The sequence below is a fragment of the Sulfurivermis sp. genome, assembly GCF_059410345.1.
The window spans coordinates 115344-228514 of sequence record NZ_JBLJDO010000002.1 but is presented as its reverse complement, the minus strand read 5'-3'; the positions used below and the strand labels follow the sequence as shown (position 1 = coordinate 228514).

The 113171-nt window shown below is 64.0% G+C and carries 107 protein-coding genes, 2 tRNA genes and 1 pseudogene (2 of these 110 cut by a window edge); 41 read left to right on the top strand and 69 right to left on the bottom strand.

The genetic code is table 11. The features are described from left to right. Positions 1–232: the 5' portion of a leucine--tRNA ligase gene (gene leuS, locus ACMV8A_RS02780; protein WP_495324313.1), read on the bottom strand. Its footprint begins 2396 nt before the window's first position; the window shows 232 of its 2628 coding nt (coding positions 1–232); the start codon lies at positions 230–232; the stop codon falls past the left edge of the window. Between the two features lie 160 nt (positions 233–392). Between leuS and ACMV8A_RS02775 the strand changes: the two genes are divergently transcribed. After that, positions 393–914, top strand: coding sequence for a zinc ribbon-containing protein (locus ACMV8A_RS02775; RefSeq protein WP_495324204.1), 522 nt, complete (start codon positions 393–395; stop codon positions 912–914). A 31-nt stretch (positions 915–945) separates the two neighbouring features. On the opposite strand, the gene ACMV8A_RS02770 is transcribed toward ACMV8A_RS02775, so the two are convergent. The 15 genes from ACMV8A_RS02770 to ACMV8A_RS02700 all read right to left on the bottom strand — a co-directional run bounded on the left by ACMV8A_RS02770 (position 946) and on the right by ACMV8A_RS02700 (position 16113). Beyond that, positions 946–1803, bottom strand: coding sequence for an HDOD domain-containing protein (locus ACMV8A_RS02770; protein WP_495324203.1), 858 nt, complete (start codon positions 1801–1803; stop codon positions 946–948). A gap of 143 nt (positions 1804–1946) precedes the next feature. After that, entirely contained in the window at positions 1947–2798 is an 852-nt protein-coding gene (locus tag ACMV8A_RS02765) for an HDOD domain-containing protein (protein WP_495324202.1), read from the bottom strand. A gap of 41 nt (positions 2799–2839) precedes the next feature. Then, positions 2840–4360 carry an apolipoprotein N-acyltransferase gene (lnt, locus tag ACMV8A_RS02760; protein WP_495324201.1) on the bottom strand — a complete coding sequence of 507 codons (1521 nt, stop codon included), beginning with the start codon at positions 4358–4360 and terminating at the stop codon, positions 2840–2842. Between the two features lie 15 nt (positions 4361–4375). Next, on the bottom strand, positions 4376–5275 hold the full coding sequence (locus ACMV8A_RS02755) for a CorC family transporter (protein WP_495324200.1): 900 nt from the start codon (positions 5273–5275) through the stop codon (positions 4376–4378). A 62-nt stretch (positions 5276–5337) separates the two neighbouring features. Further along, positions 5338–5790, bottom strand: coding sequence for an rRNA maturation RNase YbeY (ybeY, locus tag ACMV8A_RS02750; RefSeq protein WP_495324199.1), 453 nt, complete (start codon positions 5788–5790; stop codon positions 5338–5340). Between the two features lie 4 nt (positions 5791–5794). Beyond that, positions 5795–6778 carry a PhoH family protein gene (locus ACMV8A_RS02745; protein ID WP_495324198.1) on the bottom strand — a complete coding sequence of 328 codons (984 nt, stop codon included), beginning with the start codon at positions 6776–6778 and terminating at the stop codon, positions 5795–5797. 115 nt (positions 6779–6893) lie between these two features. Next, a complete protein-coding gene (gene miaB / locus ACMV8A_RS02740) occupies positions 6894–8231 on the bottom strand; it encodes a tRNA (N6-isopentenyl adenosine(37)-C2)-methylthiotransferase MiaB (protein ID WP_495324197.1) in 1338 nt (445 codons plus the stop codon). 67 nt (positions 8232–8298) lie between these two features. Beyond that, positions 8299–9234, bottom strand: a complete 936-nt coding sequence (locus ACMV8A_RS02735) for a tetratricopeptide repeat protein (RefSeq protein WP_495324196.1) — start codon at positions 9232–9234, stop codon at positions 8299–8301. Further along, complete coding sequence (locus tag ACMV8A_RS02730; protein ID WP_495324195.1) at positions 9227–10246, bottom strand: MlaD family protein; 1020 nt, start codon at positions 10244–10246, stop codon at positions 9227–9229. The genes ACMV8A_RS02735 and ACMV8A_RS02730 overlap by 8 nt, the downstream gene beginning before the upstream one ends. Positions 10247–10302: 56 nt before the next feature. Continuing rightward, positions 10303–11073 carry an ATP-binding cassette domain-containing protein gene (locus tag ACMV8A_RS02725; protein WP_495324194.1) on the bottom strand — a complete coding sequence of 257 codons (771 nt, stop codon included), beginning with the start codon at positions 11071–11073 and terminating at the stop codon, positions 10303–10305. Then, a complete protein-coding gene (locus tag ACMV8A_RS02720) occupies positions 11070–11876 on the bottom strand; it encodes an MlaE family ABC transporter permease (protein WP_495324193.1) in 807 nt (268 codons plus the stop codon). Before ACMV8A_RS02720 ends, ACMV8A_RS02725 begins: the two co-directional genes overlap by 4 nt. Positions 11877–11987: 111 nt before the next feature. Beyond that, positions 11988–12770 carry a formylglycine-generating enzyme family protein gene (locus ACMV8A_RS02715; protein ID WP_495324192.1) on the bottom strand — a complete coding sequence of 261 codons (783 nt, stop codon included), beginning with the start codon at positions 12768–12770 and terminating at the stop codon, positions 11988–11990. A gap of 126 nt (positions 12771–12896) precedes the next feature. After that, positions 12897–14093, bottom strand: coding sequence for an ammonium transporter (locus tag ACMV8A_RS02710; protein ID WP_495324191.1), 1197 nt, complete (start codon positions 14091–14093; stop codon positions 12897–12899). A 173-nt stretch (positions 14094–14266) separates the two neighbouring features. Beyond that, the gene (mazG, locus tag ACMV8A_RS02705) at positions 14267–15046 is read right to left on the bottom strand and encodes a nucleoside triphosphate pyrophosphohydrolase (RefSeq protein ID WP_495324190.1); all 780 of its coding nucleotides are present in this window, start codon (positions 15044–15046) and stop codon (positions 14267–14269) included. A 23-nt stretch (positions 15047–15069) separates the two neighbouring features. Further along, complete coding sequence (locus ACMV8A_RS02700) at positions 15070–16113, bottom strand: thioredoxin family protein (RefSeq protein ID WP_495324189.1); 1044 nt, start codon at positions 16111–16113, stop codon at positions 15070–15072. A 279-nt stretch (positions 16114–16392) separates the two neighbouring features. On the opposite strand from ACMV8A_RS02700, the gene rssA reads away from it, so the two are divergent. Beyond that, positions 16393–17334: a patatin-like phospholipase RssA gene (gene rssA / locus ACMV8A_RS02695; RefSeq protein ID WP_495324188.1), complete on the top strand. Its 942-nt coding sequence runs from the start codon at positions 16393–16395 to the stop codon at positions 17332–17334. Positions 17335–17337: 3 nt separating this feature from the next. Here the strand turns inward: rssA and ACMV8A_RS02690 are convergent, their stop codons facing one another. Then, a complete protein-coding gene (locus ACMV8A_RS02690; protein ID WP_495324187.1) occupies positions 17338–17556 on the bottom strand; it encodes a DUF2835 domain-containing protein in 219 nt (72 codons plus the stop codon). Positions 17557–17624: 68 nt separating this feature from the next. Between ACMV8A_RS02690 and ACMV8A_RS02685 the strand changes: the two genes are divergently transcribed. Next, positions 17625–18083: a DUF4124 domain-containing protein gene (locus tag ACMV8A_RS02685; protein ID WP_495324186.1), complete on the top strand. Its 459-nt coding sequence runs from the start codon at positions 17625–17627 to the stop codon at positions 18081–18083. Between the two features lie 2 nt (positions 18084–18085). Here the strand turns inward: ACMV8A_RS02685 and ACMV8A_RS02680 are convergent, their stop codons facing one another. Beyond that, positions 18086–18379 (bottom strand): segregation and condensation protein A, encoded by a 294-nt coding sequence (locus ACMV8A_RS02680; RefSeq protein WP_495324185.1) that lies wholly within the window; start codon positions 18377–18379, stop codon positions 18086–18088. Positions 18380–18524: 145 nt separating this feature from the next. Here ACMV8A_RS02680 and ACMV8A_RS02675 point away from each other — a divergent pair, with 145 nt between their 5' ends. Beyond that, entirely contained in the window at positions 18525–19172 is a 648-nt protein-coding gene (locus tag ACMV8A_RS02675) for a HEAT repeat domain-containing protein (protein ID WP_495324184.1), read from the top strand. A gap of 52 nt (positions 19173–19224) precedes the next feature. On the opposite strand, the gene ACMV8A_RS02670 is transcribed toward ACMV8A_RS02675, so the two are convergent. Together ACMV8A_RS02670 and ACMV8A_RS02665 are read right to left on the bottom strand one after the other, a co-directional pair. Further along, a complete protein-coding gene (locus ACMV8A_RS02670) occupies positions 19225–19665 on the bottom strand; it encodes a hypothetical protein (RefSeq protein WP_495324183.1) in 441 nt (146 codons plus the stop codon). Positions 19666–20024: 359 nt separating this feature from the next. Next, positions 20025–20549 (bottom strand): TIGR00645 family protein, encoded by a 525-nt coding sequence (locus ACMV8A_RS02665; RefSeq protein WP_495324312.1) that lies wholly within the window; start codon positions 20547–20549, stop codon positions 20025–20027. Between the two features lie 170 nt (positions 20550–20719). Here ACMV8A_RS02665 and ACMV8A_RS02660 point away from each other — a divergent pair, with 170 nt between their 5' ends. The 5 genes from ACMV8A_RS02660 (at position 20720) to pap (ending at position 25347) form a co-directional block, all read left to right on the top strand. Continuing rightward, complete coding sequence (locus ACMV8A_RS02660) at positions 20720–22063, top strand: NfeD family protein (RefSeq protein WP_495324182.1); 1344 nt, start codon at positions 20720–20722, stop codon at positions 22061–22063. A 3-nt stretch (positions 22064–22066) separates the two neighbouring features. Beyond that, positions 22067–22819 carry a slipin family protein gene (locus ACMV8A_RS02655; RefSeq protein WP_495324181.1) on the top strand — a complete coding sequence of 251 codons (753 nt, stop codon included), beginning with the start codon at positions 22067–22069 and terminating at the stop codon, positions 22817–22819. Positions 22820–22878: 59 nt separating this feature from the next. Continuing rightward, positions 22879–23337: a hypothetical protein gene (locus tag ACMV8A_RS02650; RefSeq protein WP_495324180.1), complete on the top strand. Its 459-nt coding sequence runs from the start codon at positions 22879–22881 to the stop codon at positions 23335–23337. 81 nt (positions 23338–23418) lie between these two features. After that, positions 23419–23748 (top strand): EF-hand domain-containing protein, encoded by a 330-nt coding sequence (locus ACMV8A_RS02645; protein ID WP_495324179.1) that lies wholly within the window; start codon positions 23419–23421, stop codon positions 23746–23748. Between the two features lie 102 nt (positions 23749–23850). Continuing rightward, a complete protein-coding gene (pap, locus tag ACMV8A_RS02640; protein ID WP_495324178.1) occupies positions 23851–25347 on the top strand; it encodes a polyphosphate:AMP phosphotransferase in 1497 nt (498 codons plus the stop codon). Positions 25348–25372: 25 nt separating this feature from the next. On the opposite strand, the gene ACMV8A_RS02635 is transcribed toward pap, so the two are convergent. Genes ACMV8A_RS02635 through ACMV8A_RS02625 form a run of 3 tightly spaced genes read right to left on the bottom strand, consistent with a single transcriptional unit; the run spans position 25373 to position 27735 of the window. Continuing rightward, the gene (locus ACMV8A_RS02635; protein ID WP_495324177.1) at positions 25373–27082 is read right to left on the bottom strand and encodes a Na/Pi cotransporter family protein; all 1710 of its coding nucleotides are present in this window, start codon (positions 27080–27082) and stop codon (positions 25373–25375) included. Between the two features lie 9 nt (positions 27083–27091). Beyond that, a complete protein-coding gene (locus ACMV8A_RS02630; RefSeq protein WP_495324176.1) occupies positions 27092–27373 on the bottom strand; it encodes a hypothetical protein in 282 nt (93 codons plus the stop codon). After that, the gene (locus ACMV8A_RS02625; protein ID WP_495324175.1) at positions 27373–27735 is read right to left on the bottom strand and encodes a SirB2 family protein; all 363 of its coding nucleotides are present in this window, start codon (positions 27733–27735) and stop codon (positions 27373–27375) included. The genes ACMV8A_RS02630 and ACMV8A_RS02625 overlap by 1 nt, the downstream gene beginning before the upstream one ends. Before the next feature lie 76 nt (positions 27736–27811). On the opposite strand from ACMV8A_RS02625, the gene ACMV8A_RS02620 reads away from it, so the two are divergent. Further along, the gene (locus tag ACMV8A_RS02620) at positions 27812–28186 is read left to right on the top strand and encodes a hypothetical protein (RefSeq protein ID WP_495324174.1); all 375 of its coding nucleotides are present in this window, start codon (positions 27812–27814) and stop codon (positions 28184–28186) included. Between the two features lie 55 nt (positions 28187–28241). After that, entirely contained in the window at positions 28242–29030 is a 789-nt protein-coding gene (gene tcdA / locus ACMV8A_RS02615) for a tRNA cyclic N6-threonylcarbamoyladenosine(37) synthase TcdA (protein WP_495324311.1), read from the top strand. A gap of 21 nt (positions 29031–29051) precedes the next feature. Here the strand turns inward: tcdA and ACMV8A_RS02610 are convergent, their stop codons facing one another. Continuing rightward, positions 29052–30365, bottom strand: coding sequence for a YhjD/YihY/BrkB family envelope integrity protein (locus ACMV8A_RS02610; protein ID WP_495324173.1), 1314 nt, complete (start codon positions 30363–30365; stop codon positions 29052–29054). Between the two features lie 149 nt (positions 30366–30514). Here ACMV8A_RS02610 and ACMV8A_RS02605 point away from each other — a divergent pair, with 149 nt between their 5' ends. The 4 genes from ACMV8A_RS02605 (at position 30515) to ACMV8A_RS02590 (ending at position 34131) form a co-directional block, all read left to right on the top strand. Continuing rightward, entirely contained in the window at positions 30515–32350 is a 1836-nt protein-coding gene (locus ACMV8A_RS02605; RefSeq protein WP_495324172.1) for a GGDEF domain-containing protein, read from the top strand. A gap of 153 nt (positions 32351–32503) precedes the next feature. Beyond that, complete coding sequence (locus ACMV8A_RS02600; protein ID WP_495324171.1) at positions 32504–32956, top strand: c-type cytochrome; 453 nt, start codon at positions 32504–32506, stop codon at positions 32954–32956. 61 nt (positions 32957–33017) lie between these two features. Then, positions 33018–33686, top strand: a complete 669-nt coding sequence (locus ACMV8A_RS02595) for a cytochrome b/b6 domain-containing protein (RefSeq protein WP_495324170.1) — start codon at positions 33018–33020, stop codon at positions 33684–33686. 7 nt (positions 33687–33693) lie between these two features. Continuing rightward, the gene (locus tag ACMV8A_RS02590; protein ID WP_495324169.1) at positions 33694–34131 is read left to right on the top strand and encodes a DUF1810 domain-containing protein; all 438 of its coding nucleotides are present in this window, start codon (positions 33694–33696) and stop codon (positions 34129–34131) included. A gap of 7 nt (positions 34132–34138) precedes the next feature. Here the strand turns inward: ACMV8A_RS02590 and hrpA are convergent, their stop codons facing one another. Then, positions 34139–38041 carry an ATP-dependent RNA helicase HrpA gene (gene hrpA / locus ACMV8A_RS02585; RefSeq protein ID WP_495324168.1) on the bottom strand — a complete coding sequence of 1301 codons (3903 nt, stop codon included), beginning with the start codon at positions 38039–38041 and terminating at the stop codon, positions 34139–34141. A gap of 105 nt (positions 38042–38146) precedes the next feature. Here hrpA and ACMV8A_RS02580 point away from each other — a divergent pair, with 105 nt between their 5' ends. From ACMV8A_RS02580 to ppk1, 4 genes are all read left to right on the top strand, one after another. After that, entirely contained in the window at positions 38147–38818 is a 672-nt protein-coding gene (locus tag ACMV8A_RS02580; protein ID WP_495324167.1) for a CsgG/HfaB family protein, read from the top strand. A gap of 88 nt (positions 38819–38906) precedes the next feature. Continuing rightward, on the top strand, positions 38907–39707 hold the full coding sequence (locus ACMV8A_RS02575; RefSeq protein ID WP_495324166.1) for a CsgG/HfaB family protein: 801 nt from the start codon (positions 38907–38909) through the stop codon (positions 39705–39707). A gap of 93 nt (positions 39708–39800) precedes the next feature. Then, positions 39801–41684 carry a putative bifunctional diguanylate cyclase/phosphodiesterase gene (locus ACMV8A_RS02570; protein ID WP_495324165.1) on the top strand — a complete coding sequence of 628 codons (1884 nt, stop codon included), beginning with the start codon at positions 39801–39803 and terminating at the stop codon, positions 41682–41684. A gap of 145 nt (positions 41685–41829) precedes the next feature. Continuing rightward, positions 41830–43899, top strand: coding sequence for a polyphosphate kinase 1 (gene ppk1, locus ACMV8A_RS02565; protein WP_495324164.1), 2070 nt, complete (start codon positions 41830–41832; stop codon positions 43897–43899). 25 nt (positions 43900–43924) lie between these two features. Here the strand turns inward: ppk1 and ppx are convergent, their stop codons facing one another. From ppx to ACMV8A_RS02510, 11 genes are all read right to left on the bottom strand, one after another. Next, positions 43925–45439 carry an exopolyphosphatase gene (gene ppx, locus ACMV8A_RS02560; protein WP_495324163.1) on the bottom strand — a complete coding sequence of 505 codons (1515 nt, stop codon included), beginning with the start codon at positions 45437–45439 and terminating at the stop codon, positions 43925–43927. A gap of 143 nt (positions 45440–45582) precedes the next feature. Continuing rightward, positions 45583–46530 (bottom strand): CHAD domain-containing protein, encoded by a 948-nt coding sequence (locus ACMV8A_RS02555; protein ID WP_495324162.1) that lies wholly within the window; start codon positions 46528–46530, stop codon positions 45583–45585. A 2-nt stretch (positions 46531–46532) separates the two neighbouring features. After that, positions 46533–47036 (bottom strand): SixA phosphatase family protein, encoded by a 504-nt coding sequence (locus ACMV8A_RS02550; RefSeq protein ID WP_495324161.1) that lies wholly within the window; start codon positions 47034–47036, stop codon positions 46533–46535. A gap of 110 nt (positions 47037–47146) precedes the next feature. Then, positions 47147–47512, bottom strand: coding sequence for a TusE/DsrC/DsvC family sulfur relay protein (locus ACMV8A_RS02545; protein ID WP_495324160.1), 366 nt, complete (start codon positions 47510–47512; stop codon positions 47147–47149). Between the two features lie 155 nt (positions 47513–47667). Further along, positions 47668–48120: a c-type cytochrome gene (locus tag ACMV8A_RS02540; RefSeq protein WP_495324159.1), complete on the bottom strand. Its 453-nt coding sequence runs from the start codon at positions 48118–48120 to the stop codon at positions 47668–47670. 13 nt (positions 48121–48133) lie between these two features. After that, positions 48134–48835 (bottom strand): respiratory nitrate reductase subunit gamma, encoded by a 702-nt coding sequence (gene narI / locus ACMV8A_RS02535; RefSeq protein ID WP_495324158.1) that lies wholly within the window; start codon positions 48833–48835, stop codon positions 48134–48136. 48 nt (positions 48836–48883) lie between these two features. Then, on the bottom strand, positions 48884–49399 hold the full coding sequence (gene narJ / locus ACMV8A_RS02530; protein ID WP_495324157.1) for a nitrate reductase molybdenum cofactor assembly chaperone: 516 nt from the start codon (positions 49397–49399) through the stop codon (positions 48884–48886). A gap of 10 nt (positions 49400–49409) precedes the next feature. Further along, positions 49410–50963, bottom strand: a complete 1554-nt coding sequence (gene narH / locus ACMV8A_RS02525; RefSeq protein WP_495324156.1) for a nitrate reductase subunit beta — start codon at positions 50961–50963, stop codon at positions 49410–49412. 36 nt (positions 50964–50999) lie between these two features. Beyond that, positions 51000–54755: a nitrate reductase subunit alpha gene (locus tag ACMV8A_RS02520; RefSeq protein ID WP_495324155.1), complete on the bottom strand. Its 3756-nt coding sequence runs from the start codon at positions 54753–54755 to the stop codon at positions 51000–51002. An 86-nt stretch (positions 54756–54841) separates the two neighbouring features. Continuing rightward, positions 54842–56443, bottom strand: a complete 1602-nt coding sequence (locus ACMV8A_RS02515) for an MFS transporter (protein WP_495324154.1) — start codon at positions 56441–56443, stop codon at positions 54842–54844. A gap of 34 nt (positions 56444–56477) precedes the next feature. Then, positions 56478–57749 (bottom strand): MFS transporter, encoded by a 1272-nt coding sequence (locus tag ACMV8A_RS02510; RefSeq protein ID WP_495324153.1) that lies wholly within the window; start codon positions 57747–57749, stop codon positions 56478–56480. Positions 57750–58045: 296 nt separating this feature from the next. Between ACMV8A_RS02510 and ACMV8A_RS02505 the strand changes: the two genes are divergently transcribed. The 3 genes from ACMV8A_RS02505 (at position 58046) to ACMV8A_RS02495 (ending at position 62285) form a co-directional block, all read left to right on the top strand. Beyond that, positions 58046–60007 (top strand): ATP-binding protein, encoded by a 1962-nt coding sequence (locus tag ACMV8A_RS02505; RefSeq protein WP_495324152.1) that lies wholly within the window; start codon positions 58046–58048, stop codon positions 60005–60007. A 2-nt stretch (positions 60008–60009) separates the two neighbouring features. Further along, positions 60010–60657, top strand: a complete 648-nt coding sequence (gene narL, locus ACMV8A_RS02500) for a two-component system response regulator NarL (protein WP_495324151.1) — start codon at positions 60010–60012, stop codon at positions 60655–60657. A gap of 314 nt (positions 60658–60971) precedes the next feature. Beyond that, positions 60972–62285, top strand: a complete 1314-nt coding sequence (locus tag ACMV8A_RS02495) for a DEAD/DEAH box helicase (protein ID WP_495324150.1) — start codon at positions 60972–60974, stop codon at positions 62283–62285. Positions 62286–62392: 107 nt separating this feature from the next. Here the strand turns inward: ACMV8A_RS02495 and ACMV8A_RS02490 are convergent, their stop codons facing one another. The 6 genes from ACMV8A_RS02490 to ectA all read right to left on the bottom strand — a co-directional run bounded on the left by ACMV8A_RS02490 (position 62393) and on the right by ectA (position 69274). Further along, positions 62393–64477 (bottom strand): putative bifunctional diguanylate cyclase/phosphodiesterase, encoded by a 2085-nt coding sequence (locus ACMV8A_RS02490; protein WP_495324149.1) that lies wholly within the window; start codon positions 64475–64477, stop codon positions 62393–62395. A 127-nt stretch (positions 64478–64604) separates the two neighbouring features. Next, positions 64605–65603 (bottom strand): ABC transporter substrate-binding protein, encoded by a 999-nt coding sequence (locus ACMV8A_RS02485; protein WP_495324148.1) that lies wholly within the window; start codon positions 65601–65603, stop codon positions 64605–64607. Between the two features lie 128 nt (positions 65604–65731). Beyond that, positions 65732–66970, bottom strand: coding sequence for an MFS transporter (locus ACMV8A_RS02480; protein ID WP_495324147.1), 1239 nt, complete (start codon positions 66968–66970; stop codon positions 65732–65734). A gap of 63 nt (positions 66971–67033) precedes the next feature. Further along, positions 67034–67423 (bottom strand): ectoine synthase, encoded by a 390-nt coding sequence (locus ACMV8A_RS02475; RefSeq protein ID WP_495324146.1) that lies wholly within the window; start codon positions 67421–67423, stop codon positions 67034–67036. Beyond that, on the bottom strand, positions 67423–68700 hold the full coding sequence (gene ectB, locus ACMV8A_RS02470) for a diaminobutyrate--2-oxoglutarate transaminase (protein WP_495324145.1): 1278 nt from the start codon (positions 68698–68700) through the stop codon (positions 67423–67425). The genes ACMV8A_RS02475 and ectB overlap by 1 nt, the downstream gene beginning before the upstream one ends. A gap of 49 nt (positions 68701–68749) precedes the next feature. Beyond that, on the bottom strand, positions 68750–69274 hold the full coding sequence (ectA, locus tag ACMV8A_RS02465) for a diaminobutyrate acetyltransferase (protein ID WP_495324144.1): 525 nt from the start codon (positions 69272–69274) through the stop codon (positions 68750–68752). A 424-nt stretch (positions 69275–69698) separates the two neighbouring features. Here ectA and ACMV8A_RS02460 point away from each other — a divergent pair, with 424 nt between their 5' ends. Next, positions 69699–69869, top strand: a complete 171-nt coding sequence (locus tag ACMV8A_RS02460; RefSeq protein WP_495324143.1) for a YdcH family protein — start codon at positions 69699–69701, stop codon at positions 69867–69869. Positions 69870–69905: 36 nt separating this feature from the next. Here the strand turns inward: ACMV8A_RS02460 and ACMV8A_RS02455 are convergent, their stop codons facing one another. The 4 genes from ACMV8A_RS02455 to ACMV8A_RS02440 form a co-directional block, all read right to left on the bottom strand. After that, entirely contained in the window at positions 69906–71852 is a 1947-nt protein-coding gene (locus tag ACMV8A_RS02455) for a pyruvate kinase (RefSeq protein ID WP_495324142.1), read from the bottom strand. 107 nt (positions 71853–71959) lie between these two features. Then, a complete protein-coding gene (locus ACMV8A_RS02450; protein ID WP_495324141.1) occupies positions 71960–72499 on the bottom strand; it encodes a phosphatase PAP2 family protein in 540 nt (179 codons plus the stop codon). Continuing rightward, the gene (locus ACMV8A_RS02445) at positions 72499–73683 is read right to left on the bottom strand and encodes a glycosyltransferase family 4 protein (protein WP_495324140.1); all 1185 of its coding nucleotides are present in this window, start codon (positions 73681–73683) and stop codon (positions 72499–72501) included. The genes ACMV8A_RS02450 and ACMV8A_RS02445 overlap by 1 nt, the downstream gene beginning before the upstream one ends. 88 nt (positions 73684–73771) lie before the next feature. Further along, entirely contained in the window at positions 73772–74977 is a 1206-nt protein-coding gene (locus ACMV8A_RS02440; protein ID WP_495324139.1) for a glycosyltransferase, read from the bottom strand. A 121-nt stretch (positions 74978–75098) separates the two neighbouring features. Between ACMV8A_RS02440 and ACMV8A_RS02435 the strand changes: the two genes are divergently transcribed. Next, positions 75099–75800, top strand: coding sequence for a DUF502 domain-containing protein (locus ACMV8A_RS02435; RefSeq protein WP_495324138.1), 702 nt, complete (start codon positions 75099–75101; stop codon positions 75798–75800). Positions 75801–75875: 75 nt separating this feature from the next. On the opposite strand, the gene ACMV8A_RS02430 is transcribed toward ACMV8A_RS02435, so the two are convergent. After that, positions 75876–76481 (bottom strand): peroxiredoxin, encoded by a 606-nt coding sequence (locus ACMV8A_RS02430; protein WP_495324137.1) that lies wholly within the window; start codon positions 76479–76481, stop codon positions 75876–75878. A 204-nt stretch (positions 76482–76685) separates the two neighbouring features. On the opposite strand from ACMV8A_RS02430, the gene purT reads away from it, so the two are divergent. Both purT and ACMV8A_RS02420 read left to right on the top strand, forming a co-directional pair. Beyond that, positions 76686–77891 carry a formate-dependent phosphoribosylglycinamide formyltransferase gene (gene purT, locus ACMV8A_RS02425; RefSeq protein ID WP_495324136.1) on the top strand — a complete coding sequence of 402 codons (1206 nt, stop codon included), beginning with the start codon at positions 76686–76688 and terminating at the stop codon, positions 77889–77891. Positions 77892–78038: 147 nt separating this feature from the next. Beyond that, the gene (locus ACMV8A_RS02420; RefSeq protein ID WP_495324135.1) at positions 78039–78881 is read left to right on the top strand and encodes a 23S rRNA (adenine(2030)-N(6))-methyltransferase RlmJ; all 843 of its coding nucleotides are present in this window, start codon (positions 78039–78041) and stop codon (positions 78879–78881) included. A 108-nt stretch (positions 78882–78989) separates the two neighbouring features. Here the strand turns inward: ACMV8A_RS02420 and ACMV8A_RS02415 are convergent, their stop codons facing one another. The 6 genes from ACMV8A_RS02415 to ACMV8A_RS02390 all read right to left on the bottom strand — a co-directional run bounded on the left by ACMV8A_RS02415 (position 78990) and on the right by ACMV8A_RS02390 (position 84736). After that, a complete protein-coding gene (locus ACMV8A_RS02415) occupies positions 78990–79886 on the bottom strand; it encodes a hypothetical protein (RefSeq protein ID WP_495324134.1) in 897 nt (298 codons plus the stop codon). A 147-nt stretch (positions 79887–80033) separates the two neighbouring features. Next, the gene (locus ACMV8A_RS02410) at positions 80034–80669 is read right to left on the bottom strand and encodes a response regulator (protein WP_495324133.1); all 636 of its coding nucleotides are present in this window, start codon (positions 80667–80669) and stop codon (positions 80034–80036) included. Between the two features lie 177 nt (positions 80670–80846). Next, positions 80847–81974, bottom strand: a complete 1128-nt coding sequence (locus ACMV8A_RS02405; protein ID WP_495324132.1) for an NAD(P)/FAD-dependent oxidoreductase — start codon at positions 81972–81974, stop codon at positions 80847–80849. Between the two features lie 4 nt (positions 81975–81978). Next, positions 81979–83256, bottom strand: coding sequence for a class I SAM-dependent methyltransferase (locus ACMV8A_RS02400; protein ID WP_495324131.1), 1278 nt, complete (start codon positions 83254–83256; stop codon positions 81979–81981). A 137-nt stretch (positions 83257–83393) separates the two neighbouring features. Continuing rightward, on the bottom strand, positions 83394–84278 hold the full coding sequence (locus ACMV8A_RS02395; RefSeq protein ID WP_495324130.1) for a PA2778 family cysteine peptidase: 885 nt from the start codon (positions 84276–84278) through the stop codon (positions 83394–83396). 41 nt (positions 84279–84319) lie between these two features. Beyond that, positions 84320–84736: a PA2779 family protein gene (locus ACMV8A_RS02390; protein WP_495324129.1), complete on the bottom strand. Its 417-nt coding sequence runs from the start codon at positions 84734–84736 to the stop codon at positions 84320–84322. Between the two features lie 107 nt (positions 84737–84843). Between ACMV8A_RS02390 and ACMV8A_RS02385 the strand changes: the two genes are divergently transcribed. The 4 genes from ACMV8A_RS02385 to rlmKL all read left to right on the top strand — a co-directional run bounded on the left by ACMV8A_RS02385 (position 84844) and on the right by rlmKL (position 90467). Further along, positions 84844–86736, top strand: a complete 1893-nt coding sequence (locus ACMV8A_RS02385) for an ATP-binding cassette domain-containing protein (protein WP_495324128.1) — start codon at positions 84844–84846, stop codon at positions 86734–86736. Positions 86737–86798: 62 nt separating this feature from the next. Beyond that, positions 86799–87917, top strand: coding sequence for a GGDEF domain-containing protein (locus tag ACMV8A_RS02380; protein WP_495324127.1), 1119 nt, complete (start codon positions 86799–86801; stop codon positions 87915–87917). A 51-nt stretch (positions 87918–87968) separates the two neighbouring features. After that, on the top strand, positions 87969–88172 hold the full coding sequence (locus ACMV8A_RS02375; protein ID WP_495324126.1) for a SlyX family protein: 204 nt from the start codon (positions 87969–87971) through the stop codon (positions 88170–88172). A 156-nt stretch (positions 88173–88328) separates the two neighbouring features. Beyond that, the gene (gene rlmKL, locus ACMV8A_RS02370; RefSeq protein WP_495324125.1) at positions 88329–90467 is read left to right on the top strand and encodes a bifunctional 23S rRNA (guanine(2069)-N(7))-methyltransferase RlmK/23S rRNA (guanine(2445)-N(2))-methyltransferase RlmL; all 2139 of its coding nucleotides are present in this window, start codon (positions 88329–88331) and stop codon (positions 90465–90467) included. Between the two features lie 7 nt (positions 90468–90474). Here rlmKL and ACMV8A_RS02365 read toward each other — a convergent pair whose 3' ends face one another. Then, on the bottom strand, positions 90475–91062 hold the full coding sequence (locus ACMV8A_RS02365; RefSeq protein WP_495324124.1) for a hypothetical protein: 588 nt from the start codon (positions 91060–91062) through the stop codon (positions 90475–90477). Between the two features lie 134 nt (positions 91063–91196). Here ACMV8A_RS02365 and ACMV8A_RS02360 point away from each other — a divergent pair, with 134 nt between their 5' ends. Beyond that, entirely contained in the window at positions 91197–91433 is a 237-nt protein-coding gene (locus ACMV8A_RS02360) for a hemerythrin family protein (protein ID WP_495324123.1), read from the top strand. A gap of 113 nt (positions 91434–91546) precedes the next feature. Next, a complete protein-coding gene (locus tag ACMV8A_RS02355) occupies positions 91547–93286 on the top strand; it encodes a monovalent cation:proton antiporter-2 (CPA2) family protein (RefSeq protein WP_495324122.1) in 1740 nt (579 codons plus the stop codon). A gap of 24 nt (positions 93287–93310) precedes the next feature. Here ACMV8A_RS02355 and ACMV8A_RS02350 read toward each other — a convergent pair whose 3' ends face one another. The 4 genes from ACMV8A_RS02350 to ACMV8A_RS02335 are packed head-to-tail and all read right to left on the bottom strand — an operon-like array spanning position 93311 to position 97449. Continuing rightward, positions 93311–93709: a YchJ family protein gene (locus ACMV8A_RS02350; RefSeq protein ID WP_495324121.1), complete on the bottom strand. Its 399-nt coding sequence runs from the start codon at positions 93707–93709 to the stop codon at positions 93311–93313. A gap of 3 nt (positions 93710–93712) precedes the next feature. After that, positions 93713–94705 carry an ABC transporter permease gene (locus ACMV8A_RS02345; RefSeq protein WP_495324120.1) on the bottom strand — a complete coding sequence of 331 codons (993 nt, stop codon included), beginning with the start codon at positions 94703–94705 and terminating at the stop codon, positions 93713–93715. After that, positions 94705–95586, bottom strand: a complete 882-nt coding sequence (locus ACMV8A_RS02340) for an ABC transporter ATP-binding protein (protein WP_495324119.1) — start codon at positions 95584–95586, stop codon at positions 94705–94707. Before ACMV8A_RS02340 ends, ACMV8A_RS02345 begins: the two co-directional genes overlap by 1 nt. A 54-nt stretch (positions 95587–95640) precedes the next feature. Then, positions 95641–97449: a diguanylate cyclase domain-containing protein gene (locus ACMV8A_RS02335; RefSeq protein ID WP_495324118.1), complete on the bottom strand. Its 1809-nt coding sequence runs from the start codon at positions 97447–97449 to the stop codon at positions 95641–95643. 165 nt (positions 97450–97614) lie between these two features. Here ACMV8A_RS02335 and ACMV8A_RS02330 point away from each other — a divergent pair, with 165 nt between their 5' ends. The 4 genes from ACMV8A_RS02330 (at position 97615) to ACMV8A_RS02315 (ending at position 100643) form a co-directional block, all read left to right on the top strand. Beyond that, the gene (locus ACMV8A_RS02330) at positions 97615–99099 is read left to right on the top strand and encodes a protein adenylyltransferase SelO (protein WP_495324310.1); all 1485 of its coding nucleotides are present in this window, start codon (positions 97615–97617) and stop codon (positions 99097–99099) included. Between the two features lie 62 nt (positions 99100–99161). Next, a complete protein-coding gene (locus ACMV8A_RS02325) occupies positions 99162–99635 on the top strand; it encodes a cyclic nucleotide-binding domain-containing protein (protein ID WP_495324117.1) in 474 nt (157 codons plus the stop codon). 92 nt (positions 99636–99727) lie between these two features. Beyond that, positions 99728–100075 carry a hypothetical protein gene (locus ACMV8A_RS02320; protein ID WP_495324116.1) on the top strand — a complete coding sequence of 116 codons (348 nt, stop codon included), beginning with the start codon at positions 99728–99730 and terminating at the stop codon, positions 100073–100075. A 13-nt stretch (positions 100076–100088) separates the two neighbouring features. After that, positions 100089–100643 carry an SCO family protein gene (locus tag ACMV8A_RS02315; protein ID WP_495324115.1) on the top strand — a complete coding sequence of 185 codons (555 nt, stop codon included), beginning with the start codon at positions 100089–100091 and terminating at the stop codon, positions 100641–100643. 8 nt (positions 100644–100651) lie between these two features. Here ACMV8A_RS02315 and ACMV8A_RS02310 read toward each other — a convergent pair whose 3' ends face one another. From ACMV8A_RS02310 to ACMV8A_RS02260, 11 genes and pseudogenes are all read right to left on the bottom strand, one after another. Then, complete coding sequence (locus ACMV8A_RS02310) at positions 100652–101107, bottom strand: DsrE family protein (RefSeq protein WP_495324309.1); 456 nt, start codon at positions 101105–101107, stop codon at positions 100652–100654. 237 nt (positions 101108–101344) lie between these two features. Further along, positions 101345–101421 (bottom strand) — tRNA-Met (locus tag ACMV8A_RS02305). 84 nt (positions 101422–101505) lie between these two features. After that, a complete protein-coding gene (gene ychF / locus ACMV8A_RS02300; RefSeq protein WP_495324114.1) occupies positions 101506–102597 on the bottom strand; it encodes a redox-regulated ATPase YchF in 1092 nt (363 codons plus the stop codon). Between the two features lie 64 nt (positions 102598–102661). After that, positions 102662–102928: pseudogene (locus ACMV8A_RS02295) on the bottom strand (GxxExxY protein); the annotation flags it as partial. 115 nt (positions 102929–103043) lie between these two features. Next, the gene (gene pth, locus ACMV8A_RS02290) at positions 103044–103628 is read right to left on the bottom strand and encodes an aminoacyl-tRNA hydrolase (RefSeq protein ID WP_495324113.1); all 585 of its coding nucleotides are present in this window, start codon (positions 103626–103628) and stop codon (positions 103044–103046) included. A 36-nt stretch (positions 103629–103664) separates the two neighbouring features. Then, positions 103665–104291 carry a 50S ribosomal protein L25/general stress protein Ctc gene (locus ACMV8A_RS02285; protein WP_495324112.1) on the bottom strand — a complete coding sequence of 209 codons (627 nt, stop codon included), beginning with the start codon at positions 104289–104291 and terminating at the stop codon, positions 103665–103667. A gap of 108 nt (positions 104292–104399) precedes the next feature. Next, positions 104400–105359, bottom strand: coding sequence for a ribose-phosphate diphosphokinase (locus ACMV8A_RS02280; RefSeq protein ID WP_495324111.1), 960 nt, complete (start codon positions 105357–105359; stop codon positions 104400–104402). Between the two features lie 117 nt (positions 105360–105476). Then, a tRNA-Gln gene (locus ACMV8A_RS02275) sits at positions 105477–105551 on the bottom strand. A 69-nt stretch (positions 105552–105620) separates the two neighbouring features. After that, on the bottom strand, positions 105621–106511 hold the full coding sequence (gene ispE / locus ACMV8A_RS02270; protein WP_495324110.1) for a 4-(cytidine 5'-diphospho)-2-C-methyl-D-erythritol kinase: 891 nt from the start codon (positions 106509–106511) through the stop codon (positions 105621–105623). 11 nt (positions 106512–106522) lie between these two features. Further along, the gene (gene lolB / locus ACMV8A_RS02265) at positions 106523–107119 is read right to left on the bottom strand and encodes a lipoprotein insertase outer membrane protein LolB (RefSeq protein ID WP_495324109.1); all 597 of its coding nucleotides are present in this window, start codon (positions 107117–107119) and stop codon (positions 106523–106525) included. Further along, positions 107116–108852 (bottom strand): tetratricopeptide repeat protein, encoded by a 1737-nt coding sequence (locus ACMV8A_RS02260; protein ID WP_495324108.1) that lies wholly within the window; start codon positions 108850–108852, stop codon positions 107116–107118. The genes lolB and ACMV8A_RS02260 overlap by 4 nt, the downstream gene beginning before the upstream one ends. 138 nt (positions 108853–108990) lie before the next feature. On the opposite strand from ACMV8A_RS02260, the gene hemA reads away from it, so the two are divergent. The 5 genes from hemA to ACMV8A_RS02235 all read left to right on the top strand — a co-directional run. Continuing rightward, positions 108991–110253: a glutamyl-tRNA reductase gene (hemA, locus tag ACMV8A_RS02255; protein WP_495324107.1), complete on the top strand. Its 1263-nt coding sequence runs from the start codon at positions 108991–108993 to the stop codon at positions 110251–110253. 4 nt (positions 110254–110257) lie between these two features. Beyond that, complete coding sequence (gene prfA, locus ACMV8A_RS02250; protein WP_495324106.1) at positions 110258–111343, top strand: peptide chain release factor 1; 1086 nt, start codon at positions 110258–110260, stop codon at positions 111341–111343. A gap of 137 nt (positions 111344–111480) precedes the next feature. Beyond that, positions 111481–112308, top strand: a complete 828-nt coding sequence (gene prmC / locus ACMV8A_RS02245; protein ID WP_495324105.1) for a peptide chain release factor N(5)-glutamine methyltransferase — start codon at positions 111481–111483, stop codon at positions 112306–112308. Positions 112309–112393: 85 nt separating this feature from the next. Beyond that, positions 112394–112804 (top strand): hypothetical protein, encoded by a 411-nt coding sequence (locus tag ACMV8A_RS02240; protein ID WP_495324104.1) that lies wholly within the window; start codon positions 112394–112396, stop codon positions 112802–112804. Between the two features lie 74 nt (positions 112805–112878). Then, positions 112879–113171, top strand: the 5' portion of a protein-coding gene (locus tag ACMV8A_RS02235; RefSeq protein WP_495324103.1) for a HesA/MoeB/ThiF family protein. 460 nt of this gene lie beyond the right edge of the window; only the first 293 of its 753 coding nucleotides appear in the window; it begins with the start codon at positions 112879–112881; its stop codon lies beyond the right edge, outside the window.

Genomic DNA, 113171 nt, shown 5'->3' with positions numbered 1-113171 from the left:
CCATGGGTTGCAGCACGTTCTTGCCCAGCATGCGCTGGTAGCGGGCGACGACGTCGCCGATGGTGTAGTTGCGCACGTGCCCCATGTGCAGCCGGCCGGACGGATAGGGGAACATGGACAGGCAGTAGAACTTCTCTCGCCCGGCCTCCTCGCTGGCGCGGAACGACTGCGCCCGATCCCATTCCGCCTGCACCGCCTGCTCCACCCGACGGGGCTCGTAATTCTCATGCAACGCCATGTTTTTTCCTGAAAAATATGCCGGTTTGAAAGACCCGCAAGGATACCACGGACGCCCTCGCGGCGGGGAGATGCGGCAAGGCGCCGCCGGCCTTTCCTCCCGTGTCGTTCTGGGCCACACTACAGGCAAATCAGTCCGTGGAAGGAGAAAAATCATGAGCGAAGCCGGCATGAAACAGCACCTGGTCGATGCCTATTACCGCATGCTGGGCCGCCTGAAGACGGCGGTGGAAGACGCCGAACACAAGGCAGCGCCGGTGCTGGACCGCGCCATCGAGCGCGCCCAGGAGACGGCCACCGAACTGGGCGAACTGACCCGCGAGGAGGCCGAACGCGTCGGCGGCTACCTCAAGCGCGATCTGGACGATGCCGCGCGCTTCCTGGCCGAAACCGGCAGCGAACTGGGGGAATGGCTCAAGTTCGACCTCAATCTGGTGGAAAAGGGTCTGGCCGACCTGTTCCGCGACAGCGTGGATTATTCCCGTCTGGAGTTTGACCGTCTGGCCAAGCAGGCCGACGCCCTGGGCGAGTGGCACAGCGGCGAGATCACCGGCATCGGCACCCTGGAGTGCAAGGCCTGCGGCGAGAAGCTGCACTTCCACCACATCGGCCACATTCCCCCCTGCCCCAAGTGCCACGGCACGGTGTACCGCCGGGTGTCGCGCAGCGACGAATAAACCCGAGTTTCCCGCTAGCGTTCTGTCGAAGTCATCTTGAGCTCAGCAGATCGATGATGTAGTCGCTCAGGTCCGTGTAGCGCTCATGGCTCAGGTCGAAGTACTCGAGCACATGGGCGCCGATGCGGCTCCACTCGTAGTCATCGGCCACGTTGCGGAAGGCCATGCCGTGATAGGCGTTGCTCACCTGCTCGGCCATCTTCAACAGGGCCACCAGGGTAATCACCTCGTGATCCACCTTGTTCTGCGCTTTGACGACGCGGTCATAGCTGTGATGTACGCCGATCGCCTGACTGATGGTCGGCGCAAGATGCCAGGCCTGGCTGACATGGGCGCCGATCCAGGCATGGTGCAGGCCGTAGCGCTCGTGCTCGATCTCGATGACGGTCCGCCCGGGGTCGCGGCTCGCCGCCTTGAGCGCCTCGTCGTAATTGTCATAGCGCAGCATCAGCAGCGGAATGCCGCAGTCGTGGAACAGGCCGAGGGTATAGGCGGTGTCTTCCGGTATGCCGCTCAGCTCCCGCGCCAGTATCGCCATGGCCGTGGCCACATCCCCCGCCATTTCCCAGAAACGCGCCAGCCAGCCTTCCTGGGCGCCGAAACTGGCGTGCAGCGAGGCGGCCACCGTCAGGTTCAGCACCCGCTGCATGCCCAGCATCATCACGGCGTTGGGGATGGAATTGAGTGGGCGGTCGCGGCGGAAGGCCGGCGAGTTGACCGTCTTCAGCACCTCGGCCGCCAGGCTGACGTCGGCGGCGATGATGTCCACCACCCGGCGCATATCTGGATCCTTGCGCGCCGTCTCCTCACGGATGCGCAGCAGGGATTCGGGCATGGGGGGCAGGACGAAGTCTTGCAGGGGATCGGATGAAGCAGCGTGAGCAGGCATGGCGGTACGCTCCTTGTACGACGGGGCCACGTCATGGTGACCATGCCTGAAATACAAGCACAATAACCATTCGATCTCAATGGTTATGTCGATAAAAATCGCGCCCGCGCACAAAAATACGCCGCTTTCTTACGACAACGCCCTCAGCGACGCCCCAGCTCGCCCAGAATGTCGTCCTTGATGTCGCTGAATTCGGTGGGATCGAGGTCGAAGTGGCTGAGAGCAGTGAGGCCCACCTCGTCCCACTCCTGATCATCGGCGCCGCTGCGAAAGGCGGCGCCGCGGAACTCGCTGCTGATATGTTCGGCCATCTTGAGCAGGGCGATGAGCGAGATCACCAACTCATCTGCGGCCTCGTCGCTGGCCACCAGGCGCGGCAGTTCGTGATGGTGTTCGATGGCGGTACTGATCGCCTCCGGCAACAGCCAACTGCGGCTGACATGGGCCCCCACCACCGTGTGATCCAGGCCATGACGTTCCCGCTCCAGAGTGGTGATCGGTTTGGCACCGGGCCGGCTGGCCGCCTTGAGCGTATCCAGATAATCGGCATGACGGCACATCAGGAGGGGGATGCCGCAATCATGGAACAAACCCATGGTATAGGCGGTATCCGCCGGTACACCGGACAGGCGGCTGGCCAGGGCTGCGGCAGCGAAGGCGACGTCGCCGGCGGTGTCCCAGAAACGATTGAGGGACAGTTTGTTGGAGCCACACTCCATGGTGCGGCGCAGGGCGGCACCAGCAACGAGGTTGAGTACGTTATTCAGCCCCAGCAGCAGCACCGCATTGGGCACCGAGCTGAGCGGCTGGCGGCGGCGGAACATGGGCGAATTGATGGTCTTGAGCACCTCGGCGGCCAGACCGACATCGCCGGCGATGATGGTGACGATACGTCCCGCATCCGGCTCTGCCTTGGCCTGTTCGGCCCGAATCTGCTGCAACGATTCAGGCATCGGCGGCAAAGTGAGATCGCTTAATGAAACAACGGACGACATGCGTTTTCCTTCGCAGAGCAGTGTAGCGACGAGGATACCACTCAACGACGTGCGGCGGTGATACCGACACCCAGCAGCAGCATCAGCAACAACAGCACGGGGTAATTCCCCCAATACGCATAGGGCGTCATACCCTGCATCGGCTGCACACTACCGCGCAGCACGGCCTGCTCAAACTGCGGCGCGGTGGCAAGAACCTGGCCGCGGTAATCAGCCAACGCCGAGATACCGGTGGTGGTGGCACGCACCAGCGGGCGTCCTGTTTCGATGGCGCGCATGCGCGAAATCTCCAGGTGCTGGTGCGGCGCCAACGAATCGCCGTACCAGGCGTTGTTGCTGCCGTTGATGAGCAGCGTCGCCTGCGGGAAGTTGTGCAGCAGTTCCTCGCCGAAGGCGTCCTCATAGCAGATGGACATGGCCGCATGCTGGCCGGCCACCGGCAGCGGCGCCTGCGCCGCCGGTCCCGGCGAGAAGCCGGACATGGGCAGATCGAAGAAACGGATCAGGCCACGCAGCAATCCCTCCAGTGGCACGAACTCGCCGAACGGCACCAAATGGTGTTTGTGATACGCCGCCTCCTGCGTGCCCAGCACCATCAGGCTGGTGTAATAGCCTGCTGCATCGCGGCGCTTCACCGGCACACCGACGACGATGTCGGTGCCCTGCTCCCGCGCCCGCGCCGCCAGCCAGTCGAAATACTCTTCCTTCAGTTCGTGATAGAACACGGTGACCGCGTTCTCCGGCCAGATCACCGCATCCACCGCGGCGAGATTTTCCAGCGTCAGACGGGCATACAGATCGAGGCGCGTGTTGAACTGCTCCGGGTCCCACTTGGTCGCCTGGGGCAGATTGTCCTGTATCAGCGCCACCCGCAACGGCTCGCCCGCCGGCGAGGTCCACTCCACCTGCTGCGCACCCCAGGCGGCCAGCCACACGCCGCACAACAGAGCGATGCCCGGCCAGGCGCGGCGACCGGCATGCAGCAGCCAGGCCAGGGCGCCGGCGCTCACTGCCAGCGCCAGACCGATGCCATAGACACCGAGCAGCGGCGCCAGCCCGGCCAGCGGCGACTGCGTCTGGCTATAGCCCAGCTGCAGCCAGGTAAAGCCGGTGAACAGCCATCCACGCAGCCACTCGAACGCCATCCATAGCGCCGGCAGCAGCGCGAGATACCACGGTGCCAAAGGCAGAGCGCCGCGTCGCCAGCAGCGGGCGGCGGCATAGGCAAACAGGGCAGGATAGACCGCCAGCGCGGCAACGAACAGGGTGGTGAGTATGACGGCGGTAACCGCACCGCTGTCGGAGAAATCGGCGATGGCCACATACACCCAGGACACGCCAACGCCGAACAGGCCGAGACCGAACAGGAAGCCGCGCCGCATTGCGGCGTGCGGCATCAGTCCAAACAGGGAGAAGAACAGCAGCGCGGGCGCCAGCACCGCCAGGGGAAACAGGCCGAAGGGGGCAAAGGCCAGCGGCAGTGACGCACCGGCCAGCGCCGCCAGCAGATCACCGCGTCCGCCGGATTGCCGGACTGCCTGTACGATTGAGCTGGACAGCACGGACTCCTTTTACGCTCAGGCGATGCCCTCACCGGTGTAATCAGTGCCGCTCTCGGGCAACGGCGCCTTGGTGACCTCCACCAGATGCAGGCGGCGGCTGTCGGCGCGCAGCACCTTGAAGCGCAGGCCGCCCATGTCGATGATCTCGCCGCGCTTGGGCATGTGACCGAATTGCGACAGCAGCAGGCCGCCGATGGTATCGAACTCCTCGTCGGAGAACGCAGAGCCGAAGTGTTCGTTGAAGTCCTCGATGGAGGTCAGCGCACGCACGGTGTGACGGCCCTTGGATATCTGCTGGATTTCGATATCGTCTTCGTCGATGTCGTGCTCGTCCTCGATCTCACCGACGATCTGTTCCATCACGTCCTCGATGGTGACCATGCCGGCCACGCCACCGTATTCATCGACCACGATGGCCAGGTGGTTGCGGCTGGTGCGGAATTCGCGCAGCAGCACGTTGAGACGTTTGCTCTCCGGTACGAATACCGCCGGGCGCAACACCTCGCGGATATCGAAGCCTTCACCGCCGCGCGCCACGAAGGGCAGCAGGTCCTTGGCCAGCAGGATGCCGAGCACATCGTCGCGCGACTCGCCGATCACCGGAAAACGCGAATGCGCCTCGTCGATGATCATCGGCAGAAACTCGTTCAGACTCTGCTCACGCTCCACCACCACCATCTGCGAACGCGGCACCATGATGTCGCGTACCTGCATATCGGAGACCGACAGCACGCCCTCCAGCATGTCCAGCGCATCGCCATCGATGAGGTGGCGTTGGTGGGCATCGCGCAGGAATTCGACGACGTCTTCCTTGTCCTTGGGCTCGTTGCCCTGCAGGGCCTGGCCCAGGCGTTCCAGCCAGCTGCTGCGCCGAGGTTCGCCAGTGTCGCCGCTACTAGGTCGGCCGTCGTTCATAGGGGGTATGTCCAGAGAGGGGAGAGAAATTAAATCAATAGTAAAACGATTGGATGACTGTTTTATTGCCCTGCGTAGGGGTCTGCATAGCCTAGGACAGAGAGCACTTCCTTTTCAAGGGTTTCCATGATTTCCGCCTCTTCCGGCTCCATATGGTCGTAGCCGAGCAGATGCAGGCATCCATGCACCGTCATGTGCGCCCAGTGCGCCGGCGCGGTCTTGCCCTGCTCGGCGGCCTCGCGCGCCACCACCGGCGCGCAGATGACGATGTCGCCCAGCAGCGGCAGCTCCACCCCGGGCGGCGCCTCGAAGGGAAAGGACAGCACATTGGTCGGCCCCTGCTTGTGGCGGTAGGTGCCGTTCAGTTCGGCGATTTCTTCCTCATCGACGACACGGATGGTCAGTTCCGCCTCGTCGCGGCGGCCGGCCAGCACCGCCTCCACCCAAGCACGGAAATCCGCCGCCGCGGGGATGCCCGTGGCGTCTGAAGCAAGCTGCAGGTCGAGATCGATCATCGGCTCACTCCTGCTTCGGCACCTGGCTATCGAAGCGCTCGTAGGCGCTGACCACGCGCTGCACCAGGGGGTGGCGCACCACGTCCTTGGCGAGGAAGAAGGTGAAGCTGATGCCCTCCACGTCCTTCAGCACCTCCACCACCTGGCGCAGACCCGACTGGGTGCCACGCGGCAGGTCGATCTGGGTGACGTCGCCGGTGATGACGGCGGTGGAACCGAAGCCGATACGGGTGAGGAACATCTTCATCTGTTCGGTGGTGGTGTTCTGCGCCTCATCCAGGATGATGAAGGCATCGTTGAGGGTACGGCCGCGCATATAGGCCAACGGCGCCACTTCGATCACCTGCTTTTCCATCAGGCGCGCCACTTGCTCGAAGCCGAGCATTTCATACAGCGCGTCATACAGCGGGCGCAGATAAGGGTCGACCTTCTGCGCCAGGTCGCCGGGCAGAAAACCAAGGCGTTCACCCGCCTCCACCGCCGGCCGTGTCAGCACCAGCTTGCGCACCTGCTCGCGCTCCAGCGCCTCCACCGCGCAGGCCACGGCGAGATAGGTCTTGCCGGTGCCGGCGGGTCCGATGCCGAAATTGATGTCGTGGCTGATGATGTTGCGCAGATAGCGCTTCTGGTTGGGGCCGCGTCCCTGAATGGCGCCGCGGCGCGTACGGATGGTGACGTCCACCTCCTCCGCCTCGCTCTGTTCCAGCAGGGCCTCGACGCCGGACTCCTGCAAAAACAGATGCACCTTTGCCGCTGTCAGCCTCTCCGTCGCAGTGGCGGCATACAGCCCCTTCAGCACCTCCGCCGCGGCACGCACCGATTCGCGCTCGCCGATGACGCGGAAGGCGTTGCCGCGGTTGTTCACCTCCACACCGAGGCGGCGCTCGATCTGACGCAGGTGCTCGTCGAACGGCCCGCCCAGATTGGACAGCCGTGTGTTGTCGGCAGGCTCCAGGATCAGGTCGACGGATTCAGGCGTGGCATTCACAGGCTGTACTCCAAAAGAAAACCATTTGTCGCGGCGACGCAGAGCCGCAGAGGAAGCTCTGACTGCGCAAGAATAATCTCTGCGCCTCCGCGTCTCTGCGGCAGGTGTCTAGCCGTCACGCCGCCGCCGCGCGGACCAGTTCGCCGCGCAGGGAGTTGGGCAGGGCCTCGGTGATGCGCACGTAGGCAAACTGGCCGGCGAGGCCGGCATCGCCGGGGAAGTTCACCACCCGGTTGTTCTCGGTGCGGCCGGTCAGTTCCTGCGCATGCTTGCGCGACGGCCCCTCCACCAGCACGCGCTGCACCGTGCCGACCATCTGCCGGCTGATGCGCTGGGCGTTGGTGTTGATGAGCTGTTGCAGGCGCGCCAGGCGTTCCTTCTTTACTTCCAGCGGCACGTCGTCGGGCAGGTCCGCCGCCGGCGTGCCGGGACGCGGACTGTAGATGAAGCTGAAGCTGTGGTCGAAGCCGATCTCCTCCACCATACGCAGGGTGGCCTGGAAATCCTCTTCCGTCTCGCCGGGGAAGCCGACGATGAAATCGGAGGAGATGCAGATGTCGGGGCGCACCGCGCGCAGACGGCGGATGATGCTCTTGTATTCCAGCGTGGTGTGGCCGCGCTTCATCAGCGCCAGGACGCGATCGGAGCCGCTCTGCAGCGGCAGGTGCAGAAAGCTCACCAGCTTGGGCTCCTCGGCATAGGCCTGGATCAGCGAATCGCTCATCTCCACCGGATGGGACGTCGTGTAGCGGATGCGCTCGATGCCGTCGATGGCGGCGACGTAGTGGATCAGCAGGGCCAGATCGGCGAGGGTGCCATCGTGCATCGCACCGCGGTAGGCATTGACGTTCTGCCCCAGCAGGTTCACCTCGCGCACGCCCTGGGCGGCGAGACTAGCCACCTCGGCGATGACGTCGTCAAAGGGCCGGCTCACCTCGGCGCCGCGGGTATAGGGCACGATGCAGAAGGTGCAGAACTTGGAGCAGCCTTCCATCGCCGACACATAGGCCATCGGCCCCTCGGCACGCGGCTCGGGCAGACGGTCGAACTTCTCGATCTCGGGGAAGGACACGTCCACCAACGGGCGATGCTCCGCCCATACCTCTTTCAACATCGCCGGCAGGCGGTGCAGGGTCTGCGGGCCGAACACCAGGTCCACATAGGGCGCGCGCTGACGGATGGCATCACCCTCCTGGCTGGCGACGCAGCCGCCGACGCCGATCACCAGCTTGGGATTCTTCTCCTTCAGCGGCTTCCACACACCGAGCTGGGAGAACACCTTCTCCTGCGCCTTCTCGCGCACCGAGCAGGTATTGAGCAGCAACACATCGGCCTGTTCCGGCTCGTCCACCGGCACCAGGTCACACTCGGCGCGCAGGGCATCCACCAGACGCGCCGAGTCGTACTCGTTCATCTGGCAGCCAAAGGTCTTGATGTATACGGAACGTGTCATGGGCCGGGCCGGGAAAAAAGGGCGCTCATTTTATAACCAACCCGGCCCGGTGTCATTTATTGGGGTTTTACCGGGGCAGCACTTCGCGCTGTAACGCGCCCCAGTCGAGGCGGCCGTCGCCGGCGACGATCTCGGCCCAGCGGCGCTGGGCGGCGGCGCGCTGCGGGCGGTCCGTGGCGTCACTGATGGCGGCAAGGCGCTGCAGACCCACCGCCGTGTCGCGGCGGTCCAATAGCCACAGGCGAATGTGCAGGGCGCGTTGCAGGCGGTCTTCGGCCTCTGCCCAGCGCTGCTGCTCCATCAGCAGGGTGCCCCACGCCTCCAGCGTCGCAGCGGTGCCGGGACGGGAAGGTATGGCCTTGTAGAGTTCCAGCGCCTGCTGCAACAGGCCCTCGGCGCCGGAGTAGTCGCCGCCGCGGCGCGCCAGCTCGCCCTGGAAACGGTACAGACGGGCGGTGAAGGCCGGAACATCGTCACCGCGCAGCGCGGCGGCGTAGCGCTCCACCCAGGCAGCCACCCCGGCCTCGTCGCGGGCCAGTGCGGCATCGACCCGATTGGCCAGGGCGCTGCGGTAGATGGCGTCGCGCCGCGGCACCCCATCCAGCAATGGCGTCAACATGTCCACCGCTGCGTCATGCTGTCCCTGGCGCAGCGCGGCGGAGGAGTGCAGCAATTGCAACCGCGGGTTGCCCTCGCCACCGGCAAGCAGACGGGCCGCCTGCAGGTGGCGTTCGGCGGCCGCCGCATTGCCCACCGCCAGCGCGGTTTCGGCCAGGTTGATACGGCTGTGCAGCATGCCCTCCTGATGATCCAGCCCCTGGTAGTGAGCCAGCGCCTGGGTGAAATGATTGGCGGCCCCGGCGTAATCGTCGGCGCGGAAGGACTGCACGCCCATCGCCAGATAGCGCTCGCCCTGCACCAGCGCGGCGGGGCGTTGTTGCGGCGGGCTGACGCAGGCCGCGAGCAGCAAGGCCAAGGCGAGGAGCAGCAGGTGCCTAGTCATTGCCCGGCTGTGCCTCGATCACGGTATCGTCGCGGGCCGTCGGCACGGCGGAGGACAGCGGCCAGATGCGCTGCATGCCCTGCAGGGTGCGGTCGGTGGAGTCCATCAGCAGCTTCATGCGGCTGACCAGTTCCGGCAACTGCTGCAATTCGACGTTGACGGTACCCATGGCGGTGTTCATCTGATTGACCAGCTGTTTGGCCTCCACCACCAGCGCCGACAACTCACGCGTGGTGGTGCGGCCCTCATCGGTGATGGCGCCGGCATTGGCCAGCAGCGGCGCCATCTCGGCCAGGCGCTGATCGGCACTGCGCAGCACCGCCTCCAGATTGGCCAGCGAACCGGTGACGTGCTGCTCCACCTGCGGGCTGAATACCGCCTGACCGAAGGCGCCCTTGCCGGCGGCGATCTGCTCGCTGATCATGCGCATGCTCTCCAGAGTGCGCGCCATTTCGCGCGAGGTGGTGGTCACGTCGCCCGGCTCCACCGCCTGCACCAGGGTGGCGACGCCATCGACGATCTGCGCCACCTTCTCCATCACCGGTGCCAGATCGGCGATCAATTCGTCCAGCGACTTGGGCTCCTCGATATTCAGCGTGGCCCCTTCCGGCAGCAACGGCGCCGCCACCGAACCGGCGGAGATGTCGATCACCGCCTTGCCCAATACCGACAGCTTGGACAGCGAGGCACGCGAGTCGGAGCGCAACAGGTTCTGAAAGCGCTTGTAGACGAACAGTTCCAGATGCACGCGGTTGTCCGGCGCGATATCGATGGACGACACACGCCCCACCTCGATGCCGGAAATCTTCACAATGGACTCCGTGGTCACGCCCTGGGCATTCTTCAGGTAGGCGTGATAGGGAATGCGCTCCTCGAACAGGTGCGAGGTACGGCTGTTGATGAAGATCAGGCCGAAGATCACCGCCAGCGCCACCAGCACGAACACGCCCACCAGCCGCTCGCGCAGGCTGTAGCTCAGGTGATGGATATAGTGAACGCGTTGTTCGGCCATGATTACCTATATCAAAAATATCTGCTGCACCAGCGACACTGCCCGATACCGCTGCACTACATCGTGCCTGCGGTGGCGCCTTCCCATACCGCACAGGCGCGGCGCTCCATTGCTAGATAACGCTGCACTTCTTCCGCCGGGCTGGCCAGCAGCGCCGTCCAACTGTCGAACAGACCTATGCTGTGCCGGCCGACGAACAGCACGGCGTCGGCCTGGCACGCCAGCAGGGCATCGTTGGCTGCCACCAGCATCAACTCCAGCCGCGGCCGCACCTTGTCGATGAGGTAGTCGCGCAGCAGATCCGCCGCTGGCAGGTCCAGCCCCGCCAGCGGCTGTTCCAGCAGCAGCACACGCGGCTCCAGCATCAGGGAGCGGGCGATGAGCAGATGACGGCGCTGCAATTCGCTCATATAGGCCGGCAGCAGGGCGTGATCCGCATCATAGGCGATCTCGCCCAGCAGCGTCTGCGCCCGCCGCTCCACTTCACGCTCCGGGGCCAGGCGATGGTATAGCGCCGGCAGCATGACGTTGCGCAATCCGCTCATGATGGACAGCAGCGGCACGTCAGGAGTGACGAAGGCCACGCGGCGGCGCAACTGCTGCCAACGGTGCGCCCCCGTGCCCGCCAGCGGCCGCCCCAACAGTTGCAGCGTGCCGGCCGCCGGCGGCGCCAGCCCGGCCAGGGTGTGCAGCCAGGTACCCAGCCGCGTCCGACCCGGTCCGACCAGCACCACCAGCCCGCGCTCCAGGGCCAGGTCCAGCGCCGGCGCCTCCTCCAGCCCGGCGGGCACCAATCCCTCGGCACGCAACAGCACCTCGCCCGTCATAACAGCGCCACCGCCATCAAGCCGTCGAGCAGGAAGATCAGCACCAGGCTGTTGACGATGGCGCGCTGGGTTTCCTGCGGCACCTCGGTGGGCGAGATGTCGACGCGCAGGCCGTGATAGCAGGCGCTGCCGCCGATGATCAGGCCGAACATGAGATTCTTGATGATGAAGCCGACTAGGGCGACCGGGTCGAAGGCCAGCGGGATCGCCACCAGATATTTGAGGTGGCTGAACGAGACCAGCAGAGCGCTGAAGAACACGCCGCTCACCACGGCGATGACGGCGAAATACACCGCCAGGATCAGCTGCGACAGGCCCACGCCCACCAGGCGCGGGCTGATGAAGAAATCCTGCACATCGATGCCGAGCAGGGCCAGCCCCTCCACCTCGCGGTGCAGCTTCATATTGCCAAGGTCGACAGCAACGGCCGAACCGGTGCGGCCGATGACGATGATGGCGGTGAGCAGCGGCGCCAGTTCCAGCGCCACCACCTTGGTCAGCACGTTGATGACGTCGGCCTCGCTGCCCACCACCTGGATCAGCATGATGAGCTGGGCGGTGATGCCGGCGCCCACCGCCAGCCCGAGCAGGGTCACCGCCGGCAGGGCGTCGATACCCGTGAAGATCATCTGCGCGATGACGGCCTGGTAGCTGGCGCGGTTGAACAGGCCGCGGCGCCCGGTCCAGCCGCGCATGGCCTGCAGGATGAATACCGTCAGGTCCACCACATACAGCAGGGACTGGGTGGTGCGGCGGCCGATGGCGCCGGCCAGGGCGGTGGGCGTCAGACGACGTTTGAGCATCGGATTGAGAGCAAAGTGCGACCCGGGGTCGGTTCCGTACTATACCCATGCCCGGCGCAGAAACGGAACGGGCCGCGAGGCGGCCCGTTCCCCGCCCAGCGCGGTACGAACTCACGGCAGCGTCAGTGCCACGCGAAAGCCCAGGTTGTTGTTGAAGTTCACCGGCGTCAGCGAGGTCCGGTAGAAGGCGGTGAGATACTTGGGGAAGTTGAGCACCGAGCCGCCGCGAATGACGCGATAGCAGAAGCCCTCGCGCTCCTTGGCGAAATCCGCCGGCAGGGTATCCGTGTAATTGCTGCCATAGCAGTCGGCGGTCCACTCCCACACGTTGCCGTGCACGTCATGCAGGCCGAAGGCGTTGGGCGCCAGCTGCCCCACCGGCTTGGTCTCGCCGCCGGAATTGCCCTCATACCAGGCGTAACGCTTGAGTTGCGCCTTGTCCTCGCCGAAGGTATAGCTGGCACCGCTGCCGGCGCGGGCGGCGTATTCCCACTCGGCCTCGGAGGGCAGCCGGTACTGCTTGCCGGTGTGCGCACTGAGGCGCTTCAGATACTCCTGCACATCGCGCCAGGTGACCATCTCCACCGGGCGGTCCGGCCCCTTGAAGTGGGAGGGGTTGCTGCCCATCATCGCCTGCCACTGCGCCTGGGTCACCTCGTACTTGCCGATGGCATAGGGCCGCGCAATGGTGATGCCGGGACGTGGGCCATCCTCCGCGTCCTCGTAGTCCAGCGGGTCACCCACCGCCACACTGCCGGCCGGCACCACCACCATCTCCGGGCACTGGTCGCAGTCACGGAACCCCTGCCCCGGCGCCAGTTCACGTGCCTGGAGCGGCAGGGCCATCAGCAGCACCAGACCCGCCATCGCGGTAACACCGTGTATTTGCACCATCTTGCACCACTCCAGGGCAACGTATTGATGCCCAACTGTAATGCTCGGATGTTGATGCGTCAACGCGCCGCCCAAACAAAACGGGCCGCAGAGCGGCCCATTTTGTCATTGCGCAAAAATAGGAGATCAGCGGTCGTATTCCGGCTCCGCCATGATCCTGTGGATGGACAGGTCGGCGCCGCGGAACTCCTCTTCCTCCGACAGGCGGATGCCCATGCTGCGCTTCAGGGTGCCATACACCAGCAGGCCGCCGCCGAAGGCGACGACGATGCCGAGCGCGGTGCCGATGAGCTGGGAGATCAGGCTCACCCCCCCCATGCCGCCCAGGGCCTCCAGGCCGAAGATGCCGGCGGCGATACCGCCCCAGGCGCCACACAGACCGTGCAGCGGCCACACACCGAGCACGTCATCGATCTTCCAGCGGTTCTGCGCCAGGGTGAAGGTCCAAACGAACAGGGCGCCGGCGATGCCGCCGGTGATGAGTGCCCCCAGCGGGTGCATCAAGTCGGAACCGGCGCACACCGCCACCAGGCCGGCCAGCGGACCGTTGTGCACGAAGCCGGGGTCGTTCCTGCCGGCGAACAGGGCCGCCAGGGTGCCACCCACCATGGCCATCAGCGAGTTCACCGCCACCAGGCCGGAGATGCCCTCGATGGCCTGGGCCGACATCACGTTGAAGCCGAACCAGCCCACGGTGAGCACCCAGGCACCCAGGGCCAGGAACGGTATGCTGGAGGGCGGATGGGCATACACCTCGCCGTTCTTGCCGTAACGGCCCTTGCGGTGACCGAGCTGCAGCACCGCGGCGAGGCCGATCCAGCCGCCGACGGCGTGGACCACCACCGAACCGGCAAAATCGTGGAAACCGGCGCCGAAGCTGGCCTCCAGCCAGTCCTGCACGCCGTAGCGGGCGTTCCACACCAGCCCCTCGAAGAACGGGTACACCAGGGCCACCAGCACGAAGGTGGCAGCGAGTTGCGGCTGGAACTTGGCGCGCTCGGCGATGCCACCGGAGACGATGGCGGGGATGGCGGCGGCGAAGGTGAGCAGGAAGAAGAACTTCACCAGCTCATAACCGCTCTTGTCGGCCAGGGTCGGCGCGGCACTGTAGAAGCTGACGCCGTAGGCCACGGCATAGCCGATGAAAAAGTAGGCGATGGTGGAGACGGCGAAGTCGGAGATGATCTTCACCAGGGCATTGACCTGGTTCTTCTTGCGCACCGTGCCCACCTCCAGAAAGGCGAAGCCGGCGTGCATGGCGAGCACCATAATGGCGCCCAGGAGGACGAACAGGACATCGTTTGGTGCAGTGTTGGCTTCCATCTTGGCTCCTCGTAGCGGCAATCTGCCGCAAGGGAGAGCAAGAACCGCACCATTGTTGTGCCTTAGTGGAAAATCAACGGGTTAACACCGAGTACTCGCGGGCGGCGGGGGTATTGCGCACCAACATGGTGCCGACGCGTGGTGCAGCGAACCATATCGGGGCATGACCTGAATCAGCCCTCGCCCCGCTTCACCGCCTCCCACTGGGCATCCATCTCTTCCAGGGTTGCCTCGTGGAGCGGCTTGCCCAGGCCGGCCTCCACAGCGCGGAAACGGCGCTCGAACTTGAGGGTGGCCTCGCGCAGCGCCGCCTCGGCATCGACCTTGGCGTGGCGTGCCAGATTGACCACCGCGAACAACAGGTCGCCGATCTCCGCGGCCACCTTGTCCTGCGCGGCCCCAGCCTGCAACTCCGCCGCCACCTCGTCGATTTCCTCGCGCACCTTGGCCAGCGGCCCCTGGATATCAGGCCAGTCGAAACCGGCGCGGGCGGCGCGTTTCTGCATCTTTTCGGCACGCACCAGGGCCGGCAGCGCCACCGCCACGCCGTCGAGCACACTGTGAGATTCCTGCTGCGCCCTGGCGGCGCGCTCGGCGGCCTTCTGTGCCTCCCAGCGCGCGGTCTGCTCGGCGGCATCGGCCACCTGCACATCGGCGAACACATGGGGATGACGGCGCACCATCTTGTCGACGATGGCGCGCACCACGTCGTTGAAATCGAACTGCCCGGCCTCGCGCGCCATCTGCGCATGGAACACCACCTGGAACAACAGGTCGCCCAGCTCGTCGCGCAGTTCCGCCATGTCGTCCCGGGCGATGGCGTCGGCCACCTCGTAGGCCTCCTCCAGCGTATAGGGCGCGATGGTGGCGAAGGTCTGCTCGCGATCCCACGGGCAACCCTGCTGCGGGTCGCGCAGCCGCGCCATCACCTGAATCAACTCTTCGATGTTCATAACCGTGGCTGAGAAAACCCGTCTTATTGATCGGTGCGCGGCATCGGATTCTGCCGCCAGCGCTGGAACGACAGGCCGCGCTGGTGGGCGCCGCTCAACACGTAGTCGAGCACGCTGCGCAGACGGTAGAAGTTGACCACCGAGTCGACGCGGATGATCTCCCTGCCGCGCTCATCGAAGAAGATCAGCGTTGGCGTGTAGAACAGGCCCAGTTCATCGGCCCAGCGCCGCGCCGTGGTGCGGCGGCCGGCCGGCGTCACCACCAGGGTGTCCGACCACATATCCAGCTGCACCACATCGAGCATGGAAAACTGACCGACGATCACCTCGTTTTGCAGCGGCCCGCTGTGCAATACATCGCAGGCATGGCAATCGCCCTGCTCGAAGAACACCGCCAGCGGCCGCTGCCCGGCGATGCGGCTGCGATCCAGCACATAGGGCGGCGGCGTAAAGAACGGCTGGGCAGTCAGATCGTCCGGCTCGAAGCGCGGCGGCGGATCGGCCCGCTCCAGAAAATCGCGGAAGGTTTCCTTTTTGTAATGGCCGTCGGCGACGAACTCCAGCGCCGCGCGGAAGCGATAGGGCGGATAGTAGCCGCGCAGACGCAGAACCTCGTGGCCGCCGGCATCGAAGAACAGCAGGGTCGGCGTGAAGGTGGCCTGCTGCTGTTCGGAAAACTCCCGTTCGCTCAGTTGCCTGCCGGAAAAATCGGTGACGGTGCGATCGCCCCAGATGTCGGTGGCGACGAAGTCGAAGTGGGTGCGGGTGTAGGTGGCGATGTCGCTCTTGGCGAAATTCACCGTCATCAGCATCTTGCAGTAGGGACAATGCTTCTGGCCGAAATAGACGATGAGGCCACGTTTGCCGCCCTGGATGGCCTCCTGCAAATCCTCACGCATATTGAGGAAACTGAGTTTGAACCAGTCCGGATGCTCGAACGGCTCGTCCAGCGGCGCGTCGTCGAAAGACAAGGTATCGAAATCGTCTTCCGCCGCCGCGTACAGCGGCGCCGCGCCCGCCACGCAACATAGCAACATGAGAGTAAGAACGGCGGCGTATCGTTTCACGACCAACTCCGAAGGAAAGCCCGACTGCGATGTTACCCGAAAGCCCCACACCGGTGCACATTAAGGAAGGTCTGAATAAGTCCCTCCTGGACTTCTCAGCCCACGCGAATCGAAAAGTGTCATTTTCGATTCGCTTCATTTTCCAACGACTTATCGTCGTCGGAAAATGGCGGCACATCCCTGTGCCGCGGAAGCTCTGAACTTATTCAGAGCTTCCTTAACACCGACACGCCGTAGGGTTACACTGCGCAACAGAAAATCTCCACCGCAAGGAACACCATGACAGCCACCAGGATTGGTCTCGTACTCGGCAGCGGTTCGGCCCGCGGCTGGGCCCACATTGGCGTCATCCGCGCCCTGGCCGACGCCGGCATCAGACCGGACATCGTCTGCGGCAGCTCCATCGGCGCCCTGGTGGGCGCCGCCCACGCCAGCGGCAATCTGCAAGCGCTCGAGGAATGGGTGCGCGCACTCACCTTCTGGGACGTGGTGCGCCTGCTCGACATCAAGATGCAGGGCGGACTCATCGAGGGCGTCACCCTGATGGACTCGTTCCGCGACAAGATCCGTGACGTCAACATCGAACAGCTGAGCCTACCCTTCGCCGCCGTCGCCACCGACCTCGCCAACGGCCACGAGGTATGGTTGCAGCAGGGACCGCTGCTGCCGGCGGTGCGCGCCTCCATCGCCCTGCCCGGCCTGTTCTCCCCCACCCGCATCGACGAACGCTGGCTGGTGGACGGCGGACTGGTCAATCCGGTGCCCATCTCGCTGTGCCGCGCCATGGGTGCCGACGTCATCATCGCAGTCAATCTCAACAGCGACATCGTCGGCCGCCATCTGGCACCGAAGACGAAACGGAAAAAGGCCGCGCCGGCAGAAGAGAGCGGACGCCGCGACCTGTTCGACCAATTGCTGCAACAGCTCAACGGCGGTCTGCGCGAGCGTGCCCTCAATGCCTGGCGCCGCGAACGCGACGCTGACGGCGGGGCGCCACCCGGCCTGTTCGAGGTGCTAGCCAGCTCCATCAACATCATGCAGGACCGCATCACCAAGAGCCGCATGGCCGGCGATCCACCCGACGTGCTGCTGTCGCCACAACTGGGTCAGCTCGGCCTGCTGGAATTCGACCGCGCCAGCGAGGCCATCGGCGAGGGCATCGACTGCGTCAAACGCCAGTTGCCACAACTGCAACAGGCGCTGGAACGTTACCGCAAGTAGAGGTCAAACCCGCCGCAAGGCGACGAACTTGTGGTTGGCATCGAACTCCAGCTCGAACTCGCCGCGCACGCCGTCGTGGCTGACGAAGGGACGCAGACGCTCCGCCGGAAACTGCACCCGGCGGCCATCACGGCCGGTGGCGATGACGCTGCGCACGGCACCCTGGTAATAGCTCAGGTAGAGTTCGGGAGAAATGTCGAGACGGAAACGGATGGACGGCATAGCCTGATCCTGCACAGACATACTATGTTTTCAGTACATTGTATTGCGGAGATGAACCCATGCGTCTGGTGCGCAAACTGATCGCACTCCTGCTTCTGCTGGCCGTCGCCATAGTGGGGCTGTTTGCACTGCCCTTGCGCAACGGCCAACCGCTACTGACGCCAGACGACCTGCCACCCGCCCTGCGCACTGCGCTCCCCGCACGGCTGCAGCCAGCGGCAACACCGGCCGTCGTCACCATCTACCGCTGGCGCGATGCGCAGGGCGTCTGGCAATACGGCTCTTCCCCGCCGCCCGACGGCCGTCCCTATGAGTCACACAACGTCGATACCGCTGCCAACGCCGACCTGTTTCCGGCGGCGCCGTCAACGGGCAAACCCTCTGGCAACAGGACTATCACTGTGGAGCCGGCCCCATCTGCTCCAACCACGCCCTACTCCGCCGAGCGCGTGCAGAAGCTGTTCGACGATGCCCGCAGCCTGCGCGACCAGAGCCAGGAGCGACAGGCCGTGCAGGACCAACGGTAACCCTACTGCTCCTTCTTGCCGCGTCCGATCTGATGCAGCGGCACCACCACCTCGGCCTTGGGCTTGGCGTCGCCCGGCATCTGCGGCCGCATGTCCATGCGGCGACCGGCCTCGGCGGCCAGCTCCTGCTCGCGCGCGCTGATCAGCGACAGACACTGGCGCAGGTCTTCGATGGTGCGGTCGGACAACGGATGCTTCATGCCCGGCTGGGTGGCCGTATCCTTGATCACGCCGGTCAGCGTCATCTTCACCGCACGCAAAATCTGCTCTTCTTTGGATCGGGTTTCGTTGCTCATATATCTCTCCGGCGGGAAAATGGTCCGCGTCATTGCCCCGCAGTGTACTCCACAAGCGGCCCCTGTCCCAAAGTCTTATACTGCCGTCACACCGCGACTAACCCGCAATAATCACGCGCCTATCCGTCAAATCAGGAACACCGCCATGCCACCCACACCACCCGACGCCCTGCTGTTCATCGCCCCCGGCTGCCCCCATTGCCCGGTGGTTTTGCAGGGGCTGGGTGAACTGGTGAAGCAAGGCAGCATCGGCCGCCTGGAGGTCATCAACGTCGCCGTCCACCCGGAGATCGCCGCCCAACACGGCGTGCGTTCCGCCCCCTGGACCCGCCTCGGCCCCTTCGAGCTGGAGGGCGCACAAACGCCGCAGGAACTGCGCCGTTGGGCTGAACTCGCCGCCAGCGCCGATGGCATCACTACCTATCTGGAACAACTGCTGCGCGATGGTCAACTAAACCGCGCCGAGCAGCAACTCGCCCGCCATCCCGACTGGCTGGCGCGGCTGCTGCCGCTGCTCACCAAGGCGGACACGCCCATGCAGGTACGCATCGGCCTCGGCGCGTTGTTCGAGGGGCAAGCCGGCAGCGCTGAATTGCAGGCGCTGGTGCCGACGCTGGGGGAACTCAGCCGCAGCGGCGACCACAGCGTGCGGGCCGATGCGTGTCATTACCTGGGACTCAGCGGCAGTGCGCAGGCGGTGCCGTTCTTACAGGCGCGGCTGGAGGATGAGAGTGCCGAGGTAAGGGAGATCGCGGTGGAGTCGCTGGAGATGTTGGGGATGCAGGGTAGATAGGCAGAGCGCATCCACCCAGGACATGGTGAATGAATGCGCTCCGCACAGTCTCTTATGACGCCGTTGTGTTCTTGTTGGCCAAACGCTCGACGTTCAACGCAATCGACAGCATCAGGATCAAGCCCTCTTTAAGGAGAGACATGGGAATGACGGCGAAATATGTATAAATCAGCACCATGACACCGGTAGCAAGCCCCGCAAAGAAACCCGCTGAAAACATCACGCCAAACATCGAGAAGAATGCCACCACCACGCCGATAAACCACGACAAGAAGATGGCGCCATCCCAGGCATTCCGAAACCATTCGAAGACTGGGAACTCAGACGTGCTGGAGCCATTATCCTCTGTCTTGGCGGCCTGGCGCTTCTCCGCCAACCGTTGCGCCGTGCCTGTCCAGATGCTCCAAGGAATCGTAAAAAAGCGGAGAATCCAGACGATGAAGGCCTGAATCAAGGCAGGTACAATCTGTGCTTTTAATGTTGCTTGCGACATTGTGAACTCCTGTAGTGATTGTTGTTGTCTCCTGCACCCATGTCGTGCGCCTAGGACTATAGCAAACCTCCCCGCAGGCATACTACGGCGACATGTGGGGATACGGCGTATGGCAATCCAATCTACCGGTCCGGGGTATTTCCGCGCGGGGCGGTTCCCCGTAGAAAAATCAACGCGCGTCAGCGCACAACCCCGCAGGTGTTACCGATGGCCGTGGCCTAAATGGCGGTACGGTCGTGGAGCAAAGATACCCCCAACCTATCCCTCCCCATAAACGGGGAGGGAGTCGTTCGGGGCCGGGATACGATGGCGGGGTACGGAAAGGGAGAAAAGAATATCGTCCGACAGGACAACCGCGATCAGTGGCCCGCATCTCCCCCATGCGCGCCGCCCAGCCGATCCATCACCGCGAACAGCACGCCCGAGATCACCAGCACCACGTGGATCACCACCTTCCACGCAATGGCCTTGTCGTCCTCGGTCCAGGTCCAGGCGGCGGCGCTGCCGTCGCTGCTGACGCTGATGTGCACGAAGGCCTTGAGCAGTTCGATGGCGGAGATGGCGACGATGGAGGCGATCACCTTGGCCTTGAGGCCGGAGAAGTCCACCTTGCCCATCCACTCCGGGCGGTCTTCATGGCCGGCGGTATTGATTTTGGAGACGAAATTCTCGTAGCCGCTGAAGATGATGATCAGCAGCAGGTTGGCCACCAGCGACATATCCACCAGGGTGAGCAGGGCGAGGATGAAGTCGGCCTCGCTGTACTCGAAGACATGGGGCAGCAGGTGGAAGAACTCCTGGCCGAATTTCACCAGCAGCATGCCGATACCGATCACCAGGCCGAGGTAAAACGGCGCCAGCAGCCAGCGGCTGTTGAAGATCATCACTTCCACCGCATGTTCGACTTTCTTGTTCACAGCTCTATCTCCCTGTTGCGAGGCGGGCATTTTAGCCGCGCTGCCCCGGCGGCGAAACTCCCTTCTCTCGGCGCACTCGGTGGCGGGGCTCCGGTGCGACGTTTATGCTTGGGTAACCACTTCGCCGGATTTGCGCCATGTCCCGACTCCTGATCTGCCTGCTGTGTCCCCTGCTGCTGCTGGCCGCGCTGCCGGTCCCGGCCGCCGCGCCCCACGGCCTGCGCCTCGACGTGGAAGGCGCCATCGGCCCGGCCACGCTGGACTACGTGCAGCGCGCCCTGCACCGTGCCGCCGACGGGGGGGCGGAACTGGTGCTGCTGCGACTGGACACGCCCGGCGGACTGGACTCCTCCATGCGCGACATCATCAAGGCCATCCTCGCCTCGCCGGTGCCGGTGGTGTCCTATGTACACCCCAACGGCGCCCGCGCCGCCAGCGCCGGCACCTATATGCTCTACGCCAGCCATGTGGCGGCGATGACGCCGGCCACCAACCTGGGCGCGGCGACACCGGTGTCCATCGTCCCTGCCGGCGTCACCCCGCCCGCTCCCGGCGAGGACAAGGACAAAACGGACAAGGCGCCGGCCGGCGGCGCCATGGAGCGCAAGGTGGTGAACGACGCGGTGGCCTATATCCGCAGCCTGGCCAAGCTGCGCGGGCGCAACGCCGACTGGGCCGAAGAGGCGGTGCGCCAGGCCTCCAGCCTGGAGGCGGAAGAGGCGCTCAGGCTCCAGGTCATCGACATCGTCGCCAAAGACGTAGACGACCTGCTGACGCAACTGCACGGCCGCACGGTGCAACTGCCCGACGGTGCGCGCATGCTGAATACCCAGAACATCGTGCTGGAGACGGTGGCGCCGGACTGGCGCAATCAGTTGCTCGCCGCCATCACCAATCCCAACATCGCCTACATCCTGATGCTCATCGGCATCTACGGCCTGATCTTCGAGTTCGCCAATCCCGGTTCGATCCTGCCCGGCGTGGTGGGCGCCATCTGCCTGCTGGTGGCGCTGTTCGCCTTCCAGGTGTTGCCGGTCAACTACGCCGGCCTGGCCTTGATCCTGCTCGGCGTCGCCCTCATGGTGGCAGAAGCCTTCGTGCCCAGTTTCGGCGTGCTGGGGCTGGGCGGCGTGGTGGCCTTCGTCATCGGCTCGATCATGCTGTTCGACACCGAGATCCCCGGCCTCGCCATCGCCCGTCCGCTCATCGGCGCCTTCGCCCTGCTCTCCGCCGCCCTGTTCGTGCTGGTGCTGGGCATGGTGCTGAAGGCGCGCCGGCGGCCGGTGGTGAGCGGCGCCGAAGAGATGCTCGGCGCCCACGGCGAGGTAATCGACGAGGACGGCCGGGTGCGCGTGCACAGCGAATTGTGGCAGGCGCGCAGCGACACGCCGCTGCATGCGGGACAGAAGGTGCGCGTCACCGGACGCGAGGGGCTCACCCTGCGGGTGGAGCCGGAACGGGACACAGGCAAGGAGGGTTAGACCATGATTGGTTACTTCGGCTATCTGCTGCTCGGCTTCATCGTCATCCTGCTGATGTCGGCCATCCGCGTGCTGCGCGAATACGAGCGCGGCGTGGTGTTCATGCTGGGCCGTTTCTGGAAGGTGAAGGGTCCGGGCCTGATCATCATCATCCCGGTGGTGCAGACCATGGAGCGCGTCGACCTGCGCACCATCGTCATGGACGTACCGAGCCAGGACGTGATCTCGCGCGACAACGTCTCGGTCAAAGTCAACGCCGTAATCTACTTCCGCGTCATCGACCCGGAGAAGGCCATCATCCAGGTGGAGAACTTCTACGAGGCCACCTCGCAACTGGCGCAGACCACGCTGCGTTCGGTACTGGGCCAGCACGAGCTGGACGACATGCTGGCCGAGCGCGACAAGCTCAACAACGATATCCAGCGTATCCTCGACCAGCAAACCGACGCCTGGGGCATCAAGGTGGCCAACGTGGAGATCAAGCATGTCGATATCGACGAGAGCATGATCCGCGCCATCGCCAAACAGGCCGAGGCCGAACGTCTGCGCCGCGCCAAGGTGATCCTGGCCGAGGGCGAGGAACAGGCGGCGGAAAAACTGCGCCAGGCCGGCGCCATCCTCGCCACCCAACCGGAATCGCTGCAACTGCGTTACCTGCAGACCCTCAACGAGATCGGCGCCGACAAGAACAGCACCATCGTGTTCCCGCTGCCCATGGACCTCATCGAGCCGCTGCTGAAGAAACTGAAGGAATGATCCTGCTGCCTAATGGCTTTAACTTGTAACTTTTCCCTTGCCACTTGTATCTGCCGTCAATGGACGAAACCGAGTTCAAAGCCACCTACCGCGACTACAACGACCGTCCCTGCGTCTTCGCCAAGGCACTACTGGCGCGCTGCGCCGGCTGCTCGCGGGCGCAGAAGCTGAACATCGCGGAGCGCGAGGAGATGGCCTGTCGCTCCGAGGCGGCCTGGAACCAGTGTCACGCGCTGTTGCCCCTGCTGCGCGCCAAGGCATTGTTCGCCCTCAAGCTCACCCACATCGAAGGCGCCCTGCCCCACGGCAAGGAGATCAAGGTGCAGTGCGGCGGGCTGCATGGCCTGCGTGCGGCCCAGGAACCGAGCGCGGAAGGGCCGGTGACCGACGTATACAGTCTGGTCAGCGCGGCGGCCGCCGATTTCGGCGGCCTGGAGGCGTTACCCTACGGCGAGATCATCAAGGCCGTGGTGGCTTATGAGCCGCGCAAGCGCGGGCGTCAGCCCGGCAGCGCGTGACCCGATGTTGATCCCAGACAAGGCGCCGCGCCGCTCCCGCTGTCATACTTATATGTAATACCTGAACCGGAGCCCGCCCTCATGAAACCGACTATTGCCACTGCCCTAGTCCTGCTGCTCGCCGCCGCTCCCCTCGCCGCCCAGCAGACCACCCCGCCGCCCTTCCCCGCCATGGCCACTTTTGAGGATTTCGATACCAATGGTGACGGCTACATCACCGAACAGGAGTTCGTCGAGGCCCGCAACAAGCGTATCGCCGAACGTGCCGCCGAAGGCCGTCCCATGCGTGGGCTGAGCCAGGCCGAGGAGTTCAAGGACATCGATGCCGACGGCGATGGCCGCATCAGCCGCGAAGAGTTTGCGGCGCACCAGAGCCGTCACGCGCAACCGCGTCCGCGCTATCCGCGCTGAAGCTCACCCGTAACCATCATTGCCGGACCACGGACGGCTGGCGTCTCCCCTGGCAGCGGCGTAAAGTAAAACTCCATTACGTCGCTGCCAGGGGAAAACACGATGTTCGAAGTCGCCGAACTCGGCCACAAGATCAAGAAGAGCGATTACGAGGCCAGGGAACCGGAGCTGCGCACCAACCTCCTGCTGATTCAGGAGGCGCTGAAGGAGGCCAAGTTCCCCGTGCTGGTACTGGTCTCCGGCGTGGACGGCGCTGGTAAGGGCGATGTCATCAACCAGCTCAATGCCTGGTTCGACCCGCGCTGGCTGCGCGCCTATGCCTTCGGCCCCATGAGCGATGAAGAACGGGAACGGCCGGAGTACTGGCGCTTCTGGCGTGCCCTGCCCCCCAAGGGCCAGATCGGACTGTATGTCGGCTCCTGGTACAGCCGGCCCATTGCCGACCGTGTCAACAAGGTAATCACCGATGCGGAGCTGGAACGCGACCTCACGCGTATCAACGCCTTCGAGGAAACCCTGGTCGATGACGGCGCCCTGATCATAAAGTTCTGGCTGCACCTGTCCAAGGAGGCGCAGCAGCAACGCATGAAGGAGCTGGAAGAAAATCCCGCCACGCGCTGGCGCGTCACCGCCATGGACAAGAAACATCTGCAGCAGTACGACAAGTTCCGCCGCGTGGCGGAGCGCACGCTGCGCAACACCAGCACTGGCGACGCGCCGTGGATCATTGTCGAGGCTACCGACACACGCTATCGCAACCTCACCGTCGGCCAACACATCCTCGACCGCATCACTGCCCGCCTGCAGAACACCACCGAGTCGCCGGCGGCGCAACCACACCTCAAGCCCATCGCAGCCCCGGAGGTCGGCGAACCGGTGAGTGTGCTCAGCAACCTGGATATGAGCAAGGAACTGCCCAAGGAAAAATACAAGCTACAGTTGCCCAAGTATCAGGGCGAGCTGGGTGAGCTGGCGCGCCAGGCGCGCGAACGCAAGATATCCAGCATCGTGATGCTGGAAGGCTGGGATGCCGCCGGCAAGGGCGGCCTGATCCGCCGCATCATCCCGGCCATGGATGCGCGCAGCTATCAAATCATCTCCATCGCCGCACCCACCGATGAAGAGCGCGCCCACCACTATCTGTGGCGCTTTTGGCGCCACATCCCGCGCGGTGGCAACGTCACCATCTACGACCGCAGCTGGTATGGCCGTCTGTTGGTGGAGCGGGTGGAGGGTTTCGCGCGCCAGGACGAATGGATGCGCGCCTACGCCGAGATCAACCACTTCGAGGAACTGCTCACCGAACACGGCATCGTGTTGCTCAAGTTCTGGCTGCACATCACCAAGGACGAGCAGCTCAAGCGTTTCCAGGAGCGGGAGAAAACCCCGTTCAAGCAGTACAAGATCACCGAGGAGGACTACCGCAACCGCGAGAAGTGGGACGCCTACGAGATCGCGGTCAATGACATGGTGGAGCGCACCAGCACCGAATATGCCCCTTGGCATCTCATTGAGGCCAACGACAAGAATTATGCCCGGGTGAAGGCGCTGCGCATCTTCAGCGAGCGGCTGGGCCAGGCGCTGAACACGGGAAAGTAATCGCACAAACCGGTGTCTACCGGGTCTAGGCCGCCTTGTCTTCCGGGGGTGGATCGGCAGCCGGCGGCGTTGCTTCTGCCGCGACTTCGGACTCCGGTTCTGCCTTCTTCTGCTGCGCCGTTGCCAAACCCAGCAGGCGGTGCAGATAGCGCCCGCCCTTCACGGCCTGCTGCAACAGCCGGCGGATGCGGCTGTAGAACTCCAGCAACTCCACCATCTGCTCGGTGCGCAGGCGCCCTTCGCTGCCGGCGCGCAGCAAATGCCCCTTGAGCGACTGATAGGCATCCTCCATCGACCCCAGCAGGCGATCGGCCGCCGCGCTGTCATAGTCTGCGCCCTGGGGATCCACCGCCTGCAACAGCTTCAGGGCATCGGCACGGAAAAAAGTGATTTCGCTGGTCAACGGCTCATCGTGCAGCACGCTCATGCGTTCCTGCATCTGCGCCGCATTGTCGGCCAGGTCCGCCACTGAGGCGTAATAACGTGCCACACGCAAGGCATCGGGCAAAGACTGATCGAACTCGGCCGGCAACGTGCTGCGCTGCATCTGTACCGCAAACTGCCCCACTGCCTCCACCAAGCTGGCGATGGCCAGCTTGTCCGAGGCCATCAGCTTGGCCGGCGCCGTGCGCTCGGCGGTCAGCGTCATCTGCGCCATATCGCGCGCCATGCCGCCGATACGGGCCAACTCCAGCGCCACCGCATCCACCGCCAGGGTCGGTGTCGCCAGCACGTTCTTGTCCAGATAACGCGGCTTGCCCAGTTCCTCTTCGGCAGTGAGGAAGCGGCGGCTGAGAAATGCCACCAGCCGCGGCGTCAGCGGCCACATCAGGGCCACGCCCAGCAGCTTCGAGGCGGTATGGAACAGCGCCAGGGTGATGGCCGGGCTGTCCTCCAGCGCGAGGATATGGGCAGTGGCGTCTACCGCCTTGAGCATCACGGGCAGAATCAGCAACGCCGCCGCCGCCACCAGCACATTGAACAGCACATGCGCCGCCGCCACGCGCTTGGCGCTGGAGGTGGCGCCGATCACCGCCAGCGCCGCGGTAGAGGTGGTACCGACATTGGCGCCGATCACCGCCGCGGCCGCGGCCGTGAGCGGCACCATGCCACCCATGGTGGCGGTGAGGATCAGCGCGATGGAGGCGCTGGACGATTGCATCAACAGGGTGAGCAGGAAACCGATGCCGACGAAGATCAGGACCGTCTCGATACCACCACCGCCCAACTCATCGAGCGGCACCTGTTGTCCCAGCCCCTCGAAGGCGTTCTTCAGCACATCGACACCGAGGAAGAACAGGCCGAAGCCCGCCAGTGCGTCGCCCACCGCCGCGCGCCGGCTGTGACTGCCGGTCAGGCGCAGCGCCACACCAACGCCGATGAAGGGCAGCGCCAAGGCGCGCACGTCGATCTTGAAACCGACCATGGCCACCAGCCAGCTGGTGGTGGTGGTACCCACGTTGGCGCCATAGATCACGCCCACGCTCTGCACCAGGGACAGCAGGCCGGCATTGACGAAACCGATGGTGGCCACGGTGACGGCGCTGGACGACTGCACCATGGAGGTGATCAGCACACCGGCAAAGATGCCGCGCATGGGCGTGCTGGTCCATTGGCCGAGGATATGGCGCAGCGCCGGCCCCGCAGCCAGCTTGAGTCCATCGGTCATCATGCGCATGCCAAGCAGGAACAGGCCGATGCCGCCAATGAAACTGCCTATCAATCCGAAGTCCATAGAGTCAGCTTAGTCCTGCCGCCGGCGTGCCGACACGGCGCTGGGGGTGAAATAACGCAACGTGATGTAGTAGGACGACGCCATAACGATCAGCACCGTCGCCAATGGAACCACACAGGACGCGCGCTGACGATGGCGGCCTGGCGCATCTGCCGCCACGACCAGGTCGGTGTCAGGTTCAGGCCGGGCAAGGAACAGCAGGGACTGACGCGCGTACAGGGCCAGCGTACCAAGCACCGCGGCACCGGCGAAAATGAGAAACACGGCGTAGACGATGGGTTCGGTGTGCATCAGGAAAACCAGGCCAGGGGCGTGCGGGTGAGCGCCACCGAGGCGATATAGGCGAACACCGCCAGCGCCGCCAGCACCTGCCAGGGCTGCCCCTGACGCAGTGCCAGCGCGCCGAGCAGGATATAGATAATCAGGGCGGTGAGCTTGGCCATCAGCCAGGGCTGATCCTGCGGCCACCAGCGGTACAGCCACAGCATGTATACGCCGCTGAGGAACAGGGCCGTGTCCACCACATGGGGGAACGTGCGCACCCAACGCCGGCGCAACCGCGCCGGCGCGGACAGGCGCCACCAGCCCCGCAGGGCAAAGCCGCAGAAGGAAAGCACGGCACAGGTGATGTGGAGCTGTTTCAACCAGAGCATGGTCGAACTATATCATTGACCTAGCGGCGCCCGGCAGGGGTGGACGCAGGCCGCAACGTGCACGAGACTTGTAAACATGAAAATTGAACCGCCCGCCGACGACCTGGGATTGCAGCACCTGAAGACCACCGACCGCGCCAAGGGCAAGGTGGATCAAGCGGCCCATGTGGAGCCCTACGCCCGCATTACGCCGTCCGAACAATGGCGCGAACATCCCGTGGACGGCAGCAAGACACAGGGCAAGGCCGGCGACAAAGCCAAACCACAGCCCCACGAGCCTGTCCCCCGCCAGGGTGAACGCCGCCGTGGCGGCGACCGGCGCAAGCAACAGTCTCCCACCCTGCTCGATACCCGCAGCCCGCACGAACGCCGCACCGAGCTGCGCCGCGCGGACGATCATGCGGCACCCGATGAGCGAGCCGCCCCCGGCGGTATCGACGAGCTGGCCTGATGCCGCGGCGGCGCGCTACACTGCCGCGCGACTCCACTGCACCGACGCTCCCGCCATGTCCACCGACGACCGCTTTGCCGCCATCCGCCGTCTCTACGGCGAACACGCTGCCCATCTGATCAGCCAGTTGCACATCGGCGTGGTGGGTATCGGCGGGGTAGGCTCGTGGGCGGCCGAGGCACTGGCGCGCAGCGGCGTGGGCCGGATCACCCTCATCGACAACGACACCATCGCGCTGTCCAACGTCAACCGGCAGATCCACACGCTGGAGTCGACGGTGGGGCGCGCCAAGGTGGCGGTGATGGCCGAGCGCATAGGGGAGATCAATCCGGCCTGTACGGTTGCCGCCATCGACGACTTCCTCACCCTGCAGACGCTGACCGAGTATGTCAGCCAGGAACGGGGTTACGACTACGTCATCGACGCCATCGACAGCATCAAGTTCAAGTCGGCGCTGATCAACCACTGCCGCCGCAACAAGATCCCGGTGATCATGACCGGCGGCGCTGGCGGCCTCACCGACCCCACCAAGATCCAGATCGCCGATCTGAGCAAGACCCACAACGACGCCCTGGCCGCCAAGGTGCGCTCGCAGTTGCGCAGCGACTACGGCTTCCCCGCCGCCGGCAAGCGCATGGGCGTCGAATGCGTATTCTCCAGCCAGCAACAGCTCTATCCCAAGGCCGACGGCACCGTATGCCACGAAAAACCCGGTATCCACGGCGTCTCCCTCGACTGCCGCTTCGGCTATGGCTCCGCCACCTTCGTCACCGCCACCTTCGGCTTCTTCGCCGTGTCGCGCGCCATCAGCAAGGCCCTGCACAACCGTCTGGCGCAGGAATGACGGCCTGCGCCGTAAGCGCGGCTACCGCCCCGTCACCAGGTCCTTGAGGGTCTTGCCGGCAAGGGCATCGTTGCGCGCCTGCTGCACGCGGTCGATGACGCGATCCACCGGTTCCAGGTCGATGGCATGGGAACGGACGTGATGCACTGATTCTTCCGCGCTGCGCAGGATGTCCAGCACCTCGCCCAAGGGGATGTATTCGGGATCACGCGCCAACAGCCAACTGGAATGCTCCTCACCGGTCTCCACCAGCAGGCCGTGCTGCTCGAAGGCGTGCAGCAGATCGCCTACCGCATCGCCGGGCAGCCCCAGACGCTGCACCAGCGCATCCTGCGTCCAGCGCGGCCGCCCCTGCATGTAGGCATCGGTGATGAGATACAGCAGCACCAGTCCGGCACGCTCCTTGAGACGACTGCTGAAACGGAACGCATCGCGCTGTAGCCGCACCTGCTGCGGGTGCTGATGGAAGTAGCTGATCTGGGCACCGAACAGCAGGATGAACCAGCTCAGGTAGAGCCAGATGAGGAAGAACATCAGGATGGCGAAGCCGGAGTACACCGCGGTGTACTTGGTGGAGCTGGCCACGAAGGTGGCAAAACCGAAGCCGGTAGCCTGCCACATGATGCCGCTGATCACCGCGCCGACCAGGGCCGAGCGAAAACGTACCTTGGTATTGGGAATGAACATATAGACGAAGGTGAAGGCGGCGATGATCAGCAGGAAGGGAATCGATTTTCCGGTCAGCGCCACCAGCTGGCCGATTACCGGCACCTCCAGCAGCATCTGTACCAGGGTGGAACTCATCAGGGTGGCGGTCATGCCAAGAGCTGAAAATACCAGCACCGGACCCACCAGGATCACACTCAGATAATCGGAGAAGCGGCGCGGCAGGCTGCGCGTGCGCGACACGCGCCAGACGTAGTTGAAGGTGCTCTCCACCTTTTGCGTCAGGGAGATCACCGTATAGATCAGCAGACCGACGCCTACCGCCCCGAGCACGCCCACCTTCATGTTGTCGACGAAGGACAGAATGTGCAGCGTAATCTCCTCGCCGCGCGAGCCAAGCGGCTCCAGATAGGTGAGCAACATGGGCTCGATCTGGTTGTGCACACCGAAGGCCTTGAGCACGGAAAAGCTCACCGCCAGCAAGGGCACCAGGGACAGCAGCGTGGTGTAGACCAGGCTCATGGCGCGCAGGGTGAGCTGGCCTCCAGCCAACTCCTGCCCCATCACCAGGATCACCCGCAATACCGGATAGAGCCGGCGCCGCAGCGTACCAACCGCCTCGGCCTCCCATAATTCGTGCAGCAGAAAGTTCTTGTAACGCTTCCACATGGCTTCATGCCCCGATGCGGCACCTGCAACAGGACCGCCTTGTTATTGATGTACGTGCAGGCTAGCCAGTTACCACGGGCTTGGCAATGTCACTGTGCTGTCACAAGACGACTTTAGCCTATCCTCTCCCCAAGATCAGAAACATCGTCATGAACATGTCCGCCGCCTGCATACTGCCTGCCGCCCTCGACACGGACCCCGACCCTGTTTCCAGCCTCAACCGTGCCGATCTGCCCGACCTCGGTACGGAGGTGCGCGCCATCATCGAACAGGGACGCCTGTCCATCCTGTTCCAGCCCATCGTCGCGGTAGGCGAAAACAGCATCCACGGCTACGAGGCGCTGACACGCGGTCCCTCCGACAGCCCGCTGCACGCCCCGGTCAGCCTGTTCAACGCCGCCTGCCAGGCCGGCCTACTGCTGGAGCTGGAAAGCCAGTGCTGGCGCCTGGCCCATGATAGTTTCATCGAGCTGGGCCTGCCGGGCCGGCTGTTCCTCAACACCAGTTCACGCAGCCTGATCCAGCCCGGCCAGCCGCTGCTGCGTGCCCTGAGCGGTGCCGGCAATCCGCACTTTCAGCCGGAGCGGGTGGTCATCGAAATCACCGAACAGTATCCCATCGACAATTTTCCCGCCGTGGTGCAGGCAGCCTCCGAATACCGCCTGCAGGGCTTTCAGCTCGCCATCGACGACCTCGGCGCCGGCTACGCCGGCCTGCGCCTGTGGTCGGAACTGCGCCCGGATTACGTCAAGATCGACAGCCACTTCCTGCAACGGGTCCATGAAGACCCGGTCAAACAGGAATTCATCCGCTCCATCCGCGACATCGCCCTCGGCACCAAATCACGCGTCATCGCCGAAGGCATCGAGACCCACGCTGAATACCAGGCGCTGCTGCAACTCGGCATTGGCCTCGGCCAAGGCTATTTCTTCTCCCGCCCCAGGAGCCGGCCGCCGCTGGAACTGTCCCCCCACCAGCCGGAACCGGAGGCCAGTTCCGGCCTGCGCCGCCAGCGCCTGACGGAAACCATCGGTGCGCTGGCGCTGAGCGTACCGACGGTCACGCCGGAGACGACCGTGGCAGAAGCCGTTGCTCTGTTGCAGGAATATCCTGAGGTGCACACCGTGCCCGTGCTGGTGGAACGACACCCCATCGGCGCCGTGCGCCGTCACCGCCTGATGGAACTGTACCTGAAGCAATACAGCCGCGAACTGTACGGCCGCCGTCCGGTCACCCGCTTCATGGACCGTCACCCCCTCATCGTTGAACACGACCTACCGGTGGAGCGGGTCAGCCAGAAGATCACCGATCAGCTCAATTTCGAGATCGAGCACCAGTTCATCATCACCCGCAATGGGGAATATCTTGGCATCGGCCTGGTGCGCGACCTGCTGAAAAAGATCACCGATCTGCAGATCCGCAATGCCCGCTATGCCAACCCGCTCACCCTGCTGCCCGGCAACGTCCCCATCTACGAGCATATCGATCGGCTGCTGGAGGAACAGCATCCATTCACCGTCTGCTACTGCGATCTGGATCACTTCAAGCCCTACAACGACAGCTACGGCTATACCCGTGGCGATGAAGTGATCCAGAAATTGGCGCAGATCCTTTGTTCCCATATCGACGATCAGCGCGATTTCGCTGGCCATATCGGCGGCGATGATTTCATCCTGGTCTTCACCAGTGAAGACTGGCAGGAGCGCTGCGAGCATATCCTGCGCCACTTCGAGCGCGAATGCAGCCTGTTCTACAACGAAACCGATCTGGCCCAGGGCGGCATCTGGGGCCACGACCGCCAGGGCAACAGCGTGTTCTTCGCCCTGCTGTCGCTATCCATCGGTGCCGTCACACCGGATGTGGAGCGCTGTCAGGCCCACCATCAGGTCGCCACCCTGGCCACCGAGGCCAAGCGCCAGGCCAAGAAGATCGCCGGCAACAGCCTATTCCTCGAACGGCGCCGTACCCCCGCGCCAGTGACATGATCCTGCGGTGGAGTTCGCCGCGCCGGAAAATGCAAAGAAATGCGAAGACGCCCCCACCTTGCGGTGAACTTTTTTTCTAAGCTGTTACTCTACTGACCGTCGGGGCTGGGACCCGACACATTCAACAATACCAATGCAAGGAGACTCGCACTCATGAAGCGCCTCACTGTGATCGGATGCGCCTTTGCCGGCGCGCTTGCCAGCACCTTTACCCTGCCGGTCGTAGCCGACGAAACCAACCCCTACATCGTGCACCGCCAGGGCACCTACAAGACCATCAGCGGCCACATGGACTCCCTCAAGGCCATGCTGTTCCTCAACCACGAAGCGAAAGGCCAGGCCGCCTATCACGCCGAGGCCATCGTCGAAGCCTACAAGCACATGGGCAACGCCTATCCTGCCGGTTCCGACAAGGGCAAGACCAAGGCGCGCGCGGAAATCTGGAGCCAGCCGGACAAGTTCCGCGAGGCCGGCCGCAACTCCTTCGCCGCCGCCACGGCGCTGGTCGAGGCCACGCAGATGGGCGACCAGAAGGAAATGGTCGAGGCGTTCAAGAAGCTGGGCAGCACCTGTAAGGCCTGCCACGACGACTTCCGCAAGAAGTAAACACCCCTCCCGGCCTCCCCCACGAGTGTGGGGGAGGTGTATAAAATGACGGAGCGGCGTCATGAAGCAAACCTGTGACATTCCCGTCTGGGACCTGCCCACCCGCCTGTTCCACTGGCTGCTGGTGCTGCTGGTGGCCGGCGCCTGGTTCAGCTACAAATTCGGCGACGTCAGCATGACCTGGCACAAGTGGAACGGCTACGCCGTCCTCACCCTGCTGTTGTTCCGCCTGTTGTGGGGTGTCGTCGGCAGTTCCACCGCCCGTTTCAGTGATTTCATCAAGGGACCACGTACCGTATGGCGCTACCTGCGTGACGGTGCCCGCGCCCCCAGCCTGGGCCACAACCCTGCCGGCGGCTGGTCGGTGCTCGCCATGCTCGGCGTACTCATCGTCCAGGCGGGTGCCGGTCTGTTCACCAGCGACGACATCCTGGTCTCCGGCCCGCTCCAGTTCCTGGTATCCGCGGATACCGCCGATGCCCTGTCCAGCATTCATCGTCTCGGCTATTACGTCCTGCTCGGCCTGGTGGCCCTGCACCTCGCCGCCCTCGCCTTCCACCGCCTCGCCCATGGCGAGAATCTGGTGCGGGCGATGCTCAACGGCAACAAATGCGCAGAGCAGGTACCGCCCGGCGCCAGCGCCGTGCAGCGTCCACTGTGGCTCGCCGCCCTCTGCCTCGCCCTCGCCGCCTTTGCTGTGTGGTTCGGCATCAACGTGTGGCGCTGGTAGCACCGCGATGAATGACGCGCACCACCATCTGGAGCGTTTCGTCGCAGCCCAGGCGTCGGTCTATCCCCAGGTCGTGCAGGAGTTGCGCGCCGGCAACAAACGTAGCCACTGGATGTGGTTCATCTTTCCGCAGCTAGCCGGACTGGGGCGCAGCGCCACGGCGCAGCAGTACGCCATCAAGAGCCTCGCCGAGGCGCGCGCCTATCTGGCGCACCCGATCTTGGGAGTGCGATTACGGGAGTGCGTGAACATCCTGCTCGGTTTGGAAGGGCGCACGGCGGAGGAGATATTCGGCTATCCCGATGTGCTCAAGCTGCTCTCATCGCTGACGCTGTTCGAGCGCGCCGGCGCCGATCAACTGTTCACGCAGGCTCTGGAAAAATTCTATGATGGAGCACGCGATGAGGCGACGCTGCGCCTGCTCCAGCACGATGTGACGCCGTAGCCGCGGCTCAGCGCAACTCCTGCCACAGCTTCTCCAGCCGCACGACAGAAACCGGCTGCACTGTCTTCAGCTCCTGCGCATAGAGCGACACGCGCAGCTCCTCCAACAGCCAGCGGAACTCCTCCTGCGCCGGGGTAAGCGCTCCCAGCGCCATGCGGGCCGCCAGCGGCTGCCATAGCTTCTCCATTGCCAGACGGTTGTCCCGCTCGCGCGCCGGATTACGGCCACACTTGTCCAATCGTCCCTGCACCGCCTTGAGGTAACGTGGGTATTGCAGCAGCCAATAATAGGGCGTATGCAATACGAAATGGCGCCTGACCAACTGTTGCAGATGGGCCTGGACATCGTTCATCTCCGGCAACAGGGCCGGGGCGATGCTGCCCTTGAGTTTCTTGTTCACCACATGAAAGAGCGCCAGCGCCTCGCCGAGCGCCGCGCACAGCCGCTGCCCCGTCTCCAGCAGACGCGCCTCACCCTGCTGCATGCATTGCGCAAACTCACTGCGCGTGCGCGGCCACGGTGCCTTACCGAGAAAGGACTCGCGGCAGACGGCGCTGACCAGCTCGTCCTTCAGTTCCTCGCAGCCAGCGACGGCCGCATAGTGCATGCACATCATCGTGATACCGGGCAGATTCTTGCGCAGATATTTCACCTTCTCCCGCGCCCGCAGCAGGCACAGGCGCAGCAGGCCATCGCGCTGCGCGGCATGCGCCGCCGCCTCCGATTCAAACAGGCGGATCGCCACTGACTCGCCCTGGTCCACCAGCGCCGGCCAGGCGCGCAGGGTGAGGCCGTGACGCTTCACCTCGATGCTGGCGGGCAGCGCATCGAAATCCCAATCGGTGAGGCCGTCGCGCTCGAGGCTCGTTTCCTGCTTCTGCGGCACCGCCTGGGTCAGCGTGTGGCGCACCTTGCTCGACAATTTGTGCTGTAACACCGCCAGGTCGCGGCCCTCGCCCAATACCTTGCCGCGTTCGTCCACCACGCGGTAGTTCATGCGCAGGTGCGGCGGCAATTCCTGCACCTGCCAGGCGTCCAGCGGGATCTCGATGCCGCTCATGCGTTTCAACTGGTGCGCCATCGCCTCCAGCAGCGTACCCTCGCCGGGGCGCAGCACACCGAGCAACGCCTCGGCAAAGTTCACCGCTGGCACGAAGTTGCGGCGCAAATGCTTTGGCAGCGTCTTGATCAGGGCGATGAGCTTGTCCTTGAGCAGGCCGGGCACCAGCCAATCGAAGGGCGGTGCGTTCACCTGGGTCAGCGCGGCCAGGGGAATGATCGCCGTGACGCCATCGGCCGGGTGGCCCGGCTCGAAGTGGTAGTCGAGCTTGACGGCGAGATAGCCGCAGCGCAATACGTCGGGAAACTGGTTCTCCGTCACCGCGCCGGCCGCGTGCTGCATCAACACCTCGCGGGTGAGGAACAACATTTCTGGATTGTCGCGCTCGGCTTCCGCACGCCACTTATCAAAACTTTTGCCGCTGTAGATGCCTTGCGGCAGGCGTGCATCGTAGAAGTCGAACAGAACCTGCTCATCCACCAGGATGTCGCGCTTGCGCGCCTTGGCCTCCAGTTCCTCCACCTCGGCCACCAGTTGACGGTTGTGGGCGAAGAACGGTGCGCGGGTCTGGTAGTCGCCACCCACCAGGGCATGGCGGATGAACAGCTCGCGCGACAGCTTTGGATCGATGGGACCGTAATTGATGCGGCGCTTCTCGACGATGGGCAGGCCGTACAGGGTGACACGCTCGTAGGCGGACACCTGCGCACTCTTCTTCTCCCAGTGCGGCTCGAAGTAGCTGCGCTTCACCAAATGACGGGCCAGCGGCTCCAGCCACTCCGGCTCGATGGCGGCGACGCTGCGCGCATAGAGTTTCGTCGTCTCCACCAGTTCGGCGGCCATGATCCACTTGGGCGGCTTCTTGAACTGGGAGGAGCCGGGGAAGATGTGCAGCTTGATGTTGCGTGCGCCAAGGAATTGCTTGTCCTCGCCCTTCAGTGCCACGTTGCCGAGCAGCCCGGTGAGCAGGGCGCGGTGGATGGCACCGTAGTCGGCGGGCTCCTCGTTGATACGCAGCTTCAGATCGTTAGCCAGCGCCAGCAACTGGCCGTGGATGTCGTGCCACTCGCGCAGACGCACATAGGACAGGAACTCAGCGCGGCACAGGGCGCGCAGCTTGCTCTGCGACAGGTGGCGTGCCTGCTCGTGGTAGTAGTCCCACAGCTTGAGCCAGGCGAGGAAATCAGACTTCTGCTCTGCATCGCTGAAACGGGCGTGTTTCTGATCGGCCTGCTGCTGTGCCTCCAGCGGCCGCTCGCGCGGGTCCTGCACGGTGAGCGCGCTGGCGATGATCATCACCTCATGCAGGCTGCCCTCGCGCGCGGCGGCCAGCAGCATGCGCCCCAGGCGCGGGTCCAGCGGCAGGCGCGCCAGTTGGCGGCCGATGTCGGTGAGGCGGCGCTGGCTGTCCATGGCGCCCAGTTCGTGCAGCAGCTGGAAGCCGTCGCCGATGGCGCGGCTGTCGGGCGGGTCGGGGAAGGGAAATTCCTCCACCTCGCCCAGGGCCAGCGCGCCCATTTGCAAAATGACCGCAGCGAGGTTGGTGCGCCAGATCTCCGGGTCGGTGTAGAGCGGGCGGCCGAGAAAATCCTCCTCGCTGTACAGGCGGATGCACACACCGGCGGCGACGCGGCCGCAGCGGCCGGCACGCTGGTTGGCGGCGGCCTGGGAAATGGCCTCAATGGGCAGGCGCTGCACCTTGGTGCGCGGGCTGTAGCGGCTGATGCGCGCCAGACCCGAGTCGATGACATAGCGGATACCGGGCACGGTGAGCGAGGTCTCCGCCACGTTGGTGGCCAGCACGATGCGCCGCCCGCCGTGGGGCTGGAACACCTTGTCCTGCTCGGCGGCGGAGAGGCGGCCGAACAACGGCACCACCTCGGTATGGGGTAAGCGGTGCTTACGCAACACCTCGGCCATCTCGCGGATCTCGCGCTCACCCGGCAGGAACACCAGCACATCACCGAGCGGATTGAGCTGGCCCACCTCCGCCAGCGCATCCAGAATGGCCTGCGGCAGGTCGCGGTCGCGGCTGTCCTCGTCGGCGTCGGGCGTGCCGTCCTCCGCCGCCACCGGGCGGTAGCGCACCTCCACCGGGTAGGTGCGGCCCGACACCTCCAGCACCGGCGCGCCGCCGAAGAAATCAGCAAAGCGCTCGGTGTTGATGGTGGCCGAGGTGATGATCAGCTTGAGGTCGGGCCGGCGCGGCAGCAGTTGTTTCAGATAGCCGAGAAGGAAATCGATGTTGAGACTGCGCTCGTGGGCCTCGTCGATGATGAGGGTGTCGTAGGCCAGCAGCTCACGGTCGCCCTGCACCTCGGCGAGCAGGATGCCGTCGGTCATCAGCTTGATGTAGCTCTGCGGTGAGGTGCGATCGGTAAAGCGCACCTTGTAGCCCACCGCCTGGCCCAGCGGCGTCTTCAACTCCGCAGCGATGCGCGTGGCGACGGAACGGGCGGCGATACGCCGCGGCTGGGTGTGGCCGATGAGGCCGGCCACGCCGCGCCCCAGCTCCAGACAGATCTTGGGCAACTGGGTGGTCTTGCCCGAGCCGGTCTCGCCGGCTATCACCACCACCTGATGGGCGGCGATGGCGGCGGCGATGTCCGCGCGCCGGGCACTGACCGGCAGCTCCTCCGGGTAGCTGACGGCGGGCCGCCCCGCGGCGCGTTGCTGCGCGCGCGCCTGCGCGGCCTGTACGGCCGCCGCCAGCTCGGCCAGGCCACGGTCGTGCGGCTTGCCCTCGCGCGCGCGGCGGCGCAGGCCGTGCCAGCGGCGCAGCAGTTCGGCGCGGTCAGTAAGCAGGCACTCACTGAGTGCGGAGTGGAGCTGGTCGAGCGTTGTGGACACGGCAACAGTTGGTGGCAGGCGAGCGCACTATTCTAACTGCTGGCCGCCGCCCGCGCCGCTCTATATAGTTATTGCATGGTTGCATCACCTGCCAAGGAGCCTGTCATGTTCACCCGCCTGCACACCTTATTCCTCCTGTCCCTCGTTGCCGCCCTGCTGGTCGGCTGCAGCTCCGCCCAAGTGGTGAGCAGCAGCAGCGGCGGTCCCACCATCGCCCAGGCACGGGCCGAACCGGCCATCGGCCCGAAGAAGCGCGTGGCGGTGAAGGCCTTCGAATACAAGGCGGCCAAGGGCGGCTACGGCGACGTGGGCCGCGGCCTGTCGCAGATGCTCACCGACTCGCTATTCAACTCCAACGCCGTCATCGTGCTGGAGCGCGAGCGGCTGGAAGAGGTGATGCAGGAACAGAACCTGGGCGACACTGGCCGCTTCAAGCAGGAGACCGTCGCCCCCAAGGGCGAGCTGGAAGGCGCAGAGCTGCTGGTCTACGGCTCGGTCACCGAATTCGAACCCAATTGCCGTGGCGGTTCGCTGCTACTCATCGGCGCCAAGCAGGCCTGCGTCGCCATCAACATCCGCATCGTCGACGCCGCCACCGGCCGCGTGGTCAACGCCACCACCGTGGAGGGCACCTCGGGCAGCGCCGGCGTCGGCCTGATCTTCACCACCAGCCCACTGCCCGTGGGCCTCGGCGCCTGGGCCAAGACGCCGATGGAAAAGGCCATGCGCGAGTGCATCGAGGCGGCAGTCAAACACATCGTCACCACCAAACTTTGAGCGTCAACCACGGAGGGCACGGAGAGTACGGAGATCAGTGATGATGCTGTCCGAACTTTTTTCGCCCCACACAATCTCCGTGTCCTCCGTGGTTAGATATCTTTTTCTGTTCTGCACCGTGCTGCTCGCCGGTTGCAGTTCCACCGCCGACGTCACCCGCGGCGAAGGTCTGGGCATTGCCGAGGTACAGGCGGAGGCCTACGACGGCCCCAAGGCGCGCATCGCCGTGGGCCGCATCATCGACAAGACCAGCGGCAAGAACTCCCTCGCCAGCCGTATCGGCCTGCTGCTGGGTGACGACCACCAGCTGTCGGCGCAGGACTTCCTCAGCGGCATACGCGATCTGCTTACCACCGCGGTGTTCCAGTCTGGCCGCTACATCGTGCTGGAGCGCGAACACCTCAAGGAGGTGATGGTGGAACAGGAGTTTGCCAGTTCACGCCGCGCCGGTGACGACACCGCGTTGCCGCTGGATCAACTGGAGGGGGTAGACCTGCTGCTGGTGGGCGCACTCACCGGCTTCGACGCCGGCGAAAGCGGCGGCATCGCCTTCCCTATCCCAGTGCCACTGGGCAATGACCGCAAGAACTGGGGTGTGGTCGACGTGGAGATGCGCACCGCCGCCGCCAGCCTCGACCTGCACGTCATCGACGCCACCACCGGCCGCATCGTCGCCGCCATCGCGGTGGAAGGCAAGGCGCGCAAATTCGGCGCCGCCTGGGCCGGAGTGCTCTCCTCGCGTCACGGCTATGTGCGTCTGCCCGGCCTGCTCAGCGTGTTCGAGAACACACCGGTGGAAAAGGCCCTGGGCAACATGGTCGACGCGGCCGTGCAAACCCTGGTGGAAAAAACCCCGGCCGAATATTACCGCGCTCCCCCCGCCCCCTAGTCCGGTTTGCCTGAGCACTCGGTTCGGGTATATGCTCCTTCGACCGTAGCGCGCATCAAGACGCGACGACGATAATGACGGAGGGGAGAACCGATGGCGGCCCGGCACCGGCTGGATTGGCCTGTTTACGCCCGCAGCCTGCTGCTGGTGGCGGCAGTGGTTTCCTGTGCGTTGCTGGTACAGATACTGTTCGTCTATAAAGAGTTCCACCTCCGTTTCATCATCGTCCCCCTCGTCGTCACCCTCATCGTCGGCAGCCTGCTCGGCCGGCTCGCGGTACTGCGCCAGCGCCTGCGGCAAAAGTCATTGGAGTTTCGCGCCATCGTCGACATCGCCCAGGAATTCACCTACCTGCGCCGGATCGATGGCCACTACGAATATGTCTCTCCCTCCTGCCTGGCCTTCACCGGCTACAGTCAGGAGGATTTCTTCGCCCATCCCAATCTGATGGACCAACTGATCCACCCGGATGACCGCGGCCGCTGGAGCAGCCACATCCACCACATCAACGACCGCGGCGATCCGGAAAGCTTCGATGTGCGCCTGCTCACCAAGGATGGCACCGTGCGCTGGTTCACCCACATCTGTGCCCCGGTGTTTGACGAACGGGGAGATCAAATTGGCGTGCGCTCCACCAACGTCGACATCACCCAACGCAAGGCAGACCAGGCACGCATCGAGCACATGGCCCATTACGACCCGCTCACCGACCTGCCCAACCGCCGCCTGCTGGAACAGGAACTCGGCCAGCGCATTGCGCAGCAACAACCCTTCGCCGTCCTGTTTCTCGACCTGAGCCGCTTCAAGAACGTCAACGACAGCCTGGGCCATGCCTTCGGCGACCAGCTGCTGCAACGGGTGGGCCAGCGCCTGCAGAGTATCTGTCCGCCGGATTCGCTGTTGTGCCGCTTCGGTGGCGATGAATTCGTCATCGTGCTGGCGCAGGCGGCAGACAAGAACGCGATACTTGGCTTTGCCCGCCGCCTGCTCAACGAGGTGGAACGGCCGCTGCTCCTCGACAGCAACGAACTGCGCATCAGCGGCACCATCGGCGTGGCCTGCTATCCGGACGACGGCACCGACAGCGTTACCCTGATCCGCAACGCCGATACAGCTATGTACCGGGCCAAGCGTCAGGGCGTGGACAAGATTGCCGCCTACCACAGCGACTTCAGCCGCGAGGCAACGCATTTCATCAGCATCGAAAGCGATCTGCACCGTGCCCTGCAGCACGGCGAGTTCTTCCCCCACTATCAGCCCAAGGTCGACCTTAACAGCGGCCGCATCGTCGCCCTCGAGGCCCTGGCCCGCTGGCAGCATCCGATACAAGGGCTGGTGCCACCGGGACAGTTCATCCCCGTCGCCGAGGAAACCGGCCAGATCACCGAACTGGGGAAACAGATGCTGGAACACGTGCTGGCCGACCTGGGCCGCTGGCGCCTGCTCGACTGCGCCGTTCCCATCGCCATCAACATCTCGCCGCGCCAGTTCACCGACCGCGAATTCTGGCAGCGGCTGCACAGCGGCGTGGCCGAAGGGGGCTACGCGTCGTCCATGCTGGAACTGGAGATCACCGAACAGGTCTTCCTCGGCGACATCGACGCCGCCGCCACCCGTCTGCACAACCTGCGCGCCGCCGGCTTCCCCATCGCGCTGGACGATTTCGGCACCGGCTATTCGTCCTTCAACTACCTGCGCCGCCTGCCGGTGGATACCCTCAAGCTGGACCGCGCCTTCATCACCGACGTGGTGCAGGATCCGGCCAGCCGCGCCATCCTGCGCGCCACCGTCGGCCTGTGTCACGAACTGGGACTGGTCCTGGTGGCCGAAGGGGTGGAAACCGAGGCCCAGCGCACCGTGCTCATCAATCACCGCTGCACTCAGGCGCAGGGATTTCTGTTCCATCGCCCGCTGCCCGCTGCCGAAATCGAAGCCCTGCTACTGGCCGGCTCACGGGTACCCATCCCCGCCAGGTGACACCGCTGTAATAAAAGCGGAGCCAATCGCGGCGCCGCACACAAAACTTGAACCACCCTGTCACCGCCCTGTCACATTCTGTTAGTGTAATGGCAACATTTGGACTCGCTCCCGCGGCCCCCTGCCGCGTATCCATGGACATGACATGAGCATCGACCTCTCCCAACCCGAGTACTACATCAACCGCGAACTGTCGCTGCTGGAATTCAACCGCCGCGTACTGGAACAGGCCAAGGATGAAAGCGTACCGCTGCTGGAACGCCTGCGCTTCCTGTGCATCTCCAGCAGCAATCTCGATGAGTTCTTTGAAATCCGCGTCTCCGGTCTGAAGCAGAGGGAGGCCTCGCGCATCATCCCCACCGGCCCGGACGGCATGACGCCGCAGGAGGTGTTGAACCAGATCAGCCTGCGTGCCCATGAGCTGGTGGCAGAACAGTACCGCGTGTTGAACGACGTCCTGCTCCCGGCGCTGGAGCAGAACAGCATCCGCTTCGTGCGCCGCGCCGACTGGAATGAACAGCAGGTAGCCTGGGTCAAGGACTACTTCGAACACGAACTGCTGCCGGTACTGTCGCCGCTCGGACTCGACCCGGCGCACCCGTTCCCGCGCATCCTCAACAAGAGCCTCAACTTCATCGTCTCGCTCAAGGGCAAGGATGCCTTCGGCCGCTCCAGCGGCATGGCCGTGGTGCAGGCGCCGCGCGCGCTGCCGCGCCTGATCCAGCTGCCGGAAAGCGCCGGCAGCGGACCGCATGATTACGTGTTCCTTTCCTCGGTGATCCATGCCCACGTCGACGATCTGTTCCCCGGCATGAAGGTCACCGGCTGCTATCAGTTCCGTATCACGCGCAATTCCGATCTGTTCGTCGACGAGGAAGAAGTGGACGACCTGCTGCGGGCGATGGAAGGCGAACTGCCGGCACGGCGTTACGGCGATGCCGTGCGCATGGAGGTGGCCGACAACTGCCCGCCCGAACTGGCCAACTTCCTGCTCAGCCACTTCGACCTGAAAGATGCCGATCTCTACGCCGTCAACGGCCCGGTGAACCTCAACCGTCTGATGGCGCTGCCCGACATGGTGGATCGGCCGGAGATGAAATACACGCCGTTCACCTCGACCCTGCCGGCACGGCTCGGTGCCGGCAACAATATCTTCCAGGTATTGAGCCAGGGCGACATCCTGCTGCATCACCCGTTCGAATCCTTTGCCCCGGTGCTCGATCTGCTGCGCCAGGCCGCCAGCGATCCGCACGTCCTCGCCATCAAGCAGACCCTGTACCGTACCGGCCCGCAGTCGCTGGTGGTGGATGCGCTGGTGGATGCGGCGCGGCGTGGCAAGGAAGTGACCGTGGTGGTGGAACTGCGCGCCCGCTTCGACGAAGAGGCCAACATCGCCCTGGCCAACCGCCTGCAAGAGGCCGGCGCCCATGTGGTGTACGGCGTGGTCGGCTACAAGACCCACGCCAAGATGCTGCTGGTGGTGCGGCGTGAAAACGGCCACCTGCGCCACTACGTTCATCTGGGCACCGGTAACTATCATGTACGCACCGCGCGCATCTACACCGACTACGGCCTGCTCACCTGCGATCAGGATCTGGGCGAAGACGTACACCAGTTATTCCTGCAACTGACCAGCCTGGGCCGCTTCGGCAAACAGCGCAAACTATTGCAGGCGCCGTTCACCCTGCACAAGGGTCTGCTGGATCGCATCGAGCGCGAGGCGGAATTGGCCCGCGCCGGCAAGCCGGCGCGCATCATCGCCAAGATGAATGCATTGGTGGAACGCCAGGTCATCCAGGCGCTGTATGCCGCGTCGCAGGCCGGCGTGCAGATCGACCTCATCGTGCGCGGCATCTGCTGTCTGCGCGCCGGCGTGCCCGGCGTGTCGGACAATATCCGCGTCCGCTCCGTCGTCGGCCGCTTCCTGGAACATACCCGCGTCTTCTACTTCCAGAACGACGGCAAGGAGGAACTGTTCCTCTCCAGCGCCGACTGGATGGATCGCAATCTGCTACAACGGGTGGAAACCTGCTTCCCGGTGGACCACAAGGAATTGCGCAAGCGCGTCATGCGCGAAGTGGGTTACTACCTGGAAGACAACACCCAGGCCTGGGAGCTGGCCGCCGACGGCAGCTACCGCCGCATCACCCCCGCCGAAGGCGAAGAACCCAGTTGCGCCCAGCTGCGCCTGTTGCAGGAGTTGGCCAACCAATAGGAGAGGTGGATGCGCTGCCCGCGTCCTATTCAAATATCAGCCTGAACTTCCCTTCCTTGAGAATCTCCGCCTCCTGCTCCAGGTCTGCCTGGGTCAGGGGATGCAGTTCCAACCAGCCGGCGGGAAAACGCAGGGTGATGTTCTTGCCTTCGGTTTCCAGATGGAACGGCGGCAGCGGGATATCGGCACGGCTGCGATGCAGCAGCACAGCAAGACGCAGCAGCACGGCGAGGCGCATCAGGCGTTCGCGCTGGGCCTCGGGCAGGACGCGGAATACCGCCGGGGAGAACTTGCGGCGGTGGCTGCGCACCAGGGCGGCGAGGGCCTTCTGTTCCTGGCGCGAGAAGCCGGGCATATCGGAGTATTCAAGCAGGTAGGCGCCGTGCTTATGGTAGCCGCTGTGTGCCACGGCGAGGCCGATTTCGTGCAGCCGCGCGGCCCACTCCAGCATGCTGGCGGCACACTCCTCCTCCAGCTTCCAGGCATGCATCACCTGGTGCAGGGCATAGAAGGCGGTGTCGTACACCCGCTGCGACTGGGCCTTGTCGATGTGGTAACGATCTTTCAGCAGATTGATGGTGCGGCCACGCACATCTTCATGACGGATACGGCCCATCAGGTCGTAGAGCAGGCCTTCGCGCAGGGCACCATCAGAGACATCCATGCGTTCGATGCCGAGGGCGGCGAAGGTGGCGATGAGGATCGCCACGCCGCCGGGAAACACCGGGGCACGCTCCGGCGGCAACCCCTGCAATACATCGAGACGGCTGACATGGCCGGCGGCAATCATCGTCTCGCGCAGGCGTTGCAACGCCAGCAGGGTGATGCCGCTATCGCCCCAGCCCATGGCCTGCAACACGTCGCCCACGGCGCGGATGGTGCCGGAGGAACCGACGGCACCGACCCAGCCGAGGCGACGGTAATCCTGCTCGATGGCCTGCAGTTCCTGACCGGCGGCGATCTCGGCGCGGCGCATGGCCTTGGCGCTGATGCTGCCGTCGGCGAAGTATTCCTGGCTCAGGCTGACGCAGCCCATGTACAGGCTTTCCATGTAGATGGGCTCGAAACCCTCGCCGATGATCAGTTCGGTGCTGCCACCGCCGATGTCCATCACCAGACGCTGGCCGGCGCTGGCGGGCAGGCTATGGGAGACGCCGAGATAGATGACGCGCGCCTCTTCCAGGCCGGAGATCACCTCTATGGGGTGGCCGAGGGCGGCGGCGGCAGCCTCGAGAAAGGCATCGCTGTTGCGCGCCTTGCGCAGGGTGTTGGTGCCGACGGCACGCACGCTGCCCAAGGGCATGTCACGCAGACGCTGACCGAAACGCTCCAGGCAGGCAATGGCGCGCTGCTGCGCCGCCGCATCCAGTTCGCCGGCGGCATCGAGACCGGCGGCCAGCCGCACCGGCTCGCGCAGGCGGTCGAGAATATTGAGGTGACCATTGACGGGGCGCGCCACCACCATGTGGAAGCTGTTGGAGCCGAGGTCTACTGCCGCGATGGTGCTGGCCGGGCCGTCCGCTGTGGGTTGCTCTGTCATGGATTATCGACGGGGATCGTTTAGCAAGGGTGCTCATGATAATCGAATACGCGAGGGCGGGTGAGCGCGAGTTCGGAACACCGCCGGGATAGATTATCGTTGCCACGCTCTGCGTGGGAACGATACGACCCGAGCCGCCCCGATTATCCGCCGCGCAGTTCGGCCAGGGCCGCCGTCAGCGGCTGGCGCAGCGCCTCGTCCAGCCGGTCCAGGTAGTTCTGCCGCAGTTCGGCATGGCAGGCGAGGATGACGGCATGATTGCGCTGCGCCAGTGCCAGCAGGCCGGGCATTTGCGGCGCCCGCCAGGCGGATGGCTGGGGAGGCGCACTGTCGAACAGGGTCTGGGCATGGGCCGCCGCCGCCTCGGCGGCACTGCCACGCAGCGTTTCGGCCAGCACATGCCGGTCGTGCAGATCGCCCAGCAGGTCCTGCAATAGGCGCAGCACTGCCACGGCGTATTCGCAGGCAGGCCCATCGTTGCGCAAGGGGGTAAGCAGGTAGCGCAGGCGCTTGACCAGGATACGCGCCTCATGGGCAGCGCCGACATCCTCCGGGCCGCCGATGGCGGCCAGGGCGGCAAGTGCCTCCTCCACCAAAGGTTCGGCCTGCACGGCACAGGCCACCGCGTAGACGGATTCGGCGCCATCCCTGTCGGCCAGCGCATTGAGATGGGGTTGCAGCGCACGGGCCAGGCGGCGGACTCCCCGCTGCAGGGCGTCTTCCAACGCCAGCAGCGCCGCCGGTTGCAGGCGTGCCAACAGCCAGTGGTAGCCTTCCTGCTGGGCGGGCGTGAGGCCGTGGGCCTGGCGCAACAGCCAGGCCTGCTGCACCTCGGCGTCGCGCGCCGGATTGCTGGCACGGGCCAGACGGCGCACCTGGCGGCGCAACTTACGCGGCACTGCGGTGGAAAACAGGCTGCGGTAGGCGCGCATCAGGCTGTGCAACCGGCGCAGCGCCACCCGGGTGTCATGCAAGGCCTCTTCATCGGCGGCATCATCCAGCCGCCGCACCGCCGCCACTGCCTCGTCCATATAGCCCTGGGCCAGCAGGGCCAGGGCCTGGGGCAAGGGCAATTGGGCCAGCAGGGTCATGATTATTTGGCCAGTTCGCGCAGCAATCCCGGTGGCAGCGACCAGACCAGTTCGGCCTTGCCATCCTTGATGCCGCCGGCAAAATGCAGCAGACAGGCACCGGCCTTCTTCAGGGGCATGAAACCACGCTTGCCTCCGGCCAACAGCCACGATGCCAGCATCCCCAGGTCTGGCTCATGGCCGACCAGAGCCACGCACTGCTGGTCACCCTGGCTGCGCAGCCAGGTCAACACCTGGGCCGGATCGTGACCGGGCGAGAGCTGCGGCAACTGCAGCACCTTGCCGGCATAGCGCGCGGCGAGAATATCCGCCGTCTGCGCCGCACGCAGCAGGGGGCTGCTGGCGAACACATCCACTTGCGGCACCAACCGGTGCAGGGCCTTGGCCACCTTGCGCATGTCCTTGGCCCCGGCCTTGGTCAGGGGACGCAGGGCGTCCTCCTCCCCGGTAAGGGCGAAGATTTCGCGCTCCTCCGCCTTGGCGTGCCTGACCAGCAATACGTCCATCGTGTCGCTCCCCATACGGATTGCACGTACGGGAGTGTATATGAAAAATTGGCCCGGCCGGGAGGGCGGGAGCGCAGCCGCTCACCTGGCCATGGGCTGGCGCCGCGCGGTCAATGCTCGCCCTTGGTGCGGCGGATACCCGCCAGGCGATTGCCCTGTTTCTGCGGGCCGCCCTTGGGGAAGATGTCGTGCAGGTGGCGGTTGTTGCCACGCTCCGGCCCCCAGACCTTGCTGAAGTGCTTGATCATGTCGCGCACCTGGGCCTGCACACTGTGTTTCTCATAATGGGCGCGGATAAAATGGATCACGTCCCAGTGCTCGGAGGTCAGTTCCAGCCCCTCCTTGGCGGCCTGGGCGCGGGCAAATCCCTCCGACCACTGGCTCATGTCCTGGATGTAGCCCTCCTGATCGGTGGCAACGGGTTTGCCGTCCACGTCCACATATTCGGTACGAATGGCAAAGGGATTGGTCTGCATGATCGTCCTTCCAGTTGTTGCGGCGGTACAGACACTATCGATGCGCCAACTGTGCAGGTAAATATCGACGACAGGCTAGTCGCGCCTACCGCGCTGGAGGTAGGGCGCCTCTCCCGTTGGGGCAGGAGGCCACACCATTTCTGCGCCATGGCAATTTATTGCAGCGTGGCGACATAAGCGGCCAGATTGCCGATCTCCTCATCGGACAGATCCGCCGCCCACGGTGCCATTAAATTGGTCAGCGGCCCCATCTGCACGCCGTCACGATACAGCGTGAGCAGCAATGCGATCCCCTCCTCCGTCTTGCCGGTAATGGGTGGCGTGAACTTGCCGCCGCTACCGGTACGGTGATGGCACAGCCGGCAGATGGACTCGTATTTGATCATGCCGGCTCGCACCTTGGCGGCACGGGCCGGGTCGGTCGCCTCCAGCTGCTCCAGCCTGGCCAGGTCCGGCCCCTTGCGCAGTTCCGCATCGCCGCTCTGGATGATCCCTTGCAGCGCGAAATGCACACCGATGCCCACGGCAAACACCAGCCCCAGCCAGCTCAATTTGCGGGCGGTGCCGCGGCCTTGCGGCCGCGGCAGCATGTCGACGGAGTCGGTCATCCTGTGCCGATGTTCAGCGCAGCGGCACCTGACGCTTGGTGCGCACGATCTGGTAGGCGCGACCGAGATAGCCGAGCGGCAGCGACCAGATATGCACCAGGCGGGTGAACGGGAACAGCAGGAACAGCGTCATGCCGAAAAACAGGTGCCAGCGGAACACCGCTTCGGTCTGCGCCACCAGCTCGGGCTTCGGATCGAACAGCACGATGCTCTTGGCCCACTGCGCCAGGGTCATCATGGTGTCGGCGCTACCCTGGGCGGCGTGGTGCGCGGTGGTGAAGGTGGTGGCCAAGCCGAACAGCAGGGTGACCATGATCCAGGTGAGGATGAACAGATCCGAGGTGCGCCCCGCCGCGCGCACGCGCGGGTGGGTGACGCGGCGCCACCACAACATGCTGCCGCCGATGAGGCACAGAATGCCGAGGAAGCCGCCGCCATACATGGCGATGCTCTGCTTGCCCAGACTGGACAGCGAGATGGCATCCCATACTGCGAACGGCGCCAACAGGCCGACCAGATGGCCGAGGAAAATGCCGATGATACCGATGTGGAACAGGTTGCTGGCCAGACGCATGTTCTTGTTCGACATCAACTGGCTGGAGTCCGCCTTCCAGGTGTACTGCTCGCTGTCGAAGCGCATCCAGCTGCCGATGAGAAACACCGCGCCCGCCAGGTAGGGGTAGAGGCCAAAGGCCAGGGTATTCAGGTAGTCCATAGTGCTCTCCTCTGGCCGCCGCACAGGCGGCCGTCACGATGATGGTTGTCAGGCCGCTTCCTGGACACGCAGGGCACGCTTTTCACCGATGCGCACCAGCGGGGCCCACGGGCTGTCGCTCTTCTCCAGATTGCCGGCCAGGATGGTGAGCACCTTGCCAATCTGCGACAGAAACATCCGCGCCTCTTCCGTCTCCAGGGTGGCGGCAAACTCGAACATCAGCGGCAGATAATCCGGCAATTCGCCGTCGATGGTCTCCATGCCCCACGCTTTGTAGTACTCACCCAGGTCGATGAGGGCCGGCCCACGGTTCTTATCATCGCCCAGCAGGTGATGGGTCAGATGCAGGCTGTGCTGCGCCTTGAGATCAAAGGTCTCGACATACTGGCGTTGTAACTCCAGCGCATCGATCCCTGCCACGAAGGCGAGGAACCCATCCAGGGCAGCCTGCTCCTGCGCATCGCCGGCCGCCTCCGCGGCCAGCGTACGCAAAGCATCCAGGTTGTCGTACAGCTCCTCGCCCGGATAGTCGAGCAGATACGAAAGCAGTTTGTAGATTCGCATCGCGTACCTCCTAGAAGTAGGGCTTGTCTGCCGTTTGCGGCTGCGTTTTTGGCTCGGCGGTGTCCTTGCGCCGCTCCGGGAACAGCGACACCAGGCTGATGCCGGTGGAACTGTCGTTGCCGAAAGTGAAGCCGTTCTGGCCCTGGAAGCCATAGGGATCCTCCATGCGCGTCTCACCATGGTTGGTGGGGATGACGAAGCGATCGGCGTAGTCGGCGATGGCCAACAGCTGATACATGTCCTTGGCCTGCTGCTCGGTCATGCCGACGGCGTCCAGCGCGGCGGTCTCCGCCTTGCCTTCCACATGCACCGAGCGCTGATAGCTGCGCATGGCGATGAGCTTGTTGAGCGCATCGATTACCGGTTTCTCGTCGCCGGCGGTGAGCAGGTTGGCCAGGTAGCGCACCGGCGTGCGCATGGCTTCGCGCAGTGGGATGGCGCCGTCCGGTCCGGTGGGCAGGTTACCCTGGTCGATCTGCGACTGCACCGGCGACAACGGCGGCACGTACCACACCATGGGCAGGGTGCGGAATTCCGGGTGCATGGGCAGGGCGATCTTCCAGTCCATCACCATCTTCCAGATGGGCGACTTTTGCGCCGCCTCGATCCAGCTCTCCGGGATACCCTCGGCGCGCGCCGCCGCAACCACCTTCGGATCATTGGGGTCGAGGAAGATGTTCATCTGCGCCTTGTACATGTCCTTGTCATTGGCGGTGGCGGCATACTCGGCGATCTTGTCGGCGTCATACAGCATCACGCCGTTGTAGCGGATGCGACCGACGCAAGACTCGGAGCACAGCGTAGGCATGCCGGACTCGACGCGCGGATAGCAGCCGATGCACTTCTCGGCCTTGCCCGACTCCCAATTGTAGAAAATCTTCTTGTACGGGCAGGCCGACACGCACATACGCCAGCTGCGGCACTTGTCCTGATCCACCAGTACGATGCCATCTTCCTCGCGCTTGTACAGCGAACCGGACGGGCAGGCCGCCACACAGGCCGGATTGAGGCAGTGGTTGCACATGCGCGGCAGGTAGGTCTGGAAAGTATTCTTGAACTCGGCGTACATCTGCTTCTGGATGCCGTCGAAATTCTTGTCCACGGCACGCGCCGCAAACTCACCAGCCAGATGGTCTTCCCAGTTCGGCCCCCACTTGATCTTGTCCATGGTCTCGCCGGTGATCTGCGACAGCGGCCGTGCCGTCGGCGCCGCCTCGGACAGCTTGGCACTTTGCAGATGGGCGTAGTTATAGGTAAACGGCTCGTAGTAGTCGTCGATCTCCGGCATGTCCGGGTTGGCGAAGATGTTGAGCAGCTTGGAGGCGCGGCCGCCACCGCGCAATTCCAGCTTGCCGTTCTCCACCTTCCAGCCGCCCTTCCACTTGTCCTGGTTTTCCCACTGCTTGGGAAAGCCGATGCCGGGTTTGCTTTCGACGTTGTTCCACCAGGCGTACTCCATGCCCTTGCGGTTGGTCCACACATTCTTGCAGGTCACCGAGCAAGTATGGCAGCCGATGCACTTGTCCAGATTGAACACCAGGGCGAATTGTGCGCGTACTTTCATGTTGGTCTCCCGATCTCTGTATAGGTGCGGCGGCGCTTAACGCGGGCCTACGCCCGGGGGATTGATGTTGGCTTCGCGTTCCGGCGTGAGCGGACGTTCCAGCCAGTCCACATCGCGGTCCTCGATCTTGTGCAGTACCACGTGTTCATCGCGGTTGCTGCCCACCGGCCCCATGTAGTTGAAGGCGTAGGACAGCTGGGCATAGCCGCCGATCATGTGGGTCGGCTTGATCACCGTGCGCGTCACGCTGTTGAGGATGCCGCCGCGCTTACCGGTGGTCGGACTGCCGGGCACGTTCACGTTCTTCTCCTGTGCGTGGTACATGATGGCCATGCCACGCGGCACGCGCTGACTCACCACCGCGCGGGCCACGGTGGCGCCATTGGCATTGAGCGCCTCCACCCAGTCGTTGTCCTTCAGGCCCACCGACTTGGCGTCCTCCTCCGAGATCCACACATAGGGACCACCGCGGAACAGGGTCAACATGCGCAGGTTGTCCTGGTAGGTGGAATGGATGCCCCACTTGGAGTGCGGTGTAATCCAGTTCAGCACCAGATGCGGCTTGCCGGTGACCTTGGCCGGCATGTTGTAGTGCGACTTCATGTCCAGTGGCGGCTTGTAGACACAGAAGCTCTCACCGAAGTCACGAATCCACTCATGGTCCAGATAGAAGTGGGCACGCCCGGTCAGCGTGCGGAACGGGATGTGCTCGTGGATATTGGTGTAGCCGGCGTTGTAGCTCACCTCGTGTGACTCGATGCCGGACCAGGTGGGCGCGGTGATGATCTTGCGCGGTTGCGCCACGATGTCCTTGAAGGTAATGACTTCATCGCGGCGCGAATCACACAGATGGTTGTGATCGATGCCGGTCTTCTTGCCCATCGCCTTCCATGCCTTGTGCGCCACCTCGCCGCAGGTCTCCGGCGCCATGCGCATCACGGCATCGCAAGCATGAATGTCGTCGGCCAGCGACGGCATGCCCTTACTGATACCTTCCTCGCGGATGGTGCCGTTGTGGTGCTTGAGGTGCTCGTACTCATCGTCGGTGTTCCAGTCCACACCCTTGATGTTGTTGCCCAGCTTCTTCATCAGCGGACCGAGGGCGATGAACTTGTGGTAGGTGTTGTGGTAGTCGCGCTCCACCACCTTGAGCAGGGGCAGGGTCTTGCCCGGCACCGGCTCGCACTCGCCACGCTTCCAGTCCTTCACTTCGCCGAAGGGCTGTGCCAGCGCCGCCGCGGAGTCGTGTTGCATGGGCAGGGCCACCACGTCCTTGCGCGTGCCCAGATGATTGGCAGCCAGCTCGGAGAAACGCTTGGCGATGGTCTGGAAGATCTTCCAGTCGGACTTGGACTCCCAGCCCGGCTTCACCGCCTCGGACAGCGGATGGATGAACGGATGCATGTCCGTGGTGTTGATGTCGTTCTTTTCGTACCAGGTCGCCGTCGGCAAAATGATATCGGAGTAGGCGCCGGTAGAATTCAGACGGAAGTTGATGTCCACCATCAAGTCCAGCTTGGCGGTTGGGCCTTGCTCCACCCACTTGATCTCCTTCGACTCCTTGCCGGCGGTGCCTTCCTGCATGACGCCGTTCTGCGCGCCAAACAGATGCTTGAGGAAGTATTCATGGCCCTTGGAGGAGCAGCCGATGAGGTTGCCACGCCAGACGATGAGATTGCGCACCCAGTTGTTGGGGTTGTCGATATCCTCGTAGGCGAAAGACAGCTCGCCGTTCTTCAGCTTTTCCACCATGTGCCTGGCGACACCGGCCTCGTCGGTGGCACCGGCCTTGGTGGCCTCCTCGACGATGTCGAGCGGGTTTTTGTTGAAATGTGGCGCCGAGGGCAGCCAGCCGAGGCGCTGCGCCACCACGTTGTAGTCGGCACAGGTATGGCCGCGGTACTTGGCCTTGGCATTGGGTGCCATCAGCTCGTCGGCCTTGATAGTCTCATAGCGCCACTGCCCGGTATGGAAATACCAGAAGGTGGTGCTGGTCATGTGGCGCGGCGGACGGTTCCAGTCCAGCGCAAAGGCAATCGGGGCCCAGCCGGCCTGCGGGCGCAGCTTCTCCTGACCGACGTAGTGCGCCCAACCACCACCCGACTGGCCGACACAACCGCACAGGTGCAGCAGGTTCATGATCGAACGGTAGTTCATGTCATTGTGGTACCAGTGATTGATTGCCGCGCCCAGGATCACCATGGACTTGCCATGGGTCTTGGATGCGTTATCGGCGAACTCACGACCGGTACGAATGATGTCGGCGCGCTTCACGCCCGTAATCTTTTCCTGCCAGGCAGGGGTGTAGGGCACCGAATCGTCATCATAGGAACTGGCCACATTGCCGCCACCGAGGCCGCGGTCGATACCGTACTGCGCAACCATCAGGTCGAACACCGAGGCGACGTGCACTTCACGGCCATCGGCCAGTTTGAGGGTATGCACCGGCACGTTGCGCGCTAGCATGTCGTCTTCACCCTCGGCGTAGTGCGGGAATGCCACCGGAACTACGTTGTCGCGGGCGTCGATGCAGCTCAGCTCGGCCTTGATCTCGGCCTGGTTTGCGGAGTTCTTCGGCAGCAGGTTCCACTTCCCTTCCTCGCCCCAGCGGAAGCCGACCGAGCCGTTGGGAACCACATAGGACTTGGAGAGTTCGTCGTAGACGACAGTCTTCCACTCGGGATTGTTGGTCTCTCCCATATTGCCGTTGAAGTCGGAGGCTCGCAGGTAGCGGCCCGGGGTATAGCCGTCCTCGAACTTCTCGAGCATCACCAGCATCGGCAGGTCGGTGTATTTGCGTGCGTACTGGTCGAAGTACGGGTCGCGCTTCTGCAGATAGAACTCCTTGATCGCCACATGCCCCATGGCCATGAAGGCGGCGGCATCGGTACCCTGCTTCACTTGCATCCACAAGTCGGCGAATTTCACCTGCTCGGCGTAATCCGGCGCCATCGCCACCACCTTAGCGCCCTTGTAACGCACCTCGCTGTAGAAGTGCGCGTCGGGGGTGCGGGTGGTGGGGATGGAGGAACCGCATACGATGATATAGGTGGAGTTGTACCAGTCGGCTGATTCCGGCACGTCGGTCTGCTCGCCCCACACCTGCGGGCTGGACACCGGCAGGTCGCAGTACCAGTCATAGAACGAACCGCAGGCACCGCCGATGAGCGACAGGTAACGCGAGCCAGCAGCGTATGAGATCATCGACATCGCCGGGATCGGTGAGAAGCCGAAGATGCGATCCGGGCCGTACTTCTTGATGGTATAGACATTGGCGGCAGCGACGATCTCGGTTACCTCGTCCCAGGAGGTGCGCACGAAGCCACCCAGGCCACGTACCGCCGTGTACTGCTTGCGCTTGGCCGGATCTTTCTGGATCGCCTCCCATGCCTCCACCGGATCCTTGCCGCTCTTGCGCTCAGCGCGGTACAGCTCCACCAGGCGACCGCGCACCAGCGGATGGCGGATACGATGCGGGCTATACAGATACCAGGAGAAGCTGGCGCCACGCTGGCATCCGCGCGGCTCGTGGTTGGGCAGGTCGGGGCGCGTCTCAGGATAGTCGGTCTGCTGCATCTCATAGGCAACCAGGCCGTTCTTGACGAAGATCTTCCAGGAGCAGCCGCCGGTACAATTCACGCCGTGGGTGGAGCGCACCACCTTGTCGTGACGCCAGCGGTTGCGGTAGGCGTCTTCCCACTGGCGGTCTTCGTTGGTGACGATGCCGTGACCCTTGGAAAAGGTATCCTGCACCTTGGTGAAAAACTTCAAACGGTCGAGAAAGTGACTCATGGATTCCTCCAGTTTCGAGTTTGGAGATTCAGGCTACGAACCCCAGGCGCCGGCATGCCTAGCCAACGCCTGAGGCGCGACACTATTTACGGATTCTTTACGTAGGCGTTCTTGCGCAGATAGAACCACCAGTTCAGTACCAGACACAGGGCGTAGAACACGGCAAAGCCGTACATGGCCACCTCCGGCGTGCCGGCCTTGATCTGCTCGCCAATTACCAGGGGCGCGACGAAGGAGCCGTAGGCAGCGACGGCCGAGGTCCAGCCCAGCACCGGGCCGGCCTTTTCACGGTCGTAGATCACACCGATGGTGCGGAAGGTCGAACCGTTGCCGATGCCGCTGGCCGCGAACAACACGATGAACAACACCAGGAACACGAAGAAGTACTGTTCCGGCGTAACGGAGTTGTAGGCCAGTTGCATCACATAGCCCACCGCCACCGATGCAACCACCATCACCACCGAAATCACCTGGGTGACGATGGACCCACCCACCTTGTCGGAGATCCAGCCGCCCAGCGGTCGAATCAGCGCACCGATAAACGGACCCATCCATGCGTACGTCAACGCGGACGGAGCGTTTGGATTGGCGACACGCTGCATCACGCCGTCGGCACCCGGTACCGCTGAGAAGCCAAAGATCACGGTGATTGACAACGGCAACGCCATGGAGAAACCGATGAACGAGCCGAAGGTCAGGATGTAGAGGATGCTCATCGACCAGGTGTGTTTGTCCTTGAAGATGGCGAACTGACGATTGATGTTTTGGCGGATGGAGCCGGGCAGCAGCTTCATCATGAACAGGGTGGAGCCCATGATCAGCACCATAGCCACCCACATATTGAGCACGCCGAGTCCCGTGGGCTTGGGCAGGTACAGATACAGGCCGACGCCGGCGGCGATGAAGCCGACCAGATACAGGCCAAGAATCTTGCCGAAGGCCGCCAGTGCGTTACCCGGATTGGGCGTAATCGGCAGCAGATTGTTCATGCCGAACCAGCCAGCGAATCCAAGCGGAACCAGGAACAGCAGCCAGACCCAGCCGGCATTTTGAATGTAGGTATCGGTACCGGCGGTGATCTTGCCAATCAGCGTGCCACTATCCTTGAGCAGGGTCATCGGCTCACCGGCCAAAGCGCCGAAGATACCAGCGGTCATCACCAACGGAATGAGAATCTGCATGGTGGTGACGCCGAAGTTGCCGAGGCCGGCGTTCAAGCCCAGGGCCAGCCCCTGCTGGCGCTTGGGGAAGAAGGTGCTGATATTGCTCATGGAGCACGCAAAGTTGCCGCCGCCGATACCGGACAGGAAGGCAAGCAACTGGAACACCCACAACGGTGTGTTTTTATCCTGCAGTGCGATACCGGCACCAATGGCGGGGATCATCAGCAGCGCGGTGGTGAAGAAGATGGTGTTGCGTCCACCGGCGATACGAATCATGAACGACGCGGGTATGCGCAGGGTTGCGCCGGTGAGGCCAGAGATGGCTGTGAGGGTGAACAACTCAGCCGGGGCAAAGGGGAAACCCAGGTTGAGCATCTGCACCGTGATGATGCCCCACATCAACCAGACGGCGAAACCCATCAGCAGGCTGGGAATGGATATCCACAGATTGCGGTTGGCGACGCGCCGTCCAGTGGTTTCCCAGAAACTCTGGTTCTCCACATCCCATTCTTTTATGTTTGCCATTTTCTTCCCCTTATGCAAAGTTGGTTATGCGCCGTCACTCTAATGTGTCCGCCGCCAAAGCCCGCTTGTGTTTTTTCATTGCGCGATCTTTTTCACGCTCGCCCGAATACTGCATCCACATCAGCGACACCAAAGTGACGCCGAACAGCAACATGAAGGCCGTACTGTTTATGCCGGTCCAGTCCAGTAGTGCGCCGAACATGATGGGCAGGAAGAAGCCACCCAGACCGCCCACTAGTCCGACGATGCCTGAGATGGTGCCGATGTTGTGTGGATACTCATCAGAAATGTATTTGAATACCGAGGCCTTGCCGAAGCCCCATGCAATGCCTACCGTGAACAACAGCGCCGTGAATACCCATTCGTTCACTCCCAGCCGCATCATTACCGGATGACCTTCGACAGTCCGTATCATCAACTCAGTCTGCGGATAGGCCATGAAGAATAGGCAGATGAGCGACACCCACATCACCCACCAGGTTACGGTGTGGGCGCCGAAGCGATCTGACAGCCAGCCACCCAAGGCACGGATCACACCTGATGGCAGCACGAAGATGGCAGCCAGCAGCGCGGCAGTCTGGATGTCATGCTGGTACTCACTCATGTAGTACTTGGTCATCCACAGCGATACACCCACATAGCCGCCGAACACCAGCGAGTAGTACTGGCAGTATTTCCACACCGTCGGGTCCTTCAATGCCAGCAGCTGCTCGCGCATGGTGATGTGAGCGCCGACCTTGTGATTTGGATCGGAGTAGCTAAACAGCCAGAACAGCACCGCCACCACCGTCATCATCACCGCGTAGACCTGTGGCACCGCCTGCCATCCCCACGCCACCACGATGGAGGGTGCCACAAACTTAGTCACTGCCGCGCCAGCATTGCCGGCGCCGAAGATACCCATGGCGAAACCCTGATGCTTCTTGTCGAACCACCGTGCGGTGTAGGCAATGCCAACAGAAAACGAGCCGCCCGCCACGCCGACAAACAGGCCGAGGACCAACATGTGCCAGTACTCGGTGGCGTGGGTGATAAGGTAGACGGGAACAATCGTCGACAGCATCAACGCCATGAACACAGGGCGCCCGCCGAAACGGTCCGTGAGCATGCCCAGTGGCAGGCGGATGAGAGAACCAGTAAGAATTGGCATCGCAGCCAGCAGACCGAACTGCGTCTGGCTCAATCCCAATTCCGTGCGAATGGGGATGCCGATAATGGAAAACATCACCCACACGGCGAAACACGCGGTGAACGATACCGTGTTTATCGTCAACACCGATATTTGCTTTTTGCGCTGACTTTCCATGCCACACCCCTACTTTGCTGAATGTGCGTACGGCATAGAAATGTGCCGTTGGGAGGGGAGTGTATGCCGTGGTCCGACGACCGCAATATGCCGCGGAGTGGGCTGGCGAGGCCCGCCTACCACCAACGTGGTAATGGTGGTAACAATGCTATCTCATTGATCGTCCGATGCATTACCGCACTCTCGCGAAATGAGCAGCGGCAATAGAATATGAGGGAGTGGAATTTGGTGGTATCACCACATTTTTTGTGCACATACCCCTGTGGTACCAGTACAGAAGCAGGTAGACTAAAAACATGAAGCAGGTTTTTGAGAAATCTCTGCTGTTACGCATGGGGCTGGCGATGGCCACCATCACGGCGCTCGCCTTCATGGGTATGCTGAGCTCGGTAATCATCGCAGAGACTACCCAAGGTGCGGCCGCCGCGATCAACCAGGCCGGCTCGCTGCGCATGCAGTCCTATCGCATCGCGTCCAGCCTGGCACGCCGCCACGACATCGACAATTTGCAGGCGACCCGCATCACGCACGATCTCATGAACGAGTTCGAGCAGCGTATCACCAGCCCACGTCTCACCAGCATGATCCCGCGCAACCTGAACAAGGAATCACGCCAGGTTTATGACCATATCTATGGCCGCTGGAAACGCACCATTCGTCCGGTACTGTTTGCCTATACCAACACCGTCGCCAACGACCTGTCGCACTTACACGGCCGCGAAAGTTATTATGCTGAACAACTTGAGTCCGCCCATCAGGCGTTGAAGCAGCGTTACCTCACCATCGTCGACTCCTTCGTGGCCGATATCGACCATCTGGTACACCTGCTGGAGATCGAGGCGGAATCCAACATTCAACTGCTGCGGCTAATTCAGGTATCGTCGTTGTTTTTGACGGTAGGCGTGGTGTTTATCGCCATGTATCTGATGCACACTGATGTGCTGGTTCCCCTGCGCAACCTGCTCACCTGCGCCGAGGCGGCGCGACGCGGCGATTTTTCGGTGCGCACCCATCCGGTGAATGACGATGAGCTGGGCAATCTCAGCCATGCCTTTAACGTCATGGCGGAGGACCTGTCAAAGATGTACGCCGATCTGGAGGCCAGGGTACAGCAAAAGACGGCCGACCTGGCGCGCAGCAACCGTTCACTGGAGTTGCTCTATAACACTACCCGCTGGCTCAATGAGGCGCCGCTTGCAGACGCCACCTACACCCAGTTGTTGAGCAAAATCGAGAATCTCATCGGCGTCGGCCCCGGCACCATCTGTCTGGCCGGCTACAACAAAAACCACGCCATCAAGCTCGCCAGCACCCGCGCCCCCTACGCAGGCGAGAAGGATTTGTGTCACCCCGCCAACTGCAATGCCTGCTTCGACGATGGCCGCACCCATGTCGTTGAGATCGCACGTGAGCCGCGCCAGCCATTGCGCGTGATCTCCATTCCGATCACCGACCAGGAACAGCAGTACGGCGTGTTGCTGATGGAAATCCCGGCGGGTGTGGAGTTGCAGGACTGGCAGACCCGCCTGCTGGAGGCCGTGGCCGACCATATCGGCATCGCCATCAACATCGCCCAGCGCACAACGCAGAGCCGCCGCCTGGCGCTGCTGGAGGAGCGCAGCGTCATTGCCCGCGAGCTGCACGACTCACTGGCACAATCGCTGTCGTATATGAAGATCCAGGTGAGCCGGCTGGATGCGGCCCTACCCCGCACCGCCACCGAGGAACCGGCTCACGCCATTCTGCAAGAGCTGCGGGATGGCATTAACAGCGCCTATCGTGAGTTGCGTGAGCTGCTCACCACCTTCCGTCTCAAGATGGATGGTCGAGGCCTCAGCTCGGCCCTGGAAGAGACTGTACGCGAACTGCGTGAACGCAGCCCACTCACCGTCTCCCTCGTCAACCACCTGCACGCGACCCAACTCACCCCCAACGAAGAAATCCATGTGCTTCAGGTGGTGCGCGAGGCCCTGTCCAACGTGGTGCGCCATGCCCAAGCCAGCGAGGCCCAGGTCAGTCTGGATTACGATGTCAACGGTGAAGTGGTGGTCACCATAGACGACAACGGCATCGGCATCCCCGATGAGGCGGAACGCCGTCATCACTACGGCCTTGCCATCATGAGTGAACGTGCCCACAGCCTGGGCGGCAGCATCACTGCGGTACGCCGCCCCGGCGGTGGCACTCGCGTACAAATCGTGTTCACGCCCATACACCGAACCATGCCGCAGTCCATTGCGCAAAGCGGAGGAAACTAGCCATGCAAGACCATACCCATACCCTGCTGGTGATCGACGATCATCCGCTGTTTCGCAAAGGGGTGGCCGATCTCATCGCCATGGACACGGCATTGACGCTCATCGGGGAAGCCGCCTCCGGTGAGGAGGGGTTCGCCAAGGCCAAGGAACTGCAGCCCGACCTGATCCTGCTCGACCTCAACATGAAGGGGATGGATGGCATCGAAACCCTCAAGGCCATCAAGGAAGCCGACCTTGATTCGCGCGTCATCATGCTCACCGTGTCGGATAACGAGGAAAACGTGGTCGCCGCCCTGCGCGCCGGGGCCGACGGCTACCTGCTCAAGGACATGGAGCCGGAGCATATTCTGGAGCGCCTGCGCCAGGCGGCCGGTGGCCGTCTGGTGATCAGCGACAACCTCACCGAACTGCTGGCCCGCGCCCTGTGCGAGGAGCCGCACCCGCGCGATGAGGACTCCGCCGGCCTCACCGAACGCGAGCGCCAGATCCTTGAACTGGTCGCCCAGGGTCTCAGCAACAAGCACATCGCCCGGGAGCTCAACATCACCGAAGGCACCGTCAAGGTCCACGTCAAACACCTGCTGAAGAAGCTCAACCTGCGCTCGCGCGTCGAAGCGGCCGTCTGGGCGGTCACCGGCAGGGGACGCTGACCGGGCAAGGCGGCACGCTTTTTATTGCTGGCCTTTTCGCCGCCACCTGTGTATATTCCGCGCCAGCCTCGCGATGGATGAGGCCCGTCTCTGACCTTCCCCCTGGCAGTAAGCGCAGGTTCTTCCGGTTGGCGACGTTTGGGCAGGTAGTCTGACTGCCCCTAACCCTGGAACCTGGCGTGTACGCTGCCACAGCGCAAACACCCCCCAAGGAAACTTAACGGTCGATTCTTTGTGAATCGGGCTGCGGCTTCCTTAATCCATTGGTTCACCATGTAAAATTTCGCCTGTGGCAGGCGGAAGAGGATACTATTTTGTCATTTTCGTCCCTGAATCTTGATGCTTCCCTGCTGCAAGCCATCCAGGCCTGTGGCTTCAGCGAACCCACCGAAATCCAGCGCCAGGCGATCCCGGTCGCCCTGTCCGGCCGCGACCTGATGGCCTCGGCCCAGACCGGCACCGGCAAGACCGCTGCCTTTGTGCTGCCCGCCCTGCAGCGCCTGCTGGAACCCTCCAAGGTCCACGGCCGCGGTCCGCGCGTGCTGGTCCTGACCCCGACCCGCGAGCTGGCCCAGCAGGTCACCGGCGCCATCAACGACTTTGGCCGCCAACAGCGCGTGCGCGCCGGCTCCATCGTCGGCGGCGAACCCTACGGCCCGCAGCTCAAGCTGCTGGAGCGCCCGGTCGATTTCCTCATCGCCACCCCGGGCCGCCTCATCGACCACATGAACCGCGGCCGCATCGACTTCAGCCGTCTCGAGCTGCTGGTGCTGGACGAGGCCGACCGCATGCTGGACATGGGCTTCATCGACGACGTCGACCAGATCGCTGCCGCCGCCCCGGCCAACCGCCAGACCCTGCTGTTCTCCGCTACCCTGGAAGGCAACATCCAGCGTGTCGCCCAGCGTCTGCTGCGTGACCCGGCCTCGGTCCAGGTGGCCGGCGTCAAGGTCAAGCACGAGTCCATCGAGCAACGCATCCACCTGGCCGATGACTTCAAGCACAAGCGCGCCCTGCTGCAGCACCTGCTGAACGACGCCGCCCTGTCGCAGTGCGTGGTGTTCACCGCCACCAAGCGCGGTGCCGACGAGTTGGCCATGCAGTTGGAAGACGAAGGTCACTCCAGCGCCGCCCTGCACGGCGACATGCACCAGAAACAGCGTCAGCGCACCATCGAACGCATGAAACGCGGTCATGTGCGCGTGCTGGTCGCCACCGACGTCGCCGCCCGCGGCCTCGACATCAAGGGCCTGTCCCACGTCATCAACTTCGACCTGCCGATGCAGGCCGAGGACTACGTGCACCGCATCGGCCGTACCGGCCGCGGCGGCGCCTCCGGCATCGCCGTCTCCATCGTCGGCCCGCAGGAGCGCTTCCTGCTCGGTCGCATCGAGAAGCTCACCGGCCAGGCGCTGGAGCGTCACGTCATTCCCGGCCTGGAGCCGACCCGCGCCGAGACCCGTCCGCGTCCGGAAGGCGCCTACAAGAAGGACGGCCGCCGCCCGAACAGTGCGCCGCGCAACGGTAAGCCCGGCGGTAACAGCCGCTTCGGCGACAAGCACAAGTGGGATCAGAACAAGAAGAAGGGACCGCAGCAGCAGCGCCACAGCGGTACCCGCCACGGCTAAGTTGTAGTCTCAGGCTGTTGATTACAAGAAACGGGCCGGCCATGCCGGCCCGTTTCTTTTGCTGCGGAAAAAAAGCTGGTACGTGCGGCGGGGGGCAACCCCGCAACTCACGCCTTATTGTTCCGGCCCCGCACCACCCGCAACGGAGCGCTCGCAACAGACTCGGGGGGAGAAATCAGATTGCCCTGGGCACTATCGATACCCAGTGTACCGAGCAGCGTCAGCGTCTGCTGGTCTGGCACAAACTTGGCCACGGTGCGGATACCACGTGCCGCCGCCGTTTCGGCAATGGCACGGATGGCGATCTGGTCGAACTTGTCATCTTTGAGGGCGGCCATCATATGGCCGTCGATCTTGATACACGACGCGGCACAGCGCTTGAGATAGGCCAGGGAGGCAAAGCCGGCGCCGAAATCGTCGATGACCACCGCCACGCCCACCGCCACCAGCGCATCGAGTTGCTCCCGCACCCGCTCGAAATGCCGGTTCAATATCTGCTCCGCCACTTCAAACATCAGGCGCTGCGCCGCCACGCCATGCCGCTCCAGTTGCTGGGCGACAAAGGCGGCAAAGCCATCGTCCTCCAGGGTCTGTTGCGACAGGTTAATGGAAAAAACCTTGTCCGCGGCCTTGGGACTGGCCATCACCTGTATGGCTTTGCGGACCACCTGCCGGTCGATCTCCGCCATCATGCCGTAGCGCTCGGCATCGGCCATGAAGGCCGCCGGCGCAATAGGCTCGTTGTCTCCGTCGGGCAGGCGCACCAGCACCTCCTGACTGATCACTGCGCCGCTCTCCAGGTCGACGACCGGCTGGTATTGCAGCACCAGGCCGTCGGCATCCAGGCAGTCCTGCAAACGCTTGCGCCAGCCCGAATCCTCGCCCAGAACCACCTCGTCCCGATCATAAACCTGGAAGCGATTGCGCCCGCGCCGTTTGGCCTCGCTTGCTGCGGCGTCGGCACGCAGCAGGATTTCCTGCGGACCGCGCGTTGGATCGTCGATCATCGCCACGCCGATGCTGAAGTAGATGCGCAGAGTCTCGCCGCCCTCGTGAAACTGGAAGCCCTGCATCAGGTGGATCAACGACGCGGCGATCTCGGTGGCCCCATGACGGTTGACGCCGCGCACCAACACGGTGAACTCATCACCGCCAAAACGGGCAATGAGATCGCATTCGCGCATACGCCCGCGCAACAGCTCCGCCACCTGCACCAACAACCGGTCGCCTGCCGCATGACCGTAGCTGTCGTTGATCTGCTTGAAACGATCGAGGTCGATGAACAGCAGTGCGCTGCTGCCGCCCTGCCGCCGGATCAGGGCCATCTCCGTTTGCAGCACCTCGTCGAAATAACCGCGATTGGCCAGACCGGTGAGCGGGTCCTGGCTGGCCATGCGGCGCAGGGTTTCGTCACGTTCACGCAGGGCCGTGATGGTGGTGTTGAGGGCGCGACCAATTTGGGCGATTTCGCGGTCACCGCTGCTCTCCACCTTTACGTCGATCTCGCCACTGGCCAGACGCGCCAGCGGCGCCTCCAGGTCGGTGAGCGGACGCAAGGCCCAACGGACCACCACCCTCCCCATGAACATAAATGCCACCAGCAACAGGGCGATGACAGCACTGACGCGCAGGGCGTTATTGGCGAAATCGGCGTTAAAGCGGCCGTAGTCCAGCCGCATGCTGATAAAGCCGATGGTTTGCACCAACTCCGGCGCGGCCTCGTCCAGAGAGAAGTCCAGCATGCCGTCACGGCGCTGTGATTTGATCCAGATCGGGGAACTGGCCCGGAAGGTGGCGGCACCGCTGTCCTTGCTGAACAGAATCGGCTTGTCCGTCGTGCTGTTGATACGCAGGTGCGCGATCTGGTCCGCGTCCAACCAGGGTACGCCGGTAACTTCGGCACCCTCGCGCCAGTACTGGTGTACCAGTTCGCGGCCGCTGGCATCGAAGTAGTGAACACTCAGAATCTCCGGGATATTACCCAGATAGTCGAGATGCGCCTGAACCGCCGAACGGTCACCGGAGGCATACAGCGGCGTGCCCAGTTCATCGGCCTTGGCGAGCCAGCCCGCCGCCTGACGCTGCAGGCTTTGCTCGATGATATGCGCGGCGCCCAACCACAGCCCCGCGCTCACCATCACATATACGGTAATGGCCCAGACCACCTGTAACAACAGAATACGGCTGGCCAAGCTGCGCGGGGGGCGCTGAAATACATTCGCCCATGCCTGCAAGCGCGGAGCGGTGGCAACACGCGCTCTCACGCCGGCCACGAAGGCCCGCGCCCGGTTCACCACGGAACCGCAACGGGAGACGAGGCTACTCGGCCACATGGGGGCGCAGGGACTCCGGAATGGTGATGTTGAGACGCTGAGCGATGACTGGATTTATGCGTATCATCGCCTCCTCCAGCAAGAGTAGTCCGGGACCGTCACCCGCGCTGCCGGGAGTCATCTCCGCCAGCCGCTGCACCACCTTGGCCGCAACCTCGTCAGGATTGGCGGACACGCTGAACAACCCACCTATCCGCAGCAACTGCTCATTGAACACCGCCACCTGTTTGCCATTGCGCAGACTGAACGACATGATCTCCTGTATCGCCGTGCGGTTCAGTACGCGATTGTCCGGCAGCAACCAGAGGCCCCCCAACCGCGCATCGGTGCGTTTGTATTGATAGAGCAGTTCCTTGTCGGAATTGACGCTGAAGTGGACCAGGGTGATGCCCTGCTCCGCTGCCGCCGCCACTGCCGGAGCCATCACCTCGTCAAAACCAGGACCGGTAAACACCGCCACTTCGCGCAACGCGGGGGATAACGCGCGCCAAGTGGCGAAGGTGGCCTGGAAGGAGGGAAACAGACTGACGCCGCGCACGTTTCCGGCGGTCAGATCATATTCCACATGATTGAACACCTGGCAGAACACCACCGGCCTGCCGCCCTGTTGTACCAGTTTGGCCAGCAGTGCGGCTTCCAGGCCGATGGCCACGATCTGGTCGGGCACGCTCTGCTCGAGAACGGTACGCGTGTTGGCATCGAACAGGTGACGCGATACCCGCCCGCTCAGCCTACGTTCCAGCCGCTCCGCCACCGCGTTATAAGCGGGAATGTCCATGCTCACCACGATGGCCACACGCGGCAGGGAAACTGGCTCAGGCGGCGGCTTGGGTATGGATACCGGGGGGCGGGGCGGAGTGGGTACAGCGACGGGCTCGGGGACGGAAATCGGCTCAGGGACGCGCTCCGGCGCCGGTTGCACGGCACAGCCGGCCACCAACAGCAACAACGCCGCACATCCCAACCCTTTCCAACCGTAGCCCATGATCGTCCCTGGATACTTGGTCTGCGCCAATTACATCAATAATAACCGCGTCACCCTCGCGGCGACGAAGCGCTGCCATCTTACCGCTATTTTCTTACCTATGCATAATTGCATAAACAGTGTGGAATTTATCGGGATGGCGGCCGCCCCTCGTGGCGCGTATCCATTTCCAGCACGACCTGGGAGGTTTCGCTGGCCATGGGTTTGAACGGATCCGCCGGGATGATGGGCAACCGCGCACGCATGCGTGCCAGCGCGTATAAACCGAGCAGACCCAGCACCGCAGCAAAGTAGATCAGCAAACTGCCGGGGCCGAGCAGCGCCATCAACACGCCAGCCAAGGCCGGGCCGATCACCGCCCCAACGCCATGCAACAGCAACAGGCTGCGCGTGGCCTCCAGCACCTGCTCCTTCGCGAGATGGTCATTGGTATGCGCGACACTGAGGGAGTACACGGTAAAGGCAAAGCCGCCGTAGATGAACGCGCTGACATACAGGGCATCAGGGATGGTCAGCACAAAGCCATAGGTAGCCAACGCCGCCACCACCGCTCCCAGGCACACCACTGCCAGCACCCGGCGCCGATCACTGTTGTCGGACAAGCGGCCGATGGGCCACTGCAACATGGCGCCGCCGAGGATGGTGGCACTCATGAACAGGGCCACACCCGCCGGTTCCAGCCCGATACGATGAGCAAACAGCGGCCCCATGCCCCAGAAGGCGCCGGTGGCCAGACCGGCAAACAGGGCGCCGGCCGCACCCAGCGGTGCCGTGATGAACAGTGTACGCAGCGACAGGCGCTGCACCGCCATCGCCACGGGCTGCCCCATACGGGTCAGCGCCACCGGCACCAATGCCAGCGCCAGAAACACGGCCGTGAGGGCAAACGGCGTAAGGCTGGTGATCTCACCCACCAGGATCAGATACTGACCTGTCGCCATAGCGATCAGCGTGGTGGCCATATACACCGCAAACACCTGGCCGCGCCGCTCGTTGGGGGTGATGGCATTAAGCCAGCTCTCCACCACCATATACAAACCCATCATGCAGGTACCATTGATCACCCGCAGGGCAAACCAGGTGGCCGGGTACACCAGCAATGGGTGGATCAGCGCCACCGCGGTGACAACCGCCGCCATGGCAGCAAAGGCACGGATGTGGCCAACGCGGCGGATCAAGGGGGGGCAGACGTAATTGCCGACGATGAAACCCAGGAAATAGGCCGCCATCACCACACCGGTAAGCGGCGGGCCAAACTGTTCGATGCCGGCACGTACGCCAAGCAGGGTGCCGAGGGACCCCATGCCGATCAGCAGCAGGCCGATGCCCAGCAGCAGGGAAAACAACGACGCAATGACCGTCAGCATGGCTGCCACCCGGCGCAACCGGCGGCACTCGTGCGGCGGTGCGACCGCACGGTGCCGGCGACATCAGTCCGCAGGTGGATAGGCGCCGTCCCTGTCATGAACCTCACGCCCGCTGAGCGGTGGATTGAAGACGCATACCAGGCGCAGATCGGAGAACGCGCGCAGCTTGTGGCGATCATGCTGGTTGAGGGCATACAGGGTGCCATCGCGGATCGGATGGGTAATCCCCGTTGCCAGATCCTCGACCTCGCCCTCACCGCCAACGCAGTACACTGCCTCGAGGTGATGCTTGTACCAAATAGGGGTTTCGGTGCCAGCAAAGATAGTGGTCTCATGAAAGGAAAAACCCATGCCGTCATCCTTGAGCAAAAGGCGGCGGCTGACCCAGTTGCCGTTTTCGGCGCGCACATCCCGTACAGTGCCGATGATTTCACTCAGCGTACGCACGATCATTATGCCATCCCCCGACGACGTTCCTCACCCTTCGTCTGCAGGGTACCGATGGCCTGATCAATGATAGCCATACCTTCGCGCAAGGTCTCTTCATCGATGGTCAGCGAAGGCAGGAACTTGAGCACATGATCCTCCGAGCCGGCCAGTTCGATGACCAGGTTGTTGGCAAAGGCCTCGCGCGAGATGGCCGCCGGGAAGCCGGGCCGGGCACTGAAATCCAGCCCCCACACCATGCCGATGCCGCGCAGACGGATGTCGAGCTCGGGATATTTTTCGACGATGCCCCGCAGCAGTTCCTCCATGATACGTCCCTTGTAGGCCACACCCTCGGCGAAATCACCATTATCCCAATAGGACAAGGCCTCGCAGGCAGCGACGAAGGCCAGGTTATTGCCGCGAAAGGTGCCGGTGTGCTCGCCGGGTTTCCATTGATCCAGCTCGGGACGCATCAGCACCAGGGCCATGGGCAGCCCGCCGCCGATGGACTTGGACAACGTGACCATGTCGGGCTTGATGCCGGCGCGCTCGAAGCTGAAGAACTGGCCGGTACGGCCGTTGCCCATCTGGATGTCATCGATGATGAGCAGGATATCGAACTCACGGCACAGCGCCTCCAGCTGCTGCAGCCATTCGACGCTGGCGACATTGATACCGCCCTCACCCTGCACCGTCTCGACGATGATCGCCGCCGGCAGGTCGACACCACTGGACTTGTCGGAGATGAAGCGGCGCAGGTACTCGATCGTATTGACGTCGGGGCCGAAATAGCCGTCATAGGGCATGCTGTCGGCATTGGCGCGGGCACCGTAATGCTCGTCGCGGTAGAAGTCATTGCCGGTCACCGCCAGCGAGCCCATGGTCAGGCCGTGATAGCCATTGGTGAAGGCGATGACATTGGAGCGGCGCTTAACCATGCGCGCCAGCTTGAGCGCCGTCTCCACGGCATTGGTGCCGGTGGGTCCAGTGAACTGCACCTTGTAGTCCAGGTTGCGCGGCTTGAGGATGGTGTCGTGGAACTTCTGCAAAAAGTTCTTCTTCGCCACGGTAGCCTTGTCCAGGCCGTGCACGATGCCGTTACGTCCCAGATATTCGATCATCGCCTGGTTGATGAGCGGGTTGTTGTGACCGTAATTCAGGGTGCCGGCACCGGCGAAAAAGTCGATGTAGCGGTTACCGTGTTCGTCATACAGCAAGGCGCCCTCCGCCCGGTCGAACACCGCCGGAAAGGCGCGCACATAGCTACGGACTTCAGATTCCAGTTGTTCGATGATACGCATGTGATACCTCCTGTCGTGGCGCGCCCACAGCAGCGGGCGCAAGATTGATTCATTGCCCCTGCAAGGGGCCGATGCGCAGCAGCACTTCCTCTTCGTGCGCCTCGGCGCCAAACTGCGCCGGCGAGAGAAACACCTCTTCCTGCCATGTCGCGTTGCGCGCAGCAGCGCAACGCGCGAACACCCGCCGCGAGGCGTGGTTGGATGGCGCGACTGTGGTCTCGACAAACTGCACGCCGTGGCACGATGGCCGTGCCAGCAGATATTCCAGCATGCGGCCGGCCAGCCCCTGCCCGCGCATGCGCGCGTCCACCGCCACCTGCCAGACAAACAGCGTATGCGGCGCCTGCGGCAGGCGATAGGCGGAAATGAAGCCGACGGTATCCTGTCCCTGCTGCGCCACCACACAGGTGTCGGCATGGTGGCTGCACAACAGGAAATAGCTGTAACTGGAATTGAGGTCGAGCGGCGGACAGCGCCGCACCAGCGCATGCACCGCCTGGCCATCGGCCAGCTGCGGCGCACGCAGGGATATCTTGCCGGCCGCCGTGGCAGCCTCGGATTGTGTTTGTGTCATAGGCCTGTCGCACACGGCCTGTCGCCGTGTCGCCATGGTTCATCGAGCAGACGAAACCGGGCAAAGAATCTGCATCCGGGCGCCGCAGCGCCGCATCGTCGTCGGTTCATCGAAGCGGCTAGTGCCGCGCGGTATGGCGCCGCAGCGCCATCAGAGTGCGCGCCGGGGGTGGCGCACGTTAACTGGCTTAGGTGTCTCGCTGTGGAAACACATCGTCCGGTCAGAGGGAAACTCACATATTCACGGCGGCCAAGACGCCACGAACGCTTTTTACCCTAACACATTGCCTGAAAAATCCCAAACCCGGGTCTTGCGCGGGTATAGGCACAAGCGACGGCATGCGGGATAATGGATGCACGCATATCGCACGCCGTGGCGGAGAAAAAGCATGTATGGTCAGGACTTAGAGGCAATCCGGCGTCGTTTGGAAGAACTGCAGCTGGAGCACCGCGACCTCGATGAAATCATCGCGCGTCTGACCACCGATCCGGCCGCCGATCAATTGCAGATCCGCCGCCTCAAAAAACGCAAGCTGCTCCTCAAGGACATCATCGCCAAGTTGGAGAGCGAACTGATCCCCGACCTGAATGCTTGAAAATCAGTCACAAGTCACAAGTAAAGGTGACCGCCACTATACCTTCCCCGCCAGGCCGAGGGCGCGCAGACGCGGCATCTTCTTGCGCTGGTGCGCCTCCATGCGCTGCATGATCTCATCCAGCAGACGCACCGCGTCGAGTACGTAAGGCCCCTTGTTCAGCATCACACATTCGGCGCGTACGCCCATCGCCGCATCGGTCAGTTCCGGGCGTGAGCGCATCCCTTTCTGCGCCAGGGTCTCCAGCACCTGGGTGGCCCAGATCACCGGCACATGTGCCGCCTCGCACAGCCACAGGATTTCCTCCTGGATCTCCGCCAGGCGCACCCCGCCCAGCTCCACCGCCAGATCGCCGCGCGCGATCATGATGCCCAGGGTGTGGCGGCCGATGGTGCCGAGGATCAGTTCACCCAGATTGCTCACCGCCCGCGCCGTTTCAATCTTGGCGATGATCGGCAGTTCAGGCCGGCCGCGCCTGGCCAGTTCGTGCATCATGAAGGCCATATCGTCCAGGGTCTCCACAAAGGAGAAACCCACCATGTCGGCATGATGGGCGACGAAATCCAGGTCCTGCAGATCCTTGGCCGACAGCGGTGGCAGATCGAGGCGGGTATTGGGGAAATTGATCCCCTTGTCGCTGCGCAGATTCACCCCCGCCGGAGCCGCGTGGGTCACCTTCAGCAGTGCACCCTCCGGTAGCAGCGCATCCACCTCGGTACCCAGCTTGCCGTCATCGAACCACACCGGATCACCCACCTGCAACAGATCGAGCACCGCAGGCAAAGTACAACCTATGCTGGCCGGCGCGACCACATTGCCGGCCTCGTCGCATTGTGCCGCTGCACCCGGCAAGTCGTCACGCCGCAACAACAGCTGATCGCCCCAGTACAGACGCAGGGCCTGCGGCCGACCGGCGAATGGACACAGGGAATAGCGGCCGAGCCGCAACCAGCGGCGGCGGCTGTCGCGGCGACGCAGTTCGAACACGGTATCCGCAGTGAGATAGGCAGAGCGTGCGCTGTGCACCAGCCAGCGCTCCGCTGGGGTGCGCGCAATCACATCGAGATAACGTTGTTTGCCACGACCATCGCTATAGCGCAACCGGTCACCGGGGCGCAGCCGCTCGTGCAGTTCCAGCGGGATCTGTAGATGCAGATAGGCATTCTCATGGGAGCTATCAGCGCCGATAGCGCAGTGGTCCACCGCTTCCAGCAGAATTTGGGCCGGCGCCACCACCAAACCGAAGGCATCGCGCTGGGGCCGGATGTGCACCACCGCTGGCGCGGCTACGGTGGGACCCGTGCGTAACTTATGGCCTGCCAGATCCATCAGGATGCGGCAGCGCCTGCCGCTGTCGCGCTCGGCGCGACGCAGGTTGCCGATCATCGCCTCCCATGCCGCCACATCATCATGGGCGCAATTGATGCGCGCCACGTCCATGCCTGCCTGCAACAGACCATGTACCAGGTCATAGTCCACTGCGGCCTCGCTGGGCAGCGTGACCATGATGCGCGCCTGGCGTGGGCCTGCGGCGGGACCAAACAGATTGTCGGTATGTTGTGCCAGCAGACGCCTGCCCTCGCCGAAGGCAGGGCCGCCATTTTGCTGCAACTCCGCCGCCCGGCCGGTGGCGCGTGCCAGCAGGGTCACGATACCTGCCAGCGTGGCGTCGACGTGAGCCTCGCCCCGCCCCAGCGAAGATAATCCAACGGCCGCCAGCCGCTCCTGCAAGGGCCGCAGATCGATGCGTCGCAACTCGAGGTAATGGGCAAGATTGAGCGCGCTCGGTGTGTAACGACCATCGGCATAGCAGTCGTGCAAATGCTCCAGGCGCTTCATCGCCCCGCTGACGACACGCGTGCGCAAGGCGGACACCTCGTCCAACAAGGTGTTCAGCTCACCATCGCCCGTGGCCATGTCATTGCCGCCCATGACGTCATCATGGCGGAGGCCGCTGTCGGCGGCAATGGGGAGAATATCCATGTCAGGGAAGCAGTAACGATTATCGGAAGGCGCCGGGAGGCTATCAGAAGTGTTGTCGTGTGGAGGGGTTGTATATGGGGGGCAGGCGCACAGTACGCCTATCCGTCTTACAGCAACAGAAAACTTCCCAGTGCGAGCACAGTCCCCACCATCGCCCCCATCGCCACGTCCGACGGGTAATGCAGTCCCAGCACCATGCGCGAGACGGCGACCAGCAGGGCAAACGGTACCAGCACCACGGCCAGCGCGGGATGGTACGACACCGCCACCAGGGTGAAGGCCACCGCGTGCAAGGTGTGGCCGGAGGGAAAACTGAAGCGGTCCAGCGGCATGGCGCCGAGCCGGATCTGCGGATGATGCACGAACGGCCGCTCGCGATTGATGCGCCCCTTCATAAGACGATAGAGCACAACGCCAATGGTGCCAACCACGGCCATATGGATGGCGCTCGTCACACCTTCCGCACCAAAGGTCAACGGTAACACTGCCATCAGCGCATACCAGAACACGCCATTGCCCAGGCGGCTCACCACGGCGAACAGGCGGCGCACGGCACGCCGGCGCACACCGCGGTTGAACACTGCGCACAGCGACAAATCCAATTCGCCGGCACGGCGCCACAAGCGCTCACTACGGATGAGGGACATCATGACCTCCCGGCGCCATAGGCGCGCAACAGCCATTCAAAACGATCGGCAACGCCCTGCCAGTCCAGGCGCTGCGCCTTGCGCCGCGCGGCGATGCTCAGTTGCTCCACCCGCTCGGGTTGCTCGGCCAGGGCGGCTGCGGTGGCGATAAAGGTATCGTGCTCTCCCAACGGTACCAGCAGCCCTTCCTGGCCAGGCTCGATATGCAGATGGGCCGCCGCATAATCAAACGCCACCACCGCCAGACCGGAGGCCATTGCCTCCAGGGTGACATTGCCGAAGGTTTCGGTTTCGCTGGGAAACAGGAAAATATCGGCCGAGGCGTAGTGTTCGGCCAGTTGCACGCCGGTCTGCACGCCGCAAAAGATCACATCGCGTTCGTTGGCATACAGTTCCTGATAGAACGGGCCATCGCCGACGATGATCAGGCGCAGGTGGGGATTGCGCTCGCGCATGGCGCGAAAGGCGTGCACCGCAAGCGGCAGATTCTTTTCCGCCGCCAGACGGCCGACGTAGATCACCGCCTGATCCTGCCGCCCCAGTCCCCAGGCACGGCGCAGATCCTCGTTGCGCCGCGCCGGCGAGAACAGGCGGCTATCGACGCCGCGCCCCAGCACCTCCACATTCTGGAACTGATCGGCCAGCAGCGTCTTGCGCTGCTCCTCGGTGGGTACCAGGGTGCAGGCGGTGCGGTTGTGCAGCCGGCGCAGGTAGTCGTAGATGGGGCGCTGTAAAAAGCCGATTTGGTAATGCTGGCTGTAGCTGTGGAAATTGGTGTGAAAGCCGCTGATCACCGGAATGTTCTGCCGTGCCGCTTCACGGATCGCCGACCAGCCCAGCAGGCCTTCCGTCGCCACATACAGCACGTCGGGCCGCTCGCGTCGCCACAACTGGCGCAGACGCAGTCCGGCCGGCAGACCGAGGCGCAATTCGCGGTACCAGGGCATGCTGACGCCAGTGACCAGGGTGGTGGTCAGCGGCGGCTCGTAGCTGTCGCCGAGGGCATCTGCCACGGCATCGCCGTCGCCTTGGCGCGGTCGCACCAGCTGGATGCGGTGGCCGCGCCGGCTCATCTCGTCTACCAGACGCCCGACCGTCATGGCGACGCCGTTGATTTCCGGCGGATAGGTCTCTGTCACCACACCCAGATGCAGGTGCGGCTGCGCCGTCGAGCGGGGATGCATGGCAGTATCACATGTCGGCATGGCGCCACTATCTGCCTGCCGTGTGAAGCGGCGATGACAGTTTGGTGATCCTTTGGTGATGCGGACGCTAGCCGGGCAGGCATACGTCGGCAGCCGCTACGGCACCCTTGCTCTCCAGGCAGGCATCCACGGTCAGGGCATAGTAATCGGCCAGCCGCTGCCCCAGCCGCGGCGCTGCCCAGCCGGCAGCATAGTGTCGGGCGGCCTCTGCCAGGGCCTGACGCCGTTCACGATTGCGCAACAGCGTGACCACCGCACCGGCAAAACCCAGTTCGTCCTCCGGAGCAATGATTGCGCCTTCACCGGCATGCAGCACATCGCGCGTCCCCATCACCGCCGTGGACACCACCGGCACGCCCAGCGCCATTGCCTCCAGCAGCACCAGCCCCTGGGTTTCGGTACGCGAGGCGAAGACAAAAATATCGCCGCCCGCATAACAACCCTGCAGGGAGCCGCCGCGCGACAGATAGCCGATGAACATGACGTTGTCCCGCAATGCCAGCCGCTCTGTCAGTCCACGCAAATGTTCCACCGCCGGCCCCTGACCGGCGATCACCAGCAGCACGTCCGGCACCTCCTGGCGCACACGCACCAGCATGCGCAACAGGAAGTCGATATTCTTTTCAAAGGCGACACGTCCCACGAAGGTCAACACCGGCCGCTCATCGGGAATGCCGTGCTGACGGCGGAAGGCGGCACCATCGCCGTGGCGGAACTCATCCAGCTCGATGCCGGTCGGAATGATCGCCGCCTCGCTACGCACGCCGTAGTTGCGCAACACCTCCAGCATGGCGCTGGACGGTACCACCACCCCATCCACGCTATTGCATTGCCAGCGGGAGAAACGTCGCGCCACCGCCCGCAGCCAGGCGCGTGGCAGGAACGGAATGTAGTGAAACAGGTACTCCTCGAAGAAGGTGTGATAGCTCTCCACCGCCGGCACATTCAGCTCCTGCGCCAGACGCAGGCCCAGATAGTGGGCGACGAAGGGGGTCTGGATATGCACCAGGTCATAGCCCGCCCCACGCAGGCGCGGCAGCAGCTCAAGGATGTGGTTACGCCGCATCATGCGATCCTCCGGATCGAACAGCACCTGGCGCGACGGGATGCGGATGATGTCTTCATCGTCGCCCTCATGGGCCATGCCGTAATCGGGAACGATGAGGGTGACTTCGTGGCCCAGGGCGCGCAACTCGCGGCGGAAGGTCTGGATGGAAGTGGAGACGCCGTTCACACGGGGGAAATAGACATCGGAGATCATCAGGATGCGCAAGGGTGCAACCTCCGTCGGTAGGGCAGCGCAGGAGTTCATCCGCGCAGGCTACGGCGCCTGTATTGCACTTCGATAACCGAACGGTTACAGATAGATGTCAGCATTCACACGGGACACGACCATGGACCAGGAACACGGCTTTCATACCCACTTCCAGCGCTACCTCATCACCGGCGTGCTGGTGATGATCCCCATCTGGATCACCTGGCTGGTGTTCAGCTTCCTGTTCAACCAGTTGTCGAAGTTCGGCCGTCCCTGGGTGCGTGGCCTGTCGCGCGGGCTGGAGCAGACCTCACCCACCCTGGCGGAATGGCTGCTGACGCCATGGTTTCAATCGGTACTCGCCGCCCTGATCACCGTGCTCTCGCTCTATCTGCTCGGCTGGATCACCACCCGCGTGCTGGGCCGACGCCTGATCGCGCTGTTCGAGGCCTTCATCGAGCGCATCCCCCTGGTGCAGACCGTGTACGGCGCCACCAAGAAGCTGATCGCCGCCCTGCAACAGAAACCGGACAATGTGCAGCGCGTGGTGCTGATCGAGTTTCCCACCCCGGAGATGCGCGCCGTCGGCTTCGTCACCCAGGTGCTCACCGACGCAAAGACCGGCCGCAAGCTGGCGGCGGTGTATGTGCCCACCACCCCCAACCCCACCTCCGGCTATCTGGAGATCGTGCCGCTGGAACGGGTGGTGTCCACCGACTGGAGCGTGGATGAGGCGATGACCTTCATCATCTCCGGCGGCACGGTCTCTCCGGGCGGGATCAACTACGAGACTGACAAGACGGCCACCCAGAAGGAAAAGGGCGCAGGAACCAGGGACTAGGTTGCTGTGCGCCGGTAAACAAAAAGGCCGGATGGGCTGCCCCATCCGGCCTTTTCACTACGCGGTAGCGTCGGCTTACAGCTTGCCCGCTTCGCTGGCCAGGTACTCGGCCACACCCTTCGGGTCGGCCTTCATGCCCTTCTTGCCCTTGTTCCAGCCGGCCGGGCAGACTTCGCCGTGCTCTTCGAAGAACTGCAGGGCGTCGACCATGCGCAGCATTTCGTCGATGTCGCGGCCCAGCGGCAGGTCATTGACGATCTGGTGACGCACCACACCCTGACGGTCGATGAGGAAGGAGCCGCGGAAGGCAACGGCGCCGTCCGGGGTTTCCACGTCGAAGGCCTTGCAGATGTTGTGGGTCATGTCGGCCACCAGGGTGTAACCGACCTGGCCGATGCCGCCCTGGTTCACCGGGGTGTTGCGCCAGGCGTTGTGGGTGAAGTGGGAGTCGATGGAGACGCCGATCACTTCGCAATTGCGCTTCTTGAACTCCTCCAGGCGGTGATCGAAGGCGATCAGTTCGGAGGGGCAGACGAAGGTGAAGTCCAGCGGGTAGAAGAAAACCACTGCATACTTGTTCTTGGTGGCACCGGCAAAGTGGAACTCGTCCACGATGGAGCCGTCGCCCAGCACGGCGGGAGCGGTGAAATCCGGAGCCTTACGACCTACGAGTACGCCCATTACTATCTCCTTGTTTGAGGTTAATTTGGATTAAGTCTAAGAATGGCGTGCATCTTATGCAGTTTTTCCGCGCCGGTCAATGCCCGATGCCGCCAGTATGGATTTAGGCCCGGCTTTCCCGGCTGCCCGCCCGGCGCCGACGGATGTTAGGATCGGCCCCCCAGACATAGGGCCATGCCCACGGAATCACAAGGACTACACGCCATGCGCCTCGGTACCCCCCTCTCCCCCTCCGCCACCCGCGTGATGCTGCTCGGCGCCGGCGAACTGGGCAAGGAGGTGATCATCGCCCTGCAGCGCCTGGGGGTGGAGGTGATCGCCGTGGATCGCTACGCCAACGCCCCCGGCCAGCAGGTGGCCCACCGCGGCCACGTCATCAATATGGCCGACCCGCGCGCCCTGCGCGGCGTGGTGGAACTGGAGCGGCCGCACCTCATCGTGCCCGAAATCGAGGCCATCGCCACCGACGAGCTGTTGCGCATCGAGGCCGACGGCCTGGCCGAGGTCATCCCCACCGCCCGCGCCGCGCGCCTGACCATGAACCGGGAGGGCATCCGCCGCCTCGCTGCCGAGGAATTGGGCCTGGCCACGTCGCGCTACGCCTTTGCCGACAGCCTGGAACAGCTACAGGCGGCCATCGACAACGGTATCGGCTACCCCTGCATCGTCAAGCCGGTGATGTCTTCCTCCGGCAAGGGCCAGTCCACCATCCACGGACCGGCCGACGTACAGACAGCCTGGGACTACGCCAAGAGTGGCAGCCGCGTCGACCAGGGCCGCGTCATCGTCGAGGAGATGATCGACTTCGACTATGAAATCACCCAGCTCACCGTGCGCGCCATTGGTGACTCGGGCGAGGTGGAGGCTTATTTCTGCGAACCCATCGGCCATCGCCAGGAAAAGGGCGACTACGTGGAGAGCTGGCAGCCGCAGCCCATGAGCCCGATCGCCCTGGAGCGCTCGCGCGACATCGCGCAGCAGATCACCGCCAACCTGGGCGGCCGCGGCATCTTCGGTGTGGAATTGTTCATCAAGGGCGATCAGGTGTGGTTCTCCGAGGTCAGTCCGCGCCCGCACGACACTGGCCTGGTCACCCTCACCACCCAGGTGCTGTCCGAGTTCGAGCTGCACGCCCGCGCCATTCTCGGTCTGCCGGTCACCACCGCCCTGCGCTCGGCCGGGGCCAGCGCGGTGATCTACGGCGGCATGAATGAAACCGGCGTCGCCTACGAGGGCGTGGCAGAAGCGCTCGCCGTGCCCAACACCGACCTGCGCCTGTTTGGTAAACCGGAGGCCTTTCCCCGCCGCCGCATGGGCGTGGCACTGGCCTTCGGCAACGACGTCGATGACTGCCGCCAACGTGCCAAGCTGGCGGCGTCCAAGGTCAGGCCGGTGAAAACCCATGAGTGATGCGGAGCCGCAGAGACGCAGAGAAATAACCGCCAAATGCCCCTTCGATCTTTTCGCTTACGGGAGCTCGCGCGGGTGCCATTGTATTAATCGCCAGTCCTATCCTCTGCGCCTCCGCGCCTCTGCGTCAGAGATGTTTTTGCCATCATGCTGAGCTACCGACACGCCTATCACGCCGGCAATCACGGCGACATCCTCAAGCATTCCGTACTGGCCCTGCTCATGCAGGCACTGACGCGCAAGGAGGCGCCGTTCTGTTATGTGGAGACCCATGCCGGTGTCGGCCGCTATGACCTGCGCGCCGCAGAGGCGCAGAAGACCGATGAGTGGCGCGACGGCATCGCCCGCCTGTGGCACCGGGACAACGTGCCGCAACAGGCCGTGCCGTATCTGGACGCAGTGCGCACCTTGAATCCCGATGACAAGCTGCACTACTACCCCGGCTCGCCGCGCATCGCCCGCCACTTCCTGCGCGAACAGGATCGCATGGTGCTGTGCGAGCTGCACGGCAGCGACGTACCGTTGCTGAAACAGGAGTTCAGCGGCGACCGCCAGGTGGCGGTGCATCATCAGGATGGCTATCAGGGCCTGAAGGCCTTTCTGCCGCCGGTGGAGAAACGCGGCCTGGTGTTGATCGATCCATCCTATGAAGTAAAGAGCGAATTCGATCAGGTCACCACCGCGCTGGGCCACGCCCATGCACGCTGGCCCACCGGCATGTACGCATTGTGGTATCCGATCCTCAATCGTCCCAGCATCGACCGTCTGCAACGCCGCATGAAGGAAAGCGGCATCCGCAAGCAGCTATACGCCGAATTGTGCATCGCCCCGGACGACGGTCCGGCCGGCATGCACGGCAGCGGCATGCTGCTGATCAACCCGCCCTGGCAACTGGATGCACAACTGAAGACACTGTTGCCCTGGCTGCACCAATGCCTGGACAGCGCGGGGCATGGACGCTGGGCGGTGGAGTGGTTGGTGGGTGAATGACAACGGCGGCGCAGAGGGCCGGTGTACATGCCCACGGCACACTCCCGGCATCCCTGCCCCTGCCGGCGTTGATCCAGCCGGACCTACGCTACGCGTGCACGGCCGCCGTTAACGCCGCAGGTAGGTGAAGCTGGCCTGCGGCCGGCCCACATAACAGGCATGGGTGAAGCCGTACTTCTGCATGATCGCCAGTGCCTGCTCGGCCTCAGCCTGCTTGTCCGCAAAGTCGAACAGCCAGTGACTGCCATCGGCGATCTTCCAGCGCCCGCCGGCCTCAGTGACGGCAAGATGGGCGTTGTTGAAGACCACGCAGTCCTCGCCGCGCATGCCGCCCATCGGCGCCACACCATTGACAAGTAGATAGGTCAACGACGGTTGCGGCCGGCCGACATAGCAGGTCTGATTCATGCCGTAATGGCGTAGGATGCGGTGCGCCTGCCGCGCCTCGTCTTGCCTGCCGGCAAAATCGAACATCCAGTGATTGCCCTCGGCGATCTTCCAGCGATTGTTGGCCTGGGTAACGGTGATGTCCGCCGGATTGAAGGCGATGCAATCCTCCTTGAGCGGAGTTGCCGGTGTCGCCGGAGCGACCACCCGCGGCTGCAGCGGTTTGAGCGGCGGCAACGGCTCCACCTGTACCGACTCCGGCAACGCCCCCACCCGCGTCCAGCGCGCCCCGCCGAAACCACCACTCTCGCGCGCGCGTTCCAGCACCCGCTCATTATCCTTGATGACCAGGCTCAACTTGCCCTGTCCCAGTGTCTGCCCCTTGGGTACGTCCAGCCAGTCGCCATTGATGCGTTCGCCGCGGATGGCGCCATGAAACACATTGGCCCAGCGGGGTTCGATGGCCTTTTGCTCACCATACCAGTGCAACTGATCGCCCATCTGGCGCAGGTAATACACGCCACCGTCGCTGCCCTGCCAGGTGCCGGTCAGGTCGGCCTGGGCCAACAGCGGCAGCAGCAACACTGCACACACTATCGAATGTATGGTTTTATCCATCACCAGCCCCTCCCGCGCAGAAACGGCACACGACGCCCCGGCACACCCGCTGGGGGCGGCCGGGGTCTCCCCAGCGATATACGGAAAAAGCGTAGTTGATTTGAACCCATATCGACCACGCCGTGAGCGCAGGCGGTAACTGTTGGGCTAGAGCAGCCCCTTCTCCACCGCGTAGCGCGTCAGCTCGGCATTGCCCTTCATGTGCATCTTCACCAGCAGGCGATAGCGATAGGTACTGACGGTCTTGGGGCTGAGGGCCATGAGGCTGGATATTTCAGACAGGGTGCGGCCGGTAGCGATATGGCGCAACACCTGGGTTTCGCGCTCCGACAATCCGGCGTGCAACGGCCTCGTGTCCTTGTCCGCAGCCTCATTTTTCTTGTCCACCAGTACCGCCAGCCTGGGGCTGAGGTAACGCCCACCGGCTGCCACCTGGCGGATGGCCTCGACCAGCATGACCGGTGCACTCTCCTTGGGCAGATAACCGGCGGCGCCGGCGCGCAACAGGCGCGGGCCGTACTCCTCTTCCGGGTGCATGGTGACGATGAGCACCGGCTTGCCGGGACACTCGCGCCGCAGCCGGGCCAGCACATCGGTGCCGTGCATACCGGGCATGGCGAGGTCCAGCAGCAAGACATCCCAGGCGCAGGACTGTGCCTGTGCCAAGGCCTCGGGACCGTCGGCGGCCTCGGCCACCACCGTCATGTCGGCCTCGTCGGCAATGATGTCGCGGATGCCGCGCCGTACGATGGCGTGGTCATCGACGATCAGGACGCGTATCAACAGTAACTCCTTTCAAAACAAACAGGCGATCGGACCGGAAATTATAGGGTATGGTGACTGCGGTGGCGTAAGTGAAAAGACCACTTCGCGCTGCGGGTGCCCCGCCACTGCTGTAACTGATAGAGACGCTACCAGGCCAAATTATTCCTGCCCCCTACGGAGGGGGCAGGGATGCATTCAGTCTGCGCGCAGGGCCGGCTGGCTGCGGTGCAGAAACCAGCGGTCCAGCACGACACGACGGGTAAAGGCAGGGTTGCCAAGCAAGCGACTGGCCAAAAAGCGCTTCACCGGTACCGGCAACCAGGGCAGCGCCGCAGGTGCGGACTGGCGCGGGCCAAAGCGCGCACGGAGTTTTTCTCCATACGCGGCAAGCTGCGCTGCCCGGTAATCACCCTGCGCCGCCGCGATCACATCGGCAGCCAGCAGGGCGGACTCCACCGCCGGGCGAATCCCCTCACCGCTCTGCGGATAGGCCAGACCGGCGGCATCACCGATGAGCAGCACGCCGTCGTCCACTACGCGACGTGGACGCCTTTGTGGAAAGAACAAATAGGCGTGACCGTGAAAGCGCTGCGGGATGTCAGCAGGGATCTTGCCTTGCTGTTGCAGCCAGGCGGTGAAGGCATGCACCGCGCCACCCAGCTTGCCGCCCGCCTCGCGGCCGAGGCCGATGTTGAGTACGCTACCCTTGCGAAACACCCAGCCATAGCCGTCCAACTCCGGGGTGAAAAACAGTTCCGGCGTATCGGGCGCCACGGAGCAGGCCGCGACCTGCTCCGGCGACAGTTCAAACTCCACTTCCTGCGCCGTCACCGGCCCCTCTTCCGGTCCCAGCGCCGCACCGAGGCGGCGCGCCACCGGGCAATAGTGCCCCCCTGCCCCAATCAGCAGCGGCGTGCGCAGATGGCCATTGACGATCCAGCCGTCCCCCCCGCGCTCCACGCTCTCCAAGCCCTCGCCCAACACCAGACGCGCGCCGCTGCGCTGCAACAGATAATCATCGAACTCGCGGCGGCGGATGCCGTAACTCACGGTCCTGCCGTAATCGGTGAGCACTTCGTCACCGCCGATGAGGCCGGTACGGAAACGATGGATCGGCTGCAGGGTGCGGCCGCGGGCGTAGTCGTCCAGGTTCAGTTGCAGGGTTTCCACCACCGCCGGGGTGATCCAGCCGGCGCACACCTTGTCGCGCGGGAAGGTCTTTTTGTCCAACACCACCACATCCATGCCGGACTGTTTGAGGCGCCAGGCCAGCGTGGAACCGGCCGGACCGCCGCCGACAATCAACGCATCACACGGCTCCATCGGCTCACCCCTTGTGCTGATGATTGTCGTAGAGGTGGGCCCGCGACCAGGGCAAGGCATTGTGCTGCGGCCGGGCGAACAGCACCTGGAACAATTGCAGGCTGCCGCTGGTAAAACTGGCGATGGACGAGGCCAGGTACAACCGCCAGGCGCGCACGAAGGCCGCATCGAACATCTGCTCCACCGCCTGCTCGTGAGCCGTGTAGCGCTCCAGCCAGTGCTCCAGGGTGCGGGCGTAGTGCAGGCGCAGGTTCTCCACGTCGAGCACGGAAAAATCATACGGCTCGAAGATCATCATCATCTCGCGCAACGTCGGCGGATAGGCGCCGGGGAAGATGCGCCGCTCGGCCCAGGCGCTCATCGGCTGCGCCTGGTTCTGGCCGATGGAATGAATGAGACCACGGCCATCCGGCTTGAGGGCACGGTCGATGACGCCGCCCAGGGCGTGATAGTGCTCGGCGCCGACATGCTCCAGCATGCCAACGGAAACGAAGGCATCGTATTCACCGGTGATGGTGCGGTAGTCGTCCAGTATGTATTCCACGCGATCGGCCAGTCCCTCGACAGCCGCCCGCTCGCGCGCATAGGCCACCTGCTCGGTGGAGATGTTGTAGGCCTTCACCTTGACGCCGTAATAGCGCGCCATGTGCCGTGCCAGCCCGCCCCAGCCGCAGCCGGCCTCCACCACCGTCTCGCCGGGCTTCAGTTGCAGCTTGCGGCAGATATGGTCCAGCTTGGCCAGTTGCGCCGCCTCCAGCGTCATCGCCGGGTCGGGGAAGTAGGCGCAGGTGTACTGCATCTGGTGGTCGAGCCAGAGGCGATAGAAACTGTTACCGATGTCGTAGTGATGATGGATGTTTTCGCGCGACCCGCGCAGGGTATTGCGACGCACCCGTTGCAGCCGCTCCAGCAGCTGGCGCCGCGTTGGGCTGCTCACCCGCGCCCGCGGGCGGTGGCGAAATACGGTGTCGAGGAACTCCACCAGGTCGCCCTCCACATCGATGCGGCCCAGGCTGTAGTCGTCACCAAAGTGCAGCATGGGATGGCGCACCAGGCGCCACAGGGCAAAGCGATCATGGATTACCACGGTGGTGCGCGCCTCACCCGGCACCGGTTCCATCTCGGCACCGTCCCAGAAACGCACCCGTATCGGCGGGTCGCCCAGACTGCGCAACAGCTGACGCATCAGCCAACGCTCCGGCGTCGCCACCTGGCCACGGCGTCCGGCCGCCGGAGAGGAGAAAGAAGGAATACCCAGGAATTCGGCTTTTTCCTGCTTCATCAGACCACACCTCCATCGCTTCCATGTCACCACAATCCTGTGGACCACGCGGCATTCACTCCGGTTCGGCGCCGCCGCGGACCGTCCAAAAAACCTAATCCACGATCCCGCTTAAGGCAAGAATCAGGGTTGATTCGCTATTGCAGCTCCTCCAGCGTACGGCGCGCCGCCGGCAGGCTGTCACCGGCCAGTTCCACCGCGCGGCGGGCGGCGGCCAGGGCCTCGGCCTTGCGCCCCAGGCGACCAAGGACATGGGCATGGTTGTTGTGGGCCACGGCGGCCTCGGGATGGGCGGCGATGGCAGCGGCAAAGGCCTGCTGCGCACCGGACAGATTGCCCTGGGCATAGCGGGCATTGCCCAAGCCGAGCAACGCCGGCAGGCTGGTGGGCCAGCGCGCCAGGGCCGTGCCGTAGGCGATTTCCGCCGCGGCCGCATCGCTGCGTTCCAAGACTGCCGCCGCCTCCAGATAGGGCAACTCGCGCGCCGTCGCCGGCAGGGTGTCGGGCGGCAACACCAACAAGGCCCAGCGTCCGGCCCGCGCCCAGGTACGGTCGAAGGTATCCAGGGCGGTGAGGTAGTCATGCGTCGTGCCGCTGTGCAGGGTGACGCTGCCCGCCGCCAGGTCGTAACCGATGAGCAGGGCGTAGTGCCAGCGTGGATACCAGGACAGGCCGAGGTTCTGCAACACCAGCACCGGCCGCCCCGCCGCCACTTCGCGCAAGGCCGCCTCCAGGGAGGGTTCCAGCACGTAGGCGATGCGCCCCGCCCCCCGCGCCGCCGCCACCAGTTCCAGTTGCAGGCTGCCCTCGCGCCCGGGCAGGTAGACCTGCGGCGCCAACGCCTCCGGTGTGACCGTCACGCCGGCGGCACCCAGCGCCCCGGCCAGGGCGGCCGGGCCGCAGTGGTGGAGCTCCTGCGGGAAAAACGGCGTATCCACATAGGCCTGCGCCGGCAGGCCCGCCCCCGGGCGCAGCGAGGACGACAGCGTGCTGCAACCGGACAACACCAGGGCCAGGAGCACGGCGATTCCGATCCCGGCGCCGTGGAACAACCGCATGAGATTTACTTCCGGCTACCGTCGGCGGTCTTCTTCACGAAGGGGAAAATGTCCGTATAGCCGAGGATGTCGGTGAACAGCAGCACCAGGAACACGAACACCGCGATGCCGAGCACATCACCGCCGGCCGGCAATTGCTCGATCTGGCCATTGAGTTGCAGCACCTCCGCATCGCTCAGGGCCGCCACGCGCTCGCGGGCCTGTGTCGCATCCACGCCATGGCGCTGCAATTGCGCCACCACGTCATCACGCGCCAGCAGCGCCGCCAGGCGCTCGCGCGCCGCGTCCACCGCCTGCCCCTGCGCCACCGCGGCCACCACCTCCCCGGTACCGACCAGGGCCGCCTGGGCCATGGGCACATGCACGCTGCCACCCGCCAGGGCCAGCGCCAACACCCCGCACACCGCCTGCTTCATTTGCATGACACGCTCCTCCTGAGTAGACAATGGCAATAGCATGGCCCAGGAAAGTCGTGCCTGCCATGCACTGAGTCACACAGCGCCGCGGCGCGCTGGTAAACTGCGCCGCCATGCTGAAACTCACCGACCTTTCCCTGCGCCGCGGTGCCCGCCTGCTGTTGGAGCACGTCGACCTCACCCTGCACCAGGGCCAGAAAGTGGGGCTGGTGGGCGCCAACGGCTGCGGCAAGTCCAGCCTGTTCGCCCTGCTGCGCGGGCTGCTGACCCCCGACGCCGGCGACCTGTCCCTGCCGCCGCGCACGGTCATCGCCCACGTCGCCCAGGAAACCCCGGCGGTGGAACGCAGCGCGGTGGATTACGTGATGGACGGCGACGCCGAACTGCGCGCCATCCAGCGCGAACTGGCCGTGGCGGAACAGGCCGGTGACGGCACGCGCCAGGCGGAGCTGCTGCTGCGGCTGGAAAATATCGACGGCTATACCGCCCGCGCCCGTGCCGGCCGCCTGCTGCACGGCCTCGGCTTCACGGCGGAACAGGAAGATCTGCCGGTGACCCGCTTCTCCGGTGGCTGGCGCATGCGCCTCAACCTCGCCCAGGCCCTGATGTGCCGCTCCGACCTGCTGCTGCTGGACGAACCCACCAACCACCTCGACCTGGACGCCGTGCTGTGGCTGGAGGAGTGGCTGCGCGCCTATCCCGGCATGCTGATCCTGATCTCCCACGACCGCGACTTCCTCGACGCCGTGGTACACCACATCGTCCACATCGAACGCCAGCAGGCCACGCTCTACGCCGGCAACTACTCCGATTTTGAACTGCTGCGCGCCGAGAAGCTGGCACTGCAACAAGCGGCCTTCGAGAAGCAGCAGCGCGAGGTGGCGCACATCCGCAGTTATGTGGATCGTTTCCGCGCCCAGGCCACCAAGGCGCGCCAGGCGCAGAGCCGCCTCAAGGCGCTGGCGCGCATGGAACTGATTGCCCCGGCCCACGTCGACTCGCCGTTCCACTTCAGCTTCCGCGCTCCGCACAAGCTGCCTGCGCAGCTGCTGCGCCTGGAACAGGTGACGGCGGGCTACGGTGACCATCTGGTGATTGGCAATACCGACCTGGTACTCACCCCGGGCGAACGCATCGGCCTGCTCGGCCCCAACGGCGCCGGCAAATCCACCCTGATCAAACTGATGGCCGGTGACCTCACACCGCGCAGCGGCGCACGGCAGGAGGCGCAGGATCTGCGCATCGGCTACTTCGCCCAGCATCAGCTGGAACAGCTGCGCGGCGATGACACCCCGCTCAATCACCTGCAACGCCTCGACCCCAAGGCGCGCGAACAGGACCTGCGCGACTACATCGGCGGCTTCGGTTTCAGTGGCGAGCAGGCCGATAGCCTGGTCGCCCCGTTCTCCGGGGGCGAGAAGGCGCGTCTGGTACTGGCCCTGCTGGTCTACCAGAGGCCGAATCTGCTTCTGCTGGACGAACCCACCAACCATCTCGATCTGGAGATGCGCCACGCCCTCACCCTCGCGCTGCAGGACTTCGCAGGCGCCATGGTGGTGGTATCGCACGACCGGCACCTGCTGCGCAGCGTCACTGACCAGTTGTTGCTGGTGGCCGACGGCAAGGTGGCGCAATACGACGGCGATCTTGATGACTACCGCCAATGGCTGGCAGAGAGACGCAGCCGCAGCGAGGGAGCGAATGACGCCGCCGCCGAACATAGCGCCGCGGCGCGCAAGGAAAAGCGCCGCCTCGACGCCGAACAGCGCCAGAAATTGCAGCCGCTGCGCAAGGAATTGCAAAAGCTGGAAGGTCAACTGGACAGACTCAACAGCCAGAAGAACGCGTTGCAGCAACAACTGGCCGACCCGGCGCTGTACGAAGCGGCTGCCAAAGACCGCCTCAAGGCCCTGCTGCTGCAACAGGCACAGCTGGACCAGGAACTGGGCACGGTGGAGGAACGCTGGCTGACCCTGAGCGAAGAGCTGGAAGCCGCCCAGGGATAACTTGTGGCAGCGGCCCAATTTGAGTAGCTTGGTACCATGTCCGCCCACGACAGCTATCGCCGATGAAAAACTGGCTCATCCAGCTCAGAGCCGGCCGCCTGATCATTGCCACCGTGGTTCTGGCGGTGCTGCTGACGGAGGTCATACTCATCGCCCTCGGCCTCGTGCTGTATGACGAAATCCGCCGTGACTATCTCGCCACCGGTTTTGTCATCGCCGCCATCGTTTCCTTCATCGTGGTGGCTATCCTGCAATCCATCGTGCGTGCCCTGCAACGCGCCGATGAACAGCTGCTGGAGCGTACGCTGTACCTGGACAGCATTCTGCAGTCCACCGGCGACACCTTGATCATCGCCCTCGACACGGCGTTCCGCGTCAAATACCTCAACGCCATGGCGGAACAGGTGCTGGATATCAGCATGAAGAAGGCGCAGGGCCATCGCATCAACGAATTGGTCGACGGCGTGCGCCGCGAACACTTCGAGGAGGCGATGCGCGCCGTCAGTCCGGGCCGCGGCCACAGCTTCCAATTCAGCTATGAGCTGGAAGACGCCACCCACTATTTCGAGGCCACGCTGACCGAGATCCTGCACCGCGGCCAACTGGCGGGCTTTCTGCTGGTGGCCCACGACGCCACCGACCGCAAGCTGCTGGAGGAGACCCTGCGCAATCTGTCCTATCAGGACGGCCTCACCGGTATCTCCAACCGCCGCCGCTTCGATGAGAAACTGGAAGAGGAATGGCGCCGTACCGCACGCGAGCATCAGCCCATCTCGCTGATCATGCTCGACATCGATTTTTTCAAGAACTACAACGACCTCTACGGCCATCCCGCCGGTGACGAGTGCCTGAAGAAGATCGCCCGTGTGCTGATCGAAACCGTCGCCCGCCCCGGCGACATCGCAGCCCGCTACGGCGGCGAGGAGTTCGCCGCGATCCTGCCCAATACCTCGCTGCTCGGCGCGGAAAAGCTGGCCGAACAGATCCGCGCCCATGTGGAGGCACTGGAACTGCCCCACGCCAATTCCACCATCAGCCCCTGGGTCACCGTCAGCGTCGGCCTGGCCACCCGCATCCCGGCCAATGGCGAGGATTTCATCATCCTGCTGGAGGGTGCCGACCGCGCCCTGTACAAGGCCAAGCAGCAGGGCCGCAACCGTGTGGTGGTGGACCACCACTGAGGCACCACAAAAACCAGGCAGCGCCCCATGCCGTGCGGTATCCTATGCGCCATGGACGAACGACTCACCGACCTTGAAATCCGCCTCGCCCACCTGGAGGCCGCCATCGACGAACTGACGCAGACCGTGCTGCGCCAGCAGCAGGCGCTGGCTGCCACCGAGGAGCAACTGGAGTTCGTCAAATCCCTGCTCGGCGAGTTGAGCCCGGCGGCGGTGCGGCCGCTGTCGGAAGAGACGCCGCCACCCCACTACTAGGAAACACCCGAACAACCACGGAGGACACGGAGAAATGTGAATTGCTTCGTGCCAACCCGGCGCCGAAACGTGGCGGCGAGCTCTTTGCCCTCGATTTGGCTACGAAGCTACTATGCACTCCGTGTCCTCCGTGGTTAATTTTTGGTCGTATCGACAATGAAATTCTTCGCCACTACCCCGCGCGGTCTCACCGCCGCCCTCGCCGATGAACTGCGCCGCCTGGGCGCGGAGAAGGTGCAGCCGGGCGGTTCCGGCGCCACCTTCGAGGGCAGTCTGGAAACCGCCTACCGCATCTGCCTGTGGTCGCGCCTGGCCAACCGCGTGCTGTTGCCGATCACCACGGTGCGGGCACCGACGCCGGAATGGCTGTACGACGCGGTGAAGGAAATCCGCTGGGAGAAACACATGCGCTCCAGCGGCAGCCTGGCCATCGACATCACCAGCAGCGATGCGGCGATCTCCCACAGCCAGTACGCCGTGCTGAAGACCAAAGACGCCATCGTCGATCGCTTCCGCGACCTGTTCGGCGAGCGTCCCTCCATCGACACCGAAATCCCTGACCTGCGTCTGCACCTGCACCTGCGTGGCGAGCAGGCGCGCATCTCCATCGACCTGTCCGGCGGCAGCCTGCACAAGCGTGGCTACCGCCGCGAGAGCGTGACGGCGCCGCTGAAGGAAAACCTTGCCGCCGGCATCCTGCAACTGGCCGGCTGGCCCGCCATCGCGGCACGCGGCGGCGCCCTGCTCGACCCCATGTGCGGCTCCGGTACCCTGCTCATCGAAGGCGCCCTGATGGCGGCCGACATCGCGCCGGGCTTGCAGCGCGACTATTTCGGCTTTATGTACTGGCGTCGTCACGAACGTGAGGTGTGGGAAAAACTCATCGAAGAGGCCAAGCAGCGCCGCGCCGAAGGACTGAAAACTCTGCCACCCATCTATGGCTGGGATCAGGACGAGGCCGCCGTCGCCGCAGCGCGCGCCAACATCGATCAGGCCGGCCTGTCCGACTACATCCAGGTGGAGCGCCGCGCCCTCGCCCCCGGCCTGCGCGCGCTGCTGCCGGAGGATATCCAGCCCGGCCTGCTGGCGGTGAATCCGCCCTACGGCGAGCGCATCGGCGAGATCAACGCACTGCGCGCCGACTATGCAAGCCTGGGCGAGATCGTGCGCGATGAACTGGCCGGCTTTCACTTGAGCCTGTTCACCGGCAATCCCGAACTGGCCGGCTACCTGCCGCTGCCGCAGCAGCTCAGCATCGCCCTGTACAACGGCCCCATCGAATGCCAGTTGTTCAACTACGCGCCGGCAGGAAGCACAGGAGACAAGCCGGCGCTGTCCGCCGGCGCAGAAAGCTTCGCCAACCGCCTGCGCAAGAACCTCAAGCATCTCGGCCGCTGGGCCGAGCGCAGCGGCGTCGATTGCTATCGTCTGTACGACGCCGACCTGCCCGAGTATGCCGTCGCCATCGACCTCTATCACAGCGAAAAGCTGTGGGTGCATGTGCAGGAATACCAGGCACCGAAGAGCATCGATCCGGCCCGGGCACAGCAACGCCTGCGCGAGGCCCTCGGTGTGATCCCGATGCTACTCGACATCCCGCCGGCACAGATGCACTTCAAGGTACGCCAGCAGCAGAAGGGGCGCGCGCAGTATGAAAAGCTGGCCGAGCGCGGCCGCTTCCACGAGGTGCGCGAGGGGCGCTGCCGCCTGCTGGTGAACTTCACTGACTACCTCGACACCGGGCTGTTTCTCGATCACCGCATCACGCGCCAGATGATCGAGGACGCAGCCGCAGGCAAGCGCTTTCTCAATCTGTTCGCCTATACCGGCAGCGCCAGCGTGCACGCCGCCGTGGGCGGCGCCAAGGCGACCACCACGGTGGACATGTCCAAGACCTATCTGGGCTGGGCCGAGCGCAACATGCAGCTGAACGGCTTTGCCGGCAAGGAACATGAATACATCCAGGCCGACTGCACCGCCTGGCTGCAGGACGAAGCGGCGCTGGGCCGGCGCAAGTACGATCTGATCTTCATCGACCCGCCCACCTTCTCCAACTCCAAGCGCATGGAGGACGTCTTCGATGTGCAACGCGATCACGTCTGGCTCATCCGCCAGGCGCTGCAACTGCTGGCACCGGGCGGCACGCTGTATTTCTCCAACAACTACCGCCGCTTCAAGCTGGATGAAGAGGCGCTGGCCGGCCTATCGGTCGAAGACATCACCGGCAAGACTATCCCGGAGGATTTCAAGCGGAACGGAAAGATACATCAGTGCTGGAAGATCGTAGCAGGGTAACCGCAGCTCAGGCGGCTGTCACCGCCAATGCGCGCAAAGCCTCGACCACGGCGGCCCGATCCGGCTTACTCAGATATTTCAGGTTCACCGCACGATCCCCCATCATCCCGAGTCCGATATCGATACGCCCGCGCGGGCGAACGGTGAGAGAGGTCAATTCACCAGCCTGTATCACCATGAAGTTTGGCCTGCCAAAACGCAGCCGTTCCAGCAGGATAACCGCATCCGCCGTCACGGTTGCAAACGGCACGCGGAACAGGTTGATCACCCAGGACAGGGTAAACAGCAACCACAGCAGGGCGATCAACGCGGCCAGGTGCAGATCGTTGTCCACGTAAAACCAGGTTGCCCGCAGCAACAACAACGACAAGGCAATCCACACCAGCCGGCGCAGGGGCGTGGCGTAATAGCGAATCGTGGTTCCGGTCTCTGGCTGCTGCGACACACGACACCTCTGTGATGGGTGATGCCCGGCGTGGGGCGGAATGCCAAGAATATACGAGCCGGGCATCGCCGCGCAGCCGACCAGCCTAAATCTCCATGGGCTGCCGCCTGTCGGCATGCCGGTGCCATGACATTTCACAATGTTCTTCACCGCCCCGGCACGGCGGAAGAATATGGCACCGCGTCGTTGAACTATCCTGCGTTCGTGGCATCCTACCCCACGACACCCTACATAATCACACCATAACGCGCATATGCCATCCGGCCGCGCCACGGGAAACCACCATGGAAAAACACCTGGGTCAAAAGATCTCCTTCGCCTTCGCCATTTTGTGCTACCTCGCCGCTGCCGCCTGTACCGCCGCTGCCATCCTGTATCCCGGCGATGCCAACGATCCGATCCGTGCCGCCTTCATGGCCTCGGTGGTGTTCTTCGTCGGCTGCGGCATCGTGCTGCACGTCATCGGCACCGCCCGTCTGAAAGGCCTCATCTCCGGCGATAAACCAGACACCGCCAGCTAACCGCAGCGCTCCACCCTTACTCCTGCCGCGCCGGCATGGGCGCGGCTATGGTATTGTTCGCGCCAGCCGGCAGCGTACCGGCAAATCACCATAGCGAACACCCGGAGCACCTTGTGGAAGACCATGCCATCCCCCACCTGCGCGAAATCGTGCTGTTCCTCGTTGCCGCCGGCATCGTGGTACCGCTGTTCCACCGCCTGCGCATCAGTCCGGTACTGGGCTATCTGATCGTCGGCGGCCTCATCGGCCCCTATGGCCTCGGCCTGTTCGTCAACGACATCAGCTGGCTGTCCTATCTGGTCATCGGCGACATCCACGGCGTGCAGGCGCTGGCGGAGCTGGGCGTGATTTTCCTGATGTTCATGATCGGCCTCGACCTGTCACTGGATCGCCTGTGGGCGATGCGGCGCTGGGTGTTCGGCCTGGGCAGCCTGCAGGTGGTGGTCACGGCCACGGTGATCGGCGCCATCGCCTGGGGCTTCGGCAACACCCCCGGCGCCTCCATCGTCCTCGGCGCCTGCCTGGCGCTGTCGTCCACTGCCATCGTCATGCAGCTGCTCATCGAGCGGCGCCAACTCGGCACGCCGCTGGGCCGCTCGAGCTTTTCCATCCTGCTGATGCAGGACCTCGCCGTGGTGCCGATCCTGTTCCTGGTCGGCGTACTCGGCACCAAGCTGGAAGGCGGCCTGGAACTGGCCCTGCTCATGGCCCTGGGCAAGGCGGTGGTGGTGATCGTCGGCATCTATCTGGTGGGACGCATGATCCTGCGCCCGCTGTTTCACATGGTGGCACGCACGCGCAACGTGGAGATGTTCATGGCCGCTACCCTGCTGATGGTGATCGGCTCATCCGCGCTCACCGGCATGGCTGGCCTGTCCATGGCGTTGGGCGCTTTCCTCGCCGGCCTGCTGCTGGCGGAGACCGAATTCCGGCACGAGATCGAAGTGGACATCGAACCATTCAAGGGCCTGCTGCTCGGCCTGTTCTTCATGTCGGTGGGTATGGGCATCGACTACCGCGTGGTGGGCCAGGAGGCGTTCTGGATCGGCGCCTCGGTGCTGGGTCTGTTCGTGCTCAAGTCGGTGATCACCGCCAGCCTGTGCCTGGCCTTCGGCCTGCCGCGCCACACCTCGCTGGAAACCGGTCTGCTGCTCGGCCAGGGCGGCGAGTTCGCCTTCGTGGTGGTGGGACTAGCGATGACGCTGAAACTGATTCCCGCCGACGTCGGCCAGTTCATGCTCATCGTCACCGGCCTGACCATGGTAGTGACGCCGCTGGTGGCGCATACGGCGGGCAAGCTGGCGGCGAAACTGGAGCCGCCCACCACCACCGCGGCGCAGGAGGGTGATCTGCAAGGGGTCGGCACGGTGGAGGGACATGTGGTGATCTCCGGCTTCGGCCGCGTTGGTCGCATCCTCGGCCGCACGCTAGACGCCGACGGTATCCCCTACCTGGCGCTGGACACCGACGCCAATGGCGTCGCCGTTGCACGCGCCCAGGGCATGCCGGTGTACTACGGCGATGCGGCCCGACTGGAGATGCTGCGCCGCGCCCATGTCGATACTGCACGCGCGCTGGTGATCACTATGGACAATCCCGGCGCAGCGGAACATGTGGTGCGCGTGGTGCATGCTGAATGGCCGCACCTGCCCATCGTCGCCCGTGCCCGTGACGCAGCACATGCCTCACGTCTGCTCGGTTTCGGTGCCAGCGAGGTGATCCTGGAAACGGTGGAGGCCAGCCTGCAGCTGTCCGGCCGCATCCTGCAACTGGCCGGCACGCCGGAAGAGGTCGCACGCCGGCGCATTGATGCGCAGCGTGAAATGGAACTGGCGGCGGTGCGCCGGCAGTAATGATTTGGAGTCCGCCATCCGCCATCAATGACGGCGCGGCTTGCCTTCCTGCACCACCCCATCAAGGTAATACCAGCGCCCGTCTTCGCGCACGAAGCGGCTCACCTCATGCAGACGCCCCGCCTTGCCGTTCAGCTTGCAGCGGGCAACGAACTCCACCTCACCTGTGCTGTCCCCTGCGCCGCCGTGACTGCCACGCACATCCAGGCCCAGCCAGTGCAACTTGGGGTCCAACACCAACTCCGCCGGCCGCGTCGCAGGGTGCCAGGTGGCCAGCAGGTAATCCACCTTGCCCAGCACGAAGGCGGCATAGCGCGAGCGCATCAGCGCCTCGGCGGTGGGTGCCACGGCGCCGGCATGGTATTGGCCGCAACACTGCGCATAGTCCTTGCCGCTGCCGCAGGGGCATGGGGCGGTTGTCATGGCCTACTCCCAGCGGAACAGCCAGGCACCGATGGCAAGGAAACCCACCGTCATTGCCAGCAGCGCACCGAGCTGCGGCGCGATGGCGGCAAGCGTGGCGCCGTCCAGCATCACCGCGCGCGCCGCCGCGATCATGTGGGTGAGCGGAAACACCAGTGCCAGCTGCTGCACCAGCGGGTGGGTGCCCTCCAGCGAGAACCAGACACCGGAGAGAAACATCATCGGCCAGCTGATCAGGTTGAGCAGCCCCTCGGCCAGCTCTTCGCTGGCGAGGCGCGCGGCGATCACCAACCCCATGCTGATCATGCAGATGGTGCCCATGGCGAAGGCAACGAACAGGGTGAGATAGTCGCCGTACATGGCGAAATCGACGAACAAATGGGAACCGAAGAACACCACCACGGTAACGGCCAGGATCAGCCACAGGCGCGAGGCGATTTGCGCCGCGAGGAATTCGATGGCCGACAGCGGCGTGGCCTTGAGACGCTTGAGCACGCCGTTTTTGCGGTAGCGCACGATGACGAAACCGACGCCGTACAGCGCGCTGAACATGATGTTCATGCCGAGCACGCCGGGGATCAGCCAGTCCACGTAGCGGATGACGCGCCCGCTCACCACCTCCTTGCGCAATTCGCCGCCGTCACTGCCCAGCAGCACCCGCTCCAGCAACTGACCACGCGGTGACTCGTCGTTGACCCAGTAACGCCCGTTGCTCACATCGACCAGCAGATCGAGCCGGTGGCGCTCTACCTTGGTGACGGCGGCGGGCAGGTCATCCACGGCGATGAATTGCACGTGCGGTGTGGTGTAGAAGCCCTTCGCCGGCATTGCGCCGGATACGCCCACCTTGTATAGCGGCGCCGGTTCGCCGGAAAAGGCGAAGGCAAATCCGGCAACGATGAATACCGGGAACAGCAGATTCCAACCCAGCGCAGCACGATCGCGCAGGAACTCCTTGTTGCGCGCAATGAACACCGCCAGTAAACGCTTCATCATCAGGTACGCAACTCCTTGCCGGTGAGTTCCAGGAACAGGTCGTCGAGGGTACGGGCGCGGATGCGCAGCCGATCCAGCGACACACCGCCAGCCAGCAACCGCTGCACCGTGGCGGTCACTTCGCTGGTGAGTATTTCCACGCTGTCGCCGCAATCGAGCACCGTGAGGTCCGCCGTGCAGCCAACACTGAAATCGCTCTTGGGCAGTTGCAGCACCACGTCGTGAAAATGACGCGCCAGCAGCTCATCGGGCGAGCCCTGGGCGATGATGCGTCCGTGATCCATGATGATGATCTCGTCGCACAGTTCGTAGGCCTCTTCCATGTAATGGGTGGTGAGCAGCACGGTCTTGCCGCCCGCCTTGATCCGGCGCACCAATTCCCACAGCTTGCGCCGCGCCTGCGGGTCGAGGCCGGTGGTGGGCTCGTCGAGAAACACCACCTCCGGGTCGTTGACCAGGGCGATGGCCAGCAGCAGACGCTGGCGTTGGCCGCCGGACAGCTTGCGCGTGTCGCGGTCGAGGAAATCACTCAGGGCACAGGCCGCGATGAGTTCGTCCAGCGCCGCGCCATGATCGTACAGGCTCTGGAACAGGCGCAGCGTTTCGCGCACGGTGATGAATTCCTGCAATGCGGTGGACTGGAACATGATGCCGGCCTCATGCCGGAAACGCGGGCCGAGCGGCTCGCCCTTGTAGCGGATGCTGCCGGAGGTGGGCGCCTTGATGCCTTCCAGCATCTCCACCGTGGTGGTCTTGCCGGCGCCGTTGGGGCCGAGCAGGCCAAAACAGGAGCCCCGTGGAATGCTGAAGCTGATGCCATCCACCGCGCGCACGCCCAGATAGTGCTTAACCAGATTATCGACTTCGATCAACGCGGACATGACATCGGGCAGGCAGAAAACGGAGGCCAAGTCTTGCCCGTCGGCCCGATGCTGTCAACCGCGCCGCGCCGCATCGCGGCCGCGCCCGGCACCGAACAGCGTTGCCATCTGCGGGCGGAACAGCTGATAGTTGTTGCGCCCGGCCTGCTTGGCCGCATACATCGCCGCGTCGGCATTGCGCAACAGCATCGCCTCGTCATGGGCGTCCTCCGGGAACAGGGCAATGCCGATACTGACGCCCACGCTCAGCTCGTGCCCCTCCACCTGGAACGGCCGGGCGAAGGCGGCGATGATCTTGTCGGCCACCTGCACCGCATCCGTCGGCCCGCTCAGGCTGGTGAGGATGATGGTGAATTCATCGCCACCCAGCCGCGCCACGGTATCGCTTTCGCGCACACACAGACGCAGCACATCGGCAATCACCCGCAACAGGCTGTCACCCACCGCATGGCCATGGGTATCGTTGACCGGCTTGAAGCGGTCCACGTCGAGAAACAGCAGGGCCAGTACGCGCTGCTCGCGCCGTGCCTGCACCAGGGCGTTGTGCAGACGGTCGTGGAACAGCTCGCGGTTGGGCAGATCGGTCAGCGCGTCGTAGTAGGCCAGGCTGTGCAGGCGCTGACGCACATGCTCCTGGGTGACGATGTCGGAAAATATGCCGGCATAGTGCAGCACGCGGCCCTGGGCGTCGCGGATGGCGACGATGTTGAGCCATTCCAGATAGATCTCGCCATTCTTGCGCCGGTTCCAGATCTCGCCCTGCCAGCGGCCCTGCTGCGTGATGTCGCGCCACATCTCCTGATAGAACGCTGCATCGTGCCGCCCCGAGGCCAGCAGGCGCGGCGTCTGCCCCAGCACCTCGGCCTCGCTGTAGCCGGTGGTGGTGGTGAAGGCCGGGTTGATGGAACGGATACGCAGATCGGCATCCGTGATCATCACCCCATCCGGTGTGTTGTCGATCACCTTGGCGGCCAGCTGCAACTCCTCCAGCGCCTCGCGCCGCTCGTGGGTGGCGGCGATCAGAATCAGCCCGGTCACCGGACCGAGCACGGCAAAGCCCTGCAAGCTGAGCTGGGTTGCCAGTTCCGATGGCGCGACGAGGGGGCCGGATCCGTTTCCCGTGTGATAGGCGGCCACCAGGCCGGTGATCAGGGTCAGGGTGGTCATGCCGCGCACCTCCAGCCGCAACGCCGCCCAGATGAAAAAAATCAGCAGCACGAAGTCCTGCGAACCGCTCGCCGGAGAGGCGCCAAAGACCCAGTGACTGACCAGCAGCACCAGCAGCGCCATCAGCGCCAGCTCCGCCCCCCGCCCCGCGGGTGCGGCATAGGCAGGGTTGGTCCAGGCCAGCACGGCGGGCGTGAACAGCAAGATGCCGGCCATGTTGCCCAGCCAGCACATGGGAAGCAGTGGCCAACCCGCCTGTCCTGGGCCACCGCCCCACACCACGCCTTCGAACAAAGCCACCGGCAGGGTCGCCACCGCCAGCGCCAGCAGGGAGCGGATGATGTCGGCTATATGGCAAAGAGGCAGTTCACTGCTCACCCAGCGCCGGATCAGCCAGGCCGCCAGCAGCGCCTCGGCCACGGCACCCGGGGCGAACCAGAGCAGGGCGGCAGGGATGGGTTCAACCAACAGCGGCGCAAGAACCGCACCCAACGCAATGCCCGGCCAGAGCCCGTACCCCAACCGCAGCACGGCAGCCACGGCAAAACCGGCGGGCAACCAGAGGGGGGCCACGGTGGCATGTGGAGAGGCCAGATACAGGCTCAACCACACCAGGGCGCCATAACCAACAGCCACCCCCAACCACGCCACCGGCAACCAAAGGCCTTGTGCCTGTATCACACTGCGCGCTGCCATAGGATTTCCCTTCCTGTTGCGCCGGGTTCTGGACGAACCGCGAAGACTGAAAATACGACTCCTGCAGCAAATAGTAGACTATTTCACACGGGTATCAGGCAAAGTGGCGAAGCCCCCGGCAACCCCATGGTTGAATGGCCTGCAGCCCGCCGCCATGTGGACACCATGCGCCGTCTCGAGCAGCTCAACTTCAGCAACAGCTACGCCCGCCTGCCGGCCCCCTTCCACAGCCGCCTGCAACCGACGCCGCTGGAAGGTACGCGCCTGCTCAGCTTCAACCCAGCCGCCGCGGAACTGCTCGACCTCGACCCGGTGGAGGCATTGCGCCCCGAGTTCACCCGCTGGCTGTCCGGCCAGGCGCCGCTGCCCGGCAGCGAGCCGCTGGCCGCACTCTATGCCGGGCACCAGTTCGGCCACTACGTGCCGCAACTGGGCGACGGCCGGGCGATCCTGCTCGGCGAGGTGCAGAACCGGCGCGGTGAACGCTGGGAGGTGCAGTTGAAGGGGGCCGGACCCACCCCCTACTCGCGCCGCGGCGACGGCCGCGCCGTGCTGCGCTCGAGCATCCGCGAATACCTGTGCAGCGAGGCCATGCACGGCCTCGGCATCCCCACCACCCGCGCCCTGTGCCTGTTCGGCAGCGACGAGGAGGTGGGGCGCGAGGAGATGGAAACTGGCGCCCTGCTGGTGCGCCTGGCCCCCAGCCATGTGCGTTTCGGCTCCTTCGAGGTGTTCTACTACCGCCGTCAGTTCGACCACCTGCGCCGCCTGGCCGACTACGTCATCGCGCACCATTACCCGGAACTGCGTGAGGATGAAAACCCCTATCTCGCCCTGTTCCGTGAAGTGACCGCGCGCACTGCACGCCTCATCGCCCAGTGGCAGGCCGTCGGTTTCGCCCATGGCGTGATGAACACCGACAACATGTCGATCCTCGGTCTCACCCTGGACTACGGCCCCTACGCCTTTCTCGACGACTTCGACCCGGCTCTGGTCTGCAACCACTCCGACTACCAGGGCCGCTATGCCTTCGACCGCCAGCCCGATATCGCCCACTGGAACCTGAGCCGCCTAGGCCAGGCCCTGCTGCCCCTGCTGGGGGAGCCGGCGGAAAGCGGCGTGGAACAGGCCAATGCGGTGCTGGATACCTACGCCCCGGCCTTCCACGCCCATTACCAGGCATTGATGGCCGGCAAGCTGGGCCTGCACGAACAACGAGCGGGCGATGCGCCCTTGCTGCACGACCTGCTGCAACTGCTCGCTGCCCAGCACACCGATTACAGCAACTTCTTCCGTACCCTGGGCCGCTTCGACAGCGCCCCGGAGGCATGCAATGAGCCGCTACGCGATCTGTTCGTGGAGCGGGAGGCCTTCGACCGCTGGGCGCAGGACTACCGCACCCGTCTCCGCGCCGAGCAAAGCGACGATGCCGTACGCCACCGCGCCATGGATCGCATCAACCCCAGGTACGTCCTGCGCAACTACCTCGCCCAGCAGGCCATCACCCGCGCCCAGCAAGGGGACAACGGCGAAATCGACCACCTGCTGCACCTGTTGCAGGCGCCCTTCGACGAGCACCCGGGGCAGGAGGCCTATGCCGCCCCGCCGCCGGACTGGGGCCGCCGGCTGACCATCAGCTGCTCGTCCTGAGGCTGGAAAACCCTGCCCCTTTGGGCTAATAATCGGATCCCCAACCCCTGTGGACGGCACCGATGCAAAACTCCCTGCGCCCCCTGCTGCAACATCCGGAGTTCCGCGAAGGGCGCGACTGGCGCCGTGTCCGCTTCAACACCAATGAGTACATCTTCCGCGAAGGCGACCCGGCCGACACCCTCTATCTCATCGAGAGCGGCGCAGTACGCATCATCGCCGACCTGGAACTGGAGGAAGGGCGCCACATCCACCCCGGGGTGTGCGATCTGGAGGCCGGCGAGGTTTTCGGGGAACTGGCACTGTTCGACTGCCAGACGCGCTCCGCCTCGGTGATGGCAGTCAGCGACTGCGAATTGCTCGCCTTTGACGGCGAACACCTGCTCAATTTTCTCGACAGCCATCCCGCCGACGGCTACGCCGTGCTGCGCGAGCTGATCACTGCCCTGGTCAAGCGCCTGCGCAACACCAACCGCAAGCTGTTCTCCATCCTGGCCTGGGGGCTGAAGGCACGCGGTCTGGATCAACATCTTTGATCAATGTCATGCCCACGGCGGCGCCGCCGTGGTCAAATGCTGCTATGGTGTGAACCACGCCTGAATCCTGCGACTCCAAGGAGAACATGAACATGCACAAACGCGCCCCCTGGCTGCTGGCCCTGTGCTGTGCCTTGATCGGCATCAACGCCCATGCCTTCACGCCGGTCCAACATGAGGCCATCATCCGCCTGGGTGAACTCAATGGCGTCGCGCTGCAATGCGGCTATGTTGCAGACACGCGGCGCATGAAGAAGGCGCTGATCGATGCGGTGCCCAAGGTGGCGCAGTTGGGCGATCTGTTCGAGGATGCGACACAAAAGAGCTTCCTCAACATGGTGCAGAAAAATCTGCCCTGTCCCAACCTGGCCCCCTTCCGCACCGAGGTGGATGGCGCCGTCACCGCGTTGCACCGTGTCTTTGGCGAGACCAAACCGTAGAGGAATTGTTGTTATGGCACGTGCGCTGTTGCTGCTGACGATGTTGCTGCTGTCCCCGCTGCTGGCCGCCGCAGAGGGAGAGTCCCCCATCAACGGCCGTTTCATGCTGATGAACCACTACGGGGAAATGGTCACCGATCGTGACTTCGGCGATCGCTATCAACTCATCTACTTCGGCTACACCTACTGCCCCGACGTCTGCCCCTCGGCGCTGATGGTGATCACCCAGGCCCTCAAGCTGCTCGGCGATGACGCCGCGCGCATCCAGCCGCTGTTCATCAGCGTCGATCCGGAGCGCGACACGCCGCAGGTGCTGCGTGAATATGTGTCCTACTTCCATCCCAGCATTGTCGGCCTCACCGGTTCGCCGGAGCTGATTGCCCGCACCGCCAAGAACTTCCGCGTCAGCTATGAAAAGGTGCTGGTGCCCGGCATGCCGCCGGATCAGTACCAGATGGACCACTCCGCCGGCGTGTTCCTGCTCGCGCCCAACGGCCGCTTCCTGGTCAAGTTCGCCCACGGCATGCTGTCCAAGGACATGGCCGCGCGCATCAAGGATTTTCTCTGACGCTGCAGTTACTCGATCTTGATGTAGGCGAAGCCCTCTTTCTGCTGCAACTGCGCGATGCGTACCACGCCGGAAGGAATCAACTCCACCTGGCTGTACAGCTTGTCCTCGGCCAGACCGATCTGGCTGCGCGTAATGTTGCACAGCTCCAGCTTGACGTTGTGCATCTCCGCCAGGGTGAGCAGGCGGCCGCGCAGGTTCTCGCGCTGCTCGGCCAGCTGCTTGTCCTCGGCAAAGGGCGTGCCGGTCAGCTTGTCATCGGTGACGAAGCGCACACCGTGGGCGACGAACACGATGCGTACGTCGTACTCAATGAATTCATTGGCGTAGAGATTGACCATGTTGTTGATGCTGGTCAGCATGGCGCTGAACCGGCGCGGGTCGGAAAAATCGGCGTGGTAGACCACCTTGGCCTCCGCCTCGGCCCGCGCCTGCGGCGCCGCCAGGGCCAGCAACACCACCATGCCGCACAGGGCCAGCAGCCAGCCGGCACGGTGGCCGCGGGACAGGGATAGCGCTCGGGAAACCGGGATGTGGGACATGGCGTCATTCTCCTCCTTGTTGGGTACGGGGCCTGGGGATACCGCCCCCAGTCTAATGAAGGTTGCAGCACGACAGCATTTCATTCCCCGGCACGGTGGCCAGAAATGAAAAAGGGCCGCAATCGCTTGCGGCCCCTGCTTCCAGTCGGAACAAATGTATGGTGGCTACGCTCAGAATCGAACTGAGGACCCCAGCATTATGAGTGCTGTGCTCTAACCAGCTGAGCTACGTAGCCGAGAGGTAAATCGTGGGCCGGACGGCCCGAAAAGAACGGCAATTGTCCGGATCGGGGCGCCCCTTGTCAAGGCGCCCCACAGCCTCAGACGTTGAAGCGGAAGTGCATGACGTCGCCGTCCTGTACCACGTATTCCTTGCCCTCCAGGCGCAGCTTGCCGGCCTCTTTCGCGCCCTGCTCGCCGTTGTACTTGATGAAGTCTTCGTAGGCGATGACCTCGGCACGAATGAAGCCGCGCTCGAAGTCGGTGTGGATGACGCCCGCGGCCTGCGGTGCGGTGGCACCTACCGGGATGGTCCAGGCACGCACCTCCTTCACACCGGCGGTGAAGTAGGTCTGCAGGCCGAGCAACTTGTAACCAGCACGGATGACGCGGTTCAGGCCCGGCTCCTCCAGTCCCATCTCGGCCAGGAACACCTGCTTCTCTTCATCATCGAGCTCTACCAGCTCCGACTCGATGGCGGCACACACCGCCACCACCACCGCGCCTTCCTCCTCGGCCCGCTGACGCACCGCATCGAGATAGGGATTGTTGTCGAAGCCGTCTTCCGCCACGTTGGCGATATACATGGTGGGCTTGATGGTAAGCAGGTGCAGATCGTAAATCAGCTTCTGCTCGTCCTCCGACAGCCCCATGGCATGCACCAGCTTGCCGGCGTCGAGCTGGGTCTTCACCCGCTCCAGCACTGCCAACTTGGCCTTGGCGTCCTTGTCACCGCTTTTGGCTACCTTGGCCACGCGCAGAATGCCCTTCTCCACCGAGTCCATGTCGGCCAGGGCCAGCTCGGTGTTGATCACCTCGATGTCATCCAGTGGGCTGACCTTGCCGGCCACATGCACCACGTTGCCATCCTCGAAACAGCGCACCACATGGGCGATGGCATCGGTTTCGCGGATATTGGCGAGGAACTTGTTGCCCAGGCCCTCGCCCTTGGAGGCACCGGCCACCAGGCCAGCGATGTCGACGAACTCCATGGTGGTGGGCAGCACGCGCTGCGGCTTGACGATGGCCGCCAGCGCGTCCAGTCGCGGGTCCGGCATCGGCACCACACCCACGTTGGGCTCGATGGTGCAGAACGGATAGTTGGCCGCCTCGATGCCCGCCTTGGTCAGGGCATTGAACAGGGTGGACTTGCCGACGTTGGGCAGACCGACGATACCGCACTTGAATCCCATAACCTTTCACCCTAACCACGGAGGACACGGAGGGCACGGAGAACCAAATGGCGACTCTCCTGATGCCGTCGCGAATCTTGCGCGTATTGAAGTTAATTAAGAACCCCCATTTGAAACCCAGAAGTTTCAAATAGGTAATCATCTGCGCCACATGAATACCGTTCAAAGCCCGGACACACTTGAACTCCAGTAACAGACTTCCTTCGACCACAATATCTGCTCGAAATCCCAACCCCAGTTCCTGCCTACGGTAAAAGATTTCGATAGGAACCTGTACCCGCGCCTTCAGTCCGGCATCGACCAGTTCGATGGTCAAGGCACGCTCATACACTCACTCAAGCAAACCCGGCCCAAAGGCCGTGTGCAGGCATCCAGGGCCGCTTATATTACGTTCTCCCCACACTGTTTCACCGTTAGACCCTCCGTGTCCTTCGTGCCCTTCGTGGTCAGTCTTTCTTGCTATGCAGCCTGTTCATGGCGCGCGCCATCTCACCCTGCAGGATCAGCGGCAGGGTTGCGACCGCCTCGGCGATGGCCTCGTCAATCAGGGAACGTTCGCTCTGCGGTGGCTTGCCCAGTACGAAGCCGGTGACCTGGCTGGCGTGGCCGGGATGGCCGATGCCGATGCGCAGGCGCAGAAAATTGTTGCCGCCCATCAGGCTGCCGATGTCGCGCAGGCCGTTGTGGCCGGCATGACCACCGCCCTGCTTGAGCCGCGCCACGCCGGGCAGCAGATCCAGCTCGTCGTGGGCAACCAGAATGTTTTCCAGGGGAATCTTGTAGAACCGTGCCAGTGCCGCCACGGCCTGACCGCTGCGGTTCATGAAGGTCAGCGGCTTGAGCAGCCAGACCTCGTGACCATCGAGACGCACCTTGCACGCCTCGCCATGAAACTTGGATTCATGTTTGAGGTTGCCGCCCGCACTATGTGCCACGGCATCCACAAACCAGAAGCCGGCGTTGTGCCGCGTCTGTTCATACTCGGCCCCGGGATTACCGAGACCAACGATGAGCTGAACAGGCGCGGACACAGACGCCGGCTTTGGTTGGCTGCACGATGAAGGCGATTAGGCGCCTTCACCCTCCGCTGCCGCCGCACCACCTTCCTCGGCCACGGTGGCACGGGTGGCATGCACGCCGCCGACCGGCAGGTCGTGGCCGTGGGCCAGCTCGACCAGCTCGACACCGGCGGGCAGCTTCAGCTCGGACATGTGGATGGAGTGGTTCAGCGTGCAGTTGGACAGATCCACCTCGATGAACTCCGGCAGATCCTTGGGCAGGCAGCTCACTTCCACTTCGTTCATGTTGTGGGTGACGATGCCGCCACCAACCTTCACGCCCGGGGCCACGTCGCCGCCGACAAAGTGCAGCGGCACATGCATACGGATCTTCTCCTTGGCGCTGACGCGCTGGAAGTCCACGTGCATGATGATCGGCTTCACCGGATGACGCTGCAGATCCTTCAGCACGGCCTGCTCGGCCTTGCCATCTACATTGATGGTGAGGATGTGGGAATAGAAGGCCTCGTTCTCCAGGTGATGGAACAGGTCATTGTGATCCATGGTCACGGAGGTAGCATCCTTGTGACCACCGTACAGCACGGCAGGAACCTTGCCTTCGCGACGCAGGCGGCGGCTCGCACCTTTCCCCAGATCGTTGCGCAGGCTGGCTTCCAATACGAAATCATTCTTCATTACGGTTACTCCAGGTTGGTGTTACAACGGCCTGGCCTTGCGGCCGGACCAAACTGCCTCCCCCGCGACCAAGGGAGGCTAACAACAGACCAACGCACCCTGGGCGCGTCAGTCCATATACAGCGAACTGACCGACTCTTCGTTGTTGATGCGGCGCATGGTCTCCGCCAGCATCTCGGCGATGGACAGCACACGGATACGGCTGCAGGCGCGCGCCTCCGGCCGCAACGGTATGGTGTCGGTCACCACCAGCTCGTCGAGCTGGGAGTTTTCAATGTTCTGCACCGCCGGCCCGGACAGCACGGCATGGGTCGAATAGGCCTTCACCTTGGCGGCGCCGTGTTCTTTCAGCGCCTTGGCCGCCTTGCACAGAGTGCCGGCGGTATCCACCAGGTCATCTACCAGGATACAGGTGCGGCCCTCGACCTCACCGATGATATGCATCACCTGCGACTCGTTGGCGCGCGGCCGGCGCTTGTCGATGATCGCCAGGTCCGCATCGTCCAGCCGCTTGGCGAGGGCACGGGCACGCACCACGCCGCCCACGTCGGGCGACACCACCACCACATCTTCCTGGTGGTTGTTCTTGCTGCGCCACACGTCGCCCAGCAGGATCGGCGAGGCATACACGTTGTCCACCGGGATATCGAAGAATCCCTGAATCTGGTCGGCGTGCAGGTCCACCGTCAGCATGCGGTCGACGCCAACGCCGGTGAGCATGTTGGCCACCACCTTGGCGGTGATGGGCACGCGCGCCGAACGCGGGCGGCGATCCTGGCGCGCATAACCGAAATACGGCACCACGGCGGTGATGCGGCCGGCGGAGGCGCGGCGCAGCGCATCCACCATCACCATCAGTTCCATCAAGTGATCATTGGTCGGGGCGCAGGTGGGCTGAACGATGAACACGTTCTTGCCGCGCACGTTCTCCAGAATTTCCACCATGATCTCGCCGTCGCTGAACTGACCAACCACGGCCTTGCCCAGCCGCAGGCCGAGATAGGCCGCGATGTCCTGTGCCAGCTGCGGGTTGGCGTTCCCCGCGAAGACCATCATTTCGGAAACCATGGTTTCTCTGCTCTCTAAATGCGCGGCGAAATCAGATGGCAACCGCCTGCGGCGGCGACAATCCACTGGCTGGGGCGCTAGGATTGCTCCGGGCCGCCTGCGGCGGTGACAATCAATTGGCTGGGGCGCTAGGATTCGAACCTAGGTATGACGGGATCAAAACCCGTTGCCTTACCGCTTGGCGACGCCCCAAAAAACAAAAATGTTGAATTTTGAATTCTGGCTCTGGCCAAAACCCACAATTCAACATTTTTCCCAACATCAGCTCGTCCTCTGCGCCAGACGCTCCAGCAAGGGAGAGCGGTTGCATCCTCGGGCCACAAAGCCGCGCCAACCTGAGGGCAACTGCGCCGCAACGGCGCGTACCTGATCTGCGCCGGCAAAGGCGGCGAACACACAGCAGCCGGTGCCGGTCATGCGGGCCGGGGCGAAACGGCCCAGCCAGTCCAGCGCCTCGGCCACCACGGGAAAACGCCCCCGCACCACCGGTTCGCAGACATTACCGCCCATACCCGCAAGAAAGTCGCGTATTGTGATGGGCGGGCAATCCCGTGTCAATTCTGGCGCCCCGAACACCGCTGCCGTGGCCACGCTCACCGGCGGCACCAGGACCAGGTACCAGGGCTCGGGCAGGTCGACCGCTTGCAACCGCTCCCCCACCCCCTCGGCCCAGGCCGCCTGGCCGCGCACGAACACCGGCACATCCGCCCCCAGGCGCAGGCCCAGTTCCGCCAGCCGTTCCACCGACAGACCGAGCTGCCACAAGGCATTCAGGGCCACCAGGGTGGTGGCCGCATCGGAGCTGCCGCCGCCCAGACCGCCGCCCATGGGCAAGACCTTGTCGACGCGGATATCGGCGCCCAGACGACAGCCGGTTTCCGCCTGCAGCAGGCGGGCGGCGCGCACCACCAGATCGGCCTCCGCGCTCACGCCGGGCAGGTCGCTGAGGCGTTGCACCACACCATCGCTGCGCACGGTGAAATGCAGGGTGTCGCCGTACTCCAGAAACTGAAATACCGTCTGCAGCAGGTGGAAGCCATCGGGCCGGCGTCCGGTGATGTGCAGAAACAGATTGAGCTTGGCGGGAGCGGGCCACGGCGCGTCAGCGCCGGCTCCCGGTTCCGGGCTTCGAGTGTTCGAGGCGGGGGTCAACTGCGGCCTTCCTAGCGCTTTTCCCAGCGGTCCACCACCAAACGCACCTGGGCATTGTGATTGCTGATGAACAGGCGGCCCGGCAGCAGCAATTCACCGCGCCGCGTGTAGTCACGGAACTCGATGTTCCAGCCGGCCTGGCGCAGGCGCGACAGCAGCCCCTGGGGACTGAGCTCCTGCTCGGCCGCGCCGGGCGCCGGCAGTCCCAGCGCCCAGTAGCGCAGGGCGTGCACCGGCACGCGCCAGCCCATCTGCCGGTACAGCAAGACCTCGGCGTCCTCGTCCACCAGGGTGTCCTCGCCGTCGCTCAGGGTGACGAAACGGCCATCGCCCTGCAGGCGCAGGCTGCCCTGCCCCAGCGGCCCGACCAGTTGAATGACATAGTCCTGCACGTCCTGCTGCCAGTCGATGCTGGCCTGCCAGCCCTCATCCTCGGTGCGGATGGCGATGCGCCCGCCCAGCTGCCAGGCGCTCACCCCGGCCAGCTGTTGCTGGTGGCCGCGCCAGGCCTGCTGCGGGTCGGCCGCCGGTGGCAGCACCTCCACCGGTGGGGTGGTGGCACAGCCGGCGAGCAGCAAGGGCAACAACAAGAGAAGACGATGCATCATGGCTGGGTAAACCGTTCGATCACCTGCTTGAGCAGGGTATGGTCAGGGGCGCGTTGCAGGGCATCCTGCCAGATCCGGCGCGCCTCGTCCTGGCGACCGCGCACCCACAGCACCTCGCCCAGATGGGCGGCGATCTCGGCATCGAAGTGCTTATCCAGTGCGCGGCGCAAATACTGCTCGGCCTCTTCCAGGCGACCGAGGCGGAAATACACCCAGCCCATGCTGTCGATGATGGCCGGGTCATCCGGGCGCTGTTCATAGGCGCGACGCACCAGGTCGTAGGCCTCGCGGTAGCGGTTGGTGCGATCGGCCAGGGTGTAACCCAGCGCATTGAGAGCCTGCACGTTGTCCGGCTCCTGCTTGAGGATGGCGTTGAGGTCGCGCTCCAGCAGGTCGAGACGCCCCAGCCCCTCGGCATTCATGGCGCGGGCGTACAACAGCTCGATGTTGTCCGGAAACTGCTGCAGCGCCTCGTCATAGACCTGTTGCGCCTCCTCGCGCTGGCCGGCGTCGCGCAGCAGTTCGGCCTCCACCAGGCGCAGACGCAACTCCTGCTGCGAGGTCTGCAACTCGATGCCGCGCAGATAGGCACGCGCCGCCGCCAGGCCCTGCTGGCGGTTGATCAGCACCGCCGAACGCACCATCGCATCCATATAGCTGCTGCCGTCGCTCACCTGGCGGTACCACTGCAAGGCCTCCTCGGGACGATTGCGCGTCTCGGCGATCTGCCCCAAGGCATAGGCGGCCTCGTCGATGCGCTGGCCCAGCTTGAGCAGGCGCTTGAAGTGCTTTTCCGCCTGATCGAGGTCGCCAGCCTGCATGGCCAGCAGACCTTCGGCATAGGCCACGTCGGCATTGTCCGGCAACTGCTTGCCGAGCAGCCGGAACTGCTCCCGCGCCGCCGGCAGGCGCTCCATATCCACCAGCATGCGGGCGTAGCCCAGGCGCAGGGCGCTGTCTTTCGGCAAGGCATCCAGCGCCGTGCGATAGGCCTCCAGGGCCTCCTCGTCGCGGCCCAGCTTGCGCAACACATTGGCCTTCAGCACCAGCGCCCGCGGCAGCCCCGGCTGCATGGTCAGCAGACGTTCGATCTGCTGCGCGGCCAGCGGGTACTCCTCCACCAGGTAGGCAAGATTGGCGTAAGAAAAGACTGCATTGGGATCCTCGCCCCGTGAGGCCACCAGGGCCTCCATCACCTGCAGGGCACGGCGCTTGTCCTGCTCGCGCGCCAGTATGTTGGTCACCAGCATGAAACCATGGGCGGTGCCGTCACGGGACAGACCGAGCAGCTTTTCCAGGTGGGTCAGTGCCTCATCGGCACGGCCCTGGCGGATCAACAGGGCAGCCAGGGACTGCTGGGCATCGAGGGCATCGGGGGAGAGTTCCACCCACAGCCGTGCGGCCTTGAGGGCAGTGGTGTAATCCTGGGCGTAGACGGCGATCTGGGTGGCGCGGCGCGCCAGGCGCGGGTCGCGGGTGGAAACAGCCGCCTGATGATAGGCATGGGCCGACATCTCCAGCTCACCGCGCTGGGCGGAGACCTCACCCACCAGCAGCTGGTAGAGCAGGCCCGAGCTCAACGTCACCGGCGGCACCACCTCGGGCACTGGGCTGAAGGCAGGCGTCTCATCCAGCTCCAGCGCGGGTTCCAGGGCCTGCGGGGCCTCGTCACGGGGCGCCACGGCGGTGCAGCCGGACAGCACCAGGGCCAGCGGCAACAAGATACGCTTCATCCATCACACTCCCTATCAAACTCCGCCCAACTATACCCGACTTGCCTGCTCTTTTCCGCGCCCCCTCAACCCTATACTTGATATTGCGGGGGTCTGTCCCGCAGAATTGCAAACCCGCCCATGCCCTGCAAACGACACATGACACTGCTTGCCCTCGGCCTGAATCACCGCACCGCGCCCGTGGAGATTCGGGAGCGGGTGGCGTTCGCCCCCGAGAAGGTGCCGCAGGCCTTGCAGGAACTCACCGGCAGCGGGCCGGTACGCGAGGCTGTGATCCTCTCCACCTGCAACCGCACCGAGGTGTATTGCGGCATCGAGGGCGCGGAGAAGGGACCAGTGCTGGAGTGGTTCCGTGACTTCCACCGCCTGAGTGCGCAGGAGGTCGATCCTTATCTCTACACCCATCCCGACAGCCAGGCGGTGCGCCACATCCTGCGCGTCGCCTCGGGCCTGGACTCCCTGGTGTTGGGCGAGCCGCAGATCCTTGGCCAGATCAAGCAGGCCTACGGTACCGCGCTGCAAGCCGGCTCCATCGGCCAGTTGCTCAACAAGCTGTTCCAGCACACCTTCTCGGTAGCCAAGCAGGTACGCACCGACACCGCCATCGGCGCCAGCCCCGTATCCGTGGCCTTTGCCGCCGTCAGTCTGGCCAAACAGATATTCTCCAATCTGGAAAAGCACACCGCCCTGCTGGTTGGCGCCGGCGAAACCATCGAACTGGTGGCGCGTCACCTGCACGAACAGGGCATCGGCCGCATCATCATCGCCAACCGCACGGTGGAACGCGCCCATAACCTGGCGCAGGAGTTCGGCGGCTATGCCATCGCCCTGCCGGAGATCCCGGCCCACCTGGCCGAGGCCGACATCGTCATCTCATCCACCGCCAGCCCGCTGCCGATCCTGGGCAAGGGCATGGTGGAGAGTGCACTCAAGGCACGCAAGCGCCGCCCCATGCTGCTGGTGGACATCGCCGTGCCGCGTGACATCGAGCCGGAAGTGTCCCAACTGGACGACATCTATCTCTACACCGTCGACGACCTGTCGGAGATCATCCAGGAGAACCTGCAGTCACGGCAGCAGGCCGCCATGCAGGCGGAAGAGATCATCGACACCCAGGTCAGCCACTTCATGGGCTGGCTGCAATCACTGGAAGCGGTGGACACCATCCGCGCCTTCCGCACCGAGGCCGAGACGATCCGCGACCAGGTGCTGGAACACTGCATGCGCCACCTCGCTGCCGGCAAGGCCCCCGATTACGTGATGCGCGAAATGGCGCGTCTGCTCACCAACAAGCTGATCCACGAACCCACCGCCCAGCTCAACCGCGCTGGCTTCGAAGGCCGCAACGAGCTGCTGGATGCTGCCCGCGTCCTGTTCAATCTGAAACACAACGACAATTAGCCCCGTGAAACCGTCCATCCTCAGCAAGCTGGAGACCCTCTCCGAGCGGCTGCAGGAGCTCAATGCCCTGCTCGCCGATCCGGACATCATCAACAACCAGGACCGTTTCCGCGCCCTGTCGCAGGAGTATGCCCAGCTCACCCCGGTGGTGGACTGCTACAACAGCTACCAGGCCACCCTGGCCGATATCGATGCCGCCAACGAGATGATGCGCGGCTCCGACCCGGAGCTGCGCGAACTGGGCCAGATGGAGCTGGAGGCGGCACGCGAGAAGCGCGATGCGCTGGACGTGGAGTTGCACAAGCTGCTGCTGCCCAAGGACCCCAACGATGCCAAGAACATCTTCCTTGAAATCCGTGCCGGCACCGGCGGCGACGAGGCAGCGATCTTCGCCGGCGATCTGTTCCGCATGTACAGCCGCTACGCCGAGCTGCGCCGCTGGCAGGTGGAAATCGTCTCCGAAAGCCTGGGCGAACACGGCGGCTACAAGGAGATCATCGCCCGCGTCATCGGCCAGGGCGCCTATTCGCGCCTCAAGTTCGAGTCCGGCGGTCACCGCGTGCAGCGCGTGCCGGAGACCGAGTCGCAGGGCCGCATCCACACCTCTGCCTGCACCGTGGCGGTGATGCCCGAGGTGGACGAGGTGGAGGCGCAGGAGATCAACCCGGCCGACCTCAAAATCGACACCTACCGCGCCTCCGGCGCCGGTGGTCAGCACGTCAACCGCACCGAGTCCGCCATCCGCATCACCCACCTGCCCAGCGGCATCGTGGTGGAATGTCAGGACGAGCGCTCGCAGCACAAGAACCGCGCCCGAGCCATGTCGGTGCTGGCCTCCAAGCTGCTCGCCGCCGAGCAGGAAAAGCAGCACAGCGAACAATCGGCCACGCGCAAGCTGCTGGTGGGCAGCGGCGACCGCTCCGAGCGCATCCGCACCTACAACTTCCCGCAAGGCCGCGTCACCGACCACCGCATCAACCTCACCCTGTACAAGCTGGACGACGTGATGGCCGGCAACCTCGACGCCCTCATCGACCCGCTGATCAGCGAATACCAGGCCGACCAGCTCGCCGCCATGAGCGCGGAATGACGGCCGTGTTCGGTCAACGTCAAAAGCCTGTCGCAGAGGCGCAGAGACGCAGAGAAATTCTGCATATACGTCGCTCCGCGTCTCTGCGCCTCTGCGGCAGGTGTTGACCTTTGGTTGGCAGTGTAGCCCTACAGACGGTGGCACAAGCGCTCGCGGCGGCGCAGCAACGGCTGACTGAAAGCTATACGCCGCGCCTCGACGCCGAACTGCTGCTCTGCCACCTGCTGGGGAAAAACCGCGCCTGGCTACGTGCCTGGCCGGAGCGAACGCTCACTGCCGATGAACAGGCGGCCTTCGAGACGCTGATCAGCCGCCGCGCCGCCGGCGAGCCGGTGGCCTATCTCACCGGCAACCGTGCCTTCTGGTCGCTGGAACTGAAGGTCACCCCGGCCACGCTGATCCCGCGTCCGGACACCGAGACCCTGGTGGAATGGGCACTGGAACTGATCCCGCCGGACGCCGTCTGGCACATCGCCGACCTCGGCACCGGCAGCGGCGCCATCGCCCTGGCCCTGGGCCGCGAGCGGCCCCACTGCCACATCCTGGCCACCGATGCCTCCACCGCGGCCCTGGCCGTGGCGCAGGAAAATGCCGCCCGCAATCAAATCGGCAACGTGACGTTCCTCCCCGGGATCTGGTACGCCCCGCTGGCCGGCAGGCGCCAGCATCTCATCGTCAGCAACCCGCCCTATATCCCCGCGGCCGACCCACACCTGGGGCGGGGCGATCTGCGCTACGAACCGCTCACCGCCCTCGCTGCCGGCCCCGACGGTCTGGACGACATCCGCCTGCTGGTAGCCGGCGCGCCGCATCACCTGGAGGCCGGCGGCTGGCTGTTGCTGGAACACGGCTACGATCAGGGAGCGGACGTACGCGCCCTGTTACAGCAACACGGCTACTGCGAGGTACTGACGCGCCGTGATGCCGCCGGGCATGAACGCATCAGCGGCGGCCGTATCCGCTGATGTCATGCCTTCCGTCAGCGGATGTGGTTATACTTGGGCAACGTAACGAGATGCAGCAGGCTGAAGACAGCCGGGGTGGTACGGCATGCCGCAGGAAAACAGCGAATTTCTCAAAATCCGTGACGTCACCTTCTGTACCCTCAATCCGGACCCCAAGCAGGCCCACACCGCTACCCTGCTGCTGACCGGCATGGAGGGCATCATCGACGCCCATCCGCAACAGGATCACGTGCTGCAGGTACGCTACGACGTCACTCTGATCACCCTGCGCGCCATCGAGGAAGTGCTGCTCGAGGTCGGCTTCCACCTCGCCAACAACCTGATGTGCAAGCTCAAGCGCGCCCTGTACTACTACACCGAAGACACCCAGCGCGCCAATCTCGGTCTCGACGGCCATGCCGCGCCCAAGGATGTGAAGGTCTACGTCAAGCGCTACGAACAACTGCGCCACGGCTGCCGCGACGATCGGCCGGAGCACTGGCGAAATTATTTATAAGTAAAGTGTTCGAGTTTCGGGTTTCGAATACCCGGCGTCTTTAGCACCGCAACTCGAAACTCAAAACCATTTCTATGAACGACGACCAACTCCAACGCTACAGCCGCCACATCACCCTGCCCCAGGTGGACGCCGCCGGGCAGCGCAAACTGATGGCCTCCCGCGTTCTGATCATCGGCATGGGCGGACTCGGCTCACCCATCGCCATCTATCTGGCCGCCGCCGGCGTCGGCACCCTGGTGCTGGTGGATTACGACACGGTGGAACTGTCCAACCTGCAACGCCAGGTGGTGCACCGCACCGCCGACGTGGGCCGACCCAAGGTGGAGTCGGCGCGCGACCACCTGCTGGAGCTCAATCCGCACAT

Excerpts from the sequence above, each read along its gene's own strand:
- ACMV8A_RS02770 (WP_495324203.1), bottom strand. The coding sequence starts at position 1,803 with ATGCCTGCTCACGCTGCTTCATCCGATCCCCTGCAAGACTTCGTCCTG.
- narL (WP_495324151.1), top strand. The coding sequence starts at position 60,010 with ATGCAAGACCATACCCATACCCTGCTGGTGATCGACGATCATCCGCTG.
- ACMV8A_RS02755 (WP_495324200.1), bottom strand. The coding sequence starts at position 5,275 with ATGAACGACGGCCGACCTAGTAGCGGCGACACTGGCGAACCTCGGCGC.
- ACMV8A_RS02375 (WP_495324126.1), top strand. The coding sequence starts at position 87,969 with ATGGACGAACGACTCACCGACCTTGAAATCCGCCTCGCCCACCTGGAG.
- ACMV8A_RS02660 (WP_495324182.1), top strand. The coding sequence starts at position 20,720 with ATGTCCCGACTCCTGATCTGCCTGCTGTGTCCCCTGCTGCTGCTGGCC.
- ACMV8A_RS02335 (WP_495324118.1), bottom strand. The coding sequence starts at position 97,449 with ATGGCAGCGCGCAGTGTGATACAGGCACAAGGCCTTTGGTTGCCGGTG.
- ACMV8A_RS02590 (WP_495324169.1), top strand. The coding sequence starts at position 33,694 with ATGAATGACGCGCACCACCATCTGGAGCGTTTCGTCGCAGCCCAGGCG.
- ACMV8A_RS02420 (WP_495324135.1), top strand. The coding sequence starts at position 78,039 with ATGCTGAGCTACCGACACGCCTATCACGCCGGCAATCACGGCGACATC.
- ACMV8A_RS02725 (WP_495324194.1), bottom strand. The coding sequence starts at position 11,073 with ATGACGGGCGAGGTGCTGTTGCGTGCCGAGGGATTGGTGCCCGCCGGG.
- ybeY (WP_495324199.1), bottom strand. The coding sequence starts at position 5,790 with ATGATCGATCTCGACCTGCAGCTTGCTTCAGACGCCACGGGCATCCCC.
- ACMV8A_RS02595 (WP_495324170.1), top strand. The coding sequence starts at position 33,018 with ATGAAGCAAACCTGTGACATTCCCGTCTGGGACCTGCCCACCCGCCTG.
- ACMV8A_RS02715 (WP_495324192.1), bottom strand. The coding sequence starts at position 12,770 with ATGGTGCAAATACACGGTGTTACCGCGATGGCGGGTCTGGTGCTGCTG.
- ACMV8A_RS02505 (WP_495324152.1), top strand. The coding sequence starts at position 58,046 with ATGAAGCAGGTTTTTGAGAAATCTCTGCTGTTACGCATGGGGCTGGCG.
- ACMV8A_RS02545 (WP_495324160.1), bottom strand. The coding sequence starts at position 47,512 with ATGCAGACCAATCCCTTTGCCATTCGTACCGAATATGTGGACGTGGAC.
- ACMV8A_RS02390 (WP_495324129.1), bottom strand. The coding sequence starts at position 84,736 with ATGCAAATGAAGCAGGCGGTGTGCGGGGTGTTGGCGCTGGCCCTGGCG.
- ppx (WP_495324163.1), bottom strand. The coding sequence starts at position 45,439 with ATGACAGAGCAACCCACAGCGGACGGCCCGGCCAGCACCATCGCGGCA.
- hemA (WP_495324107.1), top strand. The coding sequence starts at position 108,991 with ATGACACTGCTTGCCCTCGGCCTGAATCACCGCACCGCGCCCGTGGAG.
- ACMV8A_RS02680 (WP_495324185.1), bottom strand. The coding sequence starts at position 18,379 with ATGAGCAACGAAACCCGATCCAAAGAAGAGCAGATTTTGCGTGCGGTG.
- ACMV8A_RS02445 (WP_495324140.1), bottom strand. The coding sequence starts at position 73,683 with ATGCATCCCCGCTCGACGGCGCAGCCGCACCTGCATCTGGGTGTGGTG.
- ACMV8A_RS02600 (WP_495324171.1), top strand. The coding sequence starts at position 32,504 with ATGAAGCGCCTCACTGTGATCGGATGCGCCTTTGCCGGCGCGCTTGCC.
- ACMV8A_RS02515 (WP_495324154.1), bottom strand. The coding sequence starts at position 56,443 with ATGGCAAACATAAAAGAATGGGATGTGGAGAACCAGAGTTTCTGGGAA.
- ACMV8A_RS02650 (WP_495324180.1), top strand. The coding sequence starts at position 22,879 with ATGGACGAAACCGAGTTCAAAGCCACCTACCGCGACTACAACGACCGT.
- ACMV8A_RS02385 (WP_495324128.1), top strand. The coding sequence starts at position 84,844 with ATGCTGAAACTCACCGACCTTTCCCTGCGCCGCGGTGCCCGCCTGCTG.
- ectA (WP_495324144.1), bottom strand. The coding sequence starts at position 69,274 with ATGACACAAACACAATCCGAGGCTGCCACGGCGGCCGGCAAGATATCC.
- ACMV8A_RS02285 (WP_495324112.1), bottom strand. The coding sequence starts at position 104,291 with ATGAAGAATGATTTCGTATTGGAAGCCAGCCTGCGCAACGATCTGGGG.
- rssA (WP_495324188.1), top strand. The coding sequence starts at position 16,393 with ATGACAGCCACCAGGATTGGTCTCGTACTCGGCAGCGGTTCGGCCCGC.
- ACMV8A_RS02580 (WP_495324167.1), top strand. The coding sequence starts at position 38,147 with ATGTTCACCCGCCTGCACACCTTATTCCTCCTGTCCCTCGTTGCCGCC.
- purT (WP_495324136.1), top strand. The coding sequence starts at position 76,686 with ATGCGCCTCGGTACCCCCCTCTCCCCCTCCGCCACCCGCGTGATGCTG.
- ACMV8A_RS02430 (WP_495324137.1), bottom strand. The coding sequence starts at position 76,481 with ATGGGCGTACTCGTAGGTCGTAAGGCTCCGGATTTCACCGCTCCCGCC.
- ACMV8A_RS02485 (WP_495324148.1), bottom strand. The coding sequence starts at position 65,603 with ATGGGCTACGGTTGGAAAGGGTTGGGATGTGCGGCGTTGTTGCTGTTG.
- ACMV8A_RS02675 (WP_495324184.1), top strand. The coding sequence starts at position 18,525 with ATGCCACCCACACCACCCGACGCCCTGCTGTTCATCGCCCCCGGCTGC.
- ACMV8A_RS02240 (WP_495324104.1), top strand. The coding sequence starts at position 112,394 with ATGCCGCAGGAAAACAGCGAATTTCTCAAAATCCGTGACGTCACCTTC.
- ACMV8A_RS02450 (WP_495324141.1), bottom strand. The coding sequence starts at position 72,499 with ATGTCCCTCATCCGTAGTGAGCGCTTGTGGCGCCGTGCCGGCGAATTG.
- ACMV8A_RS02540 (WP_495324159.1), bottom strand. The coding sequence starts at position 48,120 with ATGACCGACTCCGTCGACATGCTGCCGCGGCCGCAAGGCCGCGGCACC.
- ACMV8A_RS02645 (WP_495324179.1), top strand. The coding sequence starts at position 23,419 with ATGAAACCGACTATTGCCACTGCCCTAGTCCTGCTGCTCGCCGCCGCT.
- ACMV8A_RS02455 (WP_495324142.1), bottom strand. The coding sequence starts at position 71,852 with ATGGATATTCTCCCCATTGCCGCCGACAGCGGCCTCCGCCATGATGAC.
- ychF (WP_495324114.1), bottom strand. The coding sequence starts at position 102,597 with ATGGGATTCAAGTGCGGTATCGTCGGTCTGCCCAACGTCGGCAAGTCC.
- ACMV8A_RS02630 (WP_495324176.1), bottom strand. The coding sequence starts at position 27,373 with ATGCACACCGAACCCATCGTCTACGCCGTGTTTCTCATTTTCGCCGGT.
- ACMV8A_RS02605 (WP_495324172.1), top strand. The coding sequence starts at position 30,515 with ATGAACATGTCCGCCGCCTGCATACTGCCTGCCGCCCTCGACACGGAC.
- ACMV8A_RS02320 (WP_495324116.1), top strand. The coding sequence starts at position 99,728 with ATGCACAAACGCGCCCCCTGGCTGCTGGCCCTGTGCTGTGCCTTGATC.
- ACMV8A_RS02550 (WP_495324161.1), bottom strand. The coding sequence starts at position 47,036 with ATGGACGTATTGCTGGTCAGGCACGCCAAGGCGGAGGAGCGCGAAATC.
- ACMV8A_RS02360 (WP_495324123.1), top strand. The coding sequence starts at position 91,197 with ATGGAAAAACACCTGGGTCAAAAGATCTCCTTCGCCTTCGCCATTTTG.
- ACMV8A_RS02735 (WP_495324196.1), bottom strand. The coding sequence starts at position 9,234 with ATGACTAGGCACCTGCTGCTCCTCGCCTTGGCCTTGCTGCTCGCGGCC.
- ACMV8A_RS02330 (WP_495324310.1), top strand. The coding sequence starts at position 97,615 with ATGCGCCGTCTCGAGCAGCTCAACTTCAGCAACAGCTACGCCCGCCTG.
- ACMV8A_RS02415 (WP_495324134.1), bottom strand. The coding sequence starts at position 79,886 with ATGGATAAAACCATACATTCGATAGTGTGTGCAGTGTTGCTGCTGCCG.
- ACMV8A_RS02345 (WP_495324120.1), bottom strand. The coding sequence starts at position 94,705 with ATGATGAAGCGTTTACTGGCGGTGTTCATTGCGCGCAACAAGGAGTTC.
- miaB (WP_495324197.1), bottom strand. The coding sequence starts at position 8,231 with ATGACACGTTCCGTATACATCAAGACCTTTGGCTGCCAGATGAACGAG.
- ACMV8A_RS02570 (WP_495324165.1), top strand. The coding sequence starts at position 39,801 with ATGGCGGCCCGGCACCGGCTGGATTGGCCTGTTTACGCCCGCAGCCTG.
- narI (WP_495324158.1), bottom strand. The coding sequence starts at position 48,835 with ATGGACTACCTGAATACCCTGGCCTTTGGCCTCTACCCCTACCTGGCG.
- tcdA (WP_495324311.1), top strand. The coding sequence starts at position 28,242 with ATGTCCACCGACGACCGCTTTGCCGCCATCCGCCGTCTCTACGGCGAA.
- lolB (WP_495324109.1), bottom strand. The coding sequence starts at position 107,119 with ATGATGCATCGTCTTCTCTTGTTGTTGCCCTTGCTGCTCGCCGGCTGT.
- ACMV8A_RS02280 (WP_495324111.1), bottom strand. The coding sequence starts at position 105,359 with ATGGTTTCCGAAATGATGGTCTTCGCGGGGAACGCCAACCCGCAGCTG.
- ACMV8A_RS02665 (WP_495324312.1), bottom strand. The coding sequence starts at position 20,549 with ATGATCTTCAACAGCCGCTGGCTGCTGGCGCCGTTTTACCTCGGCCTG.
- ACMV8A_RS02775 (WP_495324204.1), top strand. The coding sequence starts at position 393 with ATGAGCGAAGCCGGCATGAAACAGCACCTGGTCGATGCCTATTACCGC.
- ACMV8A_RS02670 (WP_495324183.1), bottom strand. The coding sequence starts at position 19,665 with ATGTCGCAAGCAACATTAAAAGCACAGATTGTACCTGCCTTGATTCAG.
- ACMV8A_RS02435 (WP_495324138.1), top strand. The coding sequence starts at position 75,099 with ATGGACCAGGAACACGGCTTTCATACCCACTTCCAGCGCTACCTCATC.
- ACMV8A_RS02260 (WP_495324108.1), bottom strand. The coding sequence starts at position 108,852 with ATGAAGCGTATCTTGTTGCCGCTGGCCCTGGTGCTGTCCGGCTGCACC.
- ACMV8A_RS02765 (WP_495324202.1), bottom strand. The coding sequence starts at position 2,798 with ATGTCGTCCGTTGTTTCATTAAGCGATCTCACTTTGCCGCCGATGCCT.
- ACMV8A_RS02310 (WP_495324309.1), bottom strand. The coding sequence starts at position 101,107 with ATGGTGGTGTTGCTGGCCCTGGCGGCGCCGCAGGCGCGGGCCGAGGCG.
- ACMV8A_RS02380 (WP_495324127.1), top strand. The coding sequence starts at position 86,799 with ATGAAAAACTGGCTCATCCAGCTCAGAGCCGGCCGCCTGATCATTGCC.
- ACMV8A_RS02405 (WP_495324132.1), bottom strand. The coding sequence starts at position 81,974 with ATGGAGCCGTGTGATGCGTTGATTGTCGGCGGCGGTCCGGCCGGTTCC.
- ACMV8A_RS02710 (WP_495324191.1), bottom strand. The coding sequence starts at position 14,093 with ATGGAAGCCAACACTGCACCAAACGATGTCCTGTTCGTCCTCCTGGGC.
- ACMV8A_RS02510 (WP_495324153.1), bottom strand. The coding sequence starts at position 57,749 with ATGGAAAGTCAGCGCAAAAAGCAAATATCGGTGTTGACGATAAACACG.
- ACMV8A_RS02555 (WP_495324162.1), bottom strand. The coding sequence starts at position 46,530 with ATGACCCTGCTGGCCCAATTGCCCTTGCCCCAGGCCCTGGCCCTGCTG.
- ppk1 (WP_495324164.1), top strand. The coding sequence starts at position 41,830 with ATGAGCATCGACCTCTCCCAACCCGAGTACTACATCAACCGCGAACTG.
- ACMV8A_RS02480 (WP_495324147.1), bottom strand. The coding sequence starts at position 66,970 with ATGCTGACGGTCATTGCGTCGTTGTTTTCCCTGCTGCTGGGCATCGGC.
- ectB (WP_495324145.1), bottom strand. The coding sequence starts at position 68,700 with ATGCGTATCATCGAACAACTGGAATCTGAAGTCCGTAGCTATGTGCGC.
- ACMV8A_RS02655 (WP_495324181.1), top strand. The coding sequence starts at position 22,067 with ATGATTGGTTACTTCGGCTATCTGCTGCTCGGCTTCATCGTCATCCTG.
- ACMV8A_RS02730 (WP_495324195.1), bottom strand. The coding sequence starts at position 10,246 with ATGGCCGAACAACGCGTTCACTATATCCATCACCTGAGCTACAGCCTG.
- ACMV8A_RS02625 (WP_495324175.1), bottom strand. The coding sequence starts at position 27,735 with ATGCTCTGGTTGAAACAGCTCCACATCACCTGTGCCGTGCTTTCCTTC.
- ACMV8A_RS02400 (WP_495324131.1), bottom strand. The coding sequence starts at position 83,256 with ATGAAGCAGGAAAAAGCCGAATTCCTGGGTATTCCTTCTTTCTCCTCT.
- ACMV8A_RS02520 (WP_495324155.1), bottom strand. The coding sequence starts at position 54,755 with ATGAGTCACTTTCTCGACCGTTTGAAGTTTTTCACCAAGGTGCAGGAT.
- narH (WP_495324156.1), bottom strand. The coding sequence starts at position 50,963 with ATGAAAGTACGCGCACAATTCGCCCTGGTGTTCAATCTGGACAAGTGC.
- ACMV8A_RS02610 (WP_495324173.1), bottom strand. The coding sequence starts at position 30,365 with ATGTGGAAGCGTTACAAGAACTTTCTGCTGCACGAATTATGGGAGGCC.
- rlmKL (WP_495324125.1), top strand. The coding sequence starts at position 88,329 with ATGAAATTCTTCGCCACTACCCCGCGCGGTCTCACCGCCGCCCTCGCC.
- ACMV8A_RS02325 (WP_495324117.1), top strand. The coding sequence starts at position 99,162 with ATGCAAAACTCCCTGCGCCCCCTGCTGCAACATCCGGAGTTCCGCGAA.
- ACMV8A_RS02720 (WP_495324193.1), bottom strand. The coding sequence starts at position 11,876 with ATGCTCAAACGTCGTCTGACGCCCACCGCCCTGGCCGGCGCCATCGGC.
- ACMV8A_RS02690 (WP_495324187.1), bottom strand. The coding sequence starts at position 17,556 with ATGCCGTCCATCCGTTTCCGTCTCGACATTTCTCCCGAACTCTACCTG.
- ACMV8A_RS02315 (WP_495324115.1), top strand. The coding sequence starts at position 100,089 with ATGGCACGTGCGCTGTTGCTGCTGACGATGTTGCTGCTGTCCCCGCTG.
- ACMV8A_RS02620 (WP_495324174.1), top strand. The coding sequence starts at position 27,812 with ATGAAAATTGAACCGCCCGCCGACGACCTGGGATTGCAGCACCTGAAG.
- pap (WP_495324178.1), top strand. The coding sequence starts at position 23,851 with ATGTTCGAAGTCGCCGAACTCGGCCACAAGATCAAGAAGAGCGATTAC.
- ACMV8A_RS02350 (WP_495324121.1), bottom strand. The coding sequence starts at position 93,709 with ATGACAACCGCCCCATGCCCCTGCGGCAGCGGCAAGGACTATGCGCAG.
- ACMV8A_RS02475 (WP_495324146.1), bottom strand. The coding sequence starts at position 67,423 with ATGATCGTGCGTACGCTGAGTGAAATCATCGGCACTGTACGGGATGTG.
- mazG (WP_495324190.1), bottom strand. The coding sequence starts at position 15,046 with ATGAACATCGAAGAGTTGATTCAGGTGATGGCGCGGCTGCGCGACCCG.
- narJ (WP_495324157.1), bottom strand. The coding sequence starts at position 49,399 with ATGCGAATCTACAAACTGCTTTCGTATCTGCTCGACTATCCGGGCGAG.
- ACMV8A_RS02635 (WP_495324177.1), bottom strand. The coding sequence starts at position 27,082 with ATGGACTTCGGATTGATAGGCAGTTTCATTGGCGGCATCGGCCTGTTC.
- ACMV8A_RS02340 (WP_495324119.1), bottom strand. The coding sequence starts at position 95,586 with ATGTCCGCGTTGATCGAAGTCGATAATCTGGTTAAGCACTATCTGGGC.